The 109,445-nt window shown below is 71.1% G+C and carries 108 protein-coding genes, 1 tRNA gene, 2 pseudogenes and 1 CRISPR repeat array (1 of these 112 running past the window's edge); of the genes and pseudogenes, 51 read left to right on the top strand and 60 right to left on the bottom strand.

Annotated features, from left to right (window positions below; genetic code table 11):
• Window positions 1-1,228 carry the 5' portion of a cytochrome P450 gene (locus tag GT358_RS11660; protein ID WP_166582796.1) on the bottom strand. The gene continues 122 nt to the left of window position 1, outside the view, so only the first 1,228 of its 1,350 coding nucleotides appear in the window; its start codon is at window positions 1,226-1,228; its stop codon lies off the left edge, out of view.
• A 276-nt stretch (window positions 1,229-1,504) separates the two neighbouring features.
• Here GT358_RS11660 and GT358_RS11655 point away from each other — a divergent pair, with 276 nt between their 5' ends.
• Complete coding sequence (locus GT358_RS11655; protein ID WP_166582795.1) at window positions 1,505-1,852, top strand: HPF/RaiA family ribosome-associated protein; 348 nt, start codon at window positions 1,505-1,507, stop codon at window positions 1,850-1,852.
• Window positions 1,853-1,921: 69 nt separating this feature from the next.
• On the opposite strand, the gene GT358_RS11650 is transcribed toward GT358_RS11655, so the two are convergent.
• From GT358_RS11650 to uvrB, 3 genes are all read right to left on the bottom strand, one after another.
• Complete coding sequence (locus GT358_RS11650) at window positions 1,922-2,101, bottom strand: CsbD family protein (protein WP_166582794.1); 180 nt, start codon at window positions 2,099-2,101, stop codon at window positions 1,922-1,924.
• 124 nt (window positions 2,102-2,225) lie between these two features.
• The gene (locus GT358_RS11645; protein WP_166582793.1) at window positions 2,226-3,080 is read right to left on the bottom strand and encodes a serine protease; all 855 of its coding nucleotides are present in this window, start codon (window positions 3,078-3,080) and stop codon (window positions 2,226-2,228) included.
• Window positions 3,077-5,266 (bottom strand): excinuclease ABC subunit UvrB, encoded by a 2,190-nt coding sequence (gene uvrB / locus GT358_RS11640; RefSeq protein ID WP_166582792.1) that lies wholly within the window; start codon window positions 5,264-5,266, stop codon window positions 3,077-3,079. Before uvrB ends, GT358_RS11645 begins: the two co-directional genes overlap by 4 nt.
• 114 nt (window positions 5,267-5,380) lie before the next feature.
• Between uvrB and GT358_RS11635 the strand changes: the two genes are divergently transcribed.
• Window positions 5,381-5,692 carry an ETC complex I subunit gene (locus GT358_RS11635; RefSeq protein ID WP_166582791.1) on the top strand — a complete coding sequence of 104 codons (312 nt, stop codon included), beginning with the start codon at window positions 5,381-5,383 and terminating at the stop codon, window positions 5,690-5,692.
• A gap of 10 nt (window positions 5,693-5,702) precedes the next feature.
• Here the strand turns inward: GT358_RS11635 and GT358_RS11630 are convergent, their stop codons facing one another.
• On the bottom strand, window positions 5,703-6,344 hold the full coding sequence (locus GT358_RS11630; RefSeq protein ID WP_166582790.1) for a superoxide dismutase family protein: 642 nt from the start codon (window positions 6,342-6,344) through the stop codon (window positions 5,703-5,705).
• Between the two features lie 102 nt (window positions 6,345-6,446).
• Here GT358_RS11630 and GT358_RS11625 point away from each other — a divergent pair.
• A tRNA-Arg gene (locus tag GT358_RS11625) sits at window positions 6,447-6,522 on the top strand.
• On the opposite strand, the gene GT358_RS11620 is transcribed toward GT358_RS11625, so the two are convergent.
• On the bottom strand, window positions 6,523-6,825 hold the full coding sequence (locus tag GT358_RS11620; protein WP_166582789.1) for a DUF6476 family protein: 303 nt from the start codon (window positions 6,823-6,825) through the stop codon (window positions 6,523-6,525).
• Here GT358_RS11620 and GT358_RS11615 point away from each other — a divergent pair.
• From GT358_RS11615 to GT358_RS11585, 7 genes and pseudogenes are all read left to right on the top strand, one after another.
• Entirely contained in the window at window positions 6,815-7,837 is a 1,023-nt protein-coding gene (locus GT358_RS11615; RefSeq protein WP_166582788.1) for an RluA family pseudouridine synthase, read from the top strand. The two genes, GT358_RS11620 and GT358_RS11615, sit on opposite strands and share 11 nt — an antisense overlap.
• A gap of 112 nt (window positions 7,838-7,949) precedes the next feature.
• Window positions 7,950-8,846 (top strand): RNA polymerase sigma factor RpoH, encoded by an 897-nt coding sequence (rpoH, locus tag GT358_RS11610; RefSeq protein ID WP_166582787.1) that lies wholly within the window; start codon window positions 7,950-7,952, stop codon window positions 8,844-8,846.
• A gap of 80 nt (window positions 8,847-8,926) precedes the next feature.
• A pseudogene (locus GT358_RS11605) lies at window positions 8,927-9,622 on the top strand (phosphatidylserine decarboxylase); the annotation flags it as partial.
• A gap of 10 nt (window positions 9,623-9,632) precedes the next feature.
• Entirely contained in the window at window positions 9,633-10,364 is a 732-nt protein-coding gene (locus GT358_RS11600; RefSeq protein WP_166582785.1) for a phosphatidylcholine/phosphatidylserine synthase, read from the top strand.
• Window positions 10,364-10,990 (top strand): class I SAM-dependent methyltransferase, encoded by a 627-nt coding sequence (locus GT358_RS11595; protein WP_166582784.1) that lies wholly within the window; start codon window positions 10,364-10,366, stop codon window positions 10,988-10,990. The genes GT358_RS11600 and GT358_RS11595 overlap by 1 nt, the downstream gene beginning before the upstream one ends.
• A gap of 65 nt (window positions 10,991-11,055) precedes the next feature.
• Window positions 11,056-12,024 (top strand): Gfo/Idh/MocA family protein, encoded by a 969-nt coding sequence (locus GT358_RS11590; protein WP_166582783.1) that lies wholly within the window; start codon window positions 11,056-11,058, stop codon window positions 12,022-12,024.
• Window positions 12,025-12,088: 64 nt separating this feature from the next.
• Window positions 12,089-12,787 (top strand): NAD(P)-dependent oxidoreductase, encoded by a 699-nt coding sequence (locus GT358_RS11585; RefSeq protein ID WP_166582782.1) that lies wholly within the window; start codon window positions 12,089-12,091, stop codon window positions 12,785-12,787.
• Here GT358_RS11585 and GT358_RS11580 read toward each other — a convergent pair.
• The 5 genes from GT358_RS11580 to GT358_RS11560 are packed head-to-tail and all read right to left on the bottom strand — an operon-like array spanning window position 12,784 to window position 18,479.
• On the bottom strand, window positions 12,784-13,404 hold the full coding sequence (locus GT358_RS11580; protein ID WP_166582781.1) for a YdeI family protein: 621 nt from the start codon (window positions 13,402-13,404) through the stop codon (window positions 12,784-12,786). The genes GT358_RS11585 and GT358_RS11580 overlap by 4 nt on opposite strands.
• 9 nt (window positions 13,405-13,413) lie before the next feature.
• Window positions 13,414-15,231, bottom strand: coding sequence for a M3 family oligoendopeptidase (locus GT358_RS11575; RefSeq protein ID WP_166582780.1), 1,818 nt, complete (start codon window positions 15,229-15,231; stop codon window positions 13,414-13,416).
• Window positions 15,212-16,879 carry an ATP-dependent DNA ligase gene (locus GT358_RS11570; RefSeq protein ID WP_166582779.1) on the bottom strand — a complete coding sequence of 556 codons (1,668 nt, stop codon included), beginning with the start codon at window positions 16,877-16,879 and terminating at the stop codon, window positions 15,212-15,214. The genes GT358_RS11575 and GT358_RS11570 overlap by 20 nt, the downstream gene beginning before the upstream one ends.
• Window positions 16,876-17,898: a ligase-associated DNA damage response exonuclease gene (locus tag GT358_RS11565; protein WP_166582778.1), complete on the bottom strand. Its 1,023-nt coding sequence runs from the start codon at window positions 17,896-17,898 to the stop codon at window positions 16,876-16,878. The genes GT358_RS11570 and GT358_RS11565 overlap by 4 nt, the downstream gene beginning before the upstream one ends.
• A 38-nt stretch (window positions 17,899-17,936) precedes the next feature.
• On the bottom strand, window positions 17,937-18,479 hold the full coding sequence (locus GT358_RS11560; RefSeq protein WP_166582777.1) for a thioesterase family protein: 543 nt from the start codon (window positions 18,477-18,479) through the stop codon (window positions 17,937-17,939).
• A 163-nt stretch (window positions 18,480-18,642) separates the two neighbouring features.
• Between GT358_RS11560 and GT358_RS11555 the strand changes: the two genes are divergently transcribed.
• A complete protein-coding gene (locus GT358_RS11555; protein WP_166582776.1) occupies window positions 18,643-18,930 on the top strand; it encodes a YggT family protein in 288 nt (95 codons plus the stop codon).
• 3 nt (window positions 18,931-18,933) lie between these two features.
• Window positions 18,934-20,994 (top strand): DNA helicase RecQ, encoded by a 2,061-nt coding sequence (recQ, locus tag GT358_RS11550; RefSeq protein WP_166582775.1) that lies wholly within the window; start codon window positions 18,934-18,936, stop codon window positions 20,992-20,994.
• A gap of 228 nt (window positions 20,995-21,222) precedes the next feature.
• On the opposite strand, the gene GT358_RS11545 is transcribed toward recQ, so the two are convergent.
• Genes GT358_RS11545 through GT358_RS11530 form a run of 4 tightly spaced genes read right to left on the bottom strand, consistent with a single transcriptional unit; the run spans window position 21,223 to window position 23,455 of the window.
• Complete coding sequence (locus GT358_RS11545) at window positions 21,223-21,693, bottom strand: NUDIX domain-containing protein (RefSeq protein ID WP_166582774.1); 471 nt, start codon at window positions 21,691-21,693, stop codon at window positions 21,223-21,225.
• Complete coding sequence (locus GT358_RS11540; protein ID WP_166582773.1) at window positions 21,668-22,738, bottom strand: 5-(carboxyamino)imidazole ribonucleotide synthase; 1,071 nt, start codon at window positions 22,736-22,738, stop codon at window positions 21,668-21,670. The genes GT358_RS11545 and GT358_RS11540 overlap by 26 nt, the downstream gene beginning before the upstream one ends.
• A complete protein-coding gene (gene purE, locus GT358_RS11535) occupies window positions 22,731-23,183 on the bottom strand; it encodes a 5-(carboxyamino)imidazole ribonucleotide mutase (RefSeq protein ID WP_166582822.1) in 453 nt (150 codons plus the stop codon). Before purE ends, GT358_RS11540 begins: the two co-directional genes overlap by 8 nt.
• Window positions 23,184-23,236: 53 nt before the next feature.
• Entirely contained in the window at window positions 23,237-23,455 is a 219-nt protein-coding gene (locus tag GT358_RS11530) for a YdcH family protein (protein ID WP_166582772.1), read from the bottom strand.
• 185 nt (window positions 23,456-23,640) lie between these two features.
• On the opposite strand from GT358_RS11530, the gene GT358_RS11525 reads away from it, so the two are divergent.
• From GT358_RS11525 to GT358_RS11515, 3 genes are all read left to right on the top strand, one after another.
• Window positions 23,641-24,063, top strand: a complete 423-nt coding sequence (locus GT358_RS11525; protein ID WP_166582771.1) for an Hsp20 family protein — start codon at window positions 23,641-23,643, stop codon at window positions 24,061-24,063.
• Window positions 24,060-24,308: a DUF1150 family protein gene (locus tag GT358_RS11520; protein ID WP_166582770.1), complete on the top strand. Its 249-nt coding sequence runs from the start codon at window positions 24,060-24,062 to the stop codon at window positions 24,306-24,308. The genes GT358_RS11525 and GT358_RS11520 overlap by 4 nt, the downstream gene beginning before the upstream one ends.
• A 179-nt stretch (window positions 24,309-24,487) precedes the next feature.
• Window positions 24,488-25,009: a cytochrome b gene (locus GT358_RS11515; RefSeq protein ID WP_166582769.1), complete on the top strand. Its 522-nt coding sequence runs from the start codon at window positions 24,488-24,490 to the stop codon at window positions 25,007-25,009.
• 39 nt (window positions 25,010-25,048) lie between these two features.
• On the opposite strand, the gene GT358_RS11510 is transcribed toward GT358_RS11515, so the two are convergent.
• The 3 genes from GT358_RS11510 to trxB all read right to left on the bottom strand — a co-directional run bounded on the left by GT358_RS11510 (window position 25,049) and on the right by trxB (window position 29,156).
• Entirely contained in the window at window positions 25,049-26,761 is a 1,713-nt protein-coding gene (locus GT358_RS11510) for a bifunctional sulfate adenylyltransferase/adenylylsulfate kinase (RefSeq protein WP_166582768.1), read from the bottom strand.
• 158 nt (window positions 26,762-26,919) lie between these two features.
• A complete protein-coding gene (locus GT358_RS11505) occupies window positions 26,920-28,005 on the bottom strand; it encodes a 2OG-Fe(II) oxygenase (RefSeq protein WP_371416275.1) in 1,086 nt (361 codons plus the stop codon).
• 155 nt (window positions 28,006-28,160) lie between these two features.
• Window positions 28,161-29,156 carry a thioredoxin-disulfide reductase gene (gene trxB, locus GT358_RS11500; protein ID WP_166582766.1) on the bottom strand — a complete coding sequence of 332 codons (996 nt, stop codon included), beginning with the start codon at window positions 29,154-29,156 and terminating at the stop codon, window positions 28,161-28,163.
• A gap of 154 nt (window positions 29,157-29,310) precedes the next feature.
• Here trxB and GT358_RS11495 point away from each other — a divergent pair, with 154 nt between their 5' ends.
• Window positions 29,311-29,832 carry an Lrp/AsnC family transcriptional regulator gene (locus tag GT358_RS11495; RefSeq protein WP_166582765.1) on the top strand — a complete coding sequence of 174 codons (522 nt, stop codon included), beginning with the start codon at window positions 29,311-29,313 and terminating at the stop codon, window positions 29,830-29,832.
• Here GT358_RS11495 and GT358_RS11490 read toward each other — a convergent pair.
• The 4 genes from GT358_RS11490 to lgt form a co-directional block, all read right to left on the bottom strand.
• Entirely contained in the window at window positions 29,829-30,632 is an 804-nt protein-coding gene (locus GT358_RS11490) for a Hint domain-containing protein (protein ID WP_243730848.1), read from the bottom strand. The two genes, GT358_RS11495 and GT358_RS11490, sit on opposite strands and share 4 nt — an antisense overlap.
• Window positions 30,633-30,771: 139 nt before the next feature.
• Window positions 30,772-31,530 (bottom strand): peptidoglycan editing factor PgeF, encoded by a 759-nt coding sequence (gene pgeF, locus GT358_RS11485; RefSeq protein WP_166582764.1) that lies wholly within the window; start codon window positions 31,528-31,530, stop codon window positions 30,772-30,774.
• Window positions 31,527-32,609, bottom strand: a complete 1,083-nt coding sequence (locus GT358_RS11480; protein ID WP_166582763.1) for a class I SAM-dependent methyltransferase — start codon at window positions 32,607-32,609, stop codon at window positions 31,527-31,529. Before GT358_RS11480 ends, pgeF begins: the two co-directional genes overlap by 4 nt.
• Window positions 32,606-33,511, bottom strand: coding sequence for a prolipoprotein diacylglyceryl transferase (lgt, locus tag GT358_RS11475; RefSeq protein ID WP_166582762.1), 906 nt, complete (start codon window positions 33,509-33,511; stop codon window positions 32,606-32,608). Before lgt ends, GT358_RS11480 begins: the two co-directional genes overlap by 4 nt.
• Before the next feature lie 134 nt (window positions 33,512-33,645).
• On the opposite strand from lgt, the pseudogene GT358_RS11470 reads away from it, so the two are divergent.
• The 5 genes and pseudogenes from GT358_RS11470 to GT358_RS11450 all read left to right on the top strand — a co-directional run.
• Window positions 33,646-33,882, top strand: a pseudogene (locus GT358_RS11470) (accessory factor UbiK family protein); the annotation flags it as partial.
• Window positions 33,883-34,172: 290 nt separating this feature from the next.
• Window positions 34,173-34,676, top strand: coding sequence for a YbjN domain-containing protein (locus GT358_RS11465; RefSeq protein ID WP_166582760.1), 504 nt, complete (start codon window positions 34,173-34,175; stop codon window positions 34,674-34,676).
• Window positions 34,677-34,736: 60 nt separating this feature from the next.
• The gene (gene proC, locus GT358_RS11460) at window positions 34,737-35,573 is read left to right on the top strand and encodes a pyrroline-5-carboxylate reductase (RefSeq protein WP_166582759.1); all 837 of its coding nucleotides are present in this window, start codon (window positions 34,737-34,739) and stop codon (window positions 35,571-35,573) included.
• Window positions 35,570-35,905, top strand: coding sequence for a tRNA-binding protein (locus GT358_RS11455; RefSeq protein WP_166582758.1), 336 nt, complete (start codon window positions 35,570-35,572; stop codon window positions 35,903-35,905). Before proC ends, GT358_RS11455 begins: the two co-directional genes overlap by 4 nt.
• Window positions 35,902-36,849 (top strand): D-glycerate dehydrogenase, encoded by a 948-nt coding sequence (locus GT358_RS11450; RefSeq protein ID WP_166582757.1) that lies wholly within the window; start codon window positions 35,902-35,904, stop codon window positions 36,847-36,849. Before GT358_RS11455 ends, GT358_RS11450 begins: the two co-directional genes overlap by 4 nt.
• Window positions 36,850-36,870: 21 nt before the next feature.
• Here the strand turns inward: GT358_RS11450 and GT358_RS11445 are convergent, their stop codons facing one another.
• Together GT358_RS11445 and GT358_RS11440 are read right to left on the bottom strand one after the other, a co-directional pair.
• Window positions 36,871-37,461, bottom strand: coding sequence for a thymidine kinase (locus GT358_RS11445; RefSeq protein WP_166582756.1), 591 nt, complete (start codon window positions 37,459-37,461; stop codon window positions 36,871-36,873).
• A gap of 123 nt (window positions 37,462-37,584) precedes the next feature.
• Window positions 37,585-38,979 (bottom strand): aspartate aminotransferase family protein, encoded by a 1,395-nt coding sequence (locus tag GT358_RS11440; protein ID WP_166582820.1) that lies wholly within the window; start codon window positions 38,977-38,979, stop codon window positions 37,585-37,587.
• A gap of 162 nt (window positions 38,980-39,141) precedes the next feature.
• On the opposite strand from GT358_RS11440, the gene GT358_RS11435 reads away from it, so the two are divergent.
• The 4 genes from GT358_RS11435 (at window position 39,142) to GT358_RS11420 (ending at window position 43,468) form a co-directional block, all read left to right on the top strand.
• Window positions 39,142-40,197, top strand: coding sequence for a linear amide C-N hydrolase (locus GT358_RS11435; RefSeq protein ID WP_166582755.1), 1,056 nt, complete (start codon window positions 39,142-39,144; stop codon window positions 40,195-40,197).
• Window positions 40,198-40,313: 116 nt separating this feature from the next.
• A complete protein-coding gene (locus GT358_RS11430) occupies window positions 40,314-41,312 on the top strand; it encodes an ABC transporter substrate-binding protein (RefSeq protein WP_166582754.1) in 999 nt (332 codons plus the stop codon).
• Between the two features lie 21 nt (window positions 41,313-41,333).
• Window positions 41,334-42,140 (top strand): taurine ABC transporter ATP-binding protein, encoded by an 807-nt coding sequence (locus GT358_RS11425; protein WP_166582753.1) that lies wholly within the window; start codon window positions 41,334-41,336, stop codon window positions 42,138-42,140.
• A gap of 92 nt (window positions 42,141-42,232) precedes the next feature.
• On the top strand, window positions 42,233-43,468 hold the full coding sequence (locus tag GT358_RS11420) for an ABC transporter permease (RefSeq protein ID WP_166582819.1): 1,236 nt from the start codon (window positions 42,233-42,235) through the stop codon (window positions 43,466-43,468).
• 10 nt (window positions 43,469-43,478) lie between these two features.
• Here the strand turns inward: GT358_RS11420 and GT358_RS11415 are convergent, their stop codons facing one another.
• The 8 genes from GT358_RS11415 to cas6 all read right to left on the bottom strand — a co-directional run bounded on the left by GT358_RS11415 (window position 43,479) and on the right by cas6 (window position 53,111).
• Window positions 43,479-44,804 (bottom strand): TIGR02710 family CRISPR-associated CARF protein, encoded by a 1,326-nt coding sequence (locus tag GT358_RS11415; RefSeq protein ID WP_166582752.1) that lies wholly within the window; start codon window positions 44,802-44,804, stop codon window positions 43,479-43,481.
• The gene (locus tag GT358_RS11410) at window positions 44,801-46,303 is read right to left on the bottom strand and encodes an RAMP superfamily CRISPR-associated protein (RefSeq protein WP_166582751.1); all 1,503 of its coding nucleotides are present in this window, start codon (window positions 46,301-46,303) and stop codon (window positions 44,801-44,803) included. Before GT358_RS11410 ends, GT358_RS11415 begins: the two co-directional genes overlap by 4 nt.
• Window positions 46,303-47,205, bottom strand: coding sequence for a hypothetical protein (locus GT358_RS11405; protein WP_166582750.1), 903 nt, complete (start codon window positions 47,203-47,205; stop codon window positions 46,303-46,305). The genes GT358_RS11410 and GT358_RS11405 overlap by 1 nt, the downstream gene beginning before the upstream one ends.
• A 3-nt stretch (window positions 47,206-47,208) precedes the next feature.
• The gene (gene csm3, locus GT358_RS11400; protein ID WP_166582749.1) at window positions 47,209-48,015 is read right to left on the bottom strand and encodes a type III-A CRISPR-associated RAMP protein Csm3; all 807 of its coding nucleotides are present in this window, start codon (window positions 48,013-48,015) and stop codon (window positions 47,209-47,211) included.
• Between the two features lie 3 nt (window positions 48,016-48,018).
• Entirely contained in the window at window positions 48,019-48,555 is a 537-nt protein-coding gene (gene csm2, locus GT358_RS11395) for a type III-A CRISPR-associated protein Csm2 (RefSeq protein ID WP_166582748.1), read from the bottom strand.
• Window positions 48,556-48,563: 8 nt separating this feature from the next.
• Complete coding sequence (gene cas10, locus GT358_RS11390) at window positions 48,564-51,101, bottom strand: type III-A CRISPR-associated protein Cas10/Csm1 (RefSeq protein WP_166582747.1); 2,538 nt, start codon at window positions 51,099-51,101, stop codon at window positions 48,564-48,566.
• Window positions 51,098-52,093, bottom strand: a complete 996-nt coding sequence (locus GT358_RS11385) for a CRISPR-associated ring nuclease (RefSeq protein WP_166582818.1) — start codon at window positions 52,091-52,093, stop codon at window positions 51,098-51,100. The genes cas10 and GT358_RS11385 overlap by 4 nt, the downstream gene beginning before the upstream one ends.
• 94 nt (window positions 52,094-52,187) lie before the next feature.
• Window positions 52,188-53,111 carry a CRISPR system precrRNA processing endoribonuclease RAMP protein Cas6 gene (cas6, locus tag GT358_RS11380; RefSeq protein WP_166582746.1) on the bottom strand — a complete coding sequence of 308 codons (924 nt, stop codon included), beginning with the start codon at window positions 53,109-53,111 and terminating at the stop codon, window positions 52,188-52,190.
• Between the two features lie 203 nt (window positions 53,112-53,314).
• Between cas6 and GT358_RS11375 the strand changes: the two genes are divergently transcribed.
• Genes GT358_RS11375 through cas2 form a run of 4 tightly spaced genes read left to right on the top strand, consistent with a single transcriptional unit; the run spans window position 53,315 to window position 55,764 of the window.
• Window positions 53,315-53,590, top strand: a complete 276-nt coding sequence (locus GT358_RS11375; RefSeq protein WP_166582745.1) for a hypothetical protein — start codon at window positions 53,315-53,317, stop codon at window positions 53,588-53,590.
• Between the two features lie 4 nt (window positions 53,591-53,594).
• On the top strand, window positions 53,595-54,590 hold the full coding sequence (gene cas1 / locus GT358_RS11370; RefSeq protein ID WP_166582744.1) for a CRISPR-associated endonuclease Cas1: 996 nt from the start codon (window positions 53,595-53,597) through the stop codon (window positions 54,588-54,590).
• Complete coding sequence (locus GT358_RS11365; protein ID WP_166582743.1) at window positions 54,587-55,447, top strand: hypothetical protein; 861 nt, start codon at window positions 54,587-54,589, stop codon at window positions 55,445-55,447. Before cas1 ends, GT358_RS11365 begins: the two co-directional genes overlap by 4 nt.
• The gene (gene cas2 / locus GT358_RS11360) at window positions 55,435-55,764 is read left to right on the top strand and encodes a CRISPR-associated endonuclease Cas2 (RefSeq protein ID WP_166582742.1); all 330 of its coding nucleotides are present in this window, start codon (window positions 55,435-55,437) and stop codon (window positions 55,762-55,764) included. Before GT358_RS11365 ends, cas2 begins: the two co-directional genes overlap by 13 nt.
• Before the next feature lie 166 nt (window positions 55,765-55,930).
• Window positions 55,931-56,533: direct repeats of the CRISPR family, unit length 37 nt; unit sequence GTTCCAGCCAATGCCCTGACAAAGAAGGGATTAAGAC.
• Between the two features lie 219 nt (window positions 56,534-56,752).
• Here the strand turns inward: cas2 and glpK are convergent.
• The 8 genes from glpK to glpD all read right to left on the bottom strand — a co-directional run bounded on the left by glpK (window position 56,753) and on the right by glpD (window position 65,947).
• Window positions 56,753-58,237 carry a glycerol kinase GlpK gene (gene glpK / locus GT358_RS11355; protein WP_166582741.1) on the bottom strand — a complete coding sequence of 495 codons (1,485 nt, stop codon included), beginning with the start codon at window positions 58,235-58,237 and terminating at the stop codon, window positions 56,753-56,755.
• A gap of 94 nt (window positions 58,238-58,331) precedes the next feature.
• Window positions 58,332-60,038 (bottom strand): ABC transporter substrate-binding protein, encoded by a 1,707-nt coding sequence (locus tag GT358_RS11350; RefSeq protein WP_166582740.1) that lies wholly within the window; start codon window positions 60,036-60,038, stop codon window positions 58,332-58,334.
• Between the two features lie 80 nt (window positions 60,039-60,118).
• Window positions 60,119-60,391 carry a DUF2160 domain-containing protein gene (locus tag GT358_RS11345; protein ID WP_166582817.1) on the bottom strand — a complete coding sequence of 91 codons (273 nt, stop codon included), beginning with the start codon at window positions 60,389-60,391 and terminating at the stop codon, window positions 60,119-60,121.
• A gap of 22 nt (window positions 60,392-60,413) precedes the next feature.
• Window positions 60,414-61,268: a carbohydrate ABC transporter permease gene (locus GT358_RS11340; RefSeq protein ID WP_166582739.1), complete on the bottom strand. Its 855-nt coding sequence runs from the start codon at window positions 61,266-61,268 to the stop codon at window positions 60,414-60,416.
• 2 nt (window positions 61,269-61,270) lie between these two features.
• Window positions 61,271-62,140 (bottom strand): carbohydrate ABC transporter permease, encoded by an 870-nt coding sequence (locus tag GT358_RS11335; protein ID WP_166582738.1) that lies wholly within the window; start codon window positions 62,138-62,140, stop codon window positions 61,271-61,273.
• Window positions 62,140-63,234: an ABC transporter ATP-binding protein gene (locus GT358_RS11330; RefSeq protein ID WP_166582737.1), complete on the bottom strand. Its 1,095-nt coding sequence runs from the start codon at window positions 63,232-63,234 to the stop codon at window positions 62,140-62,142. The genes GT358_RS11335 and GT358_RS11330 overlap by 1 nt, the downstream gene beginning before the upstream one ends.
• 10 nt (window positions 63,235-63,244) lie before the next feature.
• The gene (locus GT358_RS11325; protein WP_166582736.1) at window positions 63,245-64,333 is read right to left on the bottom strand and encodes an ABC transporter ATP-binding protein; all 1,089 of its coding nucleotides are present in this window, start codon (window positions 64,331-64,333) and stop codon (window positions 63,245-63,247) included.
• A 12-nt stretch (window positions 64,334-64,345) separates the two neighbouring features.
• A complete protein-coding gene (glpD, locus tag GT358_RS11320; protein WP_166582735.1) occupies window positions 64,346-65,947 on the bottom strand; it encodes a glycerol-3-phosphate dehydrogenase in 1,602 nt (533 codons plus the stop codon).
• 149 nt (window positions 65,948-66,096) lie between these two features.
• Here glpD and GT358_RS11315 point away from each other — a divergent pair, with 149 nt between their 5' ends.
• On the top strand, window positions 66,097-66,858 hold the full coding sequence (locus tag GT358_RS11315; RefSeq protein ID WP_166582734.1) for a DeoR/GlpR family DNA-binding transcription regulator: 762 nt from the start codon (window positions 66,097-66,099) through the stop codon (window positions 66,856-66,858).
• Window positions 66,859-66,912: 54 nt separating this feature from the next.
• Here the strand turns inward: GT358_RS11315 and GT358_RS11310 are convergent, their stop codons facing one another.
• From GT358_RS11310 to GT358_RS11295, 4 genes are all read right to left on the bottom strand, one after another.
• The gene (locus tag GT358_RS11310) at window positions 66,913-68,556 is read right to left on the bottom strand and encodes a phospholipase D-like domain-containing protein (RefSeq protein ID WP_243730847.1); all 1,644 of its coding nucleotides are present in this window, start codon (window positions 68,554-68,556) and stop codon (window positions 66,913-66,915) included.
• 79 nt (window positions 68,557-68,635) lie between these two features.
• On the bottom strand, window positions 68,636-70,477 hold the full coding sequence (locus tag GT358_RS11305; RefSeq protein ID WP_166582732.1) for a sensor histidine kinase: 1,842 nt from the start codon (window positions 70,475-70,477) through the stop codon (window positions 68,636-68,638).
• Entirely contained in the window at window positions 70,474-71,100 is a 627-nt protein-coding gene (locus GT358_RS11300; protein ID WP_166582731.1) for an RNA polymerase sigma factor, read from the bottom strand. Before GT358_RS11300 ends, GT358_RS11305 begins: the two co-directional genes overlap by 4 nt.
• On the bottom strand, window positions 71,097-71,270 hold the full coding sequence (locus GT358_RS11295; RefSeq protein ID WP_243730846.1) for a NepR family anti-sigma factor: 174 nt from the start codon (window positions 71,268-71,270) through the stop codon (window positions 71,097-71,099). The genes GT358_RS11300 and GT358_RS11295 overlap by 4 nt, the downstream gene beginning before the upstream one ends.
• Window positions 71,271-71,370: 100 nt before the next feature.
• Here GT358_RS11295 and GT358_RS11290 point away from each other — a divergent pair, with 100 nt between their 5' ends.
• Window positions 71,371-72,171 (top strand): response regulator, encoded by an 801-nt coding sequence (locus GT358_RS11290; RefSeq protein WP_166582730.1) that lies wholly within the window; start codon window positions 71,371-71,373, stop codon window positions 72,169-72,171.
• Between the two features lie 7 nt (window positions 72,172-72,178).
• Here GT358_RS11290 and GT358_RS11285 read toward each other — a convergent pair whose 3' ends face one another.
• Window positions 72,179-72,565 carry a hypothetical protein gene (locus GT358_RS11285; protein ID WP_166582729.1) on the bottom strand — a complete coding sequence of 129 codons (387 nt, stop codon included), beginning with the start codon at window positions 72,563-72,565 and terminating at the stop codon, window positions 72,179-72,181.
• Between the two features lie 76 nt (window positions 72,566-72,641).
• Between GT358_RS11285 and GT358_RS11280 the strand changes: the two genes are divergently transcribed.
• Complete coding sequence (locus GT358_RS11280; protein WP_243730845.1) at window positions 72,642-73,409, top strand: Crp/Fnr family transcriptional regulator; 768 nt, start codon at window positions 72,642-72,644, stop codon at window positions 73,407-73,409.
• Between the two features lie 5 nt (window positions 73,410-73,414).
• Here GT358_RS11280 and GT358_RS11275 read toward each other — a convergent pair whose 3' ends face one another.
• The 10 genes from GT358_RS11275 to GT358_RS11230 form a co-directional block, all read right to left on the bottom strand.
• Window positions 73,415-74,374, bottom strand: a complete 960-nt coding sequence (locus GT358_RS11275) for a DNA topoisomerase IB (protein WP_166582814.1) — start codon at window positions 74,372-74,374, stop codon at window positions 73,415-73,417.
• A gap of 113 nt (window positions 74,375-74,487) precedes the next feature.
• On the bottom strand, window positions 74,488-74,694 hold the full coding sequence (locus tag GT358_RS11270; RefSeq protein WP_166582728.1) for a DUF2945 domain-containing protein: 207 nt from the start codon (window positions 74,692-74,694) through the stop codon (window positions 74,488-74,490).
• 76 nt (window positions 74,695-74,770) lie between these two features.
• A complete protein-coding gene (locus tag GT358_RS11265) occupies window positions 74,771-75,934 on the bottom strand; it encodes a PQQ-dependent sugar dehydrogenase (protein WP_166582727.1) in 1,164 nt (387 codons plus the stop codon).
• A 61-nt stretch (window positions 75,935-75,995) separates the two neighbouring features.
• A complete protein-coding gene (gene queG / locus GT358_RS11260; RefSeq protein WP_166582726.1) occupies window positions 75,996-77,051 on the bottom strand; it encodes a tRNA epoxyqueuosine(34) reductase QueG in 1,056 nt (351 codons plus the stop codon).
• On the bottom strand, window positions 77,032-77,712 hold the full coding sequence (locus tag GT358_RS11255; protein WP_166582725.1) for a glutathione S-transferase family protein: 681 nt from the start codon (window positions 77,710-77,712) through the stop codon (window positions 77,032-77,034). Before GT358_RS11255 ends, queG begins: the two co-directional genes overlap by 20 nt.
• A 107-nt stretch (window positions 77,713-77,819) precedes the next feature.
• Window positions 77,820-78,581 carry a monofunctional biosynthetic peptidoglycan transglycosylase gene (gene mtgA / locus GT358_RS11250; RefSeq protein WP_166582724.1) on the bottom strand — a complete coding sequence of 254 codons (762 nt, stop codon included), beginning with the start codon at window positions 78,579-78,581 and terminating at the stop codon, window positions 77,820-77,822.
• 63 nt (window positions 78,582-78,644) lie between these two features.
• Entirely contained in the window at window positions 78,645-79,268 is a 624-nt protein-coding gene (locus GT358_RS11245) for a DUF1269 domain-containing protein (protein WP_166582723.1), read from the bottom strand.
• A 133-nt stretch (window positions 79,269-79,401) separates the two neighbouring features.
• Complete coding sequence (locus GT358_RS11240) at window positions 79,402-79,755, bottom strand: hypothetical protein (RefSeq protein WP_166582722.1); 354 nt, start codon at window positions 79,753-79,755, stop codon at window positions 79,402-79,404.
• A 75-nt stretch (window positions 79,756-79,830) separates the two neighbouring features.
• On the bottom strand, window positions 79,831-80,544 hold the full coding sequence (gene deoD / locus GT358_RS11235; protein ID WP_166582721.1) for a purine-nucleoside phosphorylase: 714 nt from the start codon (window positions 80,542-80,544) through the stop codon (window positions 79,831-79,833).
• A gap of 39 nt (window positions 80,545-80,583) precedes the next feature.
• The gene (locus tag GT358_RS11230; RefSeq protein ID WP_166582720.1) at window positions 80,584-80,916 is read right to left on the bottom strand and encodes an H-NS family nucleoid-associated regulatory protein; all 333 of its coding nucleotides are present in this window, start codon (window positions 80,914-80,916) and stop codon (window positions 80,584-80,586) included.
• A gap of 196 nt (window positions 80,917-81,112) precedes the next feature.
• Between GT358_RS11230 and GT358_RS11225 the strand changes: the two genes are divergently transcribed.
• The 5 genes from GT358_RS11225 (at window position 81,113) to GT358_RS11205 (ending at window position 87,056) form a co-directional block, all read left to right on the top strand.
• On the top strand, window positions 81,113-82,495 hold the full coding sequence (locus tag GT358_RS11225) for a 1-acyl-sn-glycerol-3-phosphate acyltransferase (RefSeq protein WP_166582719.1): 1,383 nt from the start codon (window positions 81,113-81,115) through the stop codon (window positions 82,493-82,495).
• 159 nt (window positions 82,496-82,654) lie between these two features.
• On the top strand, window positions 82,655-83,983 hold the full coding sequence (locus GT358_RS11220; protein ID WP_166582718.1) for an NAD(P)-dependent oxidoreductase: 1,329 nt from the start codon (window positions 82,655-82,657) through the stop codon (window positions 83,981-83,983).
• A 12-nt stretch (window positions 83,984-83,995) separates the two neighbouring features.
• Window positions 83,996-85,297 (top strand): NAD-dependent dihydropyrimidine dehydrogenase subunit PreA, encoded by a 1,302-nt coding sequence (preA, locus tag GT358_RS11215; RefSeq protein ID WP_166582717.1) that lies wholly within the window; start codon window positions 83,996-83,998, stop codon window positions 85,295-85,297.
• A gap of 152 nt (window positions 85,298-85,449) precedes the next feature.
• Entirely contained in the window at window positions 85,450-85,998 is a 549-nt protein-coding gene (locus tag GT358_RS11210) for a hypothetical protein (protein WP_166582716.1), read from the top strand.
• Between the two features lie 62 nt (window positions 85,999-86,060).
• Window positions 86,061-87,056, top strand: a complete 996-nt coding sequence (locus GT358_RS11205; RefSeq protein ID WP_166582715.1) for an LLM class flavin-dependent oxidoreductase — start codon at window positions 86,061-86,063, stop codon at window positions 87,054-87,056.
• Here GT358_RS11205 and cbiB read toward each other — a convergent pair.
• The 4 genes from cbiB to GT358_RS11185 are packed head-to-tail and all read right to left on the bottom strand — an operon-like array spanning window position 87,053 to window position 90,314.
• Window positions 87,053-87,976, bottom strand: a complete 924-nt coding sequence (cbiB, locus tag GT358_RS11200) for an adenosylcobinamide-phosphate synthase CbiB (RefSeq protein ID WP_166582714.1) — start codon at window positions 87,974-87,976, stop codon at window positions 87,053-87,055. The genes GT358_RS11205 and cbiB overlap by 4 nt on opposite strands.
• A complete protein-coding gene (locus GT358_RS11195; protein ID WP_166582713.1) occupies window positions 87,946-88,881 on the bottom strand; it encodes an aminotransferase class I/II-fold pyridoxal phosphate-dependent enzyme in 936 nt (311 codons plus the stop codon). Before GT358_RS11195 ends, cbiB begins: the two co-directional genes overlap by 31 nt.
• The gene (locus tag GT358_RS11190; RefSeq protein WP_166582712.1) at window positions 88,881-89,273 is read right to left on the bottom strand and encodes a DUF1636 domain-containing protein; all 393 of its coding nucleotides are present in this window, start codon (window positions 89,271-89,273) and stop codon (window positions 88,881-88,883) included. Before GT358_RS11190 ends, GT358_RS11195 begins: the two co-directional genes overlap by 1 nt.
• Before the next feature lie 45 nt (window positions 89,274-89,318).
• Window positions 89,319-90,314 (bottom strand): glutathione S-transferase family protein, encoded by a 996-nt coding sequence (locus tag GT358_RS11185; RefSeq protein WP_166582711.1) that lies wholly within the window; start codon window positions 90,312-90,314, stop codon window positions 89,319-89,321.
• A 302-nt stretch (window positions 90,315-90,616) separates the two neighbouring features.
• On the opposite strand from GT358_RS11185, the gene GT358_RS11180 reads away from it, so the two are divergent.
• From GT358_RS11180 to rpoC, 11 genes are all read left to right on the top strand, one after another.
• Window positions 90,617-90,823: a DUF6732 family protein gene (locus tag GT358_RS11180; protein ID WP_166582710.1), complete on the top strand. Its 207-nt coding sequence runs from the start codon at window positions 90,617-90,619 to the stop codon at window positions 90,821-90,823.
• Window positions 90,820-92,022 (top strand): sirohydrochlorin chelatase, encoded by a 1,203-nt coding sequence (locus GT358_RS11175; RefSeq protein ID WP_166582709.1) that lies wholly within the window; start codon window positions 90,820-90,822, stop codon window positions 92,020-92,022. The genes GT358_RS11180 and GT358_RS11175 overlap by 4 nt, the downstream gene beginning before the upstream one ends.
• A gap of 9 nt (window positions 92,023-92,031) precedes the next feature.
• Window positions 92,032-92,574 (top strand): 2'-5' RNA ligase family protein, encoded by a 543-nt coding sequence (locus tag GT358_RS11170; RefSeq protein ID WP_166582708.1) that lies wholly within the window; start codon window positions 92,032-92,034, stop codon window positions 92,572-92,574.
• A 69-nt stretch (window positions 92,575-92,643) separates the two neighbouring features.
• A complete protein-coding gene (gene secE, locus GT358_RS11165) occupies window positions 92,644-92,841 on the top strand; it encodes a preprotein translocase subunit SecE (protein ID WP_166582707.1) in 198 nt (65 codons plus the stop codon).
• 162 nt (window positions 92,842-93,003) lie between these two features.
• On the top strand, window positions 93,004-93,537 hold the full coding sequence (nusG, locus tag GT358_RS11160; RefSeq protein ID WP_166582706.1) for a transcription termination/antitermination protein NusG: 534 nt from the start codon (window positions 93,004-93,006) through the stop codon (window positions 93,535-93,537).
• 126 nt (window positions 93,538-93,663) lie between these two features.
• Window positions 93,664-94,116 (top strand): 50S ribosomal protein L11, encoded by a 453-nt coding sequence (gene rplK / locus GT358_RS11155; protein WP_166582705.1) that lies wholly within the window; start codon window positions 93,664-93,666, stop codon window positions 94,114-94,116.
• A gap of 3 nt (window positions 94,117-94,119) precedes the next feature.
• Window positions 94,120-94,824 (top strand): 50S ribosomal protein L1, encoded by a 705-nt coding sequence (rplA, locus tag GT358_RS11150; protein ID WP_166582704.1) that lies wholly within the window; start codon window positions 94,120-94,122, stop codon window positions 94,822-94,824.
• Window positions 94,825-95,097: 273 nt separating this feature from the next.
• Window positions 95,098-95,613 carry a 50S ribosomal protein L10 gene (gene rplJ / locus GT358_RS11145; RefSeq protein WP_166582703.1) on the top strand — a complete coding sequence of 172 codons (516 nt, stop codon included), beginning with the start codon at window positions 95,098-95,100 and terminating at the stop codon, window positions 95,611-95,613.
• 72 nt (window positions 95,614-95,685) lie between these two features.
• Window positions 95,686-96,066 carry a 50S ribosomal protein L7/L12 gene (rplL, locus tag GT358_RS11140; protein WP_166582702.1) on the top strand — a complete coding sequence of 127 codons (381 nt, stop codon included), beginning with the start codon at window positions 95,686-95,688 and terminating at the stop codon, window positions 96,064-96,066.
• Between the two features lie 246 nt (window positions 96,067-96,312).
• The gene (rpoB, locus tag GT358_RS11135; protein ID WP_166582701.1) at window positions 96,313-100,452 is read left to right on the top strand and encodes a DNA-directed RNA polymerase subunit beta; all 4,140 of its coding nucleotides are present in this window, start codon (window positions 96,313-96,315) and stop codon (window positions 100,450-100,452) included.
• A 72-nt stretch (window positions 100,453-100,524) separates the two neighbouring features.
• Window positions 100,525-104,775: a DNA-directed RNA polymerase subunit beta' gene (rpoC, locus tag GT358_RS11130; protein WP_166582700.1), complete on the top strand. Its 4,251-nt coding sequence runs from the start codon at window positions 100,525-100,527 to the stop codon at window positions 104,773-104,775.
• A gap of 222 nt (window positions 104,776-104,997) precedes the next feature.
• On the opposite strand, the gene GT358_RS11125 is transcribed toward rpoC, so the two are convergent.
• Window positions 104,998-105,990, bottom strand: a complete 993-nt coding sequence (locus GT358_RS11125; protein ID WP_166582699.1) for a glycosyltransferase family 2 protein — start codon at window positions 105,988-105,990, stop codon at window positions 104,998-105,000.
• 357 nt (window positions 105,991-106,347) lie between these two features.
• Between GT358_RS11125 and rpsL the strand changes: the two genes are divergently transcribed.
• From rpsL to fusA, 3 genes are read left to right on the top strand one after another with little or no spacing between them, the layout of a single operon-like run.
• Window positions 106,348-106,719, top strand: coding sequence for a 30S ribosomal protein S12 (gene rpsL, locus GT358_RS11120; protein WP_166582698.1), 372 nt, complete (start codon window positions 106,348-106,350; stop codon window positions 106,717-106,719).
• A gap of 11 nt (window positions 106,720-106,730) precedes the next feature.
• Entirely contained in the window at window positions 106,731-107,201 is a 471-nt protein-coding gene (rpsG, locus tag GT358_RS11115) for a 30S ribosomal protein S7 (RefSeq protein WP_166582697.1), read from the top strand.
• A 9-nt stretch (window positions 107,202-107,210) separates the two neighbouring features.
• Window positions 107,211-109,334 (top strand): elongation factor G, encoded by a 2,124-nt coding sequence (gene fusA / locus GT358_RS11110; RefSeq protein WP_166582696.1) that lies wholly within the window; start codon window positions 107,211-107,213, stop codon window positions 109,332-109,334.
• Window positions 109,335-109,445: the final 111 nt, after the last annotated feature.

The raw sequence follows: 109,445 nt of genomic DNA, 5'->3' as shown, positions 1-109,445 counted from the left end.
AGGCGCTCGCGGTCATCGGGACGAAATCCGCCGCCGGGCAGCGGCCGGGGCCGGCGCTGAAGGGCACCAACGCAAAGGGCGGGCGGCCGATCGTGCGCACGCCCCGCTCCTCGTCCAGCCAGAGTTCGGGCGCATAGCGGTTGGCGAAGGGCAGCGCCTCGTCCCGGTGGAAGAAGGGGGCATAGAGGATCACGTTGGTCCCCTCGGGCAGGGTGCCGGGTCCGAGGATCACCTCGCGCGTGGTCTGGCGCAGGATCACGGGCGTGGTGGGCCAGAGGCGGAGCGATTCGAGCAGGGCGGCGCGCAGCGACGGCAGCATGGAGCGGTCCGCCCCGGCGGCGCGCACCTCGTCGAGCGCCCGGTCGCGGGCGGCCGTGTGGGTGGACAGGACAGCGAGCGCCCGGAAGGCCGCCATGCCGCCAGGATCGAAGGCGAAGAGGTAATGCGCCACCTGGTCGGCAGGCTGGGTGTCCGGCCCCTTGGGCAGCGCGGCGATGCGCGCGGCGAGGCTGCCCGGGTCGGCGCGGTCGAGATGGCGGTTGATCCGGGCCCGCAAGTCGGCGATCAGGTCGTCGCGCTGGCGCGCCAGCATGACCCAGTTGCCCCGGAAGCGCAGCCGCTCGAGGAGGTCGGTCAGCGCCGTGTCCGTCCGGGCGCCCTCGCCCAGGACCACCCGCCTGACCAGCGCATACCAGGCCGCAAAGAACGTCTCCCAGTCCAGGCGGTCGCCCAGACCCTCCAGCAGGCGGCGCGCCTCCTGCCGGGCGGCCTCCAGGACGGGACCGGCCATCGAGTGGACGGGACGGTCCTCCTCCAGCACGGCCTCGTTGAAGCGGCGCCGCTCGGTCCGTTCGCGGCCGAAGGAGATCAGCGAGACGTGCGGCTCGAAATGCGACAGCGCACGGCGCTTCTCGTCCGTGGCGGGGGTGAAGGGGTCCGGCGTGCGCTCGAGCACGTCGCGGGCGTGATCGGGCGAGAGCAGCACGGCGTGGAGGCGACCCGGGATGGGGACGAGGAGCGGCCCCTCTCCGTAGCGGCGGCGCAGGTCGGCCATCCGGCGCACGGCGCGCGCATCCATGTCGAAGCGGTCGGCGAGGTTCAGGACCCGCGGCCGGCGCACCAGCGGTCCCTTGGCCACGGTCGGCCCCGCCACACCGGCGATGAAGGCGAGACGGTCGCCGAGGCTGGCCACGGGCAGGTCGAGCGCGGCGGAATGGTCCTTGGGCATGGAATCTCCCTTCCCATGGTGTCGGAAGGAGAACGGTCGGGCGGGGCGGTTGTTCCGCGAGGGCGGGCATGGCGGGTCCGGGCAGAGGATGGCAGGAGGGGCAGGCGATTCGGGTCGCCCGTCCGGTGCGCCCAGATTCGTGCAAGGAGGTTAACGATCCGTTACACCACCGCACGCACCCCGACCGGTTCGCGCAACACCCCGCAGCCGTACGGCTGGGCGGAGCCGGAACCGGGTCGGGCGCGTTGGGGGGCGGATGCCACGAAAGGAAGGACCATGCACATCCAGGTCAATACCGGCGACAACGTGACCGTCGATGCCGGCACCGCCGCGCGCATCGAACAGGCGGTGCGCAGCGCCATCGGCCGCTTCGAGCGCGAGATCACGCGCGTCGAGGTGCATCTGAGCGACGACACCGCCGCGCGTTCGACCGACGGGGACATCCGCTGTGCGATGGAGGCGCGGCCGACGGGGCGCGATCCGGTGGGTGTCACGCACAATGCGGGCGACGTGGAGGGGGCGGCTGCGGGGGCCGCGCGCAAGATGGCGCGCAAGCTCGACACCATCCTGGGCCGCCGCTCGGACGTGAAGGGGGGCGCCACGATCCGCGGGGGCGGCGCCTGACAGCAGAAAGGGGGCGCATGGGCGCGCCCCCTCTCGTCGCGGACGGGCGGGACCCGTCGCCGGATCGGCTCACTTCTTGCCGGCCAGCGCGTCCTTGACGTCGCCCCAGGCCTTCTGGGCCGAGCCCTTGGCCTGATCCATGTGGCCCTCGGCCTCGAGCGACTTGTCGCCCGTCAGCTTGCCGACGCCTTCCTTGAGCTTGCCGCCGAGATCGCTCGCCGTGCCCTTCGCGTGGCTCTCGTTCGCCATGGGTGGTCTCCCTCATGTCTGGTCGCAGGAGAACGGGCGAGCGGGGTGGATGGTTCCGGGGAAACGGCATTGCAGGCAGAAGACGCTGCAGGCTCTGAGCTGGACGCGTGGAATCCAGCAGGGCCTACTGGCTCGCCGAGCCTTCTGAAAGGCTGTCCGGCCGACCTTCGATCAGATCATCGACCAGTTTCAGGGGCCAGAACAGGCCAAACCGAGCAGTCTCGGCAGGCCGCACAGCGTTATTGTCTCCTGACGATGCACAGCAAGAGGTTTCGCCGGCGTCCGATGGATGTTTTTGCTCCCGATGAAGGCGATACGTCGCACTGTACACTCCTATCAGGTCGTATGTCGCCCCTGACGACCAGAACAGACTTTTGTCGCCCCTGATCCGGGCGCCCTTAGTCTTGAGACAAACCGCGCCTCCCGACATGCCATTGAAGAAGACCCCTTCGAGCATGACGGCAGGATAGTCCTTGCCGTTGAGGGAGAATGGGATCTCCGGCTCCGACGCAACCATCCCCTGCTTCCAGATCGGATAGCCCTGGGTGCCGAAGCCAAATGGATAACCCAGAACGACAACTTGTGTGCCCGGTTCCAAAAGCCAATCGGTTCTCTCCGGTCTGTTCGCGCCATCAGGTTCAACGGACAGTGGAAGCACCGCCAGATCGTATCGGGGGTCGGACAGAAAGGCGTATCCAGCAGCTGGGTTGAAAAGCGCCAGTGTCTGTTCCTGTTTCGAGCCGTTTACGAAATACTCGAAAGACAGGCGATCTGGAGGTGCGTAGCCAAGCAGTTTCTCAGGCTCGAAGAAATCCCTTCCCGTCACGTTGTGACGATTCGTGACAAGATAAGATCTCCCAGCTTTCCTGTAGATGAAAGCTGTAGCCGACGCGAGAGGTTTGCCATTGGCAGAAAGCTGGATCTGTCGCACCGAAGCGGAAAGGGGGTGAACCGAGTTGCCGCCGACCATGACCATCATCGCCTCCCCCTCCGCTTCACCCCTCCACGCATCCCCGGCCGCCCGGCCGTGCTGCGGCCTTGGGCGGCGCCGGCCTCCTCCACCGCCTTTTCCACGGCCTGCTGGCGCGCCAGCGGATCGTCGTGGAGGACGAGGTCCACGGCCTCCAGCCGCCTGATCTCGTCGCGCAGGCGCGCGGCCTCCTCGAACTCGAGGTTCTCGGCCGCCTTGCGCATGTCGGCCCGCAAGCCGTCGAGCACGGCCTGGAGGTTGGAGCCGGCCGCGACGCGGTCGATCTTGGCCGTCACGCGGGCCATGTCGGTGTCGCCCTTCCAGAGGCCCGCCAGCACGTCCTCGACGTTCTTCTTCACGGTCTGGGGCGTGATGCCGTGGGCCCGGTTGTAGGCGATCTGCTTCTCGCGCCTCCGCTCGGTCTCGCGCATGGCGCGCTCCATGCTGCCGGTGATCGTGTCGGCATACATGATGACGCGGCCTTCGGCGTTGCGGGCGGCGCGGCCGATGGTCTGGATCAGCGAGGTCTCGGAGCGCAGGAAACCCTCCTTGTCGGTGTCGAGGATCGCGACAAGCCCGCATTCGGGGATGTCGAGCCCCTCGCGCAAGAGGTTGATCCCCACCAGCACGTCGAAGGCCCCGAGCCGCAGGTCGCGCAGGATCTCGATGCGCTCGATCGTGTCGATGTCGGAGTGCATGTAGCGCACCCGGATGCCCTGCTCGTGGAGGTATTCGGTCAGGTCCTCGGCCATGCGCTTGGTCAGCGTGGTCACGAGGGTGCGGAATCCCCTAGCGGCAACCTGGCGCACCTCGTCCAGGAGGTCGTCCACCTGCGTGGCGACGGGGCGCACCTCCACCTCGGGGTCGAGAAGTCCGGTGGGGCGGATGACCTGCTCGACGAACACGCCGCCCGCCTGTTCCAGCTCCCACGCGGCGGGGGTGGCGGAGACAAAGATGCTCTGGGGGCGCATGGCGTCCCATTCCTCGAACTTGAGGGGGCGGTTGTCCATGCAGGAGGGCAGGCGGAAGCCGTGCTCGGCCAGCGTGAACTTGCGCCGGTAGTCGCCGCGATACATGCCGCCGATCTGGGGGACGGAGACGTGGCTCTCGTCGGCGAAGACGATGGCGTTGTCGGGGATGAACTCGAACAGCGTGGGGGGCGGCTCGCCGGGCTTGCGACCCGTCAGGTAGCGCGAGTAGTTCTCGATGCCGTTGCAGACGCCCGTGGCCTCGAGCATCTCGATGTCGAAGGAGGTGCGCTGCTCGAGCCGCTGGGCCTCGAGCAGCTTGCCCTCGGCCACGAGCTGGTCGAGGCGCTGACGCAGTTCGTGCTTGATGCCCTCGATGGCCTGCTTCATCGTCGGGCGCGGCGTGACGTAGTGGCTGTTGGCGTAGATGCGGATGCGCTCGAAGCTGTCCGTCTTCTTGCCTGTCAGCGGGTCGAACTCGGTGATCGATTCCAGCTCCTCGCCGAAGAAGCTGAGGCGCCAGGCGCGGTCCTCGAGGTGGGCGGGCCAGACTTCGATCACGTCCCCGCGCACCCGGAACGAGCCGCGCGCGAAGGCTGCGTCGTTGCGCCGGTACTGCTGGGCCACGAGGTCGGCAAGGATCTGGCGCTGGTCGTAGGACCGGCCCCTGAAGAAGTCCTGCGTCATGGCGGAGTAGGTCTCGACCGAGCCGATGCCGTAGATGCAAGACACGGAGGCGACGATGATGACGTCGTCGCGCTCGAGCAGGGCACGGGTGGCCGAGTGGCGCATCCGGTCGATCTGCTCGTTGATCTGCGACTCCTTCTCGATGAAGGTGTCGGTGCGGGGGACGTAGGCTTCGGGCTGGTAGTAGTCGTAGTAGCTGACGAAGTATTCCACCGCGTTGTCGGGAAAGAAGCTCCTGAACTCGCCGTAGAGCTGGGCTGCCAGCGTCTTGTTGGGGGCGAGGATGATGGCGGGGCGCTGGGTGGCCTCGATCACCTTGGCCATGGTGAAGGTCTTGCCCGTCCCCGTCGCGCCCAGCAGCACCTGGTTGCGCTCGCCCGCGAGGATGCCCTCGGCCAGTTCCGCGATGGCCTGCGGCTGGTCGCCCGCCGGCTCGAACTCGGTCTTCATGACGAAGCGCCGGCCGCCCTCGAGCTTGTCGCGCAGGGGCCGGCGGGGGCCGAACAGCATCGGCATCTGGTCGGGGGCATTGTTGTGCATGGGAGCGCCTGCTTCGCGGGGTGGGGCATATTTGTGCCTCGTTCGTTCCGGCGCAAGGCAACTTGCGGGGCGCGGTCCGGTCGGGCAGAAGGCGGGGAAGCGAGGAGGCCCACCATGCGCGCACGCATCACTCGGATGCCCCGCAACAATACCCAGATCGGATCGGCCACCACGGCCGACTGGGTGCTGGACTTCGAGCCGGGGCAGGACCGTTTCCTCGATCCCCTGATGGGCTGGACCGGCAGCCGCGACACGCAGACGCAGGTACGCCTCACCTTCGACAGCAAGGAGGCGGCGCAGGCCTATGCGCTGCGCCACGGGATCGACGCGGTGGTGATCGACGACCATCCGCGCCGTCCCAACATCCGCCCCGGCGGCTATGGCGAGAACTTCTCGACCGCCCGGCGGATGCCCTGGACCCACTGACCCTGAGGCGTCAGTTTCCGGCCGCGTCGGCGGGGGCCGCATCCTCGGGCGGGATCTCGGCGGCAGGCGACGCCTCGACGACGGCGCAGGCGATGCGGCCGCCGCTGTTGCCGTGGTCGTGGGTCGTGTAATCGTCCGGGCTCTCGTGGACGATGAGGGCGCTGCCGTCCTCGTCGAACACCATCTCGGCCGTCAGTCCGATCGCGAACGCCTCCATGGCGAGCACGCCGTCGGCCTGCACATGGGCGTTGGGCAGATCGCCCGCATGGGGCCCGCCGGGGTTGCGGATCCCGTGGACCTGACCCTCTCCGGCGATGTGGTCGCCCGCGCTCTCGAAACCGGGCCCCTCGCACAGGCCGACCTCATGGAGGTGGACGCCGAACACGCCTTCGGGGAAGCCCTCGGCCACGATGATGACCAGCGAATGGCCGCTCGGAGCGGCTTCGAGCGTGACGTTGCCGAGGGGGGTGCCCTGCGCGTTCACAAGGGCGCCGGTGCCGCCGATCGTGTCGGACGAGGCAGCCGCTGCGGGATCGGCGGCATGGTCGTGCCCCCCGTCGGGCGAAGGGGCGGCAGGCTGCCCCGCATCCTGGGCGGCGAGCGGCAGCGCGCAGACGAGGGGCAGGGCAGAGGCGAGAAGCAGGCGGCGCATCGGGATCTCCCTGGCGGGTGGCCCGGGAGAAACCCCCCGGCACGGCCTCGCGTTCCGCCTGGGCGCTTCCGCTACCGCCGGTGGCGGGCTATGGAGGGGCGGGGCTCCGTAGCTCAACGGATAGAGCACTCGCCTTCTAAGCGAATGGCTGCAGGTTCGAGTCCTGCCGGGGCCGCCATCATTCGACCGCGAGGGTCTGGCGCAGACGGCCGGTGAGGCGGTCGTAGATCAGGATGCGGTCGTCGGCCGTGACCACGGCGAACCAGTCGCCCGCCATGGTGAAGGCGACCGGGCGGGCCGAGCCGTCGGGCAGCGTCACGGCCGGCGGCAGGATCGGTGCGGGCGCGTTGAGCCGCCACAGGAACGCGCCGACCAGCACCACGAAGCCCGCGATCATCACCCCGATCAGTCCGAGGACGAGGCGCTGGAGCGCGCGCAGGCCGGGCGGTAGAACAGCCGGGCCGTCCGGGATGGGCTCCATGACCGATCGCCTCAGCTTTCACCTTGCGGCCGAGCCGCCGCGGCGCCTTGATAAGGCGCTGGCCCGCGACGTGCCAGAGGCGGGGGCGCATGGCGTGCTCAGCCGCTCGCGCCTGGCGCGGCTGATCGCGGAGGGCGCGGTGCGGGTGGACGGGCGGGTGGAGACGGACCCCGCCGCCCCCGTCCGCGCGGGCGCGGCGGTGGAGATCGCCCTGGCCCCGCCCGAGGCGGCGCGGACCGAGGCGCAGCCGATCGCGCTCAGGGTCGTGTGGGAGGACGGCGACCTGATCGTGGTGGACAAGCCCGCGGGCATGGTTGTCCACCCCGCGCCGGGCAGCCGCGACGGCACGTTGGTCAACGCGCTGATGCACCATTGCGGCGAGGCGCTGTCGGGGATCGGGGGGGTGCAGCGGCCGGGCATCGTCCACCGCATCGACAAGGACACGTCGGGCCTGCTGGTCGCGGCCAAGACGGACCGAGCGCACCGCGGGCTGGCCGCGCGCTTTGCCGCCCACGACGTGGAGCGCGCCTATCTCGCCCTCTGCCACGGCGTCCCGGACCCGGCGGATGCGCGGCTGGCGGGCCTGCCCGGCGTGGCATGGGAGGCGGGCGGGGTGCTGCGGATCGCCCTGCCGCTGGGGCGCCACCCGACGGACCGTCAGCGTCAGGCCGTGCGCCCCGCAGGCGGGCGGCACGCCGTCACCCGTGCGCGCGTGCTCGAGCGGCTGGGCGGGGCGGCGCTGCTCGAGTGTCGGCTCGAGACCGGGCGGACGCACCAGATCCGCGTCCATTTGGCGCATGTCGGCCATCCGCTGATCGGAGACCCGGTCTATGGGGGCCGGCGTCGGCTGCCTGCGGCCCAGCCGGGCGCGCAGCAGGCGGAAGCCTTCCCGCGCCAGGCCCTCCATGCGGCCACGTTGGGGTTCGTGCATCCCGTCATGGGCGAGCGGCTCCGGTTCGAATCGCCGCTGCCGCCGGACCTTGCGGAACTCGTCGCGGCCCTGCGCGGTTGAGGAGGCGTCGGGCCCGCCCGGGAGCGGGATGCGACCGGCGGTCGGCCGGGCCGTCCGCCTTGTTTGCCGCAACGTCTCATGTTAGGGGGATTAACATCACGGAGGGACCGTCATGGCGTCCTATGCGAACCTTCCTGCGCCTTCTCCCGAACAGGGGCTCAACCGGTATCTGCAGGAGATCCGGAAGTTCCCCATGCTCGAGCCGGAAGAGGAATACATGCTGGCGAAGCGCTGGGTGGACCATGGCGACGCCTCGGCGGCGCACAAGCTGGTGACGTCGCACCTGCGCCTCGCGGCCAAGATCGCGATGGGCTATCGCGGCTATGGTCTGCCGCAGGCGGAGGTCATCTCCGAGGCGAATGTGGGCCTCATGCAGGCGGTCAAGCGCTTCGACCCGGAAAAGGGCTTCCGGCTGGCCACCTATGCGATGTGGTGGATCCGGGCGGCGATCCAGGAATACATCCTGCGGTCCTGGTCCCTCGTGAAGCTGGGCACGACCAGCGCGCAGAAGAAGCTGTTCTTCAACCTGCGCAAGGCCAAGGCCCGGATCGGCGCCCTGGAGGAGGGCGACCTGCGGCCCGAGAACGTCGCCCGCATCGCAGCCGATCTGGGCGTGGCCGAGGAGGAGGTCGTGTCGATGAACCGCCGCCTCTCGGGCGGTGACGCCTCGCTCAACGCGACGATCGGATCGGAGGGGGACAGCTCGACCCAGTGGCAGGACTGGCTGGAGGACGAGGAGGCCGACCAGGCCGCCGCCTTCGCCGAGCGCGACGAGCTGGAGGCGCGGCGCGAACTGCTGGAACGGGCCATGGAGGTGCTCAACGAGCGCGAGCGCGACATCCTCGTCCAGCGACGGCTGCGCGACGAGGTGGTCACGCTCGAGGAACTCTCCGAGCGCTACGGTGTCTCGCGCGAGCGGATCCGCCAGATCGAGGTGCGCGCCTTCGAGAAGCTCCAGAAGCGGATGCAGGACCTCGCGCGCGAGCGGGGCATGCTCGCGGAGGCGTGAGCGGCGGCAGGGGGGCCGGGGCGGTTGCGCGGCCCGCCCGTGCCGCGTAGGTCCGGTGGCGCAGGTCCGGCAGGAGGCGCCCCATGGACATGATGGCCACGGTCGTGAAGCCGATGCACCCCGAGGGGCGGCCCTTCGTGGCGGTCTTTGCGGCGGTCACGGTGGTCCTGTTTCTGGTGTCGGCGCCGCTGGGCTGGCTCGGCGTGGGCCTGACGGTCTGGTGCTACTACTTCTTCCGCGACCCGCCGCGCAGCGTGCCCCTGCGCGACGGTCTGGTCGTCAGCCCCGCCGACGGGGTCGTGTCGCTGATCGAGCCCGCCGTTCCGCCGGCCGAGCTGGGCCTGCCCCCCATTGCCCTGACGCGGGTGAGCGTGTTCATGAACGTCTTCGACTGCCACGTGAACCGCTCGCCCGTGCCGGGCCGGGTGGTCCGGCGCGCCTACCGGCCGGGCCGGTTCCTCAACGCCTCGCTAGACAAGGCGAGCGAGGACAACGAGCGGATGAGCTACCTGATCGAGATGGACGACGGCCGCAGGCTGGCCGTGGTCCAGATCGCGGGGCTGGTCGCGCGCCGTATCGTCAGCTTCGCCGACGAGGGCCGCGTCCTCGACGTGGGCGAGCGCTTCGGCCTGATCCGCTTCGGATCGCGCGTGGACGTGTACCTGCCCGAGGGCGTCGAGCCGCTCGTGGCGCCGGGCCAGACCACCGTGGCGGGCGAGACGGTGCTGGCCGACCTCCTCTCGGCCGAGCCGCGCCGCCGCGCCCGCCGCGACTGAGGCCCCCCGGATGGAGCCCCGTCCCGTCCGCGACCGGATGCCGCTGTGGCGGCTTCTGCCGAACCTCGTCACCGTGGCCGCGATCTGTGCCGGGCTGACGGCGATCCGCTTCGCCGCGCTGGGGCAGTATCACCTGTCGGTGGTCCTGATCCTGGTGGCGGCGGTGCTCGATGCGGTGGACGGGCGGCTCGCGCGGATGCTGCGCAGCGAGAGCGAGATCGGGGCCGAGCTCGACTCGCTCGCCGACTTCGTGAATTTCGGGGTGGCGCCGGGCCTCACGCTCTATTTCTGGTCGCAGGCCGAGGCGCGGCCGCTGCTCTGGGCCGTGGTGCTGGTCTTTGCCATCGCCTGTGTCCTGCGGCTGGCGCGGTTCAACGTGGGCGCGCGCCGCCCCAGGGAGGAACGCGACGACAGCCTGTTCGTGGGCGTTCCCGCCCCGGCCGGCGCGACGCTGGCGCTCGCCCCCGTGTTCCTGGCGGCGGCTTGGCCGGCGGGGCCGCGGCCCGTGATCCTGGTCGAGGCCTATCTGCTGCTGGTGGCCTTTCTGATGATCAGCCGCGTGCCGACCCCCTCGACCAAGGCCATGCGCATCCGGGCCGAGCACGCGAAATACGTGCTCGTGGGCTTTGTCGCGCTTCTGGCGCTGGTCGTGTCCTTTCCGTGGGTCACGCTTCTGTTGCTGTGCGCGGTCTATCTGGGGGTCGTGGCCTGGTCGGCCGTGCGACGGAGCAGGAGGGCGTGATGGAGATCCGCGCTGTCGAAAGCAGCTATCGCCGCTGGGCGCCGGTCTATGACCGCACCTTCGGCGCCATCACCCGGCGCGGCCGCGAGGAGGCGGTGCGCCGCATCAACGCGCTGCCGCTGGGCGAGGGGGGCGTCACGCGCGTGCTCGAGGTGGGGGTGGGCACCGGCCTCGCCCTGCCGCTCTATGCCGCGCATGTCCGCGTGACCGGCCTCGACGCCAGCCCCGACATGCTGGCGCGTGCGCGCAAGGCGGCCGAGGGTCTGGAGACGGTCGAGGACCTGCGCCTCGCGGACGCGCGCGCGATGGACCTGCCCGACGCCTCCTTTGACGCCGTAGCCGCCATGCACGTCCTCTCCGTCGTCCCCGAGCCGCGCCGCGTGATGGCCGAGATCGCGCGCGTCCTGCGCCCCGGTGGACGGGCGGTGACGGTGACGCATTTCGCGCGCGAGGGCGGGGCGCTGGGCCTCGCGGAGCGCGTGCTCGCGCCGTTCGCCGACCGGCTGGGCTGGCATTCGGACTTCGACCGTTCGGAGGTCGTCTCGGACCCGCGCCTGTCGCCGGGCGAGGAGCGGCGCCTGCCGCCCTTCGGGATCATGACGCTTCTGGTGCTGCACCGCGCCTGAGCACGGCTTGCGCCCGCCCTCGCCCCGCCCCTAGGGTGGCCCCCGGCCACGAGGGGAGAGACATCATGCACGAACCCGTCCGCTGGGGCGTCCTGGGGGCCTCGCGCTTCGCACGCGAGCAGATGGCCCCCGCGATCCACGCCGCGCGCGGCGCCGAGTTGGTCGCGCTCGCCACCTCGGACCCCGCCAAGGCCGAGGGTTTCCGGGCCTTCGCGCCCCGCCTGCGCGTGCATGCGGGCTACGAGGCGCTGCTCGGGGACCCCGAGGTGGAGGCGGTCTACATTCCGCTGCCCAACCACCTCCATGTGGAATGGACCGAGCGGGCGCTCGCCGCCGGCAAGCACGTCCTGTGCGAGAAGCCCATCGCCCTGCGCGAGACCGAGTTCGACCGCCTGATCGCCGCGCGCGACCGGTCGGGGCGGCTGGCGGCCGAGGCCTTCATGATCGTCCACCACCCCCAGTGGCAGCGCGCGCGGGAGCTGGTCCAGGGGGGCGCAATCGGGCGTCTCGTCCATGTGGACGCGGCCTTTTCCTACCACCTCACGGACATGGCCAACATCCGCAACCGGCAGGATGCGGGCGGAGGCTCCTTGCCCGATATCGGGGTCTATACCTTCGGCTCGACGCGCTTCGTGACCGGAGAGGAGCCCGAGGCGATCGAGCACGCGATCGTGCGGCGCGAGGCGGGCGTGGACACCTTCGCCCATGTGGTCGCGCGCTTCCCCTCGTTCACCTATGCGGGCTTCACCTCCATGCGGATGTTTCCCCGCCAGGAGGTCGTGTTCCACGGCGAGGGGGGCGTGCTGCGCGTGGGCTGGGGCCCGTTCAACGCGGGCGTCTTCGACCTCGCGCAGATCGTGCTGGAGAATTCGTCCGGCGCGCGGACCTTCGAGCGCTGGCCGGGGGCGAACCACTATGTCCTCCAGGCCGAGGCCTTCGGCCGCTCGCTGCGCGAGGGGGTGCCCTTTCCCTGCCCGCTCGAATGGAGCCGGGGCACGCAGCGGATGATCGACATGGTGCTGGCCGCCGCCTGAGCGGCGCCGGAACGATCGGGCCCCCACGGTCGTTGCCCCGGCGACCGGCTGGACGGGGGCAATCATGGCGGACAAGCGGCGCATTCTGGTCTTCGGCGCGCAGGGCGCGACGGGGTCCGAGGTGGTGCGGCAGGCGGTGGCGGCGGGCCATCCCGTGCGCGCCTCGGAATACCGCTTCCGCAAGGATGCCGACCTCCCCCCCGGGGTGGAGCGGATGGAGGCCGACGTGCTCTCGGGCGACCTGCGCCCCCTCGTGCGGGGGGTCGATGCCGTCATCTCCTGCCTCGGCGTGCCCAACGATCCCGCCACGCTGCTCAACCCGCCCCCTCTCTACGTCGAGGGGACGACGCGCATCGTCGAGGCGATGCAGGCCGAGGGGGTGCGGAGGATTGTCGTCATCTCGGCAGCCTTCGTGGCGGTGACGGACCGGGGCCCGGCGTTGTTCCGCACGGCGGTGATCCCGTCGCTGACGCGCGTGCTCGACCAGATGCGCGGGATGGAGGCGATGCTGCGCGTCTCGGGGCTGGACTGGACGGCCGTGCGGCCCGGCTGGCTCATGAAGGCCGAGGCGTCGGGCGATCCTTACGTGGGCGAGGAGCCGTTTCCGCCGGACGTGATCCGCGCGCGGACGGGCGACGTGGCGGCGCTGCTGCTGGACTGCGCGGCCAATGACGCCTGGCTGCGCAAGGCGCCCTTCATCGCCCGCGACGAGCCCGGCGCGATGGAGAGCAACGTCCGCGTCGCGCTCGAGATGCTGTCCTAGCGCTCGGTCGCGCCCTTGCCGGCGAGGATGCGGTCGCGGAAGCGGGCGATCCGCGCGATCCGCGTGGCCGCCGTCCTGGCCGAGGAGAGCGCGACGGCATAGCTGCGCTGGCGCCCCGGCGTGAGGGCGGCAAAGGCCTCGGCCAGTGCGGGATCGGCGTCGAGTGCGGCCACCAGCTCGTCCGGGAGGTCCGGCGCCCCTTCGGCCTTCGGTGCCCTCAGGCCGCGCTCGGCCATGTCCATTGCCGCGCGCAGACAGGCGAGGATCGCCTCCGCCCGCTGGGCCGGTCCGTCGTTGCTGCGAAAGCGGAAGGCATCCGCGTGCCGGGTGTTCGGCCCCTGCCGCTCCAGCACGCCCTCGGCGTCCGGGAGAAGCACGGCGTCGAACAGGCTGAGGCGGAAGTCGTCGCGGAAGGCGCCGATGATGGCGACGTTGCGCCCCGCATGCCGGTAGCACGGGTGCCCCCACCGCACCGCCTCGGACAGACCCGCCGCGAGGCAGAGGCGCCGCAGCTCAGCCAGCCCCCCGGCCCAGCGGCGGGCCGAGCAGTCCGGCGTGGCGAAGCGCGCGCAGCGGCCGCAGCCGCTTGCGAAGTACTCGTCCGCGGTGGCGATCATCCCCTGCGCTCAGGCCCCGTCCATCGCCTCGAGCTCGTCGATCAGCCGCTCGATCATCCCGAGGCCCTTGTGCCAGAATCCGGGATCGGAGGCATCGAGCCCGAAGGGCGCGAGCAGGTCGCGGTGGTGCATGGAGCCGCCCGCGCGCAGCATGGCGAAGTACTTGTCGCGGAACTCCGCATCGCCCTCCTCCCAGGCCGCGTAGAGCGCGTTCACCAGCCCGTCGCCGAAGGCATAGGCATAGACGTAGAAGGGCGAGTGCACAAAATGGGGGATGTAGGTCCAGAACGTCTCGTAGCCCGGTGCGAAGCGGAAGGCGTCGCCCAGCGACTCGGCCTGGACGGACATCCACAGCGCGCCGATGTCGTCGGGCGTGAGTTCCCCGTTGCGCCGCGCGGCATGGAGCTTCGACTCGAAGTCGTAGAAGGCGATCTGGCGGACGACCGTGTTGATCTGGTCCTCCACCTTGCCGGCCAGCAGCGCCTTGCGCGACCGCGCATCCGGCGCCTCGGCCAGAAGCTTGCGGAAGGTCAGCATCTCGCCGAAGACGCTCGCCGTCTCGGCGAGCGTCAGGGGCGTGGCCGACAGAAGCTCACCCTGACCGGCGGCGAGGACCTGGTGCACGCCGTGCCCCAGTTCGTGGGCGAGCGTCATCACGTCGCGCGGCTTGCCCAGGTAGTTGAGCAGCACATAGGGGTGCGCGTCCGTGACGGTCGGGTGGGCGAAGGCGCCGGGGGCCTTGCCGGGCTTGGCGGCGGCGTCGATCCAGCCCTTGCCGAAGAAGGGCCGGGCGAGGTCCGCCATGCGCGGGTCGAAGGCCGCATAGGCGTCGAGCACGGTCGCCTCGGCCTCGGCCCAGGGGATCAGGCGGTCGTCCTGCGGCAGCGGCGCGTTGCGGTCCCAGACCTCCAGCCGATCGAGGCCGAGCCAGCGCGCCTTGAGCCGGTAGTAGCGGTGCGAGAGCCGCGGATAGGCCTCCACCACGGCGGCGCGCAGCGCCTCGACCACCTCTGGCTCGACGTGGTTCGACAGGTGGCGCGCGTGCTGGGGCGTGGGAAAGCCGCGCCAGCGGTCCTCGATCTCCTTTTCCTTGGCCAGCGTGTTGTGGATCCGGGCGAAGGTGCGGGTGTGGGCGCCGAACGTGGCGGCGAGCGCGTGGAACGCCGCCTCGCGCCGGGCGCGGTCGGGATCGGTGAGCAGGTTCAGCGCGGGCTCGATCCCCATGCGCTCGCCGTCCACGTCGAACTCGAGCGCGGCGATGGTCTCGTCGAAGAGCTTGTTCCAGGCCGAGGCGCCCACCGTGCTCTGGTCGTGCAGGAAGCGCTCCAGCTCGTCGGAGAGCTGGAAGGGCTTCATGGCGCGCATCCGGTCGAAGACGGGCTTGTAGCGCGCCAGATCCGCGCTCTGGCCGAGCAGCGCGGCGAGGTGATTGTCGGGCAGGCGGTTGAACTCGAGGCTCCAGAACACGAGCGGGGTGGTGTAGGCCGTCACCCGGTCCTGGCAGTCCGACAGGAACTTGGCGCGCTCGGGGTCGAGCGTCAGCTGGTAGTAGCGCAGACCCGCATAGGACATGATCCGGCCCGAGACCAACTCGATGCGCTCGTAGCGGCGCACGGCCTCGAGCAGGCCCGGCGCGTCGAGCGCGGCGAGCCGGCCCTCGTAGTCGGCGGCGAAGGCGCGGCAGGCCTCCTCGAGCCAGTCGAGATCGCGCTTGACCTCGGGGGCGTCGGGCGCGGCATAGAGGTCCGACAGGTCCCATTCGGGCATCGGGCCCAGCGCCTCGGCGCCTCCGGCCTCGCGGGTGGCGTCACGGAACGGATGCGGCATCGTGCTCTCCCCTTGTGGGCCCGTCCTCCATAGGGGAGGGGGCCGCTGGACGGAACCCCGCCTCCTGCTGGCGCAGGAGCGCGCGCAAGCTCTCGAGCGTGTCGATCTCGGAGGCGGGCTTGTCGCGGCGCCAGCGCAGCATCCGGGGAAAGCGCAGGGCGACGCCCGACTTGTGGCGGGGGCTGGCTTGGATGCCCTCGAAGCCGATCTCGAAGACCTGCACGGGTTCGACCTGCCGGACGGGGCCGAAGCGCTGGATCGTGTGGCGGTGCACCCAGGCGGTGATCTGGCGGAACTCCTCGTCCGTCAGGCCCGAATAGGCCTTGGTGAAGGGCACCAGCGCGTCGCCGTCGCGCACGGCGAAGGTGAAGTCGGTGAACAGGTTGGCCCGCCGGCCCGAGCCGGCCTGCGCATAGACCATGACCGCGTCCACGCTGAAGGGCTCGACCTTCCATTTCCACCAGTCGCCCTTTCTGCGCCCCGTCCCGTAGGGAGAGGCGAGGCGCTTGAGCATCAGCCCCTCGGCTCCTTCCTCGCGCGCGGCCTCGCGCGAGCGGGCGAGGTCGTCGAGCGTCTCGAACGGCACGGCCGGCGAGAGCCGCAGCGGCGCGTCCGGGGGCAGGGGGGCGAGCAGCGCGTCGAGGCGGGCGCGACGCTCGGCGAAGGGGAGGGGGCGGATGTCCGCGCCCCCCTCCTCGAGCAGGTCGTAGGCCATCAGGATCACGGGCGCGGCCTCGAGCGTGGCGCGGGAGAGCGTCTTGCGGCCGATCCGCGTCTGGAGCGCGGCGAAGGGCAGCGGCCGGCCGTCGCGCCAGGCCAGGATCTCGCCGTCGAGCACGGTGCCGGGGGGCAGCCAGTCGAGCGCGCGGGCGATCTCGGGGAAGCGGTCGGTGACGAGGTCCTCGCCCCGGCTCCAGAGGTGGTGGCGCCCCCCGCGCAGGATGAGCTGGCCGCGGATGCCATCCCACTTGCGCTCGGCGAACCAGTCGCGGGGGTCGCCGAGATCGGCCGGGTCCTCGAGCGGATAGGCGAGAAAGAAGGGATAGGGGCGGGCGCCGTCGTCGGCGGCATTGCCCTCGCGCAGCAGGGCCGCCCAGGTCGTGGTGGCGGGCGTCCAAGTGCCCATCAGGCGGTGGGCCACCTCGGTGTCGGGCAGGCCCTCGGCTTGGGCCACGGCGCGGACCACGAGGGTCTGGGAGATGCCGACGCGGAAGGACCCCGTGAGCAGCTTGTTGAACAGGAACCGCTCGAAGGGCGGAAGCGAGTCCCACATTTCCAGCAGCGCCTCGCGCCGCTCGGGCTCGGGCAGGGCGGCGAGCCGGGCGAGGCGGTCCATCCAGTGTGCGAGCGGCAGGTCCAGCTCCTGCGAGGGGGGCGGCAGGATCAGGGCGATGGTCTCGCTCAGGTCGCCGGCGACGGCATAGGATTCCTCGACCAGCCACAGGGGCAGGCCCGACGCCTCGGCCGCCCATTCGCGCATCTTCGTGGCGTTGACGGCGCGGCGGGGGCGGCGGCCGGAGAACAGGGCGATCGTCCAGAGGCGATCGGCCTCGGGGGCGGTGCGGAAGAACTCGGCCAGGGCGGCGACCTTCTCGCCGGTGCGGGTGGTCGAGTCGAGGCGGGCATAGAGCGTGGCGAAGTCCCTCATGCCGGGGCCTCCTCGGGCTCGGCCTCGGCGCCCTCGGGGGCCTCTCCCATCCAGTCGGTGTGGACGATCCCGGCCTCGAGGCCCTGCTCCTCGAGCCAGCGGCGGAAGGGCGCGGTGTAGCCGTGGGTGACGAGGACGCGCTCCGCTCCGGTGGCGGCGATGGCGGCGTTGAGGCCGGGCCAGTCGGCATGGTCCGACAGCACGAAGCCCCGGTCCGCGCCCCGCCGCCGGCGGATGCCGCGCAGCGCCATCCAGCCCGAGGCGACGGCGCGGCGCGCCTCGCCGAACTTGCGCGCCCAGGGGGCGTCGAGCGCCGAGGGCGGGCAGAGGACCAGCGCGCCGCGATGGGCCTTGAGGTCGAGGCCCTGGGCCACGCGGATGGTGGGCGGCAGCGGCAGGCCCTGCTCGCGCAGCACGGCGGTCACGCCTTCGACCGCGCCATGGGTCAGGATGGGGCCCACGGAGGGGTCGAGCATGTGCAGAAGCCTCTGGGCCTTGCCCAGCGAGTAGGCCCCGAGGAGCGAGAACCGCCCCTCGGCCGCGTTGGCGGCCCACCAGGCGTTGAGGTCGGCGGCCAGCTCGGCCTGGGGGCGCCAGCGGAAGACGGGCAGGCCGAAGGTGCATTCGCTGACAAAGGTGTGGCAGGCGACCGGCTCCCACGGGGCGGAGAGGCCGTCGGCCTCGGTCTTGTAGTCGCCCGAGACGACCCAGACCTCGCCCCCAACCTCGACCCGGATCTGGGCCGATCCGGGGACGTGGCCCGCGGGGTGGAAGGAGACGCGCGCGTCCCCGATCGTCAGGGTCTGTCCGTAGGGGACCGTCTCGAGCCGGTCGGGACGGAGGCGGTGGCGGACCACGGGGGCGGCGTCCCCGGTCACAAGATAGGCGCCCATGCCGGGCCGGGCGTGGTCGGCATGGCCGTGGGTGACGAGCGCGCGGGGAACGGGCCGCCAGGGGTCGATGTGGAAGTCGCCCGCCTCGCAGTAGAGGCCGCGATCGGTGAGGGACAGGACCGGCATGGCCTGCGACCTAGCGCGCGCCGCAGGCCGGGGAAGGATCAGGGCGCGTCCGCGAAGGGCGGCCAGGGGCGCGTCTCCTCGGCCGCGATCCAGGCCGACACCCAGGGCGGCAGGGGGGGCGAGGTCCCGTCGCGGCCGAGCGCGGCCATGACCCGCGCGGGCGCCACGATGCCGCCCCGTCCCGTGGTCGCCACGCGCAGGAGCACGTGGCCCGCGCATTCGCCCGAGCGGAGAAAGATCGCCTGCTCGACATAGAAGAAGCGGGCGTCCCAGCCGATCCCGCGCGTGCGCATCCGGAGCCGGTCGAAGGCGCGCACGCGGCGGCGGTAGCGCACGGAGGCCCCGGCCACGGCCGCGCCCCAGCCGTTCCGCCGCATCGCCCCCACGAGGCCCACCCGCCGGATCCAGGGCAGCCGGCCCAGGTCGTAGAGCGTGAGGGTCCGGCCGTTGTTGAGCTCGTTCCAGATGTCGAGGTCCCAAGGCCAGCAGAGATGCCGGCTCTCGTGCACGCCCTCGGGCGGAAGGGGCGGGTCGTTGCGGTGGCGCCAGAGCTGCCAGGCGAGGCGGAGGACGGGATACATCGGGGCCGCTCCTTTCGGCCGACCGCTGCCGGGCCGGGCGGGGGGCGTCAAGCGTGACCCTGCGGCGCGCCCCTCCGGTCACGGCGGGGCGAGGCGCGTGGGGCGGGGATTGCGTCGGGGCGGGGCCCGGCTTAGGTCGGGGGCAGCGCGGCGCGGAGACACCATGACCTCCCTGTTCGAGATCCTGCTTCTGATCCTGGGCGTGGCGAAGTTCCTGATCTTCGCGCATTTCATCATGTCGTGGCTGCTCGCCTTCAACGTGCTGAACCCGCGGCAGCAATTCGTGCAGCAGGTCTGGGGCGGGCTGTCGCGGCTGCTCGAGCCGCTCTACGGGCCGATCCGGCGCGTCCTGCCGCCCATGGGGGGCCTCGACCTCGCGCCGCTGGTCGCGCTGGTGGCGATCTATGCGCTGGAGATCGTGCTGCGCAACAATGTCGGCTTCTTCGTCTAGCCCATGACGGAGGACCGGGCGGGCGCCCTCCTGCGGGAGGTGTGGGGGTTCGAGTCCTTCCGCCCGGGGCAGGAGGAGATCGTCCGCGCCGTGGCCGGGGGGCGCGACGTCCTGGCCGTGATGCCCACGGGCGGGGGCAAGTCGCTGTGCTTCCAGCTGCCCGCGCTCTTGCGCGAGGGGCTGACGGTGGTCGTGTCGCCCCTGATCGCGCTGATGCGCGACCAGGTGCGCGCGCTGCGCGAGGCGGGGGTGGAGGCGGGGGCCTACACCTCGGCCAACAGCGAGGAGGAGAACGCGGCGCTGCGCGAGGCGCTGGCGGAGGGGCGGCTGCGGCTGCTCTACCTCGCGCCCGAGAGGCTGGCGCAGGCAGGCACGGCCGCGGCGCTGCGGCGCTGGAACACCCGGGCGCTGGCCGTGGACGAGGCGCATTGCGTGGCCGAGTGGGGGCACGACTTCCGTCCCGACTACCTGCGCATCGGACCGCTGCGCGAGGCCCTGGGCGTGCCGCTCGCGGCCTTTACCGCCACGGCGGACGACGACACGCGCGCCGAGATCGTCGAGCGGCTGTTCGGGGGGCGTGAGCCCGCGCTGTTCCTGCGCGGCTTCGACCGGCCCAACATCCACATCGCCTTTGCCCCCAAGGACGGGCCCCGCCGGCAGGTGCTGGATTACGTGCGCGCCCGGGCGGGGCGGTCGGGGATCGTCTATTGCGCGAGCCGCGCGCGGACCGAGACCCTCTCGCGCGCGCTGCGCGAGGCGGGGGTCCCGGCGATCCACTACCATGCGGGGATGGAGCCCGACGCGCGGCGCGAGGCCGAGACGCGGTTCCAGACGGAGGACGGGCTGGTGGTCGTGGCCACCGTCGCCTTCGGCATGGGGATCGACAAGCCCGACATCCGCTGGGTGCTCCATGCCGACCTGCCCAAGTCGGTCGAGGGCTACTATCAGGAGATCGGGCGCGCCGGGCGCGACGGGCTGCCGGCCGAGGCGCTGGCCCTTTATGGCGCGGACGACATCCGGCTGCGGCGGTCCCAGATCGACGAGGGCGCCGCGCCCGAGGCGCGCAAGATCGCCGATCACGGGCGGCTGAACGCGCTTCTGGGGATCGCGGAGGCGGCCGGCTGCCGCCGGCAGGCCCTGCTGCGCTGCTTCGGCGAGGAGAGCGCGCCCTGCGGGGCCTGCGACACCTGCGACCGGCCCGTGGAGACCTGGGACGCGACGCAACCCGCGCGCATGGCGCTGTCGGCCGCGCTGCGCACGGGCGAGTGGTTCGGGGCGGGGCATCTGATCGACGTGCTGCGGGGCGTGGCGACCGAGAAGGTGCGGGCGCGCGGGCATGACGGGCTGCCCACCTTCGGCGTCGGGGCCGGGTGGGACGAGGGGCAGTGGCGCGCGATCCTGCGGCAGATGATGGCACAGGACCTGCTGCGCCCCGACCCCGCGCGGCACGGGGCGCTGCGGCTGACCGCCCTCGCGGGGCCGGTGCTGCGGGGCGAGCGCGCGGTCGCCATGCGGCGCGACCGGCTGCCGGAGCGGCGGGGGGGCACCCTTCGGGCGGAGCCGCGTGCGTTGGTGGCGGAGGAGGCCGAGGGGCTGCTCGCCTCGCTCAAGGCGCTGCGGCGGCAGCTCGCGCAGGCGCGGGGGGTGCCCGCCTACGTGATCTTTCCCGACCGCACGCTGATCGAGATGGCCGAGCGCCGGCCCGCGACGCTGGACGCGCTGGCCGCGATCGGGGGCGTGGGGGCCAGAAAGCTCGAAGCCTACGGGCGCGCCTTCCTGGAGGCGATCCGGGGAGAGCCCGCGCCGGAGGTCCATCCCGCGCGCCGCCGCCTGGCCGGCAGCGAGGCGGGCCTGCTGTTCGACCGGCTGGCCGAGGCGCAGAGGCGTCTGGAGCGCGGCGAGGACGGGACGGCGCGGCCCATGTCCTGCCCGGCCTCGGCGCTGAGGCACGTGGCGGAGCGGCGGCCGCGCGACCTCGCCGCCCTCGCGCGGCTGCCGGGGATCGGGCCGGAGCGGGCCGCGCGTTTCGGAGAGGCCTTTCTGGCCGTGCTGCGGGAGACCTGACGCCACGACGCCCCCCGCCCGCAGGAGAGCGGCCGGAAGGGGGGCAGGCGGACAGGCGGAAGGGCGGGGCATGGGCAGCAGGTCTCGGGCGCAGGGATGTCTCTGCGCCGGAGGATGCGACGGAAGGGTTAACGATCCGTTGCCCCACCGCGCGGTGGTGTTGCGTCCGGCTTTGGCCGTCGGATCAACGGGTTGGGCCGTCGTGGTTAACGGATCGTAACGGCGCGCTCAGGGCAGAAGCGGCTCGAGCGGGTCGTAGAGGGCGGGACCGTCCTCCCAGGCTGCGGCGGCGAGGCTGTCGGGCTTGTGGTTGAGCCGCGCGAGATCGGCGCGGCTGGCCCAGAGCCGGTGGGCGACGATCCCCTCGGGGTCGGACCACGGCCCGTCCGGGTCGCCCGACAGGAGCGTGCAGCGGAAGGCGATCTCGACCTGGTGGAAGGCGCGGGCGGGGTCGTGGAACTCGTTGACGAGGCGGGGGGCGCCCACGGCGACGCGGAGGCCGGTCTCCTCGTGCACTTCGCGCGCCAGCGCGTCGGGAAGCGATTCGTGGGGGCGGACGGCCCCGCCGGGCAGGCACCACAGGTCGGTGCGTCCGGGATAGGCGTTGACGAGAAGGAGGCGGTCGGCGTGCAGGAGGAGCGCGCGGACGGCGAGGCGGGGAGACGGCACGCGCTCAGCCGGGCAGGAGGTGGTTGACATGGCCCATCTTGCGGCCCGGTCGCGCCTCGGCCTTGCCGTAGAGGTGGAGACGGCCGCCGCTGCGCAGCAGTTCGGGAAGGCGGGCCATGCCTTCGGGGCCGACGAGGTTTTCCATGCGGACGGAGGCGTGGCGGGTGCCGTCGCCCAAGGGCCAGCCCGCGATGGCGCGGACGTGCTGCTCGAACTGGTCGATGGTGCAGCCCGCCTCGGTCCAGTGGCCGGAATTGTGGACGCGGGGGGCGATCTCGTTGACGAGGAGGCGGCCCCGGGCGACGAACAGCTCGACCCCCATGACGCCCACATAGTCGAGCGCGTTGAGGATGCGCCCGGCGAGCAGGACCGCGTCCTGGGCGAGCGCGGGCGGGATGCGGGCGGGCACGGTGGTGGTGGCGAGGATGCCGTTCTCGTGCACGTTCTCGCCGGGATCGTAGGCGGAGACGGTGCCGTCGAGGCCGCGTGCGGCGATCACGGACACCTCGCGCTCGAAGGGGACGAAGCCCTCGAGGATGGCGGGGGCGCCGCGAAGGGCGGCAAGCGCGTCCGCGGCGCCCCCGGGCGAGGAGAGCCGGACCTGACCCTTGCCGTCGTAGCCCAGCGTGCGGGTCTTGAGGATGGCGGGGGTGCCGATCCGGTCGAGCGCGTCGGCGAGCGTGGCGGCGTCGTCCACGGGGGCGAAGGGGGCGGTGGCGAGGCCGAGATCCGCAAGGAAGCGCTTTTCGACCAGGCGGTCGCGCGAGGTGGCCAGCGCGCGGCGGTTCGGGCGGATGGGGGCCAGCGCCTCGATCGCGTCGAGCGATGCGGGGGGGATGTTCTCGAACTCGTAGGTGACGACGGCGACGGAGGCGGCGAAGCCGGCGAGCGCGTCCCTGTCGTCCCAGGGGGCGCAGGTGAAGCGGGCGGCGCAATGGGCGGCCGGAGCGGCGGGGTCGGGGTCGAGGATGTGGGTGCGCAGGCCGAGCCGGGCGGCGGCCATGGCGAGCATGCGGCCGAGCTGGCCGCCGCCGAGGATGCCGATCGCGGCGCCGGGGGCGAGGGGGTCAGTCAACGGGGGACTCGGTCACGGAGGCCGCGAGGCCGGCGCGCCAGGCGGCCAGCCGGGCGGCGAGCGCGGGGTCGGCGAGGGCGAGGATGGAGGCGGCGAGCAGGCCCGCATTGGCGGCCCCGCCGATGGCCACGGTGGCGACGGGGAAGCCGCGCGGCATCTGGACGATGGAGAGGAGGGAGTCGAGCCCGCCCAGGGCGCGCGTCTCCACCGGGACGCCGATTACGGGGAGTGCGGTCTTGGAGGCGAGCATGCCGGGCAGGTGCGCGGCCCCGCCGGCGCCTGCCACGATCACCCGCAGGCCGCGCGCCGCGGCCTCGGCCCCGTAGCTCCAGAGGCGGTCGGGCGTGCGGTGGGCGGAGACGATGCGGGTCTCGTGGGGGATTCCGAGTTCGGCGAGAACCTGTGCGGCCCCCCGCATGGTCGGCCAGTCGGACTGGCTGCCCATCACCACGCCGACGAGCGGGGAGGCGGCGGGCGGCGGATCGGCGGAGGGGCCGGTCACGCGATGATGTCCGGCAGGAGGCGATCCTCGAGAAGGCGGATGCGGTCGCGCAGCACGAGCTTTTCCTTCTTCTTGCGGCGGATCAGGAGCATGTCCCGGGCGGGGCGTTCCTCGAGGGCGAGGATCTCCTCGTCAAGGGCGCGGTGAAGGCCGCGCAGCACGTCGAGTTCAGCCCGAAGCACCTCGGCTTCGTCCATGGTGGCCGGATGGACCATCGCGGCATGCCCCGTCGGTTCGGCCGGCGCGCCGCGCCGGCGCGGACACCATAGGCGCTCGGCTTTGCGGCGGGAAGGCCCAAGCCCTTGCGGGACAAGGCTGCCGCTCCCATATTCGCGACAGGCGGTCGCCCGAGTCCGGGGTCCGCGCTGACGGTCGCTTTCGCGGAAAGGACGTGTCGCAGATGACCAAGCTCACCCTCGGAACGCATCCGTTCCTTTTGGGGTTCGAAGGCCTCGAACGCCTGGTGGAACGGACGGCGAAGTCGGGCAACGACGGCTATCCGCCCTACAACATCGAACAGACCTCGGACCGGTCCTATCGGATCACGCTGGCCGTGGCCGGGTTCACGGAGCGGGACCTCGCCATCACGGTCGAGGACCGCCAGCTCGTGATCCGCGGGCGGCAGGCCGAGCCGGACGACGGGCGGATCTTTCTTCACCGCGGGATCGCGGCCCGACAGTTCCAGCGGAGCTTCGTGCTGGCCGACGGCATCGAGGTGGGAGAGGCGGTCATGGAGAACGGGCTGCTGCACGTCGATCTGACCCGCCATGTTCCGGAGACGGTCGTCCAGACCGTCCCCATCAAGAAGAGTGGGGTCAAATGAACGGTTCTGCGAACACGAACAGGGGGCGGCGGCCGGACCTCCGCGCGCTCTCTCCCGATCTGGTCTATGTCAAGCCGGTGCCGGTGGCGTCGCTGCCCGAGCCCATCCGCCTGCAGGCGGGCGATCTCGAGACGATCTTCGCCGTCCACGATTCGGACGGCCAGCAGCTTGCCCTGGTCGCCGACCGGCGGCTGGCCTTCGTGCTGGCGCGTCAGCACGACAAGGTGCCCGTGACGGTGCACTGAGGTCGCAGCGATGGGGGGCTGAGGCCCCCCGGCGCCTCTCCTCCCGCCGGGCGGAGGGTGGTGCATCATCGCCGGCACGTTGACGAAGCACGCGGCCGCGACAGGTAAGGTGCCGAAGGGGACGCGCCGCGCCCCCGCAGACGGGAGGCGTCCGCCTCCGCCAGCGACGGACCAAGGCCATGGCACAGACCGATACCCCCTACCGCGCCAAGAAGCACGGCTATTCCTCGACGCAGATCGCGCTGCACTGGACGGTGGCGATCCTCGTGGTGGCCAATGCCCTGATCGGGGACGCCATGGCTAACGTGTTCCGCGCCAGCCTGCGCGGGGAGGAGGTCACGAACTGGGGTCCGGCCTACATGCATGCCGCGATCGGCCTCGTGATCCTGCTGGTGATGATCGCGCGCCTGGCCGCGCGCCTGAACCGCCCGGTGGAGGTGGCGCCCGACTCGCCGCACCGCCTGCTGAAGGTCCTGGCCACGATCAACCACTGGGCCTTCTATGCCCTCCTGCTGGCGATTCCGGTCCTGGGGGCGGTGGCCTGGTTCGGCGGCGTGGCGGCGGCGGGCGATCTGCACCGCCTCCTGATCTGGGTCTTCTGGGTGCTGGTCCTGATCCATGTGGGCGCCGCGCTCCTGCACCATTTCGTGCTGCGCGACGGACTGATCCGCCGGATGATCCGGCCCACGGGCGGCACCTGAGCCGGAGGCCGGGGGCCGTCGCCCCCGGCAGGCCGCCGCTCAGCGCGGCGCGCTCAGAAGCCCCAGACCCTCGAGCGTGAGCAGGACCTGGTGGGCGCAGGTATCCACGTCCTGCCCCTCCGTGTCCACGCGCAGCTCGGGCGCCTCGGGGACGTCGTAGGGGTCGGAGATGCCGGTGAATTCCTTGATCTTGCCCTCGCGCGCGAGCTTGTAGAGGCCCTTGCGGTCGCGCCGCTCGCATTCCTCGAGCGAGGTGGCGACATGCACCTCGACGAAGGCGCCGTACTGCTCGATCATCTCGCGCACCTCGGCCCGCGTGGCGGCGTAGGGGGCGATGGGCGCGCAGATCGCGATGCCGCCGTTCTTGGTGATCTCGGACGCGACATAGCCGATCCGCTTGATGTTGATGTCGCGGTGCTCCTTGGAGAAGCCGAGCTCCGAGCTGAGGTGCTTGCGCACCACGTCGCCGTCGAGCAGCGTCACCGGCCGGCCGCCCATCTCCATGAGCTTGACCATGAGCGCGTTGGCGATGGTGGACTTGCCCGAGCCCGAGAGTCCGGTGAAGAACACGGTGAAGCCCTGCCTGGAGCGCGGCGGCGAGGTGCGGCGGAGCTCCTCCACCACCTCGGGGAAGGAGAACCAGTCGGGGATCTCGAGCCCCTCGCGCAGGCGGCGGCGCAGTTCGGTGCCCGAGATGTCGAGGGTGGTGCAGCCCTCGGGCACCTCGTCCACGGGGAAGTACTGGGCCTTTTCCTGGACATAGACCATCTGCTTGAAGGGGACCATCTCGATCCCGACCTCGTCCTGGTGGCGGGCGACGAGGTCCTGCGCGGCGTAGGGGTCGTAGAAGTCCTTTCCCTGGCTGTTCTTGCCGGGGCCGGCATGGTCGCGGCCGACGATGAAGTGGGTCATGCCGTGATTGCGCCGGATGATGGCGTGCCAGAGCGCCTCGCGCGGGCCGGCCATGCGCATGGCGAGGTTGAGAAGCGACAGATGCGTGGTGGCGGCGGGATACTTGGAGAGCACCGCCTCGTAGCAGCGCACGCGGGTGAAGTGGTCCACGTCGCCGGGCTTGGTCATGCCCACGACGGGATGGATGAGGAGATTGGCCTGCGCCTCGCGCGCGGCGCGGAAGGTCAGTTCCTGATGCGCGCGATGCAGCGGGTTGCGGGTCTGGAAGGCGACGATCCGGCGCCAGCCGAGCTTGCGGAAGAAGGCCCTGAGTTCGTTGGGCGTGTCGCGGCGGGCCTTGAAGTCGTAATGGACGGGCGGCGCGAGGCCGGTGACGGGGCCGCCCAGATAGACGGGGCCCGCGCGGTGGCGCAGGTAGTTGACGCCGGGATGGGCGATGTCGTCGGCGCCGAACACGCCCACGGCCTCGGCCGCCTTGTCGGGGGTCCACTTGTCGGTCACCGTCATGGTGGCGAGGATCACGCCCTCCTGGTCGCGCAGGGCGATGTCCTGGCCGGGCTCGATCCGGGCGGCGAAGGCCTCGGAGACGTCGAGCGTGATGGGGATGGGCCACAGCGTGCCGTCGGCCAGCCGCATGGAGGAGACGACACCCTCGTAGTCGGCCTGCCCGAGGAAGCCCTTGAGCGGGAAGAAGCCGCCGTTCATCAGCAGCTCGAGATCGCAGATCTGGCGCGGCGTCAGGTCCCAGGAGGGCAGCGTCCCGGCCTCGGCCTTGAGCTTCTGCGCGGATTCGGCGGACACGTAGAGCTCGGGGATCGGCGCGAGGTTGGACAGGGGCATGGGGCGGGATTCCGGGGTCTGATGCAGCATGGGCGCTCGAAGGTCTGGCACGGTCGGGGTCGCCCAGCCCCCTAGACCCGCTGCTGCGCCGCCGCAAGCGGTGCCCGTCTCGGCGGCGGGCGAGCCGCGGTCCGGCGTGACGTCCCTGCCGCGCGGGATCAGCCCGGCGCGCGACCGGCGGGAGCGAGGGCGGCCGCGTTGCGGCTGCGGATCTGCGCGGCCTCCTCGTCGTAGAGGAAGGGCAGGAAGGCGTAGCGCCTGCCGGCCGTCACGCGGCCCACGGCATGGAGCAGCGAGCAGGAGAACACGACCGCTCCGCCTGCGGGCGCCTTGAATCCGCGCGGCCCGTATTCCGGGAAGGAGACCTCGCCCCCTTCGAAATCGTCGTTGAGGTTGACGGAGACGGCAAAGCGGCGATGGGCGGTGCCGGCGGTAGTGTTGTCGCGGTGGGGCGCGAAATGCCCGCCCTCGGCGGCGTCGTAGCAGGCCACCAGGTAGCGTTCCATCCGCGTGGCGCGGAACTGGTGGATCTTGAGGATCTCGGGCACGACGCGGCGCAGGATGCGCTCGCGCAGCAGGGCGGTGAGGTCGGGATCGGTCACGTGCACGTCGCGGCGCACCTTGTGGCGGGCATCGCTCACCCCCACGGTCCGGTCTCCGACCTGCTGCATGAACCCCGACAGCTCGCCGCCCTGGTCCTCGTAGAGGTCGATGAGCCGGCGGCAGAGCGCGGGCTCGAACACCCTCGGCAGCACGAGAACCGGCGCCTGGAGCGGCATGCCGGCAAAGCGCTCGGGCGGCGGCAGACGGTCGAGCAGGGCGAGGACCGCGCCGGCGCCTCCGTCCTCCGCGCGGAAGGGAAGGCTCTCGACCACCCGCATCGTGGGGTCGATGACCACCCAGAGGCCGAGCCGCCGCTCGCCCCGGGCGGCGCCGTAGAGGCGCGAGGCGAGCAGGTCGAGATCCCAGAAAACCCTGTAGCCGGGCAGGTGCTGCGACAGGCGGCCCGACTCCTCGTCGGCCGGATCGGTGGAGACGGCGAAGAAGGCGGCGAAACGGTCGTCGAACAGGTCCGGGCGCGCCTGGACCGCCGCCAGCGCCGCCTGGGCGGCCGGATGGGCGGCGCTGTGCAGGAAGCACAGCACGAGCCAGCGGCCGGCGGCGGCGTCGAAGCAGTAGCGCGGATTGCCGGCCGAACGCTGGGTGAAGAACGGCGCGGGCTCTCCCGGGAGCGGCGGCCGCACGGCACCCGGCACGACCTCCGGCGCGGGGGCGTGTCGGTCGGCGTCCGGCGCCGCTGGCGCGTGTCCGGAAGGCGGGTTCGGCGTCATGGTCCAAGGGGGCCATGATTCGCCGCGCCGATCAACCCCTTGCAGGCCGGAGCGCGAGGCGGGGCGCGTCAGTAGTGCGACAGGGCCGGACTGGGGTCGCGCGTCTGCGACACGGTCTCGCCCACCGCGCTCTCGGGTCCGGCGGCGAGCCAGCGTTCGGCGTCGAGCGCGGCCATGCAGCCCATTCCGGCCGAGGTGACGGCTTGGCGATAGACGTGGTCGGTGAGGTCGCCCGCGGCGAAGACGCCGGGCACGGAGGTGCGCGTGCTGCCCGGCTCGACCTTGACGTAGCCGCCGTTGTGCAGCTCGAGCTGGCCCGCCACGAGGTCCGAGGCGGGGGCGTGGCCGATGGCGACAAACGCCCCCTGGCAGGGGAGGATGCGCTCCTCTCCGGTGGCGACGTGGCGCAGGCGCAGCCCCTCGACGGCCGACTCGCCCAGCACCTCCTCGACCGTGTGGTTCCAGATCACCTCGATCTTGGGGTGGCGGAAGAGGCGGTCCTGGAGGATCTTTTCGGCGCGCAGGCTGTCGCGGCGGTGGATCAGCGTGACGCGCGTGGCGAAGTTGGTGAGAAACAGCGCCTCCTCGACCGCGGTGTTGCCGCCGCCGATCACGGCGATCTCCTTGCCGCGGAAGAAGAAGCCGTCGCAGGTGGCGCAGGCCGAGACGCCGAAGCCCTTGAGGCGTTCCTCGGACGGAAGGCCCAGCCACTTGGCGCGCGCGCCGGTGGCGAGGATGACCGCGTCGGCGAGAAGGACCAGCCCCCCGTCCGTCTCGGCCCGGAAGGGGCGGCGGGAGAGGTCGAGACGCGAGACGATGTCCATGACGATCTCGGTCCCCATGGCGCGGGCATGCGATTCCATCCGCGCCATCAGGTCGGGGCCCTGTACGCTTTCGTCGCCGGGCCAGTTCTCCACCTCGGTGGTGGTGGTGAGCTGGCCGCCGGGCTCGAGCCCCTGGACGAGGACGGGAGCCAGCATGGCGCGCGCGGCATAGATCGCGGCGGTGTAGCCGGCGGGACCGGAGCCCACGATGAGAAGGCGGACACGGCGCGGATCGGGCATGGCGGCTCTCCCTCTGGGTCTGCCGGACATAGCGCGGGGCGCGGGAGCGTTGAAGCCCCGCAGCCGCGCCGGTGCGGGCAACAATGTTGCGCGGACGCCGCCGCAGGTCTAGGCTCGCCACGGCGCGGCGGACGGGTGCGCGGAGGGAGGGGCGATGCCCGGCGGATGGCTCGATGCGACGGACCGGCGCATCCTGGCGGTGCTGCAGGCGGAAGGGCGGATCAGCAATGTCGCGCTGGCGCGGCGGGTCGGCCTGTCCGCGCCGCCCTGCCTGCGCCGGGTGCGCGCGCTGGAGGAGGCCGGCTATATCCGCGGCTACCGCGCGCAGCTCGATGCGGCGCGGCTCGGCTGGGCGGTGCAGGTCTGGGCGCAGGTGCGGCTGAGAAGCCAGGCGGAGGCGGATCTGCGCGCCTTCGAGGCGGCCGCGCAGGGCTGGCCGCTGGTGCGCGAGTGCCACATGCTCAACGGCGAGACGGATTTCCTGCTGCGCTGCGTGGCACCCGACCTGCCCGCCTTCCAGGCCTTTCTGACCGAGCATCTCACGCCTGCGCCCAATGTGGCGAGCGTGCGCACGAGCTTGGTCATCCGGTCGGCCAAGGAGGCGCCGCTGGTGCCCCTGGAGGAGGGCGGCCCGCCGGGGACGGCAACGCCCGAGCGGGAAGCCGAGGGCGCCTAGGCCGCCTCGAACAGGCCCGTGGAACCGAGCCGCAGCCGCGGCAGGGCGGGCGGGCCGAAGGCGGCGAGGTCGGCGCGGCCCGGAAAGCAGGCGAGGAGCAGATCGAGCGCCTCGCCGCGCAGCGGAAAGGCGGCGGGCGGGCCGGGATGGTAGCTCTCGATCTCGATGCCGTCCGCGAGCAGCCGTTCGGGTCCCGCGAGGCAGAGGCCGAAGACCTGGGCGGGGGCGGGGGGGGCGATGGCGATCACCCCCTCGCCGTCGGCCAGGTCGATGGCAGGCACCGTCGCCTCGGGGCAGCCCGTGATCTCCCGGATGCCGGGGCGGCGCAGCACCACACGGGCGAGCGGGCCGAGGACGAGGTCGTGTTCGGGCCGCGCGAGGCCCAGCGCCCCGGCGGCGATGCGCACGAGGCGCGTCATCTCGGGCGACTGGCCGGGCGCGCCGGGCACGATCAGCGTGGCGCCCCACCACAAGATCGGCCGCAGCGCTCCCGAGGCGGTGCGAAGCCGCTGGCCGGGTCGCAGGTCCTCCACGGCCACGGGACCGTGCTCCGTGGCAAGGACCGTTCCGCGGGCGAAGGCGGCGAAGGGTTCCTCGAAGGGCAGGAGGGCGGGCAGGAGGCGCGGGCCGCTGTCCACCGAGCCATCGGGGCGCAGGGCGGCGATCTCCACCCGGCGCATGAGCGGCGCAGGCCGGCGGGACGCGGCCGGCACCGGCTCGGCCCGCATCCGCAGGGCGGCGGGTGGCGGCACCGCGGCGGGGCGGCCGGGCACATCGAGGGAAGCGGGCAGGTCGCGCATCGGGTGTCTCCGGGCTGGCGGGGACGGGAGCGGACGGGGAAGTCCGGGGACAGGCTCGCGCGACAAGCAGGCAGGATCGTGGCGCCCGGGGGATGAAGATGCGGAGATTGCCGGGCAGCCGAGGCGCCCGCCTGCCCGGTCAGAGGCGGATGGCGGCGATGAGGCGGCCGTAATCGGCCTCCTGCCGGTGGACCTTGCGCCGGTAGGAGAAGAAGCGCGCGGGGTCCGAATAGGTGCAGTGGCGCGTCCATTCGGCTTCGGCCACGCCGGCGCGGCGCAGGCGCCAGAGGCCCCAGCCGGGCAGGTCGAGATGGAGCCGGTCGCCGCGGCCGCCGGCAAAGAAGCGCGCGGCGGCCGGGTCGTCGGCGAGCACCTCCTCCATGAGTTCGGGGCCGACCTCGTAGGCGCGCTGGCTGATCGTGGGGCCGATGGCGGCGCGGATGCGCCCGCGCCGGGCGCCGAGGCGCTCCATGGCGTCCACCGTCGCCTCGAGGACGCCGAGCAGCGTGCCGCGCCAGCCGGCATGGGCGGCGCCGATCACGCCGCCTTCGGGGTCGGCGAGAAGCACGGGCTGGCAATCGGCGGTCAGCACGGAGAGCGCGAGGCCGGGGGTGCGGGTCACGAGCGCGTCCGCGCGCGGGCGCGGCTCGGGCAGGGGGCCGTCGGCCACGACGACCTCGGCCGAGTGGACCTGGTGGACGCCGAGGAGGCGGTCGGGGGCGACGCCGAGGGCGCGGGCGACGCGGGCGCGGTTGAGGGTCACGGCCTCGGCCTGGTCGGTGGAGCCGGGGCCGCAATTGAGGCCCGCGAACACGCCCGAGGAGGCCCCCCCCTCGCGGCCGAAGAAGCCGTGGGGGAGCGGCTGGAGGAGGGGCGAGGCGATCAGGTCGAGCGTCACGGGGCGAATCCGGGCGGGGGCGGGGCGTCGGGGGGGTGGAGCGCGATCGCCTTGAAGAGCGAGCCCATGGCGGCGGGGTCGGCGAGGCGGGCGACGGCGGCGCGGTGGGCGGCGAGCGCCGGGCCCGAAAGGCCGCGCGCGAGCGCCTCGGCCCGGGCCCCGAGGCCGAGGCGGGCGAGCAGCGTGCCCTGTTCGACCATCGCGGTGGCGCGGGCGGGGGGGGCGGCGCGGGCGACCGCGTCGAAGTCCACATGGGCGGTCAGGTCGGCCTCTCCGGGATGGGCGAGGGGGTCGGCGGGGGCGTGGGCGCGCAGGGCCTGGAGCGTGTCGCCGGTCAGACGCCAGCCGCCGTAATCGACGAGGATCGCAGCACCCCCATGGGCGGCGATGCGGCGGCCGATCTCGCCCACGAGGGGAGCGAGGGCGGGGCGGGTCTCGACCATGTCGCCGTCGCGGGTGTCGGCGAGGCGGTGGTCGAGCGCGGGGACGGGGAGCGGGCGGCGCAGGCCCCAGGCGAGGCGGCCCGCGGGATCGAGGCCCACGACGCGCTCGGCCCAGAGGGGGCCTTGGCGCAGGAACTGGCGGACGGGGAGGGCGTCGAGGAACTCGTTGGCGAGAAGGAGGAGGGGGCCTTCGGGCAGGGTGTCGAGGCGGTCGTGCCAGGTGGCGCCGGGCAGGCGGCGGGCCTGCTCGGCCCGGAGCGCGGGCGAGGCCTCGACGAGGTGGACCCGGACGGCGTCGCGGAGCGCGGGGACGACGGCGAGGGCGCGCAGGGCGTCGGCCATCAGCGTGCCGCGGCCGGGGCCGAGCTCGGCCAGAAGGACGGGGCGGGGGGCGCCCTGGTCGAGCCACGCCTGGGCAAGGGCGAGGGCGAGGAGTTCTCCGAAGATCTGGCTGATCTCGGGGGCGGTGGTGAAGTCGCCGCGCGCGCCGAGGGGGTCGCGCGTGGTGTAGTAGCCGTGCGCGGGGTGAAGGAGGCACTCGGCCATGAAGTCGGCCACCGTGAGCGGCCCCTCGGCGCGGATGCGGGCGGCGAGGAGGCCCGCGAGGGGGGTCTCGGCAAGGGTGGGGGCGGTCATGGAGGTGCCGGGGCGGGGGCGGCAGGCGGGCGGCGTCGGGCGGCGAGCACGAGCAGAAGCCCCGCGAGCAGCAGCGGCAGGGTCAGGACCTGGCCCATGGTCAGGCCCCAGCCGTTCCAGTGGAACGCGAGCCCGAGCGGGTTGCCGGGGGAGACGAACTGGGCGTCGGGCTGGCGGACGAACTCGACAAGGAAGCGCGAGATGCCGTAGCCTAGGAGGAAGGTGCCCGTCAGGAGCCAGGGCCGGCGCAGCGCGCCCCAGCGGAAGGCCATCAGGATCAGCAGGAGCCCCAGAAGCAGCCCCTCGAGCCCGGCCTCGTAGAGCTGGGAGGGGTGGCGGGCGCAGGGGGAGGGGAAGCCGGGGCAGTCCTGGGCGGCGGCGCCGGGGAAGATCACGCCCCAGGGCAGCGTGGTGGGCCGGCCCCAGAGCTCGGCGTTGATGAAGTTGGCGATGCGGCCCAGGAGGATCGCGGGGGGCGAGGCGAGGGCGATGGCGTCGGCCACCCCGCCCAGCGGCAGGGCGTGGCGGCGCGCGAACAGGGCGACGGCGAGGACGACGCCGAGGAACCCTCCGTGAAAGCTCATGCCGCCCTGCCAGAGGGCGGGAATCTCCCACGGGTGCTGGAGGAAGTGGAGGGGGCGATAGAAGAGGACGTAGCCCAGCCGGCCGCCCGCGACGATGCCGAGGATGATCCAGGTGAGCAGCGCCTCGAGCTGGGGGGGCGTCATGGGGGGGCTGCCGCCCCAGAGGGCGGGGCGGCGGAGCGCGAGGACGGCGAGGCGCCAGCCGAGGATGATCCCGACGATATAGGCGAGCGCGTACCAGCGCAGGGGAATCTGCACCCCGAAGACCGGCCACGGGATCACGTAGGGCGAGATGTCGGGAAAGGGGATGCCGGTCATGGCGCCTGTCTGCGGGCGGGTCGGGGCGCTGTCAACCGCAGGGGTCCCGGCCGGTGGGGAGGCGGCGGGGCGCGGCGGCTTGTCGCGGCCGCGGGCGGGCCCCATATGGACGGAGACGCGGAACGGAGGGCTCCATGCAGACCCGCAACAAGATCCTCGACGACATCTCGCAGCTGGTGACCAACGCCATGGGCGTGGCGCAGGGGGCGCGGGACGAGGCGCAGAACGCGCTCAAGGGGCTGGTGGACCGGCTGCTGGCCGATCGCGACCTGGTCACGCGCGAGGAGTTCGAGGCGGTGCGCGCCATGGCGCAGAAGGCGCGCGAGGAGAACGACGTCCTGGCGCAGCGGCTTGCGGCGCTGGAGGCGCGATCCGGGAGCGGGGCCGGCCACGCGGAAAAGGCTCCGGCCGAGGGGGCGGAGACCGGCACGGACGAGCCCGAGGCCGGCGTCGCACCGGGGCCCTGACGGACCGGACGGCCCATGCTGCGGCGGGGCCGGACGGGCCGGGGGCCCGGCTGCGGGTCGGCCGAAGAATCCGCTTTACACCGAACCGCCGCCGCGCGCGTATAGGGACAGGCGGGGGCGCCAACCCCCGCTGCGAGCAGGCGACGCGCCCTGGGGGCGCCAGACCCCCGCGGCGCCAACATGAGGCCCGTGCCATGACCATCTCCGAGACCTTTCTCGACCAGGGCGACATCCACCCGATCGACGTGGTGGAGACCGTTGCCACGCATTACGAGTGGGATTTCGACCGCGTGGCCGAGAACCAGATCGCCATGAACCTGGAGGGGCAGTGGCGCTCCTATGCGCTGACGCTGGCCTGGAGCCCGTCGGACCAGACGCTGCGGCTGCTGGCCACCTGGGAGACGGACCCGCCGGCCGACCGGCTGCCGGCTCTCTACGAACTGCTCAACCGGATGAACGACCTGTGCTGGGCGGGCAGCTTCACCTGGTGGGAGGAGGAGAAGCTGATGGTGTTCCGCTATGGCCTCGTGCTGGCGGGGGACCAGGTCGCCTCGCCCGAGCAGATCGACACGATGATCCACGCCGCGCTGCTCTCGGCCGAGCGGTTCTATCCGGCGGTGCAGCTGGCGCTGTGGGGCGGCGAGGAGCCGCGCCGTGCCATGGACGCGGCCATCGCGGAGGCGTTCGGGCGGGCCTGAGCGCGGCTTGCGGCGGCGCGGACCCCTCCCTAGGCTGCGGCTTCGGACGGGGGAGGGTCGATGACGGACGGAAACGGGCGAGACGGCGCCCTCGGGGCGATTGCCGCGCGCGGCGTGCTGCTGGTGGGCTGCGGGCGGATGGGCTCGGCGCTGCTGCGCGGCTGGATCGCGGCGGGGGTGCCGGCGGGGCGGGTGCGGGTGGTCGAGCCCGCGCCGTCGGACTGGCTGCGGGACAGCGGGGCGGTGCTGGAGGGGCCCTGGCCCGAGGCGCCGGCCGCGGCCGTGCTGGCCGTCAAGCCGCAGGTGATGGGCGAGGCGCTGCCGGTGCTGGCGGGCCTCGGGGCGGGTATCCCGGTCGTCTCGATCGCCGCGGGGACGACCTTGGCGGCCTTGGAGCGGGCGCTAGGGGCGGGGCGGCCGGTCGTGCGCGCCATGCCCAACACGCCCGCCGCGATCGGGCGGGGGATCACCGCGATCGTCGGCAACGCGGCCGCGGGCGAGGCCGAGATGGCGCTGGCCGAGGCGCTGATGGAAGCGGGGGGCGAGGTCGTGCGCCTGCCCCACGAGGGGATGATGGACGCGGTCACGGCGCTGTCGGGATCGGGGCCGGCCTATGTGTTCCACCTGATCGAGGCAATGGCGGCGGCGGGCGAGGCGGAGGGCCTGCCCGCCGAGCTGGCGCTGCGGCTGGCGCGAGCGACCGTGGCCGGGGCGGGGGCGCTCGCGGCCGAGACGGGCGAGGCGCCGGCGCGGCTGCGCGAGGCCGTGACCTCTCCGGGCGGGACGACGCAGGCGGGGCTGGCGGTGCTGATGGGGGAGCTGCCGGACCTGATGCGCCGGACGGTGGCGGCGGCGGCCGCGCGGGGGCGGGATCTGGGACGGGAGGGGGGCGGGTGAGCGCGACGATCGAGGATTTCCTGCGCCTCGACATCCGGGTGGGGCGGGTGCGGCGGGCCGAGCCCTTTCCCGAGGCGCGCAAGCCCGCGCTGAAGCTGTGGATCGATTTCGGGCCCGAACTCGGGGAGAAGCGGTCCTCGGCCGGATTGGTGGCGCATTACCGGCCCGAGGACCTGGTGGGCCGGCAGGTTCTGGCGGTGGTGAACCTGCCCCCGCGGCGGGTGGGGCCGTTCCTGTCGGAGGTGCTGGTCCTCGGCCTGCCGGACGAGGGGGGCGCCGTGGTGCTGGTGGGTCCCGACCGGTCCGTGCCCGAGGGGGGGAGGCTGCATTGAGAATCCTGGTGACGCGGCGGCTGCCCGAGGCGAACCGCGCCGTGCTGGCCGAGCGGTTCGAGACGGTGTTCCGCGACGGGGAGACGGGGCTGGGCGCAGAGGAGGCGCGCGCGGCCCTGCGGGAGTTCGACGCCGTGCTGCCGACGCTGGGGGACGCCTTTCCGGCCGAGGTGTTCGAGGGTGGGCCGTTCCGGTGCCGGCTGCTCGCCAATTTCGGGGTGGGGGTGAACCACATCGCGGTGGCGGCGGCGCGCGCGGCGGGCGTGGAGGTGACCAACACGCCGGGGGCGGTGACGGATGCCACGGCCGACATCGCGATGGCGCTGATCCTGATGACGGCGCGGCGGCTGGGCGAGGGGGAGCGGCTGGTCCGCGCCGGGGCCTGGACCGGCTGGGAGCCCACGCAGATGCTGGGCGCGCATGTCACGGGCATGATTCTGGGCATCGTGGGGATGGGACGGATCGGGCAGGCCGTGGCGCGGCGGGGGCATGGGGGATTCGGGATGCGGGTCCTCTACTGGAACCGGTCGGCGAAGGAGACGGAGGTGCCCGCCGAGCGGGTGGAGGACCTGCGCGACCTTCTGGGCCGGGTGGACGTGGCGGTGCTGTGCGTGCCGGGCGGGGCGGCGACGCGGCACCTGATCGGGGCGGCCGAGATCGCGGCGATGCGGCCCTCGGCCTTTCTTGTCAACGTCGCGCGCGGGGACGTGGTGGACGAGGCCGCCCTGATCGAGGCGCTGGAGGCGCGGTGGATCGCCGGGGCGGGCCTTGACGTCTATAAGGGCGAGCCTGCGGTGCCCGAGCGGCTGCGGCGGCTGGAGAACGCGGTGCTGCTGCCCCATCTGGGCACGGCGGCCCTGTCGGTGCGGGAGGCAATGGGGCGCATGGCGATCGACAACCTGCTGGCGCTGGCCGAGGGGCGGGCGCTGCCCAATCCGGCCTGAGGGAGGTCAGGCGGGGGGTGTTCAGGCGGGGAGCGGGTCGCCCGTCGCCTCGCGCCAGTGGCGGCGGCAGAGCGCCTCGTAGCGCTCCTCGCCGCCGATCTCGACCTGGGGGCCGTCGCGCAGGGCGCGGCCCGCGGCGTCGCGGCGCACGACCATGGTGGCCTTGCGCCCGCAATGGCAGATCGTGCGCACCTCGCGCATCTCGTCGGCCCAGGCGAGCAGGGCGGCGGAGCCGGGGAACAGCTCGCCGCGGAAGTCGGTGCGCAGGCCGTAGGCCATGACGGGGATGCCGAGATCGTCCGTGGCGCGGGCGAGCTGCCAGACCTGGGCGGGGGTGAGGAACTGCGCCTCGTCCACGAGGACGCAGGCGACGGGCCCTCGGGCGAGGCGGTCCCGGAGGCGGGCGAGGAGGTCGTCCTCGGGGCCGAACGTGTCGGCGGGGGCCGAGAGGCCGATGCGCGAGCGGATCACGCCCGCGCCCGCGCGGGTGTCGAGCCGCGCGGTGAGAAGCCAGGTGGCCATGCCGCGCTCGCGGTAATTGTGGCTGGCCTGCAGGAGGATCGTGCTCTTGCCGGCGTTCATGGTGGAAAAGAGGAAGTGCAGCTTGGCCATGCGCCGCCCCTAGCAGGGGGGCGGCGCGGGGGGCAAGGCGATGACGCCGCGGGCCTGCGGAGGCCATGGCGCATCGATGCCGCCGGGCCGGCCCTGCGGCCGGCCCGCGCGGCGGCGCAGCGTTCAGGCGGCGAGGCGGGTCAGGGCGCCGTCCACCGCCTCGACGATCCGGTCGATGTCGTCGCGCGTCGCGATCAGCGAGGGGGCGAAGAGCAGCGTGTTGTTGAAGCCGGGCATCGAGCGGTTGGAGGCGCCGATGATGACCCCCTGCCGCAGGCAATCCGCGAGGACGGCCTGCACCCTGGCCTCTGCAAGCGGCTCGCGCGTGTCGCGGTCGGCCACCAGTTCGGCGCCCTGGAACAGACCCATCCCGCGCACCTCGCCGATGAGCGCGTGACGGTCCATCAGCTCGCGCAGTCGATCGCCCAGATAGGCGCCGGTCTCGGCGGAGTTCTCCACAAGCCTCTCCTCCTCCACGATGGCGAGGTTCTCGAGCGCTGCGGCGGGCCCGCCGGTGCAGCCGCCGAAGGTGGAGATGTCGCGGAAATAGCCGAGCCGGTCCGTGTCGTCCTGGAACTGCTCGAACACGGCCTCGGTCGTCACGGTGCAGGAGATGGCCGCATAGCCCGAGGCCACGCCCTTGGCCATGGTGACGATGTCGGGGCGGATGCCGAACTGCTGGTAGCCGAACCACGTCCCCGTCCGGCCGATCCCGCACACCACCTCGTCGATATGGAGCAGGATGTCGTACTTGCGGCAGATGTCCTGCACGCGCTCCCAGTAGCCCGCAGGCGGCACGATGATGCCGCCGCCGGCGGTGATGGGCTCGAGGCAGAGGCAGCCCACCGTGTCGGGGCCCTCGCGCAGGATGACATCCTCGATCGCCCGGGCCGCGCGCTCGCCGTAGCCTTCGCCCGCCAGATCGCCCGCGCGGTATTCAAGGCAGTGGGGAACCTGCACGAAGCCCGGCGCGAACGGGCCGTACATGGCGTTGCGCTCCTGCTGGCCGCCGGCCGACAGGCAGGCGAGCGTCGTGCCGTGATAGTCGCGGTCGCGGTAGAGGATCTTCCACTTGCGCCCGCCATGATGCTTGTGGGCGATCTGGCGGACCATCTTCCACGCCTTCTCGTTGGCTTCCGAACCGGAGTTGGAGAAGTACACGCGGCTGAGCCCCGGCATCCTGGCCGTCAGCGCCTCGGCGAAGCGCGCGCCCGGGATCGTGCCCTGGGCGCCGGCCCAGAAGCACAGGCGAAGGATCTGGTCGCGAACCGCATTGGCGATGCGCTCGCGCCCGTAGCCCACATTGACGGTCCACACGCCGCCCGAGACGGCATCGAGGTATTCCTTGCCCGTGATGTCCCAGACGCGCAGTCCACGCCCCTCCACCATGATGCGGGGGTCGATCTGGTTCGGGCCCGGCGCGAAGGGCTTGTGCTGGATCAGGTGGTGCCAGACATGGGCCCGGTCGGCCTCGATGACGGCGCGGGGGTCGTTGGCGCGTTCGTAGAGCGTGTCCATCTGGAGGCCTCGGGCGGGGGAATGATGCGCTCCGGCCAGATTGCCGCCGCGTGCGGCGAGGTTCAAGGGCGCTGCGGCACGGGCGCACTAGGGGCCGGGACGGGTCCGTGCTAGGCTGGGCTGCCGAACCGTGCACCGGTTCGACGCGAGGGGAGACAGGACATGATTCGACGCAGACTGGCGGCGTTCGCCTGCGGGGCCGCACTCGTCCTGGGCAGCTGGGCCGAAGCCTGCACGCGTGCGGTCTATCTCGGCCCCGAGGGGCGGGTGCTGACGGGGCGCAGCATGGACTGGAAGCTGCCCATCGTCAGCAACCTGTGGGTCCTGCCGCGCGGCATGGCGCGGGACGGAGCCGCCGGGCCGCGTTCGGCCAAGTGGGTTTCCAGCTACGGCAGCCTGGTGGTGTCGGGCTACGACATCTCCACGGCCGACGGGATGAACGAGGCAGGGCTGGTGGTGAACCTGCTGTGGGAGGTCAACGCGACCTATCCCGAGGACGACGGCGTGACGCCGCGCGTCTCGGTTTCGGTCTTTCCGCAATACCTGCTGGACCGCTATGCCACCGTGGCCGAGGCGGTGGCGGACCTGCGCGCCAATCCCGTGCAGGTGGCGGGCGGCGAGGTGCCGGTGGGGCCGCCGGGCCGGGCCGCGACGGTCCACGTCTCGCTCTCGGATGCGACGGGCGACAGCGCGGTCATCGAGTTCGTCGATGGCGAGATGACGATCTGGCACGATCGCGCGTATCAGGTGATGACCAACGAGCCGACCTACGACCAGCAGCTGGCCATCCTCTCCTACTGGCAGGGGGTGAATCCGCGGGAATTCCTGCCGGGCACGGTGCGCGCGAGCGACCGCTTCGTGCGCGCGCATTTCTACGTGAATGCCGTGGAGCAGAGCGCCGATCCGCGGGTCGCGGCGGCGTCCGTCTTCAGCGTGATCCGCCACGTCTCCGTGCCCTGGGGCATCAGCGTCGCCGACGCGCCCAACCTGTCCACGACGCGCTGGCGCGTGGTGGCCGATCACAAGGACCGGCGCTACTACGTCGAATCCGTTCTCTCGCCCAGCGTCTTCTGGGTCGATCTGGATCGGCTGGACCTGTCGGAGGGCGCGCCGGTCCGCCGGCTGGATCTGGGGGTGGACATGCAGGTCATCCATTCGGGCGAGGTGTCGGGCGCCTTCGAGGAGGCGGAGCCCTTTTCCTTCCAGCCCGCCGACTAGGCCCGGGCGCATCCGGGCACGGGCCGCCGGCGGAAAATCCTTGGCGCACGAAGGGGCTCGTGCTTGACTGCGGGTGCCGGCCGGGCACGGCGGCCGCACAGGACGGGGAGACGACGATGCGCAGAGTGACGGCAGTTCTGGCAGCTGTTCTGGCCTCCTTGGGGGTCGTTCCGGCAGCGGCCCAGGAGGAGGGGATCACGGTTGCCTATTTCCTCGAATGGCCGATGCCGTTCCAGTATGCCAAGGTGCAGGGTCTCTACGAGGAGCGGCTGGGCGTGCCGGTGCGCTGGGTTTCCTTCGACACGGGCACGGCCATGTCGGCGGCCATGGCGGCGGGCGACGTGCAGATGGCCGTCTCGCAGGGGGTGCCGCCCTTCGTCGTGGCCACTTCGGCCGGGCAGGACCTCCAGCTCCTCGCCGTGGCAGTGAGCTATTCGGAAAACGACAATTGCGTGGCGCGCACCGAACTCGAGGCCGACGCGGAGAACGCGGCCGAGACGCTGGCGGGCGCGCGGGTGGCGGTGCCGCTGGGCACGGCGGCGCATTACGGCTTCCTGCGGCAGATGGATCATCTGGGGGTGGACACGGCCTCGCTCCAGATCGTGGACATGGCCCCGCCGGAGGGCGCGGCCGCGCTGGCGCAGGGGGCGGTGGACCTCTTCTGCGGCTTCGGCGCCGCGCTGACGCGCGCCAAGGAGCACGGCAACGTCCTGATGACCGGCCCCGAGAAGGAGGCGGCAGGCATCCTCGTCTTCGACGTCATCTCGGCCCCGGCGGCCTTCGTGGCCGAGAACCCCGATCTGGTGGCCGAGTTCCTGGCGGTCACGGAGGAGATGAACGCCGCCTGGCGCGACGGGTCCATGGCCGAGGAGATGCTGCCCGTGATCGCGCAGGATGCCGGGATGGATGTGGAGGCCGCGCGGGACTTCATGGCGACCTTCACCTTCCCCTCGGCCGAGGAGCAGCTCTCGGAGGCGTGGCTGGGCGGAGCGGTGCCCACCTTCATGGCCGGTGTGGCCGGCGTCTTCGTGGAGGCGGGGTCCATCCCCGCGGCGCTGCCGAGCTACGAGGGCGTCGTCAACACGGGACCGCTCGAGGCTGCCGCCGGGTCCTGAATCCCGGTCGCGCGGCTGCGGATGAGCCATCTCGTCCTCGACCGGCTGTCGATGCGCTTTCACCTGCCGGGCGGTCCGGTGGAGGCGCTGCGCGATGTCAGCCTCTCGCTGCCCCGCGGCGAGATGCTGGCGGTGCTGGGGCCGTCGGGCTGCGGCAAGACCACTCTGCTCAACATCGTGGCCGGGTTCCTCGCCCCGACCGAGGGGCAGGTGACTCTGGAGGGCCGCCCCGTGACGGGGCCGGGGCCCGATCGGGGCATGGTGTTCCAGCAGGGGGCGCTCTTCGAATGGATGAGCGTCGCCGACAACGTGGCCTTCGGACCGCGCATGAAGGGCATGGCCCGGCGCGAGCGCGGGGATCTGGTCGAGCACCTGCTCGAGCAGGTGGGATTGGCGGGGTTCGGGTCCAAGGCCGTTTATGAGCTGTCCGGGGGCATGCAGCAGCGCGTTGCCCTGGCGCGCTGTCTGGCCGGCGATCCGGCGGTGATCCTGATGGACGAGCCGCTGGGCGCGCTCGATGCGCTGACGCGGGAGAAGATGCAGGGTCTGGTGCTGCGCCTGTGGCGTGAGACCGGCAAGACGATCCTGCTCATCACCCATTCGGTGGAGGAGGCGCTGCTGCTCGGGGCCCGGCTTGTCGTCATGGCGCCGCGGCCGGGCCGCATTCACCGCGACGAGGGTCTGCCCTTTGCCGCCATGGGTGCAGAGGGGGGCGACCTGCGTGCGGTCAAGCGCGAGCCGGCCTTTGCCGAGCGGCGCGAGGAGATCCTGTCGCTCATCTGGGACATGGAGGAGGAGATCATGGGCCGGGCCGGAGGCGCCGCATGAGCACCTTTCTGGCCGAAGCGGCCGGTCTGGCGGCGGCAGCGGCACGGGTGATTCCGTGGATTGCAGCCTATGTGGCCTGCATCCTGCTGGTCATGGCGTTGTGGCGGCTGGGCCGGCGTCTGCTCGGGCGGCGGCGGGGCGACGTGCTGCGCCGCACCGTCACCTTCGGGGATGCAGGCGCCGTCCGGGGCGAGGGGGTCGCCTCCGTCCTGTCGGTGACGGCGATCCTGGGTCTGTGGGCCGCCTTCACGGGCTCCGCGCTGCTGCCCCCGGCCCTGCATGCGCCGGCCGCCTTTGCGGGCGAGGGACGGTTCACCTACACCGCCGAGGCGCCGGACGGCACGCGCGACGAGGCGACCGTGACCGTGCTCGTCCACCGGCCCGGCGAAGCGCCCCCGCCGCTGCCCGACCTGCCGCCTGGCGAGGGCTGGGCGCGCGATGCGGGGGCGGTGGTCCAGGCGGGGCGGACGGTGCTCGTCGCCGCGCAGGACAACGACGCGATCACGGCCGCGGACGGGGCCCGGATCGTCGCCGTCAACGGCATCCCCGTCGAGCCCGGAGGAGCGCGGGTGGAGACCGGCTGGGGCCGTGTCGGTCTGACGGCGCGCGGGACTCTCAGCGTCTCGCCCGATCCGGGATGGCAGATGGAGCCGATCTGGCTGCCCCCGCCCGAGGCGGTGGCGGCGCGCCTCGTGGAGATCGCGCAATCCGGCTATCGCAACGCCACGCTCTGGGAGCATCTGGGCTATTCGGTGTTCCGCGTCGTGTCGGGCTTCCTGCTCGGCGCGCTGCTCGGGGTGCCGCTGGGCTATGCGATGGGGCTGTCGGGCTGGTTCCGGGGCTGGTTCGACCCGATCGTGGAGTTCATGCGGCCCGTCCCGCCGCTGGCGCTCATTCCGCTGGTCATCATCTGGGCCGGGATCGGCGAGGCGGGCAAGGTCGTGCTGCTGTTCCTGGCCTCGCTCTGGATCATGGCAATCGCGGCACGCTCGGGCGTGTCGGGGGTACGGCTGGCCAAGGTGCACGCGGCCTACAGCCTCGGCGCCTCGCGCGCGCAGGTGCTTCGCCACGTGATCGTGCCCAATTCCCTGCCCGAGATCCTGACGGGTGCGCGTGTCGCGATGGGGGTCTGCTGGGGCACGGTCGTGGCGGCCGAGCTGGTCGCCGCGGACAAGGGGGCGGGGATGATGATCATGACGGCCTCGCGCTTCCAGAACACGGACATCGTGATCCTGGGGATCGTCCTGATCGGGGCAATCGGCTGGAGCATCGACGGCCTGATGCGCGCCGCCGAACGCGCGCTGATCCCCTGGAAGGGCCGCGCCTGACCGGCGGCCCTCAGGGCAGCCGGTCGGGAAGCTGTGCGGCGGTCGGACGGCCGAGCGCCGCTTCCCAGAAGGCAGGGCGGCGAAAGTCGAACCACTGGCGCGCCGTGGTCCAGTCCTTCTCCTTCAGCGCCTCGAACCCGTGTGCGAGGATCGAGTGGTTGCGGTCGGCCTGCCAGCGCGGTGACCTGAAGCTTCCGTCCTCGCGACGGTCCCAGGACGCGGCGACCGGATCGCGCGGTTCGAACCGGGCGACAAGGGAGAGAGCACGGGTCAAGGAGAGTTCGACGATGTCGCCGCCTTTGTCCCGTGTCGGCCGCAGGCCCTGCCGCTCCGCCTCGGTCAGCAGGTCCCAGGGGATCGCCTTGGTTTCGAGACCATGGACGGTCCAGAGCCGGCACTGCACCGCGGCCTCGGCCAGACGGTAGAGCCGGGCAACGGCGTCGTCCCAGAGCCCGAGATCGGCACGGCGCAGGGCGTTGAGCCACAGATCCTCGAGGAGAACAGGCTCGGGTTTGCCCGCCGCCTTGTCCAACGCCTCGATCCGTGCGGGGAGGGCCGCCGCCTCCAGCGCCGCGGCAAGAGGACCGCCCCGGCGCAGGGCCTTCTGGCAGAGATCCCAGGATTGACCGTGGCGGAACCGGTCCCAGGGCGTGAGGATCTCGAGCCAGCCGCGCCAGAGCGCGATCCGCTCTGTCCACGCCTGCGGCACCCTGACCCGCGCCTGCCGCAAGGTCTTGTCCGCCTCGCCCATGACCGCGAGGGCCGCGGCATAGTTGCGCCTGGCCGTGAAGGCGCGGGCGGTGGCGAAGAGGCGGGCGAGGCCCAGAAGCTCGCCCGGCATGGCTACCGGCGCCTCCGAGCCCGCCTCGACCTGCCGCAGGTCGGATCGGCGGCCCGCCATGAACTGGAGCGCCACGCCTTCCTGCGCCGTCGCGGCGAGCACCATGGCTGCCGTCATCGTCTTGGTGCCGCCCGTATAGTCCACGGTGACATGGCGCCCGGCGGCGATCTCGGCTGACAGGGCCGCGTCGATGGCGGCAAGGGCGCGGTCGAGATCGTCGGGCGGCACCTCGATCACGGCCGTGTCCTGCGGTGTCGCAGGCAGGTGTCGCAGCCCCGGTCCCGGAAGGGGATCGCCGCCTGCGCGGTCGTGGAGCGCGGCCTCCTCGACCTGCCCGCGCGACGAGGGGGTGCCCCCCGAGCCGTCGGAGACCACGAACAGCACCCTGTCCCAGCGGCCGCCTTCGATTGCAGTCCGAAGCGGCTGGGGGCTGCCGCCAACCGTCAGGACCAGGGTGCGCACCGTCTCGGCATCCATGGCTGCGGTGTCCATCATGCTGGCCCCTCGATCTCCCGGATCTTCACCGTTTCGATGTCGCCGTCGAAATCCACCCGGACCTCGTCGGTGGGTCGTGCCGCCTCGGTCACCTCGTCCATCAGCGTGCCGACATTGCCTCCCACCCGCACCTTCTGGCCCTTCCGGTAGCGGAGCTGCTGGCCGAGAGCGGAGGCGGCGCGGGGATCGGGCGCGGGTGCGGCGCTGCGACGGGATACCGTCGCGTCGCGGCGCGACGCGGCGGCAGGTGGCATCAGCCAGTCCTGCGGCTCCTCCCAGCGCTCGGCGCGCACGAGCAAGGCCCAGCCGAAGGGCAGCGGATGGCCGTTCAATCTGACCACATGGCGCGCCGAGCCTTCCCTTGCGAAGCAGCCGGCGCCCTGCACCCGGGGCCCCTCGATGCGCCGGTCCGGGCCGATCGACTTCGCCTCGGCATGGCTCGCCCAGCCGAGCCGGACGAGCGCGGCATCGGGATCGTGGCCCTCGCGGCGGAAGGTCTCGAAGAGGGCGAGCGTCGCGCGCAGGCGCGCGCCGGCCTCGCCCGCGAAGAACTTCTCCTCGACCTCGCGCCTCCAGAGCGGCGCGTGCTGCGCCTCCAGCGCGGCGAGAAGCGCGGCGAGGCTTCCGGGCGTGCGCTCGGGGCTCGGGCGACGCTCCGGGTCAAGACGGCCGGCCGCCTGCCGGATCGCGGCGGCCCGCAGGCCGATCCCGACCTCGATGAGCGGCGGCGCCCCACCATCGGCCACCGCTTGCAGCCGCTCGCGGTGCATCTCGCCGACGGTCTGGAACGTGTAATCCCCCGGTCTGCCGTCGGCGCCGGGCAGTCCCCGCTTCCAGGTGTGGACCTTGTCGATGCGGGTCGCGCCTGCTGGCAGGGTAGCATCGGATACGACGACATCGCGCAACGGGTCGGTGTCCTGCGCGCGCTGGCCCGAGGCAAGGCCGAGCAGCCTCTCCAGCGCACCAGCCACGAGGCGCGCCCGCTCGCGCGGCCCGGCGGCGGCCCACTCGCGCATCCGAGGCAGGCGCGGCGCATCGGCCGGAAAATGCCGCGCCATCGCGGCCGCCCAGGCGGTGCGCAGCGCGCCCTTCAGGCTCGATCCCGGCAGCACCGGCCGGCCGCCGGCGCGGAAGAAGGCGTCGATCTGGTTCCGCCGACCCTTCCCCTCGCCCGAGAGATCGACGGCCTTCGCGCTTTCGGGAGCGATCGGGATGCGCTCGAGGATGTCGCCGTCGGTCGCCCTGCTCTGGAGCCGCGCGATCATGTCCCGGATGACGTCCAGCGCGGCATCCGCACGCACACGATCCATGTCGCGCAACCAGGCGGCCCGCTCGGCCTCCGGCAGCCGCGCGAGCACCGCCCGCACCGTCACCCGCTCGACACAGCCCCGCCCGAGGCGATAGTCCTCGGGCCTGAGCCGCGCCTCCTCGCCGCCGCCGACATGGATCGGCGTGAGCGGCACGAGGATCAGAGGGTGCATCTCGAACTGCGCGCCCATCACGCCGCCTCCGCGAAGGGAATGGCGAGATGCAGCGCGTTCACGACCACTTCGGGACGCGCGGGATGCACATCGCGCAGGATCTGCCCGAACGGGCCGGCGCCCTCGGGGCGGAAGGTCGCGCCCGGTCGCGTGAGAAGCACCGGCCGCTTGAAGGGCGAGACACCGGTCAGCGCGTGTTCAGGCCCGAGGCGGCCGAAATGCGGGACGAGCTTCCAGAACGCATCCCGCATCGTGGCGGGCGTGAGGGCCCCGCGCGAGAGGCTCATCCGCCGCTTGCCCGATCCCCTGGCAAGCTCCTTGTCCTCGCAGGCAGTGGCGATCTCCCAACGGCCGCGACCGGTTCCGGCATCCCTGCCGAAGCCGCGCGTCCCGAGCGCGGCGAGGAGGTCGCGCACCGTCTCGAGCGGCTCCTCCGTCTCGACATAGAGGTCCATGTCGCGCGTGGCGGGATCGGCAAAGCGCCAGTCCTCGTCGAGGAAATAGAGCCCGCCCGTCTCCTGCGTGCCCTGGCCTTGGCGGTGGACATGGTTGTGGGCGATCCGGCGCGGCAGGGCGGGCTCCGCCATGGTCTCGTCCTCGGCAAGACGCGCCTCCTCCCAGGCATCGCGCAGGCGTAGGAAGGCCGCGCGGGAGACGAGATTGCGCTTCTTCACCGTCTTGATCCGGTCGAAGGCCTCGCGCGGCACCGGCCGGGGCCGGACGAGCGGCCGCGGCAGGAAGCCCGCCGGAAGGCCGTCGGAGAGCCGCCAGACCCGCGCGGGGTCGGACAGCCACCCGGTCACGGCAGAAGAGCCCTCCGCCTCGGCGCGCAGCACGCAGATCTGGCCGAAGAGGGTCGGCCCGGCGAGCGGCGTGCCGAGCGGGGCCGCGAGCCGCAGGGTGAGGCGCCAGAGCGGCATGGCTCAGCCAGCCCCGAAGGCGCGGGCGACCGCTTCGCGGATCCCGGGATCGGGAGCAGCACGGCTGAAGGCGCCGCCGCGCAGGTTGTCGAGCCGCTCCTCGGCTCCCCCGGGGCCGCGCAGGACGAGATCGCGAAAGGCCACCCTCCCGTAGCCGCGCGAGCCCGACCCGCCGAGCGCATCCTCCTCGATCAGCCTGAGCCCCTGGATCGCCCAGGCGAGGCAGTCGAGATCGCGCGCGCCGCCGTCGCCCTCCACCGAATAGACCCGGAAGGCCGCCTCGAAGGCGAAGCGTGCCCCGGGCGGTACGCGCTCGGTCTGGCGCGGGCCGACATTGTCGAGGGCCTTGCCGGCGATGCGGTGGATGACAACCTCCGTCTTGGCTTCGGTGAGCTCACGACCGGCATCGAGTTCTGCGCGCCGCCACTCGTCGAGCAGCATCGCATCGCGCACCAGAAGCCGCGTCGGCCCCGCGTCCCATGCCTCGCGCTTGGCATTGGTGCCGAAGATGCGCAGCACCGGGTCCCTGGGGTCGGTGCAGTCCCCCGCCTCCCAGCCCCAGGCCTTGCCGTCGGCGCGGACCTTGCCGAAGGCCCATTCGAGCAGGAAGCGCATCTTGCCCTTGATCGAGGAGCCGGGGACGTAGGGGTCGCCCGCCGGCGTCTTGATCACCGGGTTGTCGATCCCGCCGATCTCGACCGTGTCCTTGCCCGCGCCGATATGCAGCCCGGTGCGCACTTCGAGCACGGCCGTGAGCGTCGCGAGCCCGAGGAAACCGTCCACCACCACCTTCTCCGCCACATCTGCCATGGCTCACCTCCGCCTCTGATGCCCATATCCCGACTTTCCCACCGGCGCACCGCCAGTTGGCCGCGTCGGGCTTTCCAGCGCCCGCGACTGCCGGTCCGCCTGCTCGCAGTCCTTCTCGAAGACCTTGTGCCAGGCCACCACCGCCTCGAAATGCCGGGCGAAGGCACGGAAGTCGGCGACCGTCTTCACAAGCCGCGCGTGATGAGCGACAAAATCGGCGAGCGCCTGTCGATCGCTCTTGCCCGTATCGTCCCTGTCACGCGCTGCGGTGTAGACCGTTGGAACCTTAAGGAGGACCATGGCCAACTGCGCCTCCTCGTCGCGTGCCTGGGCGCCCTTGAGCTCGAGCTGCCGCCGGTCGGCCATGACCTGCCCGAAGAAGCGGCGGAGCTGCGACGACGGAATTCTTGGCTCGTATATGTCTTTCTTCTTGGTGGAAGGCTGCGTCCACAGTCGCGCCTCCTCCTGCGCCTCCATATCGAAAAGTTCAGGGCGGGGGGTCCTGCCGTCGGGGCCGAAGTAGCTTTGCGGTCGGGCCATGGCGATCCTCAGCGGTTGCGATAGAGCGCGTGGGTGATAGCGAGGCGCGTTCCCGGCAGAGGTGCGCCGGTGGGGCGCCAGTCGGGACCGATCGCGAACAGGGCACGAAGGGTCTCGGCGACCTCGTCCGGCACGCGCCCCTCGCCGCGGGCGGGTCTCAGCCGCGCGAGTGTGTAGCCCAGCTTGCCCATCCAGCCGAAATCAGAGCCCTGTCCGCGTCCTGCGGCGATGCGCCGGCGCGCGTCGTCGAGCGCAAGCAGCCGGTACAGCGTTGCGGTGGCGAGCGTGCCGTCGCGCAGCCAGCCGTTCAGCCGCTCGGCGTGGTCGAGCGCCGCGGCGAACGCATCCCACGTCATCGCGCCGGCCTCCACCGCCGAGACGCGGTTGCGCCCCGCCACCTTGGCCGCCTCGAGCCGGCTCTCGGCCTCGCGCGCGGCGATCGAGATCGGCGTGCGGGGATCGAACAGCGCAATGCCCAGCGAGAAGGTGAGATCGGGATTGCCGCCCGAGAAGGCGCGGAAATCCTCGGCGAGCCGCGCCGCCAGCGCGAAACCCTGTCGCCAGGGCAGGACCAGGGTGAAGTCGTCGCCGCCGGCATAAACCGTATAGCTGTCCGGGAACTCGCGCTCCAGAAGATCGGGCAGGCGCAGGGCGAAATAGGCATCGATCAGCCGCGAGAGCTGTGCCGATCGCGCCACCGACCAGCGCTCGCCCAGCCCGAGGGCGAAGATCTGACCGAGCCGGTCGACATCGCCCTTGAGGAGCGCGAGCATCGGCCGCCCGAGCCGCCCCTCCCCCTCGGTGGCGTCGAGGGCGAGGCACTGGAAGGTGCGGATCTGGCCCGGCTCGATCTCCTCCACCCCCTCAAGGGTGATGCCGGCCGCACGGGCAAGCGCCTCGTAGCGTGCGCGGTCCCCCTCGGCGAAGCGCGCGACCCAGGGCGGACCCGCGCGGAGCGGCGCCGGACCATGCGCGGCATGACGCAGCCAGCGCCAGCCATGGCCGCGGTCGTGGGCAGTCACGCCCTCGCCGAGCGGCAGCAGATAGTTGAGGCCGAACAGCTGATCCGTGGGAGTGGCCGATCCACCCACCACCACCGCCCTAGCCCGCGGCAAGGCCTGGCCGATGGCCAGTTCGCCTGCGCAGGCCGCGCAGGGTCCGGGCATCTCGGCCGTACCTCCGGCCGGGCGGAGGCCGCAGGCCGGGCAGTCGCCCGCGGGATAGTCGAGCCGCAGGATCGCCTCGGATGCGGGTCCTTCCAGCGGGTGGAGCTTCGCCGTCTCGATCGCGACGGCCAGACGGTCGCGTACCGCGCGGGCCCGTTCGTCGGCAGCGCGGCGGTCCGCCTCGTCACGCCTTGGCATCAGGTCCCATGGTGTGAAGGGGTCCGACAGGGTGAGGCCGATGGTGAGATCGCCGGCATATTGCGGCGCGATCCAGTCGTCGAACCCGGCGCGCAGCTCATCGAGTGATCGGGGCGCGTCGGCCGTTTCCGGCACGAGCACAAGGAACCGCCCGCCGGCGACCTGCAGCGCCGCCGCCATCGGCATGCCGAAGGCCGCGAGAGTCTGGCGCACGGCGGCATCGGCGAGAAGCTGGAAGCGCATGGACCGCCCGCGCAGCAGACGGGCGAGCCCCGACACGCCTTCCGAGCGCAGTCGGAACAACGTCACCTGCAGCCCCGACAAGTCGCCCACGAGGAACCGAAACTTCGCCCGCGCTCCGTCGCGCAGCGCCGCCGCATCGCCGAGATCACCCGCCGCCTCGTGGTGACGGAAGAGCGCCGCGGCGAAGGCGGCGACCGCCCGGGCGTGGTCGTGCAGCGAGACGTCCGGCTCGTCCACCGTCGAGGACGGCACCGCCCAGAGCGTGCGCTCCGAAAGCGACAGAAGCCCTTCCTCGAAGGCCGCCGCGTCGTTCCCGGCCCGCGCGCACAGCTCCTGCCAGCCGCTGCGGAACGCGTCCCAGACTTGGCGGCATCCACCGCCCATGGCCTCCGCGTCGGGTCTGGACACGGGGGCGAGAGCCTCCGGAGATCCGACGGCGGGCGCATGCCAGAGATCGGGACGGTCGCCATCGGTCAGCCGCACCCGGCTCGTCATCGCCCGGATCGGAGTGGCGAGATAGGCTCTGCGCTGATCGCCCTCTGCCGTTTCGGCTTCGGTGTCGCGGGCCTTGCGCTCCTGCCCGGCCGCCAGACGGTCGGCGCGGGTCAGCACCTCGCTGAGCAGCAGATGCGGCGCCTGCCGGTAGTCCTGCAGCGGCGCATGGTGATAGACCGCAAGGGTCCGGACCCTGGCCCGGTCAAGGGCGGCAGGCCACGGCAGCGGGTCGGCGCCCTTGCCCTCGCACAGGTCGAAGAAGAGGTCGGACCAGAGGGCATGCCAGTGGCTGTATCGTCCCTGATGCTGCGGCAGCACATCGTGGGCTCGGTCGACCACATCCTGCGGCAGCCCCTGTCCGCCATGCGCCCGCTGCAGAAGCTTGCCGATGTCGTGGAGAAGCCCCGCCACCGAAAACTCGTAGATCGTTGCACTCGACGTCATGGCCATCCTGCAGAGACGCTGCCCTTCTCGGTCCCGGCGATCGCGATCTCGCTCCGATCGAGGGCAAGCCGGTAGATCGCGCGGGCCCGCCCGCCATCCGCCTGAACAAGCCGAGCCCCTCGCGGGCGGACTCCGGACGCCAGGGCCAGCTTGTTGGTCCGTGCCGCCTTCTCCTCCATCCATTCGGGATCGAGCGGATCGGACAGCCGCTTTTCGGCACGCAACCGGGCGTCTTCTCCCGCGATCGTGCGGTAGGCCGCCAGATAGCCTGCCCGGGGCGCCCCCACGCGCGGCACGCCGGGTGCGCCGGCGGCCTGTTCGCGCGCGATCCAGCCGACAAAGGCTGCGATCGCGGGCGGAAGACGAAGCGCAGCCCCGTCCCACATCAGCCGGCCCGACGCGGAATCGAGCACGAGCCGGGCCCGTTGGCCGTCCTGCGAAAGCCGTTCGAAGAACTCGCGGACGCCGCCAGGGCCGGCTGCCGCTCTGGCCAGCCGGGGAAAGGGGATGTCGATGAGGGTGATGGTCAGCTTTGCGGCATCCAGCAGATCGCCCGCTGGAGTGAGAACGATCCGTGATCCTGCGGACGGATAGAACAGGCCGGCCGCTGCCGCTTCGGGCGGGACGATGACATGGCTCATCCTGTCCTGGGGGCGGCCCAGAACGGCCATGAGCAGGCCAAGCAGCGCCGCGGCCGGCTTGCGGCCTCCGGCGATGGATACATGAAGTTCGGTGTCAGGATCGGCCGTGAGGCGACCCAGGACGCGCCACGCGCATTCGGCAAAGGCGATGACGCCCTGCTGCCCGTCCGTGTCCCCGAATCGCTGGTCGCTTCGACGACCTCCGCGGACCGGGCGAGATGCGCGGCGCCGGCCACCTTCCAGTCCCGTGCCCAGGCCGAGATCGCGCCCGAGTCCGGGTCCAGCAGGACCGCCCGCACCAGATCGGCCGCCCGGGGCGTCACAAGCAGGACCAGCCGGTCGGGCACCCATCCGTCCGAGGACCAGAGCGCGTGCAGCGTCTCGGTGACGACCTGCGGAGACAGGCCGACCGATGTCACCAGCACGCGATGGCGCTCCGATACCGTCATGCCGCTTCGGCCTCCACATGGCCGAGGCCCATGCTCGTGTCCTTGCCCAGATGCATGACCGGCACCCAGTCGGCCAGCGCAGCCAGATCGGGCGCTTCGGCGAAATCGAGCACGAGCGAGCCGAGGATCCCGCCGATCGACTGCTCGGCCCGTTGCCGAGACGACCACCGGCGCAGGGACAGCCACCGGATATCGGCATCGCACAACCTCAGCCGGGTGGCCTGCGCGGCCAGGGCCGGAAAATCGATGGCCGGATCGAGAATGCCGTAGAACTGGGCCATCAGGCCGATCCGCCGCAGGACCGAACGACCGATCACGGCCCCGTCGAGCCGGTCGGGGCCGATCGGTTTGCCTTGGCTTGCGATCCGGAGCGGGCTCCTGAGGTGCCAGCGTCGCCGCCAAGGCAGTCGTGGCAATGCAGGTTGGGACGCGCTCGCCTGGCCGTCGCGGGATGGTCTGGCACCGCAGCCAGGCTCGATGCGGGCCGTCACCACCCGGAACGGCACGCGGCCACGACCGAGCCCATGAGCCGCCATGCTCCCTGCCGCCTCGACAAGAAATGGCGCAGTGGCGGCATCCGGTCCGAAAAGGCGGACGGTCAGCGCCTCTCTCGTCCCGGGCGGACGGATGGCCCCCTTCTGGTCGCGCCACGTCACGACGATCACGAGGGGGTGCGGCGCGTGATTGTACCGTCGCATGACGCCCGCCGCGGGATCGGGGCGGGTCTCGAAGAGCCGATGGTAGATGCAGGCTTGCACCAGCGGGCAACCCTCGCAGGAGGGGCGGTGCATCACGCAGACGAGGCGACGGAGAGCCGAAGCGAGCGCACCGCGATACATGGATCCCGGGAAATCGGGAGGGGCCCAGGATGCCAGGGCCTCGAGTTCCAGATGGACGTCGCTCCAGCTCACAGAGATCATGCCGCGAACCTATCCGTCCTTTCGCCCCCCACAAGCGGTTGGCTCCAATTCCAAGCTTGTCTCTCGGAGTGTGGCGCGGGCGCCAAACTGGGCCGACCTGCCCGGGGGGGTTGCGCATTGCGCCCGCCAAGCTTGGCACGGCTGGTCATTCGGCCGCGGGCACATCACGACTGCGCTGGATGTCGGCGAACAGGGTGGCACGGATGGGCAGGCTTCTTGTTTGTGCCTACGACGTGGCCGATGAGCGTCGCCTTGCGGCTGCGCTCGCCGCGGTGACGGCGTGGAGCCATGGCGGGCAGAAATCCGCCTTCGAATGCCTGGCCGCACCCCGCGAGATCCCTGATCTTGGTTGCTCGGTGGGGGAGTCGCGGTGCCCGCAAGCCGACCGGCTCGCGCTGTTCCGCCCCGATGTCCGGTTCAGCTTCGGTCTCGGCATCGGTCGCATCGCCGAGCCGAGCGCGCTCGTCTATGTCGGCTGACCGCATGCGATCGCTCTACCTCGATCGCAAGGGCGCGGTGCTGGGCTGGCACAACGGAGCCATCGAGTTGCGTCTGCCGGCCGAGCCGATCCGGCGCCTGCCCCTGCGAGACCTGGACCGCGTGGTCATCGCAGCGCCGTGCACCCTCTCGACAGGAGTCCTCAACGCTCTCTGGGACCGCGGAGTGGCGCTCCTTCTCATGGGGGGGCGGTGGGGCGATCCGGGTGCCCGGTTCAGCGGAGCTCCCCACAACGATGCCCGCATTCGTCTGCGCCAGATCGCCGTGATCGCGGACGCGGCACGCCGCCAGGACTGGGCGCGGCAGTTGCTCCTCCTTCGCCTGCGGCAGATGCGGCGCGTCGCCGTGGGGATCGCGCGCCGTCGGCAGCGGGGGCGAGACATGCTGCGGCCGGCCCTGGACGCGATCGGCCGCGCCGAGCAGCGCCTCGTCACCGAGCCGCCGCCGACACTGGATGCCCTGCGCGGCATGGAAGGTGCCGTGCTGGCTGCGTGGTTTGCATGCTATGCGCGCCTGTTTCCGGCCTCGCTCGGATTTTCCTCGCGCCGGCGGCGTCCGCCACCCGATCCGGTAAACGCCACCCTCTCCCTCGGCTACACGCTCGCGACCGCCGAAGCCGCCCGGATCGCGACCGTGGCCGGCTTCGATCCCGCGATCGGTCTGATCCACGGTCTTGCCCACGGCCGCGACGCTCTCGCCCTGGATCTCGTGGAGCCTGCGCGTCCCCATGTGGATCGGCTGGTCCATGATCTCTTTCACTCCCGCAAGTTGACCAGCCGGCATGTCACATCGTCGGCCGAAGGCGCGGTGCTCTTGGGCAAGGCGGGCCGCGCCACGTTCTACGAAGCATGGGAGGCCGAGGCCGCGCCGGTCATCCGCCCCCTCCTGCGGGCCGTCTGCCGCGAAGCGGTGCGGCGGCTCAGGGCGGGGCCGCCATCCCCTGCTGAACTGGCGGCGCAGGGCGGCGAGGATGTTCCATGACCGGGGAACCCGCCCCCGAGGCCTGTCTCGTCCTCGATGCGCGCCGCACCCGGCTGCGGATCGGGTTGTTCGGCCGGGCCGTCCATGTCCTGGGAGAGGGCATGGCGCCGGTCCTGCATCCGATCGCTCGCCTGCATCGGGTTGCCATTCTCGGAGATGCTGTCCTGGACAGCGCCGTGGTCCGTGCGCTTGCCGATGCGGCCAAGCCCGTGGGTTGGCTCGACGGCGACGGTCGCCTGCGGGCGGTCCTCCTGCCGCTCGGCCGGCGGCGCACCACGGTTGCCGAAGCGCTCGACCGTCTGGCGGAACGACCCGATTGGGCGGGCAGGCTCGAGGATTGGCGGCTCGCCCGTCTGTCCAGACTGGCCCGGACGTTCGTGCCCGATCCGGCCGGGGCAGCGAGGGTCGGCTGGTCGGGCGCCGAGGCGCTTCTCTGTGCTGCCGTTCCGGCATCCCGCGCCCGTCGCGCCCGCTTGGCCGCCGAGGCCCGCAGTCACGCCCTCCTCGTCGCACTGGCCGGTCTCGGGACAGCAGGCGTGCCTGGACGGTGGATGGGAACGGCCGGAGACCCGATGCGCAACCTCGTGCCTCTATTCGGCCAGATCGCGCTCTGGCACCTCGTGCGTCGGATCCTTCGGTCGCCCCGCTTGCGCAGGAGCCTTGCGCAGGCCTATGCGAGCGACGGACGGGCGGGTGCCCCCGGCGCAGGACCGGCCACGGCCGCCCTGCTCGCCTCTGCCGAAGGGCCCCTGCGACAGACGCTGATCGGCGAGTTCCGCATGTTCCATGCCTGGCTGCTCGACCTCACGGCGGCGAGCAGCGGTCTCGAGCCGGAGGGTCTGCCATGGGTTGGCTGATCGCCTATGACATCGCGGATCGCCGGCGCTGGCGCCGTGTGCATGCCGTCGTCGTCAAGGAAGCCTACCGGCTCCAGTACTCGTTGTACTGGCTTCCTGCGGATGCGGCAGACGCACGTCGTCTGGCGTCGGTCCTGGAGACGATGATCGATCCGCGGCGCGATGACGTCCGCTTCTATGCCTTGCCCGACGCCGCCTGGTGCAGGCTGTGGGGCCCGAAGCCATGGGGGAACGGTGTCATCGATCCGCTGTGCCGACGCTTCGAACCCTGCTGGCGGCCCGGAATGCCCGTTGATCTGGCGGCAGTGGACCTCTAGCGTGCCCGTGCGACACCTTCGCAGGGTCCATCGTGCTTGCTCTTTGACATCCCTGTATATTTTCTTGCCGGAGCCCGCGTCTTGGCAGGCAACTTTGCCGCATCGCACGAAGGTTCACAAGGCGTCCGGCAACGTGCTGATGAAGCTGGCCAAATCGGAGCCGAGGGTTCCAGCCAATGCCCTGACAAAGAAGGGATTAAGACGCATCGGCTCGAATTGAATAAATCCAACCTGAGTTCCAGCCAATGCCCTGACAAAGAAGGGATTAAGACCTCGCGCTCATACCAGCACAGCGCATCCACGTCGGCGTTCCAGCCAATGCCCTGACAAAGAAGGGATTAAGACACAGGGCCGACCCTAACCGCTACAGGGCCGACCCGTTCCAGCCAATGCCCTGACAAAGAAGGGATTAAGACACATGCCGAGATGCAGGTCCGGCAGGGGATGCAGGTTCCAGCCAATGCCCTGACAAAGAAGGGATTAAGACTCGCCGTGGAGCGCGAGCCACGCCTCCCACGCCTGTTCCAGCCAATGCCCTGACAAAGAAGGGATTAAGACCAGCGCGTCCGGGGCGGCGTCCACAATCTCGGGTTCCAGCCAATGCCCTGACAAAGAAGGGATTAAGACCGACCAGATCGACGCATGGCTGTGGTGCGCCGGTTCCAGCCAATGCCCTGACAAAGAAGGGATTAAGACCCTGAAGGGGGGGGGTGGACATCACGCGTCCACCCCGTTCCAGCCAATGCCCTGACAAAGAAGGGATCAAGACCCGGCCTGGGCGACTGTCCCTTTCTCGAGGGCTACTGCTCCGGCCGTGCCTCGGACAGGGCGGACGCTCGCCCATTGGCCCCTGCGTGGCCGGCCCTCCGACGGGGTGTCGGTCCATGCGGGTCCCGAACAGGGCGATGGCCGCCGCCGTTGTGCCGCGGCGGAGCGGGGGAGGCGGGGGCGGGATGCCGGCCGGGGCGGCGCCGGGCCCTTCCGGGTCTCAGAACGCCTGCGTCGCGGCGACGGCCCGGGTCCAGCGGGCGTAGCGGGCCGCGCGTTCGGCCTCGGGCATCCGCGGCTCGAACGTGCGGTCCAGCGCCCAGGTGGCGGCAAAACCGTCGGCATCGGGGTAGAGCCCCGCCTGATGCCCGGCCAGCCAGGCCGCGCCGAGCGCCGTCGTCTCGCGCATGCGGGGGCGGTCCACCGGAGCCCCCAGGATATCGGCGAGGAACTGCATCGCCCAGTCGGACGCGCTCATCCCGCCGTCGACGCGCAACGTCGTCTCCGCCGACCCGGTCCAGTCGGCCCGCATGGCCTCGACGAGGTCGCGGGTCTGGTAGCCCACGCTCTCGAGCGCGGCGCGGGCGAACTCGGCCGGACCGGTGTTGCGCGTGAGCCCGAAGACCGCTCCGCGGCAGGCGGGGTTCCAGTAGGGGGCTCCCAGTCCCGTGAAGGCGGGTACCAGGACCACGTCCTGCCCGGGGTCGGCCCGGTCGGCAAGGGGCTGGGTCTCGGCCGCGTCGCGGATCAGGCGCAGCCCGTCGCGCAGCCACTGCACCACGGCCCCCGCAATGAAGATCGAGCCCTCCAGCGCGTAGGTGCGTCGTCCCCCGAGCTGATAGGCGATGGTCGTGAGCAGCCGGTTGGTGGAGCGCACGCGCTCGTCGCCGGTGTTGAGCAGCGCGAAGCAGCCGGTGCCATAGGTGGACTTGACCATGCCGGGGCGGAAACAGGCCTGGCCGATCGTGGCGGCCTGCTGGTCGCCCGCGATGCCGAGGATCGGGATCTCGCGCCCGAACAGGTCGGGACGTGTGGTGCCGAAGGCGGCCGCGCAGTCCCGCACTTCGGGCAGCATCCCCATGGGCACATCGAAAAGGTCGCACATCGCCTCGGACCAGCGGCCCTCTCCGATGTCGTAGAGAAGCGTGCGGGCGGCGTTGGTGACGTCGGTCACATGCACGCGCCCGCCCGTGAGGTTCCACACGAGCCAGGAATCCACCGTTCCGAAGGCCAGTTCGCCCGCCCTGGCCCGCTCGCGCGCGCCCTCCACGTGATCGAGGATCCAGCGCAGTTTGGTGCCGCTGAAATAGGGATCGAGCAGAAGGCCGGTGGCGGCGGTGACCGCCTCCTCGTGTCCACTCTCGCGCAGGTCCTCGCAGAAGTCGCGCGTGCGGCGGTCCTGCCAGACGATGGCGTTGTGGATGGGCCGGCCCGTGGCCCGATCCCAGACCAGCGTGGTCTCGCGCTGGTTGGTGATGCCGATGGCCGCGATGGCGGAGGGCGCCACGGAGGCGCGCTCGATCGCCGAACGGCAAGTGGCCGCCGTCGTGGACCAGAGGTCGGAGGGATCGTGCTCCACCCAGCCCGAGGCCGGAAAATGCTGGGGAAATTCCTCCTGCGCCTGGGCGGCGATGTCGAACCGCTCGTCGAACAGGATGGCACGGCTCGATGTAGTGCCCTGATCGATGGCGAGAATGTAGTTCATCGTCCCCTCTCCCCCGGGCTGCCCGCCCAGCCCTCATGAGTCCGGGGCCGGTGCGAACCGGCCCCGGATCGGTCGTGTCAGACGCGCTGGCCGGTCATTCCGTCCAGCGGCGGATCAGCTCCTCATAGGCGACGGTCTGCGGCGTGCCGCGCTCGTCCTCGAGTTCAGGCCAAGGCGCACCGGGCTGGCTGAGCCAGTACTCCGCATCGCGCTCCTCGTTGAGGCGCGGTCCGATATCACCCTGGACGCCGGAGCGCTCGAGTCGTGCCAGGACCTCCTCCTGCTGCTGGCAGAGCTGGTCGAGCGCCTGCTGCGCGGAGACCGCACCGGAGGAGGCATCGCCGATGTTCTGCCACCAGAGCTGGGCCAGACGCGGATAGTCGGGCACGTTGAAGCCCGTGTCGGTCCACAGGTTGCGTTCGGGCGAGCGGTAGAACTCGATCAGGCCGCCGAGGCGCGGGGCGCGCTCGGTGAAGCTGTCGTGGAAGATGGTGGAGTCGCGGATGAAGGTCAGCCCGGCATGGGACTTGGCCACGTCCACCGTCTTGGAGGCGATGAACTGGGCGTAGAGCCAGGCTGCCTGCGCGCGGTCCACGGGGGTGGACTGCATGATCGTCGCCGAGCCCACGTCCTGATAGCCGACCTTCATCCCCTCCTGCCAGTAGACGCCATGGGGAGAGGGGGCCATGCGCCACTTGGGCGTGCCGTCCTCGTTCACGACGGGCAGGCCCTCGGCCACCATGTCGGCGGTGAAGGCGGTGTACCAGAAGATCTGCTGGGCGATGTTGCCCTGCGCGGGGACCGGACCGGCTTCGGAGAAGTTCATGCCGGCCGCCGCCGGAGGCGCGTATTCGTTGAGCCACTCGACGTATTTCTCGATCGAGTAGACGGCCGCGGGGCTGTTCGTGGCCCCGCCGCGCGCCATGCAGGACCCGACGGGGCGGAACTCCTCGTCCACGCGGATGCCCCACTCGTCCACGGGCAGACCGTTGGGCAGCCCGAGATCGGAGGCGCCGGCCATCGACAGCCAGGCGTCGGTGAAGCGCCAGCCGAGCGAGGGATCGCGGCGGCCGTAATCCATGTGGCCATAGACGGTCTGCCCGTCGATCTCCCGGCCCGTGAAGAAGGCGGCGATGTCCTCGTAGGCCGCCCAGTTCAGCGGCACGCCGAGGTCGTAGCCGTATTCCTCGCGGAAGGCGGCCTGCAGCTCCGGATCGGAAAACCAGTCGTGGCGGAACCAGTAGAGGTTGGCGAATTGCTGCACCGGCAGCTGATAGAGCTTGCCGTCCGGACCCGTGGCTGAGGCAAGGCCGATGAAGTCGTCGAGGTCGAGGTTGGGGTTGGTGAACTCGGCCCCCTCGCCCGCCATCCAGTCGGTCAGGTTGCGCACCTGCTGATAGCGCCAGTGCGTCCCGATCAGGTCGGCGTCGTTGATGTAGAGGTCGAACACGTTCTCGCCCGTCTGCATCTGGGTCTGGAGCCGCTCGACCACGTCGCCCTCGCTGATCAGCGTGTGGGTGACGTTGATGCCGGTGATCGCGCTGAAGGCGGGGGCGAGGACGCGCGATTCCCACTCGTGGGTCGTGATGGTCTCGGAGACTACATTGATCGACATGCCGCGCAGGGGCTCGGCCGCGTCGATGAACCACTGCATCTCGGCTTCCTGCTCCTCGCGGGTCAGCGACGAGAGATCACCGATATGCTCGTCGAGAAAGGCGCGCGCAGCCTCCATGTCGGCCCAGGCCGTCCCCCCCGTCAGCGCCAGCGCGAGCGCGGCAGAGGTTCTGAGAAGTCGGTTCATGTGGTACTCCTCCCTTTCTTGAACCGTGGTCTGTGCACAGGCGGAGCGGTGTCAGGCCGCCTGTGTCGTTCCGGAGCGCCTCAGACCCAGCGGAAGACCGCTGCGGCATAGAGCGCGCAAAGCCCGAGCGCCCACCATTGCGGCAGGCCGCTCAGGGCGAGCCAGGCCGCATTGATGTAGGCCGAGCCCAGAAGCGTGATGAACAGGCGGTCGCCGCGAGTGGTCTCGATCCGCAGGATGCCGCGGCGCGGCGTCTCGGGAAACAGGATCGCCAGCACGGTGAACAGGACGAGAAGCCCCGCAATGACGGCAAAGAAGATCGCCGTCGGAGCGGTCCAGGCCATCCATTGCAGGTTCATGGCTCGGCCCTCCCGATCACACGCGGCCCAGGGCAAAGCCCTTGGCGATGTAGTTGCGCACGAAGTAGATCACCAGCGCTCCGGGAATGATGGTCAGGACGCCGGCCGCGCAGAGCACCCCCCAGTCCAGCCCCGAGGCGGAGACCGTGCGCGTCATGATGGAAGCGATGGGCTGGGCGTTCACCGCGGTCAGCGTGCGCGACAAGAGCAGTTCCACCCAGGAGAACATGAAGCAGAAGAAGGCCGCCACGCCGATGCCCGAAGCGATCAGCGGCATGAAGATGCGGACGAAGAAGTGCGGAAAAGAGTAGCCGTCGATATAGGCGGTCTCGTCGATCTCGCGGGGGACGCCGCGCATGAAGCCTTCGAGGATCCACACCGCCAGCGGGACGTTGAACAGCGTGTGCGCGAGCGCCACGGCAATGTGGGTGTCGAACAGCCCCACCGCCGAGTAGAGTTGGAAGAAGGGCAGGGCGAACACGGCGGGCGGCGCCATGCGGTTCGTCAGGAGCCAGAAGAACAGGTGCTTGTCGCCCAGGAAGCGGTAGCGGCTGAACGCATAGGCGGCAGGCAGCGCCACCGCGAGCGACAGGACCGTGTTGATGACGACATAGGTGATCGAGTTGACGTAGCCCATGTACCAGGAGGGGTCCGTCAGGATCACCCGGTAATTGGCGAGCGTGGGGTTCTGCGGCCAGAGCGTGAAGGCGCCCAGGATCTCGCGGTTGGTCTGCAGGCTCATCTTGATGAGCCAGTAGATCGGGATGAGCAGGAACAGCAGATAGAGCGTCATGACTACGGCGCGCAGGTTGACCCGTGGAAGGGCCAGGGTGCGGGCGGCGGGAGCGTAGGTCTCGGTGGTGGCAGCCATGGTCAGCCCTCCGCCCTGTCGATCGTGGTCATCACCGTGTAGAAGACCCAGCTCACCAGCAGGATCACCAGGAAGTAGAGGAGCGAGAAGGCCGCCGCGGGGCCGAGGTCGAACTGCCCCAGCGCCATCTTGACGAGGTCGATGGACAGGAAGCTGGTGGCCGAACCGGGACCGCCGCCGGTGACGACGAAGGGCTCCGTGTAGATCATGAAGCTGTCCATGAAGCGCAGGAGCACCGCGATCAGAAGCACGCCTCGCATCTTGGGCAGTTCGATGTAGCGGAACACCTTCCAGCGGCTGGCCTGGTCGATCTCGGCGGCCTGGTAATAGGCCTGCGGGATCGAGCGCAGGCCCGCATAGGCCAGAAGCGCCACGAGCGAGGTCCAGTGCCAGACGTCCATGACCACGACGATGATCCAGGCATGGAGCGGGTTGCGCGCGTAGTTGAAGGAGATGCCCATGGCGTCGAGGGCCCGGCCCAGAAGGCCGATGTCGGAACGCCCGAGGATCTGCCAGATCGTGCCCACCACGTTCCACGGGATGAGCAGCGGCAACGCCATCAGCACCAGGCAGACCGAGACCCAGATCCCCCGCCGCGGCATGCAGAGCGCGATGGCCACGCCCAGCGGGATCTGGATGGCGAGGACGATGGCCGAGAACAGGAGCTGGCGGCCGAAGGCGCCGTGGACGCGCGGCGAGGTCAGCACCTCCTGGAACCAGCCGATGCCGTGCCAGAAGAACACGTTGTTGCCGAAGGTGTCCTGGACGGAATAGTTGACCACCGTCATCAGCGGGATCACCGCCGAGAAGGCGACAAGGACCAGAACCGGCAGGACGAGAAACCAGGCCTTCTGGTTGACGGGCTTGTCCATCACGCCACCTCCTGGGCTCTGCGCAGCGGGGTCACCCGCCAGTCGTCGGCATAGACATTGACATGCGACGGATCGAACCAGACGCGGGCGGCATCGGCAGGGATGCGCTCGCCCTCGGCCGCGATGACGTTGATCTCCTGGCCGAACAGGTCGGCGCGGACGATCTGGTGGCGCCCCACATCCTCGACCCGCCGGATGCGGACGGGCAATCCCTCGCCCTCGGTCAGGCGAGCGAATTCGGGGCGGATGCCGATGGCCGTGCGTCCGGTCACCGGCCCGTACACATCCCCGAGGCGGACGACCGGCCCCCCCTCCAGGATGGCGCGGTCGCCCTCGATCCGGGCCGGGACCACGTTCATGCCGGGAGAGCCGATGAAATAGCCCACGAAGGTATGGGCAGGGGTTTCAAACAGGTCCTGCGGCGTGCCGGTCTGCACCACGCGCCCGTCATGCATGACCGCGACCTGATCGGCGAAGGTCAGCGCCTCGGTCTGGTCATGCGTGACATAGATCATGGTGTGGCCGAACTCGCGGTGCAGCTTCTTGAGCTGCGTGCGCAACTCCCACTTCATGTGCGGGTCGATCACCGTGAGCGGTTCGTCGAACAGCAGGGCATTGACGTCCTGCCGGACCATGCCGCGGCCGAGGCTGATCTTCTGCTTGGCGTCGGCGGTCAGGCCGCGGGCCTTGCGGTCCAGCATGTGCTCCAGGCCGATCATCGCCGCGATCTCGACCACGCGGCGGGCGACATAGGCTTCGTCCCGACCCCGGTTGCGCAGGGGGAAGGCGAGGTTCTGGCGCACCGTCATCGTGTCGTACACGACGGGAAACTGGAACACCTGCGCGATGTTGCGCTCTGCCGTCGGCCTCCGGGTCACGTCCGTGCCGTCAAAGAGGATGCGGCCGCGGCTCGGCCGGAGCAGGCCGGAGATGATGTTGAGCAGCGTCGACTTGCCGCAGCCCGAGGCGCCGAGCAGCGCGTAGGCGGCCCCGTCCTCCCAGTCAAGGTTCAGCTCCTTGAGCGCGAAATCGCCCTCGCCCTGGGGGTGGGGCAGGTAGGAATGGGCAAGACCGTCGAGCGTGATACGAGCCATGACTCTGCTCCTAGGCTGCGGCGGCGTAGGCAGCCGGGGCGACGAGCCGACCGTCCTCGTCGAAGACGTAAAGATGGATCGGGTCCAGATAGACGCGGAGCGGACGGCCGGGATCGAGATCGTGGATCCCGTGAACGAGGCCGACCCAGCGCTCTCCGTCATGGTCCAGATGGACGAAGGTCTCCGAACCTGTGAGTTCGGTGGCGTCGAGCACGGTTTCGAAGTCCACGGCGCTCGGGCTGTGGCGGCCGATCTCGAGATGGTTCGGACGGAAACCGGCCAGGTAGCGGCCATCGGGCAGGGCGGCGAGCCGACCTGTGGCCGGTGCGTTCCGTCCGCGCCCGAAGGTCAGGACCGAACCGGACTTGACGATCCGCAGGAAGTTCATGGGCGGATCGCTGAACACCCGGGCTGTCGTGGCATCGACAGGGTTGCGGTAGACCTCCGCGGTGGGACCGAACTGTGTCACCCGCCCCTCCCAGAGGGTCGCCACATGTCCGCCGAGAAGCAGGGCTTCCTCCGGTTCGGTGGTCGCATACACGAAGATCGAGCCCGACGCCTCGAAGATCCGCGGGATCTCCACCCGCAACTCCTCGCGCAGCTTGTAGTCCAGATTTGCGAGCGGTTCGTCGAGAAGGACAAGACCGGCATTCTTGACGAGCGCGCGCGCCAGGGCGCAGCGCTGCTGCTGACCCCCTGACAATTCGAGCGGCCGGCGTCCGAGCATGGGCGTGAGCCGGAGCAGCTCGGCCGTCTCGCGCACGCGCCGGTCGATCTCCCGCCGGTCGAGGCGCTGCAGGCGCAGGGGCGAGGCGATGTTCTCGTACACCGTCATCGACGGGTAGTTGATGAACTGCTGATAGACCATCGCTACGCCGCGATCCTGGACGCGCACGCCCGTGACGTCCCGACCCTCCCAGAGGATGCGCCCCGATGCCGGGGCGTCGAGCCCTGCCATCAGCCGCATCAGAGAGGTCTTGCCCGACAGGGTGGGGCCGAGAAGGACGTTCATCGTCGCCTTCTCGAGGCGCAGGTCCGTGGGATGGATGTGGGTCTGCCCGCTCACCACCTTGGAGACACCATGCAGCTCGAGCGTCATCTCGTCCTCCCGTCACTCTGCCGCGGCGATGGCGTCGCTGCGCCGGCGATCGACCATCCACGCGTCGAGGGCGGCCGCTCCGGCCGCATCGATCCGCAGTCCCAGCTTGCTCCGCCGCCAGAGCACGTCCTCGGCCGTGCGGGCATACTCGGCGTTCATCAGCCACTCGACCTCGCGCTCGGTCAGCGTGGCGCCGAAGTCGCGACCCAGATCGGCTGTCGTCACGGCCCCGGCCAGAAGCCGGAAGGCCTCGGTCCCGTAGGCGCGAGCCAGGCGGCGCGCCCAGGGCCGCGTCAGGAACGGGTAGGTGGCAGACAGGCGGTCCACCAGCGCCTCGAACCCGTCCACGGGGAAGTCGCCGCCCGGCAGCGGCACGCCGGCGGTCCAAGCCTGGCCCATCCTGGGGAAGAAGGGCGCCACGCGTTTCATGGCGCCTTCGGCCAGGCGCCGGAAGGTCGTGATCTTGCCGCCGAACACGCTCAGCAGCGGGGCGCCGCCATCGGTGTCCACCTTCAGCACATAATCCCGCGTGGCGGCGGTCGCGCTCTTGGCGCCGTCGTCGTAGAGCGGCCGGACCCCCGAATAGGTCCACACCACGTCCTCGGGGCCGACCTTGCGCCGGAAATACCGGTTCACGAAGCCGAGCAGGTAGTCGCGCTCCTCCGGCGTGCAGACCGGCGGCACCGAGGCGTCGGGATGATCGGCATCCGTGGTGCCGATCAGGGTGAAGTCGCCCTCATAGGGGATGGTGAAGGCGATGCGCCCGTCCTCGCCCTGCAGGAAGTAGCACTTGTCGTGATCGTAGAGCCGCCGCGTGACGATGTGGCTGCCCCGCACGAGGCGGACGCGGTCGGTCCGCCCGGTCCGGATCTTCTGGCCGAGAAGGTCGCCGACCCACGGACCGCCGGCATTGATCAGCATCCGGGCCTGCCAGATCTGGCGCGCTCCGGTCTCGGTGTCCTGTGTCTCCACTGTCCACAGGTCTCCCGCCCGTTCGGCGGACACCACCTTGGTGCGGACGAGGATACGGGCACCGCGAGCGGCCGCATCGCGCGCATTGAGCACGACAAGACGCGAATCCTCGACCCAGCAGTCCGAATATTCGAAGGCATGCTCGAATCGCTCCTCGAGCGGTTCACCCTCCGGCCGTCCGCGAAGGGACAGCGTGGCAGTCCCCGGCAGGAGTTCGCGCCCCCCCAGATTGTCGTAGAGGAACAACCCCAGGCGGATCAGCCAGGCGGGCCGGCGCCCCTTCATCCAGGGCATGGTGGCATGGAGAAGCCGCGAGGTCGGCGTGGCGCTCTCGAAGCGCATCGACGGGTGATAGGGCAGCACGAAGCGCAGCGGCCAGCTGATATGGGGCATCGCCTTTAGCAGCGTTTCCCGCTCCATCAGGCTTTCGCGCACCAGACGCAGCTCGAAATACTCGAGATACCGCAATCCGCCATGGAACAGCTTCGTGGAGGCCGACGAGGTCGCCCAGCCCAGGTCGTTCATCTCCGCCAGTGCAACGCTGAGGCCGCGCCCGGCCGCGTCGCGGGCGATGCCGCATCCGTTGATGCCGCCACCGATGACGAACAGATCGACCGGCTCGGTCGCTGGCGCACGCTCCACGGCGCCCCTCCCCCCTCTTCTTCACGACGAGCTTGGCAGATTGTCGCCAAAGAGAAAAGCGGTTTTTTTCCTTTCTTTTCGTTTGTGCCGCTTGTGCTTGCCCGACGCATCATGTTGTGCAAGGCTGCGGGGGACCCGATGAGGTGACCTTGTCCCAGTCATTCCGCCATCCCGAGATCCTCGAGATCGCTCGCCGGGAAGGAAAGGTGACCGTCGAGCGGCTGGCAGAGCATTTCGGCGTCACCCATCAGACAATCCGGCGCGACCTGAGCGATCTGGCCGAATCGGGGCGGCTGGAGCGCGTGCACGGGGGGGCCGTTCTTCCGTCCGGGACGACCAACATCGCCTACGAGGAGCGCCGTTCGCTCAATCACGACGCCAAGGCGGCGATCGCGCGGGCCTGCGCCGCGCGTGTGCCCGACGACGTGTCGCTGTTTCTCAACATCGGCACCTCGACCGAAGCCGTCGCGCGCGAGCTGCTCGGGCACAAGAAGCTGCTCGTGGTGACCAACAACATTCACGTCTCCAACATCCTGATGGCCAATCCCGGCTGCGAGATCATCGTCACGGGAGGGAGCCTCCGGCGATCCGACGGGGGACTCGTGGGCAAGGTGGCCGCCGACACGATCAGCGGCTTCAAGTTCGATCTGGCCATCATCGGCTGTTCGGCCATCGACCCGGACGGCGATCTTCTCGACTTCGACATTCACGAGGTCGGCGTGAGCCAGACGGTCCTGCGTCAGTCGCGGCGAGCCTTTCTGGTCGCGGACCATTCCAAGCTCCGGCGGATGGCGCCAGCCCGCATCGCCTCGCTGGCGGAGATCGACGCCTTCTTCACGGACCGCCCGCTGCCCGAGGCGCTCGCCTCCCGCTGTGCCGCCTGGAACACGGAGGTCGTGGTCGCGCGCTAGCCGCCGACGCGCGCCGGACGTCCGAACGGCCTGCGCCTGCAGGCCGGCGCCGGGTCAGACCATCTCCTCGGGAACGCCGGGAATGGACCGGCCGAGCCGCTCCGCCGCGTCCAGGTCGTAGGGCAGCAGGAACCCCCGGCGACGGTCGGGCGGCTGGCGGGCGTTGGAGAGCGCGAGGTTGCGCCATGCCCCAATGGCACGGGCCGGGTCGAGCAGGGCGGGTTCGGGATCGCGGGGCAGCCAGTGGCGCATGATGCGCTCGCGCAGCGCCACCACCTGGGCGGGATCGTCGAGAAGAAGGCCCGCCTCCGTGTCCCAACGCATGGAGCGGCCGTTGAGATTGGCCGACGAAACGATCGCCGCCTTGTCGTCGAAGACCGAGACCTTGGAATGGATGTAGACGATCGGTGCGCCTTTCAGCCGGTCCCTTCCGCGCGCCTCGGGCACGCAATGTTCGTCCGCCGTCTCCGGTCCCCGGCTGCCTTCGGGTCCGGCAGCCTGCGGCCCGTCGCCACGACGCGCCTTGCGGCGCGGCTGGGCGGCGCCCCCCACGAAAAGACGCGATCCGAAGCCGTCCTCCAGAAGGCGCAGGCTGCGCGCCTGGAGATATTCCCCGAAGCGCGCGTCCAGTCCCGCAAATCCGCCGAAGGCGACCTCCTCGGGTGCCGCGGGAAGAATCAGGATGAGGCTCAGAGAGGGTCGCTCGCGTCCCAGCTGCGCCAGGGCGCGGGCCAGCCGAGTATCGCGGAAATACTGGGTCTCGAGATAGATCAGACGCTCTGCCCGGGCCGCGAGCATCAGATGCGCGTCGTAGATCTCGTGCAGCAGCTCCTCGGGTCCGAACCGGACCCAGCTGGCACTCCGTCGCCGGGACACGGTCCTTAGGAGCTTGCGCTGCGGAGGCGGATCGGCGCGGCCGGCGACGACATCCAGGAAGGTCTCGAGATGGGCCTGCGCCTCTGCCACGATCGGCCCCTCGACCATGAGCTGCACGTCGTGCCAGGTCTCCGCCCCCGGACGGTTATGCTCGGGGGTGTCCCACCGCCGCTCGTCGAGGTCGAGCCCGCCGATCGAGAGGAGGCGCCGGTCGAACACCGCAAGCTTCTGGTGGTGCGTTGCGGGGTAGAGGACGGGAACCCCCCAGAGCCGCGCCCGCAGCGGACCGGTCTTGGGGCTGACCAGCCAGTCCCGCAGCCCCGGCATGTCCCGCAGGAGCGCCGAGCGGGCGTGGCTTTCGCTTCCGTTGAGCCAGGTGACGATGGCCCGGAGGCGCGCCGCGATCTGCGGCCAGAACACGGTGCGGGGCAGAACTCCGGTCACGGCGGAATGCATGGCGGCCGTGATGCGAAGCCGTCCGGCCCCCGGCCCTGCGGCCTCGGCAGCCCCCATGAACTGGCGCACGGCCTTCCATGTGCCGCGGTGCAGCGACGGGCGTGCGATCGGATCGAAGTCGGTCAGGACCATGCGGATGTCCACGCCTCGTCGCAGGGTATGCACGATCAGATCGAACCACGTCTCGCCCACCGCTTGCGCTTCCGGGCTCCGCAGACGCGTCGAGAGGTCGAAGATCCGGAACGAGGCCCAGATTTCGCGCCTTGCCCCCAGAAATGCGCGCTCCAGCACGGGATAGGCCTCCGCGGCGGTGACGAGCACCTCGACGCGGGTCGGCCGGCTGGACAATCCGGTCGGGTGCTGCATGGCAGGGTCGGTCTCTCCTTGAACCATCGAAACGCGGGGCTGAGGGGCGGGTTCCCCCTGACGCCCGGTCTCCGGCCGATCAGCCGCTGGCGACCACCGCCCGGACGGGCTCGCGGCCGGCCGGCGCAGCCGCACCAGGGGGGCCGACGCCCTGCCCGGCGGGGCCGAGCGCGAACCGCACACAAAGCCGGTGCTGGTCCCCCTCGTGGTCCTGCGTGAGGTCCCCGCCGATCTGCGCGGCGAAGGCAGCCAGAAGCTGTCGGCCGAGACCGGTGCCGACCGGCTCGGCCGCAGGAGCGGCCGGCCCGGCGCTGTTGCGGATCTCCAGCTCGGCCCGCCCGTCCGGTCCCTTCGCAAAGCGGAGCGCGAGATGCGGCTCCGTCTCACCCGGCGGCGCCGCCGCGTACTTGATCGCGTTGGTGAGACCTTCCGTGAGCAGCAGGGCCAGCGGCACCGCCTGGTCGGGTGGCAGATGGAGCGGGGCAAAGTCGGTGGTGACACGGAAGGCGCGCCCCGGTGCGGACGCCATGCCGAGGATCTGGCGCACGATGTCCGCCAGAAGTTCGTCCGCCCTCACGTCCGCCTGGCCGGAGGTCTGGTAGAGTTCCTTGTGCACGGTGGCGAGGCTCATCACCCGCTCCTGCAGGCCCTGCATCAGCTCGAGCGTCTCCGGATTGCGGGCGCGCCGCATCTGCATGTTCATGATCGAGGCGATCAGCTGCAGGTTGTTCTTCACCCGGTGGTGCACCTCCCGCAGCAGCACCTCCTTCTGGTGCAAGGCGTCCTCCAGTTCGGCTTCGTCGTGAAGGATCGTGTCGGTCATGCGCAGGAAGGCCTGGGCGACGTCGCGGATCTCTGCAGGGGCCCGCGACATCTCGAGGGGGGCGACGACCCGGCTGCCCGAGGCGAAGGCCCGGATGGCCCTCGCCAGACGCCGCATGTAGCGCGTCACCAGCCGTTCGGCCGCAAGCCAGGCCACCACGAGGCTGCCCGCCCACATCAGCCCGATGACCAGGAACGGCGCCGCCACGGGCCAGCCGGCGATGCGCAGCGGCCGCTCGGGGGTGGAGCCCAAGGCATAGACCTCGCCGGGGATCAGCGGGACCACCGCATAATGACGCGACTCGCCATCGGCCGTGGTGGCGTCGAAGGTCCGGGCCGCGCTGCCGGCGAGGGACGACAGATCCAGGCCCGCCGGCAGGATGTGCTCCGCCGTCGCGAGACCTGTGGAGGCCGTGAGAAGGACGCCATCGCGGTTGAAGGTCACAAAGGCATACTGGGCCGGGTCCGGCCGGATCTCCGCCTGTTGCCCTGTCGCCAGGGCCAGACTGTCGTGAGGGATCGAGACCGACACGAAGCCCATCTGCGCATCCGGCCCCGCGACCGGATGGGACACGACGAGGATGGAGGACAGGCTGATGGGCCCGTCCGCGTTGACCACGATATGGGGGGCCCGCCGCTCGATGATGGTGCGAAAGACCGGATTGTCCGCGAAGTTGCCGCGCGCCGCCCCCGAGGCGCACCGCATCCGTCCGTCTGCCGGAACATAGGCCACGAGCGAGATATGTGGCATGCTGTCGGCGATGGCCGTCAGCGCCGCGTCGCACGCTGCCGGATCGTCGCGAAAGACAGGGATCGCCCGCGCCAGGGCTGCCACCAACCCCTGCGCCTCCCGGATCATGCCGGCCTCTGGCGCGACAGCCTCCAGTGTTTCGCTCATGAGCGCAGCCATGGTCTGCTCTCGCGCCGCCTCGCGCCACGCCGCCACCTGCAGGAAGCCTGCCATCCCGAGCGGCAGAAGGGCCACGGCCAGAAGGGCAGCCAGCCGGAAGCCCAGCAGATCCGCCAGTCCGGGACGGGATGCCGCATCCGGCGGGACGGCTGCCGCGGCCCGCGGCAGGCCGGCCTCGCCCGGGCTCATGCGGCGCGCACGCCCGACCGTCCGAGCACCGCGGCCGTGGGGCCGTCGAGCGACGAGAGGATCTCCTCGCCGTCCTCGAGGCCCAGCATCTCGGCCAGACGCGCGCGGGCCCGGTTGGCGCGGCTTTTCACCGTTCCCACGGCCACTCCCATCATGGCCGATGCCTCCTCGTAGGCGAAGCCCGACGCACCCACGAGGATCAGCACCTCCCGATGCTCGGGCGAGAGACGGTCGAAGGCCCTGCGGAAATCGGCCAGCGCGAGCCGGCCGTCATGGCTGGGCTTCTCGCACAGGGCGGCCGCGTAGAGCCCTTCGGGATCGGCCACTTCGCGGCGGGTCTTGCGCTTGTCCGAGTAGAAGGTGTTGCGCAGGATCGTGAACAGCCACGCCCGCAGGTTGGAGCCGGGCTGGAACTTGTCGAGATTGGTCCACGCCTTGACGATGGTGTCCTGCACCAGGTCGTCGGCCGCGGCGACATTGCGTGTCAGCGAGATGGCAAAGGCACGCAGCGCCCCCAGGTGATCGGCGATCTCGTCGCGCGGATCGCGCGGCGTGGCCGCGTCCTGCGCCTCGTCGGTCTTGCGGGTCGTGTCCGTCGCCCCCGTGGCCTGGGCTTCGGTCATCGTCCGCGCTCCTCCGCATCGGTCTCGCGCGCACGAAGCTGCGCGATGAGCTGCTTGAACCGGTCGGGGATGTCCTCGCTGAGCGCCTCTTCGTAGACGCGCTTCAGGTTCTCGTCGATCTGCTGATGGAGTCGGCTCCGCGCCTTTGTCTCGCCCATATCCGCATGCATGCCCAAGATCTGTCCCGTCCCGTGCGATATTTCCGCTTGGAACCGAACGCGCAACCCTGGCGTTCGGTTCCACGTCAGACGCAGAGGGGGATCTTCCAGAATGACGGAGAGCTTTGCATCCGCTGTGGGGCGGACGCTGCCGCACCTGCGCCGCTACGCTCGCGCCCTCACCGGCAGCCAGGAAGCAGGCGATGCCGTCGCCGCAAGGACGCTCGAGCGCCTCATCGCCGAGGCGCCGTCTGCCGGCGAGGACGGCCTCCCGGTGCGGATCGCGCTGTTTCGGGCCTTCCACCGCAACTGGATGGCCGAGGGTGCCCCGCTGGGAGAGGCCGACAGCCGGCTGTCTGCTCGTGCCCAGGGGCATATGGCGCGCCTGACCCCGCACACGCGCGAGGCGCTCCTGCTGCACGCGATCGAGGGGTTCACCGCCGAGGAGATCGGGGCGATCATGGGCGTCTCGCCGGTCCAGGCCCAAGACCTCGTCGAGACGGCCATTCGGGAGATGGAGGAATCGGTCGCCGGCCGCGTGATGATCATCGAGGACGAAGCCATCATCGCCATGGACCTGTCTGCCATCGTGAGCGAGATGGGCCACCGCATCACCGGTATCGCGCGCACCCGCTCCGAGGCCGTCCGCCTTGCCCATGCCGAGCCGCCGGACCTGATCCTGGCCGACATCCAGCTTGCCGACAACTCGTCGGGGATCGACGCGGTCAACGACATCCTGCGCGAGTTCCGGGATCTTCCGGTCATCTTCGTCACGGCCTTTCCCGAACGCTTCCTGACCGGAGAGCGGCCCGAGCCGGCCTTCCTCATCACCAAGCCCTACGGCGAGGAGCAGGTCCGCTCGGCGGTGAGCCAGGCGATGTTCTTTGCTTCCACCGAGACGCTGGCGGCGTGATGCACTCTCACGACAGGGCCATGCGGGTCCGGCGCGCGGCCGCCTCCGTCAGGCAGGCGGCCACGTTCTCTGCCGTGAAGGGTCGCAGCAGGACGGCATAGCCCATCGTCTCGCCCTCGAGTTCGGCCGCCTCGCCCAGAAGGACGACCTCGCCGCCCCGGGCCCGGATGGCGGCTTCGAGGGGCGATCCCCGAAAGGCGGCCGGAGCCTCCGCCACAAAGGCGAGCGCCAGCGACGTCACTTGGCTGAGGGCGGAGAGCGCTTCGGCCGGTCCGGGCAGGATGAGAACCGGCGCGGTCGGGTCGAAATCCGCAACGGCCTGTGCGAGGTCGAGCGCCACGACCGTGTGGCGCAGCGCGATCAGATAGCCACGCGGCCTATCCTCATCGGTCACGGCAAACTCCTCTCGCCTCCGGAACGAACGGTCGCTTACATGGCGGACGACATCCGCGCCTGCATTAAACTGTGACATGCCCGACCCGGTGAACACGTCCGTCCATTGCACCGCAGCCCCTGTGCCGTGCCGCGACTGCGCGCTGCGGCGCCAGCCACTCTTTCTGCCGTTCACGGAGGACGAGATCGCCTTCATGGAGGAGTTCAAGCGCGGGGAGCGATCGGTCGTGCCGGGAGAGGTGATCCTGCACGAGGGAGAGGCGAGCCCGCTCCTGTTCACGGTCCTGCGCGGGCAGGGGCTGAGGGCCAAGACCCTGGCGGACGGACGCCGGCAGGTCGTCAACTTCGTCCTGCCGGGCGACTTTATCGGCCTCCAAGCCGGGCTGCTGGGAGAGATGAAGCACAATGTTGAGGCGCGCACCCCGATGGCCCTGTGCGTCTTCAATCGTGCCCGCCTGTGGGAGTTGTTCCGGACCGCTCCCGAGCGCGCGTATGACCTGACCTGGATTGCCGCCGTCGAGGAGCATTTCCTGGGCGAGACCCTCGCCACCCTGGGCCAGCGCGACGCGACCGAGCGTCTGGCCTGGGCGCTTCTGCGGCTCTGGCAGCGGCTCTCGGCCGTCGGGCTGAACCGGGACGGGGCGGTGCCGTTCCCGTTCCGGCAACAGGACCTTGCCGATGCGCTGGGGCTCAGCGTCGTCCATACGAACAAGACGCTCGCGCGTCTGCGGGAACGGCAGGTGGCCGACTGGACCGGCGGCCGGCTCCGGGTTCACGACGCGAAGCGTCTGGCCGCGATCGGCCATGTGGAGCCCGGACCGCCCGAACGACGCCCGCTGATGTAGGACCTCTAGCCTTCTTCCTCCAGGAACCGCAGCAGGCGCGCCTCGATGGCCGAAAGGCCGGCGATCTGTTCGTCCGGGGGCGGCGGAGCCTCGGGAACCTGTCCGGCGAGTCCGAGCACGGAGGGGTGGATGTAGGAGGTGCGCGCGATGGCGGGCGTGTTGTGCAACCGCCCGGCCGCCGCTTCGGCGAGGGCCTTCACCGTTGCCTTCTCCCCGGCCTGTGCCGCGGCAATGGCCTGCTCGAAGGCCGCCAGGGTGCCGGCCCAGGTCCGGAACGTCTTGGCCGTGAACGCTACCTCGGGATCGCCGTCGGCCTCGTCCAGATAGGCGTTGAGGGCGGTCGAGCTGAGGGTACGCGCCACGCCGTCCGCATCCACCCACGTCAGCAGTTCCGCACCCGGCAGGTCGGACGCCTTCTCGAGGATGCGCAACAGGCGCCGGTCGCGCAGCGTGCGGCGGACGCGCTGGCCCGACTTGGCGCGGAAGTCGAGGCGGATTTCGCCGTCGCGCAGGCGCACATGCTTGTTGCGCAGCGTGAGCGCCCCGTAGGAGCCGTTCTCGCGCGCGTAATCCTCGTTGCCCACGCGCAGCGACAGACGGTCGATCAGCGTCACGGCGGCGGCGAGCGCGAAGCGCGGATCGCCGGGCGGCGCGCGCAGATCCCGGGCCACTCGGGCCCGAATGGCCGGCAGCGCACGTCCGAAGGCGGCAAGCTGGCCGAACTTGTTCTCTGCGCGATGCTCGGCCCAGCGGAGGTGATAGCGGTACTGCTTGCGGCTGCGCCCGTCATAGCCCGTCGCCTGCAGATGCCCGTTGGGCAGGGGACACAGCCAGACCCGCTCGTAGGCCGGCGGCACGCCGATCCGCTCAAGCCGCTCGCGCTCGGGGCCGCGCTCGATGGTGGTGCCGTCCGGGGCGATGTAGCGCCAGCCCTTGCCGCGCCGTTGTCGTCGGATTCCGGGCATGGAATCGGTCACATAGACGAGGCCCTCGGGCAGCGAGGGCTCCGGCCGGGCAGCGGCGGTGTCGGCCAGGGCGGCCTCGGTGCCGCCGTCGAGGGGGGCGGGGGCGGCCTCGGTCACGCGCGCTCCACCTCGGAAGAGAGCTTGAGGACGCGGGCGCCGTCCTCCTGCTCGATCAGGAGGGCGGGGTCGTCCTTGCTGCCGTTGCGCACGATGCGCGAGCCCTTGAGGGTGCGGCTGACGCGGCGCTCGAAGCGCTCGGCCACGTGCCCTTCGGCGGTTCCGGTGCCCCAGTTCCATCGCACCCTGTCGCCGACCCTCATGCCGCCCCCCGTGCCCTGCTGCGAAGCGGGAACGCGGGCGCCCCACCTCCCGTTCCGCAGCAGGAAAGCGGTGTCCTCAGGCGTCGGGAAACCCCTCGGGAACCACGCGCAGCACGCGGCCGTCCGGCTCGTCGGTCAGCACCAGCAGGGCGCCGTCCGCGTCCACCAGCACGTCGCGCACTCGGCCGACATCCGTCAGCAGGCGCTCCTCGCCCGTCACGCGCTCGCCCTCGATCGACAGGCGGATCAGCGCACCGGGATTGAGCGAGGAGACGAGAAGGTCGCCCTGCCAGTCCTCGAACAGGTCGCCGTCATAGAACGCGATGCCCGCCGGCGCCGTGGCGCTGCGCCAGACATAGACCGGCTCGGTGAACTCGGGCGCGCTGGAGACGCCCCGCCCGACGGGCGAGCCGTCGTAGTTCGGACCGTAGGACACCTCGGGCCAGCCGTAATTGGCGCCGGCCTCGATCAGGTTGATCTCGTCGCCGCCACGCGGGCCGTGCTCGGAGATCCAGAGCCGCCCATCGGCGTCCTGCGCGATCCCTTGGATGTTGCGATGCCCATAGGACCAGACGCCCGTCGCCGCCTCGTCCTCGGAGAAGGGGTTGCCCTCGGGCTGGGCGCCGTCGGCGGTCAGGCGCAGCACCTTGCCCCAGGTCGTCATGAGGTCCTGCGCGCGGTCGCGCGTCGCGGCGGCGGAATGCTCGCCGGTCGTGATCCAGACATATTCTCCGTCGGGCAGGATGCGGCTGCCGTAATGCATGGGGCTGTCCGAGGGCGGGTCGCCCTGGAAGATGACCTCCACCTCCGTCATCTCGGTGCCGTCCTCCGACAGGACGCCGCGCGCGGCGGCCGGCGCGGTCATTCCGCCGTCGAGGGGCACGGAATAGGTCCAGAACACCGTGCGCGTGTCGGCGAAGTCCTCGGCCACGGCCACGTCCAGAAGGCCGCCCTGCCGGCGCGCGTCCACCTCGGGCAGGCCGCCGATCGGGTCGGAGAGCGCGCCGTCCGCCGCCATCAGGCGCATCCGACCGGGCCGCTCGGTCACGAGAAAGGTCCCGTCCGGGAGCGCGGCGATACCCCAGGGATGCTCGAGCCCCCCGGCCAGGGTCTCGACCGAGACGGCCGTCGCCTCGAGCGCCGGCGCATCCATCTGCTCGGGGAAGGCGGGGGCGAAGGGGTCGTCCTGCGCAAGGGCGGGCAGGGGAACAAGGGCAAGGGCCGTCAGGGAGCGGCGCATGGATCGTCCTCCGGTCTGCTGGCTGTTCGGGGGACAACGCGCCCGGCCGGGGGCAGACCCCTCACGCGCGGTCACGGAGCCGTGAGAGGGACCAGCGCGCCGCATCGGCCACGGCCGGATCGGCCGCGTCCCGGTGCGCCGCGGCAGCGGGCGCGAGCGCCGGGTCGCCCGAATTGCCGATGGCATAAAGGACGTTGCGCAGGAAGCGGGCATGGCCGATCCGCCTGACCGGGGTGCCCGCGAACCGCGCGCGGAAGGCCGCCTCGTCCAGCGCGGCCATCTCGGCGAGCGGCGGCGCCTCGGCATCGGGGCGGTAGCGCATCTCCGAGGCGGCGACGGCGAACTTGTTCCACGGACAGACGGCCAGGCAATCGTCGCAGCCGAACACGCGGTTGCCCAGGGGCGCGCGGAATGCCTCGGGGATGGGGCCGCGATGCTCGATCGTCAGGTAGCTGAGACAGCGCCGCGCATCGAGGCGGAAGGGCGCGGGGAACGCGTCGGTCGGACAGACCTCGAGGCAGCGCGTGCAGGTGCCGCAATGCTCGCGCTCGGGCGGGTCGGGGGGCAGGTCCAGCGTGGTGAAGATCGCGCCCAGAAAGACCCAGTTGCCGAAGCCCCGCCCCAGCAGGTTGGTGTGCTTGCCCTGCCAGCCCAGCCCCGCCGCCTGCGCGAGCGGCTTTTCCATCACGGGGGCCGTGTCCACGAAGACCTTGCCCGCATGGCCCGGCGCCTGCCCGAGAAGCCAGCGCAGCAGGCGCTTGAGGCGCGGCTTGACGCTGTCGTGGTAGTCGCGCCCCTTGGCATAGACGCTGATCGCCGCACGGTCACGCCGGCCCAGGACGGCCAGGGGATCGGTTCGCGGCGCATAGCTGTCGGCCAGCATCACGATCGAGCGCGCCTCGGGCCAGAGCGCGCGGGGATCGCCCCGCCACTGCGCGCGCTCTGCCATCCAAGCCATCTGCCCGTGATGGCCGGCCGCCAGGAAGGCGCGCAGGCGCTCCATCGCCTCGGGGATCGCGTCGGGGCGGCAGACACCCATTGCAGCGAAGCCGGCCGCGCGCGCCTGCTCGGCCAGCGCGGCCTTCAGCGCGGCGCCGTCAGAAGTCGAGGTCCGCATAATGGGGCGCCGGGCGGAAGCCCGGCACCTGGTCGGCCAGGATCGAGCGGAAGGCGGGGCGCGACTTGATCTTGGCGTACCAGTCCTTGACCGTCTCGAAGAGGTGCCACGGCACGTCCGAGACGTAGTCCAGGACCGACAGCTGGGCCGCCGCCGCGAAGTCCGCGAGCGTCATGTCGTTGCCCGCGAGCCAGCGGCGCTGGTCCAGAAGCTCGGTCATATAGGCGAGGTGCAGCTTGATGTCGCGCGCGCCTGCCTTGACTGCGGCCGAGTCCGGCGGAGCGCCCGCGCCCATCAGCTTCTTGAGAACGCGCTCGCCCATCAGACGGCGCGTGACCTCGGCATGGAACTTGCCGTCGAACCAGGCGACCAGCCGCCGCGCCTCGTAGCGTCCCTCCGGATCGCGCGGCAGCAGCGGCGGGTCGGGCACGCGCTCCTCCAGATATTCGCAGATCGCCGTGCTGTCGGACAGGTGCCGTCCACCCATGCGCAGGACGGGAACCTGGCCAGCCGGGTTGCGGCGCAGGAAGTCGGCATCCTTTTCCCACCAGCGCTCCTCGACCAGTTCGGCCTCCAGCCGCTTTTCGCCCAGAACCAGCCGCACCTTGCGGCAGAAGGGCGAGAGGGGATGGTGGTAGAGGCGGATCGTGGCCTGGTTCATGCGGGCGCTCTCCGGCAGGCTGGTCGTTCCGGCGGGCGGTGGGCTGGCGCTCCCGGCCGGTCAGAGGGCCATGCCGCAACTGCGCTTGCGCCGCAAGGGGAGGGGGTTCAGTCGCCCTCGAAGCAGCGCGCCCGGCCGTCGGCGGCAATGGTGGCGGCGCCGTCGAGGATGGCGCGCGCCCGGGCTCGCAGCGCCTCGGTCGGATGCGCAGGATCGCGCGTCTTGGGAGAGGGCAGGATCGCGGCCAGCCGTGCGGCCTGCACCTCCGTCAGGTCCCGTGCCGCGACGCCGAAATGGTGGCGCGCGGCGGCCTCGATCCCGAAGATCCCTTCGCCGAACTCGGCCACGTTGAGATACACCTCGAGGATGCGCCGCTTGGGCCACAGCGCCTCCATCACGGGAGTGAGCCCCGCCTCGAGGGCCTTGCGCATCCAGGAGCGTCCCTGCCACAGGAACACGTTCTTGACGACCTGCTGGCTGATGGTGGAGGCTCCGCGCGTTCCTCCCTCGGCCAGAGCTGCCCGGATCGCGCGCAGATCGAGACCCCAGTGCAGGCAGAAATCCGCGTCCTCGGCGGCCACGACGGCGCGAGGGACCGCGGGCGCCACGTCCGACAGACGGACCCAGTGCTGTTCCACGTGACCCAGCCGCCGGCTCTCGCTCCACATGTAGGGCGTCGTCGGCGGGTCCACGGCAGCCAGAAGGCCGATGGCCAGCAGGGCAGAGGCGATCACGACAAGGGCTCCTCGCAGCAGAGGGGTCAGAAGGCGGCGCAGGACGGAGCGACGGGGCCGGGCTGCGGCGGGACTCCGCCGGGCGGGCCGGTCCGGGGACGCGGGGTCTTCGGCCAGGGGAGCACGTCGAGCCATGACGTCACCTCGCCCGGAGGGGCGGGCAAGATCAAGGTCATCGGGGACCCTCCGGCAGCCGCGTCACGTCTCGGACTGGGCGCCGCCCTGCCCGGTCGAGACGGCCGGCGCCGGTGCTGCCGCCGGTGCCCCTGCCAGACCGGGCGGCGGTGCGGCCGCCATTTCGGGCGCGGGCATGGGCGGGGGAACCGGATGAGCGCTGCCGGAGCCTTCGATCCTCTCGCGGAGCCGGGTCTCGATATCGGCAGGCAGCGACGTCTGCAGGACGCGGCCGCCCAGCCCGCTCAGCCGGTCGATCACCCGGTCGGCGGTCATCTTGCGCAGGAGCACGGCCAGCGCCGCGCCGCCGCCGTCCAGCGTGCCGCCGACCTCGCGCAGGAACGCGTCCTCGATCCCCACATCGGCCAGCGAGCCGCCCAGCGCCCCGGCACCGGCCCCCACCGCCGCCCCCAGCAGGGGATTGAGGAACAGAAGGCCGATCAGCGCGCCCCAGATGGACCCCCCCACGGCACCTGCCGCCGTCAGGTTGACCGCCTGATGAAGCTGCACCTCGCCGGTCTCCGCCCGGGTGACGACGACGACATCCTCCATCTCGACGAGATAATCCTTCTGGAGAGCCAGAAATTCGGCCCGGGCGCGGAAGGCCGATTCCTGGTCTGGAAAGGCGATCACGACGAGATCGGACATGCAGGCTTCCTCCTTGACATCGCAGCACGGCACCCCGCGACCCTGCAGACCAAGGCGGACGCGGACCGGCCCCATGGGCCGGAGACAACGCCCGACCCGCCGCCAGGTTCCTGCTCCTGCCGCCCGCTCCGCCTCACTCTGCCGCGAGCGCCCGGAGCAGGGACGTGTTGCCACAGCTCGGCGATCGCCCACTCGTCGGATCCTCCGCCTTGGGATCGGGCGGTGTGTCCGCTGCCACGCAGGCCGTGCAGACCAGCGCTGCGGCCAGACCCAGCGGCGGCTCTCGCCTGAGGCGCTCGGGTTCCAGACCGTGGCGGCGCGCGGTCTCGGCCAGGCAGGCGAGCCTGTGACCGGGCAGCCGCGCCAGTGCGAGAAGCTCGGAGCCCGAAAGCCCCCACTCCTCCATGTCCTCCGGCAGGAGGCGGATCGCTCCGGGTGTGCCGGCGCAACCCGCGCCGGCCGAAGCCGTCCTGTGCATGAGCGGCATGGCCCCTGTCCTCCCGGCTGTGCACGTCCCGGGCCGCAGGATGGACCGGTCTGCGCCCATCCGCCTTGATCGGGATCAAGGCGCGGAGGGGAAGGCGGCTTCGAGGGCGATGCCGACCATGTCGGCGAACCCCCGTTCGCGATCGGCGGCGGACAGGGCTTCGCCTGTCCCGATCCGGTCGCTGATCGTCAGGATCGCGAGGGCCCGGGCCCCGTATCGCAAGGCGACGGTGTAGAGTTCGGCCGTCTCCATCTCGACGCAGAGGCAGCCGTGCCGGCGCAGCTGGTCCCAGAGGTCCGACCGTTCGTCGTAGAAGGTGTCGGACGAGTAGATCCCGCCGACATGAACGGGAATGCCTCGGGCATCGGCCGCCGACTTGGCCGCCGCCAGCAGGCCCCAATCCGCGACGGGGGCAAAGCCGAGTTCGCGGAAGATCGTCCGCGACGGGCTTCCCGCCGTGGACGCCGCCATGGCGAGGACGATGTCGCGCAGGGCCAGTTGCGGCTGGAATCCGCCGGCCGAGCCGATCCGGATCAGGGTGCGGGCTCCGTAGTCGCGGATCAGTTCGTTGGCGTAGATCGAGAGGGACGGCATTCCCATTCCCGATCCGTGCACGGTCACGGGATGGCCGCGCCACCGGCCGGTGAAGCCCAGCATCCCCCGAACCCGATTGATGCAGCGGGCCTCGTCGAGAAACGTTTCCGCCACCCATTCGGCCCGCAGCGGATCGCCCGGCAGGAGCACCGTTTCGGCGATATCGCCCGCAGAGGCGTCGATATGGATGGTCATGGTGCCGGTTCCGCGGATCGGGATCCTGCCGCAATCCCGTCAGGCAATGCGCATCTCGTCCAGCGAGCGCCCCTGCTTTTCGGCCTCCTTGATCCAGGCCGGCCGCCGGCCGCGACCGGACCAGGTCTGCGAGGGGTTTTGCGGATTGCGGTAACGGGCCGAGGCGGGAGCGGGCGGCGTCGGACGGCCCCGGCGCGATCCGGCCGCGCTGCCGACGAGTTCCTCCAGCGTGAAGCCCCGTTCGCGCGCGGCCTCCTCGGCTGCCCGCAGGGCTTCGCGCTTTTCCCGCTCCGCGACCGCCGCAATCGCGCGGTCGATCTGGGCCCGCATCTCCATCAGCTCCTTGCGCGACATCTTCTCGTAGTCGATCATTTCTGCGCCTCATCGGAGAGAGAGAAAGAACTGGACAAACGGTGCCGGATCGAAAGATCGAGACGGGCACCGCAACACCATTTCCATCTAAGGCGCGCGGCCATTCTTGGCAATGGCGGAAACGGAATGGACCGCCGCATTCCGATCCGACCGGATCGGGATGGACGGCAGGCGTGGCTCCTGCCATGGCTGCTCCATGACCCGTGTCGTCGAAGTGCCGCTCTGGCTGTTCGTCCTCATCCTGCTCTTTGCGGCGGTCACCTTCGCGTCGCACTTCCTGGTCCCCTCGGTGCGCTGGTTTCTCCGCCGCCGGATGGAACGGGCGGTGGAGCGGCTCAACCGGCGGCTCGCGCGACCCATTGCGCCGTTCAAGATCGCCCGCCGCCACGACATGATCGAGCGTCTGGTCTATGATCCCGCCGTCACGCGCATCGCGACCGAAACGGCCCGGGCCGAGGGGATCCCCGAGAACGTCGCCTTCGAGACGGCGCGCCGGTATGCGCGCGAGATCGTGCCGGCCTTCTCGGCCACGCTCTATTTCGGATGGGGCGCGCGGCTGGCCCGGTGGCTGAGCCGGACCCTCTACCGCGTCCGCATCGACGAGGACGACCTGCGCCGGCTCGGCGGATTGCCGCGCGAGGCGCCGGTCGTGTTCGTGATCAACCACCGCTCCAACATGGATTACGTGCTGGTCACCTGGCTCGTCAGCGGACAGGCGGCGCTGTCCTATGCGGTGGGCGAATGGGCGCGGGTCTGGCCGCTGTCGGGGCTCGTGCGGATGATGGGCGCCTACTTCATCCGCCGGCGCAATCACACGCCGCTCTACCGCCGCGTACTGGCCCGCTATGTCCAGATGGCCACCGAGGGAGGCGTCACCCAGGCGATCTTTCCCGAAGGGGCGCTGTCGCTCGACGGGCGTCTGGGGACGCCGCGGCTGGGGCTTCTGAGCTACATTGCCGAGGGGGTGCGCGAACGGGGCAGCGACGTCATCTTTGTCCCCGTGGCGCTGAACTACGACCGGATCATCGAGGACCGGTTCCTCGTGCGTGCGGCCCAGACCGGGACGCGCCGGTTCCGGCCCACGGCGGGCGAGGTGGCCGGCGGCCTCGGCCGGCTGCTGCGGGCGCGGCTGACGGGGCGGTTCCGGGGTTTCGGCACCGTCCGGGTCGCGCTGGGCGAGACCCTCTCGCTGCGCGCCTTCGACGCCGCGCGCCCCGAGGCGGGGATCGAAGCGCTGGCAGAGGAACTGATGGCGCGCATCGCCCGCATCATCCCGGTCCTGCCGGTGCCGCTCGTCGCGCGCCAGATCCTGCGGGCTCCCGCCTCCACCTCGGAGATCGAGCAGGGGATCGCGCGCGATCTCGCCTTGCTGAGGGAGCAGGGTGCGGTGCTGCCGCGGCGGGATGTCCGGACTCTCACCCGCGAGGCCCTCACCCTTCTGGCCGGACGGGCGATGATCGCCGAGGGGCCGGAGGGCTGGGCGGTGCGGCCGGGCCAGGAGGCGCTGCTCGGCTTCTACGCCGGTTCCGTGGCCCATCTGTTCGAAGGCTGCCCCGTCCGCGATCCGGTCCCCGCCTGACTGCCCGCGGGCGGGTGCCGGCGGGCGGGCGACAGGGGCACGGGCGCCCGGCCGGACCCTCGTTTTACCAGTTGGTAAAATCCCGGACCTGTGGCAGGCTGCGCTGCAGGCCGGCGCCGAGACCGGCCGATCGCCGTCACCACAGGGGGTGAGACCATCATGACCAGCCCGCAGACGCCGGGCATCGCGGCCCACAGGCTCGATGCGGCGCGCCTTGCCAGCAACTTCGAGGATGTCCAGCCGCCGCTCGACCACCACGAGGCGCGCGTGGCGGCCGACCGCTGCTATTTCTGCTACGACGCGCCCTGCATCGCGGCCTGCCCGACCGAGATCGACATTCCGCTGTTCATCCGGCAGATCCAGGCGGGCCGCCCCGTCGAGGCGGCGATGACGATCTGGAGCCAGAACATTTTCGGCGGCGCCTGCGCGCGGGTCTGTCCGACCGAGCAGCTCTGCGAGGGGGCCTGCGTGCGCGAGGCGGCCGAGGGCAAGCCCGTCGAGATCGGCCGGCTGCAGCGCTATGCGACCGATGCCGGCATGGCCCGCAACAGCCATCCCTTCGCGCGCGAGGCGCCCACGGGCAAGCATGTGGCGGTGGTGGGGGCGGGGCCGGCGGGGCTGGCCTGCGCGCACCGGCTGGCCATGCGGGGGCACGACGTGGTGGTATTCGAGAAGCGCCCCAAGCCCGGCGGCCTCAACGAATACGGGATCGCGGCCTACAAGGTGCCGGGCGACTTTGCCCAGGCGGAGGTGGACTGGCTGCTCGGCATCGGGGGCATCGAGATCCGCTGCGGGGTGGAACTGGGGCGCGATGTCACGCTGGACCAGCTCCGGGCCGAGTACGACGCGGTCTTTCTCGGGATCGGGCTGCAGGACACCAACGCCCTGGGCGTGCCTGGCGAGAACCGCGCGGGCGTGGAGGACGCGGTGGACTTCATCGAGCGGCTGCGCCAGACGCCCGACAAGGGGGCGCTGCCGGTGGGGCGCAGCGTCGTCGTGATCGGCGGCGGCATGACGGCCGTGGACGCCGCGGTGCAGTCCCGCGCGCTGGGGGCGGAGACGGTCACCATCGTCTATCGCCGGGGCCAGGAGGCCATGTCCGCCTCGCGCCACGAGCAGGAGCATGCCCAGACGCGCGGCGTGCGCATCATGCACGAGGCCGCCCCGCGCGAGATCCGCGGCAACGGCGCCGTGAGCGAGGTGGCCTTTGCCTATACCGAGGCCGGCCCAGACGGGCTGCGCCTGCGCGAGGCGGGCTTCCGGCTGGAGGCGGACCAGGTGCTCAAGGCCATCGGCCAGCGGCTGGGGCCGCTGCCGGAGGGTCTGGGCGTCAGGGGCGGCAAGATCGACCCCGCGAGCCTGCCTGCGGGCGTGTGGGTCGGGGGCGATTGCGCCCCCGGCGGCGAGGACCTGACCGTGACCGCGACCGCGCAGGGGCGCGACGCGGCCGAGGCGATCCACCGGCACCTGACCGGTCCGGCGGCATAGGAGGGAGACGCGATGGCCGATCTGCGCACCGACTTCGTGGGCATCCGCAGCCCGAACCCCTTCTGGCTCGCCTCGGCGCCGCCGACGGACAAGGAATACAACGTCCGCCGCGCCTTCGAGGCCGGCTGGGGCGGCGTCGTGTGGAAGACGCTGGGGGCCGAGGGGCCGCCCGTGGTCAACGTCAACGGCCCGCGCTACGGCGTGATCCACGGACCCGACCGGCGGGTGCTGGGCCTCAACAACATCGAGCTGATCACCGACCGCCCGCTCGAGGTGAACCTGCGCGAGATCAAGCAGGTCAAGCGCGACTTTCCCGACCGCGCGATGGTCGTGAGCCTGATGGTGCCCTGCGACGAGGAATCCTGGAAGGCGATCCTCGCGCGGGTGGAGGAGACCGAGTGCGACGGGGTGGAACTGAACTTCGGCTGCCCCCACGGGATGAGCGAGCGCGGCATGGGCAGCGCGGTGGGACAGGTGCCCGAATACATCGAGATGGTGACGCGCTGGGTCAAGCAGCATTCGCGCCTGCCCTGCCTCGTCAAGCTCACCCCCAACATCACGGACATCCGCAAGCCCGCAGAGGCCGCCAAGCGCGGAGGGGCGGACGCGGTCAGCCTCATCAACACGATCAACTCGATCACGTCCGTCAACCTCGACACCTTCAGCCCCGAGCCCTCCATCGACGGCAAGGGCGCGCATGGGGGCTATTGCGGCCCCGCCGTAAAGCCCATCGCGCTCAACATGGTGGCCGAGATCGCGCGCAACCCCGAGACGCGGGACCTGCCCATCAGCGGGATCGGCGGCATCACGACCTGGCGCGACGCGGCCGAGTTCCTGGCGCTGGGGGCGGGCAGCGTGCAGGTCTGCACGGCGGCCATGACCTACGGCTTCGGCATCATCCGGGAGATGACGGCGGGACTGTCGGCCTGGATGGACGAGAAGGGCTTCACCTCGGTCTCGCAGGTCACGGGCCGCGCGGTGCCGAACGTCACCGACTGGCAGTATCTCAACCTCAACTACGTGACCAAGGCGCGGATCGACCAGGACCTCTGCATCAAGTGCGGCCGCTGCTATGCCGCCTGCGAGGACACGTCGCATCAGGCCATCGCCATGAAGCCGGGCCGCGTGTTCGAGGTGATCGACGCCGAATGCGTGGCGTGCAACCTGTGCGTGGACGTCTGCCCGGTGGAGAACTGCATCACCATGGTCGAGCTGCCGAAAGGGACGGTGGACCCGCGCACGGGAATCACCGTCGGCGACTACGCCAACTGGACGACGCATCCCAACAACCCGATGGCACGGGCAGCGGAGTGAGGCGGGCCGGAAGCCGCGGATCATCGAAGCCTCCTTTCGGGGCGGGGGTGACGGGGACGGGGGGAACGGGCGGGCGATTCGCCGCGCCCGGCTCCCTTGTCGCAGGAAATGGTTAAGATCCGGTTGACGCGCGGCCGTGCGGGCGGCGGGACGTGAGCGGCGACCCCCTCGACTGGCTCGGGCGGCTGGGCCTGTCGGCGCCGGGGCAAGCGGCTTTGTTCGTTCTGGCGGTGCTCGTGTTCCTGCCTGCGCCGGACGTGGACTTCCTGCTGCTGCGGCTCCTGCACCACCGCTCGATCCTGACGCATTCGCTGCTGCTGCCCGTGCTGGTGTGGCTCCTGCTGCCGGGGCTGGGGCCGGGGGCGGCGGCGGGGGCGTTCCTGGGCGTGGCGATCCATCTGGCGGCGGACGCGCTGTCGCCGCCGCGGGGCTATGGCGCGGTCTGGTGGCCCGAGCCGTTCCAGTCGAGCCTGGGGCGGTGGTCCACCCTGTGGCTGCTGGGGAACGCGGCGCTGGGGGCGTATCTGGCCTTTGCCGTGCTGCCGGTGGGCGAGGGGTGGCGGATGCTGGCGCTGGGCGTGGGGCTCGTGGCGGCCCTGGGCTATGGGGCGGTCAACGAGCGCTCGGTGCTGGCGGTGCTGGTCTGCGGGGGGATCGTGGCGGCGGGCTGGTGGGCGCATCGTTGGTGGCATCCGCCCTGAGCCCGGGCTTGCCGGGGCCGTCCCGGACGCCCACCTGTGGGGCGTGTCGCGGGGGTGGCGGGATGCGTCTGTCGGTTCTGGACCTGGTGCCGATCGTCGAGGGAGGCGATGCCGGGCGCGCGCTGCGCGAGACGGCCGAGGCCGCGCGGGCGGCCGAGCGCTTCGGCTATCGCCGCGTCTGGATCGCCGAGCACCACAACATGCCGGGCGTGGCGGGCGCCGCCACCGCGGTGGTGATCGGGCATGTGGCGGCGGCGACGCGCACGATCGGCGTGGGCGCGGGAGGGATCATGCTGCCCAACCACGCGCCGCTGGTCGTGGCCGAGCAGTTCGGCACGCTGGCCGCGCTGTTCCCCGGTCGCATCGACCTGGGCCTGGGCCGCGCGCCGGGGACGGACATGGCGACCGCCCGCGCGCTGCGCCGGCACATGGCCCCCGAGGGGGAGGACGGGTTTCCGCGCGACGTGGCGGAGCTTCTCGCCTATCTCTCGCCCGAGGGGGCGGAGGCGCGGGTGCGCGCGGTGCCGGGCGGGGGCTCGGAGGTGCCGGTGACGATCCTCGGCTCCTCGCTGTTCGGGGCGCAGCTGGCGGCCTGGCTGGGATTGCCGTTCGCCTTCGCGTCGCATTTCGCGCCGGCGCTGCTGGAAGAGGCGGCGGAGATCTACCGGGGGACCTTCCGCCCCTCGCGCTGGGCGAAAGCGCCGCATCTGACGGTGGCGATGGGGGCCTGCGCGGCGGCGACGGATGCCGAGGCCGAGCGGCTGCGCACGTCGCAGGTGCTGGCCTTTGCGCGGCTGCGGATGGGGCGGCCGGGGCCGCTGCCGCCGCCGGGGCCGCTCGACGAGGTGCCGGGGAGCGTGCGCGCGCAGGTGGAGGCGGCCCTGGGCTTTGCGGCCGTCGGGGGGCCTGCGACGGTGGCACGGCGGCTGCGCGAGGTGCGCGACCGGCTGCGTCCCGACGAGATCATCGTGGCGGGGGCGATCTTCGATCTGGGCGCGCGGATCGAGTCGCTGCGGATCGTGGCAGAGGCGGCGGAGGGCCTGCGCGCGGCTGCCTAGAGGAGCGCGAGCAGGAGCGCCGCCGCGAGCAGCAGGGCCCAGGCGCGCCAGAGGAGCGCCACGGCGCGGTCGATGTCGGCGGGCCCTGCGTCGCGCCGCCCTTCGGGATGGACCCAGGGGAAGTCGCCGATCCGGCCCCCGTAGCTGCGCGGCCCCGCGAGGGCCACGTCCAGCGCGCGGGCCATCGCCGCCTCGGGCCAGCCGGCATTGGGCGAGCGGTGGAGCCGCGCGTCGCGGGCGATGGCGGAGAGGGGCGCGCGGGGGGCGAGGACCCAGAGGAGCAGCGCGGTCAGCCGGGCGGGGACGAGGTTCAGGAGGTCGTCGGTGCGCGCGGCGGCCCAGCCGAACGCCTCGTGCCGGGGCGTGCGGTGGCCGATCATGCTGTCGGCGGTGTTGACGGCCTTGTAGAGCATCAGGCCCGGCAGGCCGAGAAGGGCGAACCAGAAGGCCGGCGCCACGACGCCGTCCGACAGGTTCTCGGCCGCCGATTCGATCGCCGCGCGGGCGATGGCGGGGCCGTCCATCGCGGCCGTGTCGCGCCCCACGATGCGGGCGACGGCGCGCCGCCCCTCGGGGACGGAGAGGCGCAAGGCGGAGGCCACGTCGCGGACATGGTCGGAGAGCGAGCGCTGGGCGAGGAGGATCGCGCCCAGCACGACCTCGGCCACGGGGCCGAGGCTGCGGGCGAGGAGCCAGCCCAGCGCCGCCGCCCCACCGGCCAGCAGCAGGAGCGCGAGCGCCCCGCGCAGCCGGCGCGCGCCCCCGCGGTTCAGGCGGCGGTCGAGCGCGTCCACGGCCCGGCCCATCAGCACGGCCGGATGGGGCAGGCGGCTCCAGAGCGGGCGCGGCTCGCCCAGCGCGGCGTCGAGCAGGAGCGCGAGGACCAGCGTCACGGCAGCGCGGCGGCGAGGCGGTCCCATTCCCCCGGTGGGGGCAGGCCCAGCCGCACGAGCGAGGGGGACCAGGGAAAGACCCGCACAAGGACGCGCGCCCGGGCGCAGGCCGCCGCAAAGGCGCGGGCATCCCCCACGTCGTAGAGGCGGAACAGGTCCGTGCCGCCGGCGAGCCGCGCGCCGCGGCCCCCCATCAGCGCGTCGAGGCGGGCGGCATCCCGGCGCAGGCGGGTGCGGGTCGTCTCGGCCCAGGCGCGGTCGGCGAGGGCGGCCGCCCCCACGGCGAGGGCGGGGCCCGAAACGGGCCAGGGGCCCAGCGCCTCGCGCAGCGCCCCCGCGAGGGGTCCCGGGGGCAGGATGGCGAAGCCCAGCCGCAGGCCGGCGAGGCCCCAGAACTTGCCGAAGCTCTTGAGAACGACCGTTCGGCCGTCGGCCGTGCGGGGCATGTGGCTCGCCTCCGGGGTGGGGTCGCAGAAGCTCTCGTCCAGGAGGGCGAGGGGGCGGCCCTCCAGCGCCTCGGGCGGGACAGGGCGGCCGTCGGGATTGTTGGGATGGACGGCGCAGAGCGGGGCGGAGGGGTCGTCGGCGATGGCGGTGCCGGCTGCGCGGAAGGCGGCCTCCCACTCGTTGTAGGTGGGGCCGGGGATGGCGACGGCCGGCAGGCGCAGCAGGTGCGGCAGGCGCGCGATCAGGGCCGACAGGCCGGGGGCGGCCACGATCTCGGCCTCCGGGGGGACGGACCAGAACGCGCGAGCGGCCTCCTCGAGCGCGCGGGCGGCGTCGCGGTCGGGAAGCGCGGTCCAGGCCCAGGGGGGCAGGGGGGGGAGGGGATAGGGAACGGGGTTGATGCCGGTCGAGAGGTCGAGCCAGTCGCCCCGCGCCCCGCCCCAGGCGGCGATCGCCGCGTCGAGCCCGCCGCCGTGGTCCCGCATCAGCCCTCCTCCTCGGGCAGGGGGGGCGTGCGCGAGACGAAGCGGCCCTTCACGCCGGCGGGCCAGAGGCGGTAGGGGACCTGTCCCGTCGGGCTCTCGGCATGGAGGCGGGCCCAGGCGACCACGGCCTCGGCGGCCTCGGGCGTGGGCTCGAGCCGGCCCAGCACATAGCCGAGCTTGGCCCGCGCGCCCACGGCGAGGTTGCAGCCGTGCTCGCAGCCCATCAGGCAGGCGGTGCGGCGCACGCGCAAGGCGGTGCCGCAGCCCGTGCCCTGGACCGCGCCCTCGATCAGGGCGGCGAGGCGGGCGCCGGGCGTGTCGGGGGCGCCCTCGGCCGGCCCCGGATGGTCGGGGCGCTTGCAGGTCTCGCAGACGGTGATCCAGGTCGCCATGGGCGGGGGTTGAAGCCGATCCTGCCCGTCGCGGCAAGCCCCGGCTCAGGCCAGGGCGGGCGGGCCCAGCGCGTCGCGCCCGTGGGGGGCGGAGAGGTCGAGGTCCGGGCCCACGGGAACGATGCGGGTCGGGTTGATGCCGTCGTGGCTGTAATGGTAGTGCCGCGCGATGTGGTCGAGCCGGAGCGTGTCCGCCACGCCGGGCACCGCGTGGAGGTCGCGCACGAAGGCCCAGAGCGCGGGATACTCGATCAGCTTGCGGCGGTTGCACTTGAAGTGGCCGTGATAGACCGTGTCGAAGCGCACGAGCGTGGTCCAGAGACGGATGTCGGCCTCGGTGAAGCGATCGCCCATGAGCCAGCGCTGCGCGCCCAGCCGCTCCTCGAGCCAGTCGAGCGAGTCGAACAGGGCATGGACGGCCTCGTCGTAGGCGGCCTGAGACTGGGCGAAGCCCGCGCGATAGACGCCGTTGTTGACGGTGTCGTAGACCCGGGCGTTGACGGGCTCCATGGCCTCGCGCAGGTCCTCGGGCCACAGGTCCAGCCGGTTGCCGGTGAGGCCGTCCCAGGCCGAGGTCATCATGCGGATGATCTCGGAGGATTCGTTGGACACGATGGTGCCGCGCGCGCTGTCCCACAGGACGGGGACGGTGACCTTGGTGGTCGCCTGCGGGTCGGCGCGGGTATAGACTTGGTGGAGATGGGAGAGGTCCATCAGCGTGTCGCCGGTGGCGCCGGGAAAGTCCGTCTCGAAGGTCCAGCCCTCGTCCAGCATGTCGGGATGGACGACGGAGACGCCGATATGGTCGCGGAGGTCCTTGAGTTCGCGGACGATCAGGGTGCGGTGGGCCCAGGGGCAGGCATAGCTGACATAGAGGTGGTAGCGCCCGGATTCGGCGGCAAATCCCCCCTCGCCCGTCGGGCCGGGGCGGCCGTCGGGCGTGACCCAGGAGCGGAAGGACGAATCCGGCCGGTCAAAGGCGCCGTCCCTGATGCGGGCGACCGGGGCCCTGACCCACCGGCCGTTCTCGAGCTGGCCCATGTGCGTCCTCCTGACTGGGGTGACCGACGAGGATAGGGCCGGGCGGTGCGGGGGCCACGGACCGGCGCGCGCAGGGGCTGTGCGCGGGGGGCGGGCGATGACGCGATCGGCGGCCGGGGCGCCGCTTCCCCTCTGGCGCCGGGGGGCTGGGGGCGCTATGGCGGACGGGACGAAGCCCCGCGGGGGCCGGACAGGTGGCGCGGCAGGGCCGACCCCGACTGGGGGTCCGCGCCGCGCGTCGTCGAGGGCGGCCCCGGCCGCCCGCGCCCGGATCGCCCGCGGCCCCGAGCCCGAGGTGCCCCATGCGCGCGATCCTGCCCGTCCTGCTTGTTCTTCCGGCCCCGATCCTCGCCCATCCGGGCCATGTCGCCGAAAGCGCGGGCCACGACCACTGGCTGGCCGCGGGGGCCCTGGGCCTCGCCGCGCTGGTGACGGCCTGGGCCGCGGGGGCGATGCTGCGCCGGCGCGACCGGCGCGACGGGCGCGCGCGCGCGGAGCGGCGGGGGTGAGCGCCGCCGCCGCGGAACGGGCCGGCGAGCGGATCGGTGTCCTGCTCTGCGGGCACGGGTCGCGCGATGCGGGGGCGGTGGCGGAATTCGCCGCGCTCGCCGCCGCGCTGCCGCCGCACCTGCCCGAGGGCTGGCTGCTCGAGCACGGCTATCTCGAGTTCGCCAACCCCGTGCTGCGCGAGGGGCTCGACCGGCTGCGCGAGCGGGGAGCGGGGCGCATCCTGGCCGTGCCGGGGATGCTGTTTGCGGCGATGCACAGCAAGAACGACATCCCCACGGTTCTGTCGACCTGGTCCGCGCGCTCGGGCGTGCCGGTCTCCTACGGGCGGGAGCTGGGGGTGGACCCGAAGATGGTCGCCGCCGCCGCCGCCCGCGTGCGCGAGGCGATCGCGCGGGCGGACGCGCAGCGCGGTCCCGTGGCGCTGCACGACACCTGCCTCGTCGTGATCGGGCGGGGCGCGTCCGACCCCGATGCCAATGCCAACGTCTCCAAGGTGGCGCGGCTGCTGTGGGAGGGGCTGGGCCTTGGGTGGTGCGAGGTGGGCTATTCGGGCGTGACCTTTCCGCTGGTCGAGCCCTGCCTGCGCCATGTCGCGCGGCTGGGCTACCGGCGGGTGGTGGTGTTTCCCTATTTCCTGTTCTCGGGCGTGCTGGTGGACCGCATCCGCGGCTTCACGGGCCGCGTGGCGGCCGAGCATCCGGGGACGGACTGGGTGGACGCGCCCTATCTGGGCCTGCATCCCGAGGTGCTGCGCACCTTTGCCGAGCGCGCGACCGAGCAGGTGGAGGGCGTGCCACCCCCGAACTGCCAGATGTGCAAGTACCGCACGCAGGTGCTGGGCTTCGAGGCCGAGGTCGGCGCCCCGCAGGAGAGCCACCACCACCATGTCGAGGGGCAGGGGGCGCAGGCGCCCGGCTCCAACGTCGCGGCCTGCACGCTCTGCGACGATTTCTGCACGGGGGTCTGCCGGCTGCTGCCCGCCGCGGCCGAGCCGCTGGGCCATGTCGCGCACGACCGCGCGGCGGGGGGCTGGCACGACCACGGGGACGGGCATGTGCACTGGCACGGACCGGGCGGGCACCATCACCACCATCACCATGGGCACGGGAATCACGGGCATCACCACCCGCCCTATCCCCATGCGGATCACCCGCTGGGCCCTCTTTCGGCCCTGGCGACGCTCAAGGGGCGGCGCTGAGGGCGGCGCATGGAGGGGGAGGGTGCTGCGCCGCTCATCCTGACGCTGGACCTGGACCCGGACGGATTCGCCCGGCTGGATGCATTGCGGCGCGCGCATTTCCCGCCCGCGCTCAACCGCGTGCCGGCGCATGTGACGCTGTTCCACCACCTGCCCGGCGGGGCGGAGGAGGAGGTGGCGCGGCTGCTGGCGGCGGAGGGGGCGGGGGTGGCGCCCTTTGCCGTGCGCTTTGCCGCGCTCATGCCGCTGGGGCGCGGCGTGGCGCTGCGGGTCGAGGCGCCGGAGGCCGCATCCTTGCGCGGGCGGATCGCAGGCTGCTTTGCCGGGCGCCTGACCCCGCAGGACGCGGGCGGCTGGCGACCCCATGCGACGATCCAGAACAAGGTGAGCCCGGCCGAGGCGCGCGCGACCTTGGAGCGGCTGTCGGCCGGCTTTGCCCCCTGGGAGGCGGTGGCCGAAGGGCTGCGGCTGTGGCGCTATCGCGGCGGGCCGTGGGAGGCGGCGGGGGTCTTTCCGTTCCGCGCGCCGGGGGGCGCGGTCGCGGGGGCGTGACGCCGGGGCGGCTTGACCGGGAGCCCCCCGTCCCGTAAGCGCGGGCGGTCCGAGCGGAGGAGCCGCGCCATGGCCACCAATCCCATCGAGTTCATCCAGCAGACCCGGGCCGAGATCGCCAAGGTCGTCTGGCCCAACCGGCGCGAGGTGGCGCTGACCACGCTGATGGTGCTGCTGCTGGCGGGCCTCGCGGCGGTGTTCTTCAGCCTCGTGGATCTCGTGATCCGGTCGGGTCTGACCGGTCTTCTCGGGCTGTTCGGGCACTAGGCAGAGGTCGGGCAACGGGGCCCTTGCGCTTTCGGCCGGGGGCGTGTAGGGACACCGGGCTCTGACGGGACGGGACAGGCTGCGGCGATTCGCGGCCTCCGGCCCGTTTTCTTGTCGGAGGCAGGCTGGGGTCGTGGCGCCCCCAAGGATGGTGCGGCAGGCATGGCGAAGCGCTGGTATTCGGTCTCGGTCCTTTCGAACTTCGAGAAGAAGATCGCCGAGCAGATCCGCCAGAAGGCCAGGGAGCAGGGCCTCGAGGAGCAGATCGACGAGGTCGTGGTGCCGACCGAGGAGGTCATCGAGATGCGCCGCGGCAAGAAGGTGACGAGCGAGCGGCGCTTCATGCCCGGCTATGTGCTGGTCCACATGGAGATGTCGGACGAGACCTACCACCTCATCACCTCGATCAACCGGGTGACGGGGTTCCTGGGGCCGCAGGGCCGGCCCATCCCGATGCGCGATTCGGAGGTCAACGACATCCTCCATCGCGTGACCGAGGGGCAGGAGCAGCCGCGCAACCTGATCCGCTTCGAGATCGGCGAGCGCGTGAAGGTCAATGACGGGCCGTTCGAGGCGTTCGACGGCACCGTGGAAGGCGTGGACGAGGAGCACCAGCGGCTCAAGGTGTCCGTGTCCATCTTCGGCCGGGCCACCCCGGTCGATCTGGAATTCTCCCAGGTGACCAAGATCGCCTGAGGAGCCGTCGCGGGAGGGAAGGGGGCCGCGGCCCCGGACCCGCACCGCGCCACGAAGGGCCCCGTCGGCGCGCCGGCGGGGTGATGGTCCGGGGGCCGTGGCGCCCCACAGATAGGGAAACGGCTCATGGCCAAGAAAGTCATCGGGTCGCTGAAGCTGCAGGTGAAGGCGCAGCAGGCGAACCCCTCGCCCCCCGTCGGCCCGGCGCTGGGTCAGCGGGGCATCAACATCATGGAGTTCGTCAAGCAGTTCAATGCCAAGACGGCCGACATCGAGGCTGGCGCGCCCGTCCCGGTGGTGATCACCTACTACCAGGACAAGAGCTTCTCCATGGAGCTCAAGACGCCGCCCGCCTCCTACTATCTCAAGAAGGCCGCGGGTCTGAAGCCGCAGGGCAAGCGCAACCGGCCCAAGGCCGCGACCAAGCCCGGCAAGGAGGTGGCGGGGACCGTCACGCTGGCGCAGGTGCGCGAGATCGCCGAGGCGAAGATGAAGGACCTCAACGCGATCAGCGTCGAGGCCGCCATGCAGACGATCCTGGGCTCGGCGAAGTCCATGGGCATCGAGGTGAAGGGCTGAGCCATGGCCAAGGTCGGAAAGCGTATCCGGGCGGCCCGCGCCGCCTTTGCGAACAAGGCGAACCTGCCCCTCGAGGAGGCCGTGGCGCTCGTCAAGGAGCATGCCTCGGCCAAGTTCGACGAGACGGTGGAGATCGCCGTGAATCTCGGCGTGGACCCGCGGCATGCGGACCAGATGGTGCGCGGCACGGTGCTGCTGCCCAACGGGACGGGCAAGACGGTCCGCGTGGCCGTATTCGCCCGCGGCGACAAGGCCGATCAGGCGCGCGAGGCGGGGGCCGACATCGTCGGGGCCGAGGACCTGGTGCAGGAGATCCAGAACGGCCGCATCGACTTCGACCGCTGCATCGCCACGCCGGACATGATGCCGCTGGTCGGGCGGCTGGGCAAGATCCTGGGCCCGCGCAACCTGATGCCGAACCCCAAGGTCGGCACGGTGACGCCCGACGTGGCCGAGGCCGTGCGCGCGGCCAAGGGCGGCCAGGTCCAGTTCAAGGTCGAAAAGGCGGGCATCGTCCATGGCGGGGTCGGCAAGACCTCGTTTGAGGCCGACAAGCTCGCCCAGAACATCCGCGCCTTCGTGGACGCGGTGAGCCGCGCCAAGCCGGCGGGGGCCAAGGGCACCTATCTCAAGAAGGTGTCCATCGCCTCCACGATGGGGCCGGGCGTGTCGGTGGACCTGTCCACCGCCACGGGCGGCGCGGCCTGACGGGTTCCTCCCGGGCCTTCGGGGCCGGGGGGTTTCGGCGGGGGACGGCCCTTCGGGGCCGCAACCCCGTCCTGTCCGAGACGGAGGGCGGGGAGGGGGCGCGAGTCCCGTCCCGGAAGTCCTTCCCGAGGCGGGACGCGAGAGGAGGCTTTCCGTCGGGGGGGAGACCACCCGCGGGCTGTCCGAGGCTCGGGTTCCGTGAGACGGACCCACGCGCGGCCCCGTCCGGGGTCGCGTCATGAGCCGGGGGCAACCCCAACTTGGAGACGGAACGTGGATAGAGCCAAGAAAGAGCAGGTGGTCGAGGAACTCGGCCGGATCTTCGAAAGCTCTGGCGTCGTGGTGGTCGCCCGCTACGAAGGCATGACCGTCGCCCAGATGCAGGACCTGCGCGCGCGCATGCGCGAGGCGGGCGGGTCCGTGCGCGTGGCCAAGAACAGGCTCGCCAAGATCGCCCTGGAGGGGAAGCCGGGCTCCGGCATGGCGTCCCTCCTGACGGGCATGACCGTGTTCTCCTTTTCGGAAGACCCCGTGGCCGCGGCCAAGGTGGTCGATGCCTTTGCCAAGACCAACGACAAGTTCGTGGTCCTGGGGGGCGCGATGGGGGACACGATCCTGGACCCGGCCGGGGTCAAGGCCGTCGCCCAGCTGCCGAGCCGCGAGGAGCTGATCGCTTCCGTCGTGGCCTGCATCGGGGCGCCGGCCGCCGGCCTCGCCGGGGCGATCGGGGCGCCTGCCGCGAACATCGCGGGCATCCTCAGCACGCTGGAGGAGAAGGCCGCCGCCTGATGCGCGACGCCACGCCGCGGGGGGCCGCCGGTTCCCCGCGCCGGAAACCCAACCCAACGGAAAGACGGACACATGGCTGATCTCAACCAACTGGCCGAACAGATCGTCGGCCTCACCCTTCTGGAAGCCCAGGAGCTGAAGCAGATCCTCAAGGACAAGTACGGCATCGAGCCCGCCGCCGGCGGCGCGGTGATGATGGCCGCCGGTCCCGCCGCGGGCGCCGCCGCCCCGGCCGAGGAGGAAAAGACCGAGTTCGACGTCGTGCTCAAGGACGCGGGCGCCAACAAGATCAACGTGATCAAGGAAGTGCGCGCGATCACGGGCCTGGGCCTGAAGGAGGCCAAGGACCTCGTGGAGCAGGGCGGCAAGGTCAAGGAAGGCATTGCCAAGGCCGATGCCGAGGCGATGAAGAAGAAGCTCGAGGAAGCCGGCGCCAAGGTCGAGCTGGCCTGATTCCCGGGCAACCCGCCCCGTCCGGGGCGGATCGACTGGGCTGGGGCCGTGCGATCGCGGCCCCGGCCCGACCGTTCCTGACGGGCGGCCCTGCGGGGCCTTCCTTCCGGATCGGTCGGGCGGGTCGGTGCGGGGCCGGTGGGACGGCTCCTGCGGATGGACCCCCGATATATCCCCCCTGACGGGACAGGGCGCCGCGCCCCCGGCGGCGCCCCGGTCCCACAGACACAGAGGGTCGCGAGCCACATGCCCCAGTCCGTCCTCGGCCAGAAGCGCCTGCGCCGCAACTACGGCAAGATCCGCGAAGTGCTGGAGATGCCGAACCTCATCGAGGTGCAGAAGTCGTCCTACGACCTGTTCCTCAATTCGGGCGACGGCCCGACCCCCCGCGACGGCGAGGGGCTGCAGGGCGTGTTCCAGTCCGTCTTCCCGATCGAGGATTTCAACGGCACCGCGCGGCTCGAATTCGTCCGCTACGAACTCGAGAAGCCCAAATACGACGTCGAGGAATGCCAGCAGCGCGACATGACCTATGCCGCGCCGCTCAAGGTGACGCTGCGGCTGATCGTCTATGAAATCGACGAGATCACGGGCGCCAAGACGGTCAAGAACTTCAAGGACCAGGAAGTGTACATGGGGGACATGCCCCTCATGACGCCGACGGGCACCTTCATCATCAACGGCACCGAGCGCGTCATCGTCTCCCAGATGCACCGCTCCCCCGGCGTGTTCTTCGACCACGACAAGGGCAAGACGCATTCCTCGGGCAAGCTCCTCTTCGCCTGCCGGATCATCCCCTATCGCGGCTCCTGGCTCGACTTCGAGTTCGATGCCAAGGACCTCGTCTATGCGCGCATCGACCGGCGCCGCAAGCTGCCGGTCACCACCCTGCTCTATGCCCTGGGCATGGATCAGGAAGGCATCATGGGGGCCTATTACGACACGGTGGACTTCCGGCTGGAGCCGAAGTCGCGCCGCTGGGTCACGCGCTTCTTCCCCGAACGCGTGCGCGGCACCCGGCCGCCGCACGACCTGATCGACGCGGCCACCGGCGAGGTCGTGGTCAAGGCGGGCGACAAGGTCACGCCGCGCATGGTCAAGCGCTTCCAGGACGAGGGCAAGGTGACGGAGCTTCTGGCTCCGTTCGAGACGATCCGCGGCCGCTTCGTGGCGCGCGACATCATCGACGAGGAGACGGGCGCGATCTTCGTGGAAGCCGGCGACGAGCTGACGATGGAGCTCGACCGGGACGGCGAACTGGTGGGCGGGACGGTCAAGCTGCTGCTCGATCAGGGGATCACGACCATCCCCGTGCTCGACATCGACAACGTCAATGTCGGCCCCTACATCCGCAACACCATGGCGTCGGACAAGAACTGGTCCCGCGAGACGGCGCTGATGGACATCTACCGCGTCATGCGCCCCGGCGAGCCGCCCACCGTGGAGACCGCGCAGGCGCTGTTCGACACGCTGTTCTTCGACCGCGAACGCTATGACCTGTCGGCCGTGGGGCGGGTCAAGATGAACATGCGCCTCGCGCTCGACAAGCCCGACACGCAGCGCACGCTCGACCGCGAGGATATCGTGGCCTGCATCAAGGCGCTGGTCGAGCTGCGCGACGGCAAGGGCGAGATCGACGACATCGACCATCTCGGCAACCGCCGGGTGCGCTCGGTGGGCGAGCTGATGGAGAACCAGTATCGCGTGGGTCTCCTGCGGATGGAGCGCGCGATCAAGGAGCGGATGTCCTCGGTCGATATCGACACGGAGATGCCGCAGAACCTGATCAACGCCAAGCCCGCGGCCGCGGCGGTGCGGGAGTTCTTCGGCTCCTCGCAGCTCAGCCAGTTCATGGACCAGACCAACCCGCTGTCGGAGATCACCAACAAGCGCCGGCTGTCGGCGCTCGGGCCGGGCGGGCTGACGCGCGAGCGGGCGGGGTTCGAGGTGCGCGACGTGCACCCGACCCATTACGGCCGCATGTGCCCGATCGAGACGCCCGAAGGCCCGAATATCGGCCTCATCAACAGCCTCGCCACCTATGCGCGGGTCAACAAGTACGGCTTCATCGAGACGCCCTACCGCAAGGTCGTGGACGGGCGCGTGACCGACGAGGTCGTGTACATGTCGGCCACGGAGGAGATGCGCCACACCGTGGCGCAGGCCAATGCGCGCCTCACCGAGGAAGGCACCTTCGTCGATGAACTGGTCGATGCGCGCCAGGGCGGCGACTACACGCTGGCCCCGCGCGAGCAGGTGGACCTGATCGACGTGTCGCCGAAGCAGCTCGTCTCGGTGGCGGCCTCGCTGATCCCGTTCCTCGAGAACGACGATGCCAACCGCGCGCTCATGGGCTCGAACATGCAGCGTCAGGCGGTGCCGCTCCTGCAGGCCGAGGCGCCGCTCGTGGGCACCGGCATCGAGGAGATCGTGGCGCGCGATTCGGGTGCCGCGATCATGGCCCGGCGCGCCGGCATCGTGGACCAGGTGGACGCGAGCCGCATCGTCGTGCGCGCGACTGCCGACCTGGAGCTGGGCGATCCGGGCGTGGACATCTACCGGCTGCGCAAGTTCCAGCGCTCGAACCAGAACACCTGCATCAACCAGCGCCCCCTGGTGAAGGTGGGCGACCGGGTGGAGAAGGGCGAGGTGATCGCCGACGGCCCCTCGACCGACAAGGGCGAGCTGGCGCTGGGCAAGAACGTGATCGTCGCGTTCATGCCCTGGAACGGCTACAACTACGAGGACTCGATCCTGATCTCCGAACGGATCGTGCGCGACGACGTGTTCACCTCGATCCACATCGAGGAGTTCGAGGTCGCCGCGCGCGACACCAAGCTGGGCCCCGAGGAGATCACCCGCGACATCCCCAACGTGGGCGAGGAGGCGCTCCGCAACCTCGACGAGGCGGGGATCGTCTATATCGGCGCCGAGGTGGGCCCGGGCGACATCCTGGTGGGCAAGATCACCCCCAAGGGCGAGAGCCCCATGACGCCCGAGGAGAAGCTCCTGCGCGCGATCTTCGGCGAAAAGGCCTCGGACGTGCGCGACACCAGCTTGCGCCTGCCGCCGGGCGATTTCGGCACCGTGGTCGAGGTGCGCGTCTTCAACCGGCACGGCGTGGACAAGGACGAGCGGGCGCTGCAGATCGAGCGCGAGATGGTGGAGCGTCTGGCACGCGACCGCGACGACGAGCTCGCCATCCTCGACCGCAACATCTATGCGCGGCTGCGCACGCTGCTTCTGGGCCGGACGGCGGTCAAGGGTCCCAAGGGCTTCCGCGGCGGCAGCACGATCACCGAGGAGACGCTCAACGAGATCGGGCGCGGCGCCTGGTGGCAGTTTGCCCTGGCCGAGGAGGCCGACGCCAAGGTGGTCGAGGCGCTGCACGAGCAGTACGAGGTGCAGAAGCGCACGCTCGAGGCGCGGTTCGAGGACAAGGTCGAGAAGGTCCGCCGCGGCGACGACCTGCCCCCCGGCGTCATGAAGATGGTCAAGGTCTTCGTGGCGGTGAAGCGCAAGCTCCAGCCCGGCGACAAGATGGCCGGCCGCCACGGCAACAAGGGCGTCATCAGCCGCGTGGTCCCCATCGAGGACATGCCGTTCCTGGCGGACGGCACGCCCGTGGACTTCTGCCTCAACCCGCTCGGCGTGCCGTCGCGCATGAATGTGGGCCAGATCCTCGAAACCCATATGGGCTGGGCCGCGCATGGGCTCGGGCTCAAGATCGACGAGGCTCTGGCGGAGTACCGCCGGTCGGGCGACCTGACCCCGGTGCGCGAGGCGGTGCGCCTGGCCTATGGCGAGGAGGCCTACGAGGAGGCCTTTGCCGGCATGGACGAGGAGACCCTGGTGGAGAAGGCCGACCTGGTCACGCGCGGCGTGCCGATCGCCACGCCCGTCTTCGACGGCGCGCGCGAGGCGGACGTGGACGACGCGCTGCGGCGCGCGGGCTTCGACACGTCGGGGCAGACCTGGCTCTATGACGGCCGCACGGGCGAGCGGTTCCAGCGCCCCGTGACGGTGGGGATGAAGTACCTGCTGAAGCTGCATCACCTCGTGGACGACAAGATCCACGCGCGCTCGACCGGGCCCTACAGCCTCGTCACGCAGCAGCCCCTGGGCGGCAAGGCGCAGTTCGGCGGCCAGCGCTTCGGCGAGATGGAGGTGTGGGCGCTCGAGGCCTATGGCGCGGCCTACACCCTGCAGGAGATGCTGACCGTCAAGTCCGACGACGTGGCGGGCCGGACCAAGGTCTACGAGGCGATCGTCAAGGGCGAGGACAATTTCGAGGCGGGCGTGCCCGAATCGTTCAACGTGCTCGTCAAGGAGGTGCGCGGCCTCGGCCTCAACATGGAGCTCCTGGACGCGGAGGCGGAGGACTAACCCCCCGTCCGCCCTCCGGGGCGGCCCGGCAGGGCCGCCCGTGTCCCCCCATTTCCCCTGAAAGGGAACAGGATGAACCAGGAACTGACCAACAACCCGTTCAACCCGCTCACGCCGGCCAAGGCGTTCGACGAGATCCGCATCTCGCTCGCCAGCCCCGAGCGGATCCTCTCGTGGTCGTTCGGCGAGATCAAGAAGCCCGAGACGATCAACTACCGCACCTTCAAGCCCGAGCGGGACGGCCTGTTCTGCGCGCGCATCTTCGGGCCGATCAAGGACTACGAGTGCCTGTGCGGCAAGTACAAGCGCATGAAGTATCGCGGCGTCGTCTGCGAGAAATGCGGCGTGGAGGTGACGCTCCAGAAGGTCCGGCGCGAGCGGATGGGGCATATCGAGCTGGCCGCCCCCGTCGCCCATATCTGGTTCCTGAAGTCGCTGCCCTCGCGCATCGGGCTCATGCTCGACATGACGCTGCGCGACCTCGAGCGCATCCTCTACTTCGAGAACTACGTCGTCACCGAGCCGGGGCTGACCGACCTGACCTATGGCCAGCTTCTGACCGAGGAGCAGTACCTCGACGCGCAGGACCAGTACGGCGCGGACGCCTTCCAGGCCAATATCGGCGCCGAGGCCATCCGCGAGATGCTGGCCGCGATCGACCTCGAATCGGAGGCCGAGCGGCTGCGCGCGGAGCTGAAGGAGGCCACGGGCGAGCTCAAGCCCAAGAAGATCATCAAGCGGCTGAAGATCGTCGAGTCCTTCCTCGAATCGGGCAACCGGCCCGAATGGATGGTGATGACGGTGATCCCCGTGATCCCGCCCGAACTGCGGCCGCTCGTGCCGCTGGACGGCGGGCGGTTCGCCACATCGGACCTCAACGACCTCTACCGGCGGGTCATCAACCGCAACAACCGCCTCAAGCGGCTGATTGAGCTGCGCGCGCCCGACATCATCGTGCGCAACGAGAAGCGCATGCTCCAGGAATCGGTGGACGCGCTGTTCGACAACGGCCGCCGCGGCCGGGTCATCACCGGGGCGAACAAGCGACCGCTCAAGTCGCTGTCGGACATGCTCAAGGGCAAGCAGGGCCGCTTCCGGCAGAACCTGCTCGGCAAGCGGGTGGACTTCTCGGGCCGCTCCGTGATCGTGACCGGCCCCGAGCTGAAGCTGCACCAGTGCGGGCTGCCCAAGAAGATGGCGCTCGAGCTGTTCAAGCCGTTCATCTACTCGCGGCTCGAGGCCAAGGGCTACTCGTCCACCGTCAAGCAGGCCAAGAAGCTCGTGGAAAAGGAGCGCCCCGAGGTCTGGGACATCCTGGACGAGGTCATCCGCGAGCATCCCGTGCTGCTCAACCGCGCGCCGACGCTGCACCGGCTGGGCATCCAGGCCTTCGAGCCGATCCTGATCGAGGGCAAGGCGATCCAGCTCCATCCGCTGGTCTGCTCGGCCTTCAACGCCGACTTCGACGGCGACCAGATGGCCGTGCACGTGCCCCTCTCGCTCGAGGCGCAGCTCGAGGCGCGGGTGCTGATGATGAGCACCAACAACGTGCTCTCGCCCGCCAACGGCTCGCCCATCATCGTGCCGAGCCAGGACATGGTGCTGGGCCTCTACTACACCACGATCGAGCGCGAGGGGATGCCCGGCGAGGGCATGGCCTTTGCCGACATCGACGAGGTGGAGCAGGCGCTGTCGGCCGGGATCGTGCACCTGCACGCGCGCATCACCGCCCGCATCAAGCAGATCGACGAACAGGGTCAGGAAGTCTGGAAGCGCTACCAGACCACGCCGGGCCGTCTGCGGCTGGGCAACATCCTGCCGCTCAACGCCAAGGCGCCGTTCGACCTCGTCAACCGGCTGCTGCGCAAGAAGGACGTCCAGCACGTCATCGACACCGTCTACCGCTATTGCGGGCAGAAGGAGTCGGTCATCTTCTGCGACCAGATCATGGCCGCGGGCTTCCGCGAGGCGTTCCGCGCCGGCATCAGCTTCGGCAAGAACGACATGGTGGTGCCCGAGGCCAAGTGGCGGCTCGTGGAGGAGACCCGCGAGCAGGTCAAGGACTTCGAGCAGCAGTACATGGACGGCCTGATCACCCAGGGCGAGAAGTACAACAAGGTCGTGGACGCCTGGTCCAAGTGCAACGAGCGCGTGACCCAGGCCATGATGGACGCGATCTCGGCCCCCGGCCGCGACGAGAACGGGGCGGAGCGCGAGCCCAACTCCGTCTACATGATGGCCCATTCGGGCGCGCGCGGCTCGGTCACCCAGATGAAGCAGCTGGGCGGCATGCGCGGCCTGATGTCCAAGCCCTCGGGCGAGATCATCGAGACGCCGATCATCTCGAACTTCAAGGAAGGGCTGACGGTGCTGGAGTACTTCAACTCCACGCACGGGGCGCGCAAGGGCCTCAGCGACACCGCGCTCAAGACGGCCAATTCGGGATACCTCACGCGGCGGCTCGTGGACGTGGCGCAGGATTGCATCATCCGGGTGCACGATTGCGGCACCGACCGGGCGATCACCGCGCAGGCGGCGGTCAACGACGGCGAGGTGGTCTCCTCGCTCGCCGAGCGGGTGCTGGGGCGCGTGGCGGCCGAGGACGTGCTGCGGCCGGGCACCGACGAGGTGCTGGTCCGGCAGGGCGAGCTGATCGACGAGCGGCGCTCGGACATGATCGAGGCGGCCGGGATCACGCGGATGCGCATCCGCTCGCCGCTCACCTGCGAGGCCGAGGACGGGGTCTGCGCGCTCTGCTACGGGCGCGACCTGGCGCGCGGGACGCTCGTCAATATCGGCGAGGCGGTGGGCATCATCGCCGCCCAGTCGATCGGCGAGCCGGGCACGCAGCTCACCATGCGGACCTTCCATATCGGCGGCGTGGCGCAGGGCGGCCAGCAGAGCTTCCTCGAGGCGTCCCAGCCGGGCACGGTGCGCTTCCGCAACGCGCAGCTTCTGCGCAACGCGGCGGGCGAGCAGATCGCCATGGGCCGCAACATGGTCCTCGCCATCCTGGACGAGCAGGGCGAGGAGCGCGCGCAGCACAAGGTGGGCTACGGCACCAAGGTGTTCGTCACCGAGGGCGAGCGCGTGGAGCGGGGCACCAAGCTGATCGAGTGGGACCCCTACACCCTGCCCATCATCGCCGAGAAGGGCGGCATCGCACGCTATGTGGACCTGGTGGGCGGCATCTCGATCCGCGAGGAAACCGACGAGGCCACGGGCATGACCCAGCGCATCGTGGCCGACTGGCGCTCGGTGCCGCGCGGGGGTGACCTCAAGCCCGAGATCCTGATCGTCGGCGAGGACGGCGAGCCCGTGCGCAACGAGGCGGGCGCGCCCGTCTCCTATCCGATGTCGGTGGACGCCATCCTGTCGGTCGAGGACGGCCAGACCATCCAGGCGGGCGACGTGATCGCGCGCATCCCGCGCGAGGGCGCCAAGACCAAGGACATCACCGGCGGTCTGCCGCGGGTGGCGGAACTGTTCGAGGCGCGCCGGCCCAAGGACCACGCGATCATCGCCGAGATCGACGGCACGGTGCGCTTCGGCAAGGACTACAAGAACAAGCGCCGCATCACCATCGAGCCGGCCGACGAGAGCCAGGAGAAGCGGGAATACATGATCCCGAAGGGCAAGCACATTCCCGTGCAGGACGGGGACTTTGTCCAGAAGGGCGACTTCATCATGGACGGCAACCCCGCGCCCCACGACATCCTGGCCATCCTCGGGGTCGAGGCGCTGGCCGATTACATGGTCAACGAGGTGCAGGAGGTCTATCGCCTGCAGGGCGTGAAGATCAACGACAAGCACATCGAGGTCATCGTCCGCCAGATGCTCCAGAAGTGGGAGATCATGGATTCGGGCGACACCACGCTGCTCAAGGGCGAGACCGTGGACAAGGTCGAGTTCGACGAGGCCAACGAGAAGGCCATCGCGCGCGGCGGCCGTCCGGCCACGGGCGAGCCGATCCTGCTCGGCATCACCAAGGCGTCGCTCCAGACCCGCAGCTTCATCTCGGCCGCCTCCTTCCAGGAGACGACGCGGGTGCTGACCGAAGCGGCGGTGCAGGGCAAGCGGGACCACCTGCTGGGCCTGAAGGAGAACGTCATCGTCGGCCGCCTGATCCCGGCCGGGACGGGCGGGGCCACGGCGCGGGTGCGCCGCATCGCCGCCGAGCGCGATCAGGCCGTCATCGAGCAGCGCCGCGAGGAGGCGAGCGAGGCCGTGCGCCTGGCCGCACCCGAGCCGGCCCGGCCCGACGCCCCGGCCGAGGGCGGCTTCGACACGATCCTGGCCGACATGCCCGACAGCCGGGACTGATCGGGCCCGGCGCCGGTCCGGCCACGGGCGGGCAGCCCTGCGGAGGCCCCCGGAGACGGGGGCCTTCTGCATGGGCGCGGGCAAGTCGGTGCGGGAGCAGGGATTCGGCGTCATGCGGGCAGGATCGCCGCGGAGGGTTAACGAATCCCTGCATCACCGCGCGCACCGCGCCCCGTCCGCGCAACGCCTTGACAGGACCGGCGGTGGCCGAATCGCGCCCGCTCAGGGGCGGAGCGCCTCGGAGCGATGATGGCGCCAGCGGGGGTCCTGCTCGGGCAAGAGACCCGCCCGCGCGGCCAGACGCGCGGCATAGTCCATGCAGCACAGGTGGTGCAGCCGCCGCACCCCCGGCAGCGCCATCGCCTCGGCATGGAGCGCGTCGAAGCGGGCCGCGAAGCGCAGGGCCGAGCGGTCCTCCTCGCTGTTGTCGTTGTGCGAGCGGAAGAAGCCCGCCGTGTAACGGTCGATTCCGGCCGTGGCCGAGGGCGTGCCGCGCTTGAGATCGAAGCTGTCCGTCCAGCGGATGACGTAGTGGTTCACCTGGGCATGGCGGTGGGTGATGGCCTCGCAGAAGCGCACGGGGCGGTCGGGGCCCGCCAGCCGCGCGAGGCGGCGCCCCTCCGTGTCGCGGATGTCCTCGGCCGCGCCTGCGGCGCCGATCGGGGTGTGATCGGTCAGGCGCCGCCAGCGCAGGGGATCGCGCAGCAGGGTCTTGACGAAGACGTTGATTCCCTTGGCACGCGGGGCGGCGCGCAGGAAGGTGCGGTGCACCGGACGGTCGGACCAGCGTGCCTGCCCGCCGTCGCCGAAGCAGCGCCAGTGGATGGCCCAGCCCTCGGCGTCGCGGCCCAGCCGGTCGAGAAGGCCGCTGGCATCCTCGGCCTCCAGGGGGACGAGGAACTCGTCGGCGTCGCAGACCCAGAGCCAGTCGGCCCAGCGCAGCAGGGGATGGCCCCGGATGGCGCGAAAGGCGGATTGCTTGGCGGTCTGGCCGGGGCGGGGGCTGTGCGCGACCAGCGTGCACCAGCCCGCCCGCTCGAAGGCGCCGAGCAGGTCGGGCGAGCGATCGGTGCAGTCGTTGAGCGCGATCAGGGCATGGAAGCCCAGCATCCTCTGCCAGCAGAGCCATTCGACGGCAAAGGCGCCCTCGTTGCGCATGGCCGCGAAGACGAGCAGCCGTTCGGCGCCGGGCGGCTGGACGGGGCAGAGGCTCATGCGCGGGTTCAAGCACGAGGGGGCGGCGCCCGTCCAGCCGGGCGCGGCGGGCCGGGAGCCGTTCCGGGCAGGCGCGGCGCGCTGCCGCGGCGGGGGCGGTGTTGACACGCCCGGCCCCATCCCTTATGTCGCGCGCACTTCCGGCCCCGGATGCGTCCGGCGCCCTGGGGCGGGCGAGAAGAGATGCGTGGTCACGATCCGGGTGGGCGACACCCCGATCCTCTGAGACCGACCGCATCGTTCCGCAGGTGGCGGGAACGATGCGGGTTTTTTGTGCTTCGCGCGTGCCGCGGGGCGAAACAGGGCGGACCCGTCGGGGCCCGCGGCACAGAGACAGGAAACGGGAACAGGAACCCCATGCCGACGATCCAGCAGCTGATCCGGAAGCCCCGGCAGCCCCAGGTGGCCCGCTCGAAGTCGCAGCACCTCGAGGGGTGCCCGCAGAAGCGCGGCGTCTGCACGCGCGTCTACACGACGACCCCCAAGAAGCCGAACTCGGCCATGCGCAAGGTCGCCAAGGTGCGGCTGTCGAACGGCTACGAGGTGATCTCCTACATCCCCGGCGAGAGCCACAACCTCCAGGAGCACTCGGTGGTGCTGATCCGGGGGGGCCGGGTCAAGGACCTTCCGGGCGTGCGCTATCACATCCTGCGGGGCGTGCTGGACACGCAGGGGGTCAAGAACCGCAAGCAGCGCCGCTCCAAGTACGGCGCCAAGCGTCCCAAGTGAGGATCTGACCGATGTCCCGCCGTCACGCTGCCGAGAAGCGCGAAGTCCTGCCCGACGCCAAGTATGGCGACCGGGTCGTGTCCAAGTTCATGAACAACCTGATGGTGGACGGCAAGAAGTCCGTCGCCGAGCGGATCGTCTATTCCGCCTTCGACCGGGTGCAGGCGCGCGTGCGCAAGGAGCCCGTGGAGGTGTTCCACGAGGCGCTCGACAACGTGAAGCCCGCGGTCGAGGTCCGCTCGCGCCGGGTGGGGGGTGCGACCTACCAAGTGCCCGTCGAGGTCCGGCCCGAGCGGCGCGAGGCGCTGGCCATCCGCTGGCTGATCGACGCGGCCAAGAAGCGCAACGAGAACACCATGGAGGAGCGGCTGGCCGCCGAGCTTCTGGACGCGCAGAACGGTCGCGGCGCGGCCGTCAAGAAGCGCGAGGACACCCACAAGATGGCCGACGCCAACAAGGCGTTCAGCCACTACCGCTGGTAAGGATCGCCCATGCCCCGCGCCTATCCCCTCGAGCGCTACCGCAATTTCGGCATCATGGCGCATATCGATGCCGGCAAGACCACGACGACCGAGCGCATCCTCTACTACACCGGCAAGTCCCACAAGATCGGCGAGGTCCATGACGGCGCCGCGACGATGGACTGGATGGAGCAGGAGCAGGAGCGCGGGATCACCATCACCTCGGCCGCGACCACGACCTTCTGGCAGCGTCAGGAGGACCCGACCGCCGAGGGCACGAGCGACACCAAGTACCGCTTCAACATCATCGACACGCCCGGCCACGTGGACTTCACCATCGAGGTGGAGCGCAGCCTGGCGGTGCTGGACGGGGCGGTGGCGCTGCTCGACGCGAATGCGGGCGTGGAGCCGCAGACCGAGACCGTCTGGCGGCAGGCCGACCGCTACAAGGTCCCGCGCATCGTCTTCGTCAACAAGATGGACAAGATCGGGGCGGACTTCTTCAACTGCGTCCGCATGATCAAGGACCGCACGGGTGCGACGCCCGCGCCCATCGCCCTGCCCATCGGCGCCGAGGACAAGCTCGAGGGGATCATCGACCTCGTGACCATGGAGGAATGGACCTGGACCGGCGAGGATCTGGGCGCCTCCTGGACGCGCCAGCCGATCCGCGACGAGCTGAAGGGTCTGGCCGAGGAATGGCGCGGCAAGCTGGTCGAGCTGGCCGTCGAGCAGGACGACGCGGCCATGGAGGCCTATCTCGAGGGGCAGGAGCCGTCGGTCGAGGAGCTGCGCAAGCTCATCCGCAAGGGCTGCCTGTCGATGGCCTTCGTGCCCGTCACGGCCGGTTCCGCCTTCAAGAACAAGGGCGTGCAGCCGCTTCTGAACGCGGTGATCGATTATCTGCCCTCGCCGCTCGACGTGCCCGCCTATGTGGGCTTCGCGCCGGGCGACGAGACGGAGACGCGCAACATCGAGCGTCACGCCTCCGATGACGAGCCCTTCTCGGGTCTCGCCTTCAAGATCATGAACGACCCCTTCGTGGGCTCGCTCACCTTCACGCGCATCTATTCGGGCACGCTCAAGAAGGGCGATGCCATGCTCAACTCCACCAAGGGCAAGCGCGAGCGGGTGGGGCGGATGATGATGATGCACGCGATCAACCGCGAGGAGATCGAGGAAGCGTTCGCGGGCGACATCATCGCACTGGCCGGCCTCAAGGACACGACGACGGGCGACACGCTCTGCGATCCGAACAAGCCCGTGGTCCTCGAGACGATGACCTTCCCCGAGCCGGTGATCGAGATCGCGGTCGAGCCCAAGACCAAGGCCGACCAGGAGAAGATGGCGGCCGCGCTCCAGCGGCTGGCGGCCGAGGACCCGTCCTTCCGCGTCGAGACCGATCTGGAATCGGGCCAGACGATCATGAAGGGGATGGGCGAGCTGCACCTCGACATCCTGGTGGACCGCATGCGGCGCGAGTTCAAGGTCGAGGCCAATGTCGGCGCTCCGCAGGTGGCCTATCGCGAGACGATCAGCCATCCGGTCACGCACACCTACACCCACAAGAAGCAGACCGGCGGGTCGGGCCAGTTCGCCGAGGTGAAGCTCGAGATCGAGCCCACCCAGCCGGGCGAGGGCTTCTCCTTCGAGAGCCGGATCATCGGCGGCGCCGTGCCCAAGGAATACATCCCCGGCGTCGAGAAGGGCATCAAGTCGGTCATGGATTCGGGACCGCTTGCGGGCTTTCCGGTGATCGACTTCAAGGTGGCCCTGGTGGACGGCAAGTTCCACGACGTGGACTCCTCCGTCCTCGCCTTCGAGATCGCTGCGCGGATGTGCATGCGCGAGGGTCTCAAGAAGGCGGGCGCCAAGCTGCTCGAGCCCATCATGAAGGTCGAGGTGGTCACGCCCGAGGAATATACGGGCGGCATCATCGGCGACCTGACCTCGCGCCGGGGCATGGTGCAGGGGCAGGACACGCGCGGCAACGCCAACGTCATCCATGCCTTCGTGCCGCTCGCGAACATGTTCGGCTACATCAACACGCTCCGGTCCATGTCCTCGGGCCGGGCGCAGTTCACGATGCAGTTCGACCATTACGAGCCGGTGCCCGAGAACATCTCCCAGGAGATCCAGAAGAAGTACGCCTGACGGCCGGGGGCGGGGGTCTGCCCCGCCCGCGCCATCCCCCGAGAGGCCGCGCCCCGGTGCGGCGCCACCCAACCAAGGACGAGACCCAATGGCGAAGGCGAAGTTTGAGCG

The organism is Rubellimicrobium sp. CFH 75288 (assembly GCF_009904055.1).
GTDB lineage: Bacteria > Pseudomonadota > Alphaproteobacteria > Rhodobacterales > Rhodobacteraceae > Rubellimicrobium.
This window is presented reverse-complemented; position numbering and strand designations above follow the sequence as displayed.

Excerpts from the sequence above, each read along its gene's own strand:
- GT358_RS11655 (WP_166582795.1), top strand. The coding sequence starts at position 1,505 with ATGCACATCCAGGTCAATACCGGCGACAACGTGACCGTCGATGCCGGC.
- GT358_RS11650 (WP_166582794.1), bottom strand. The coding sequence starts at position 2,101 with ATGGCGAACGAGAGCCACGCGAAGGGCACGGCGAGCGATCTCGGCGGC.
- GT358_RS11645 (WP_166582793.1), bottom strand. The coding sequence starts at position 3,080 with ATGATGGTCATGGTCGGCGGCAACTCGGTTCACCCCCTTTCCGCTTCG.
- uvrB (WP_166582792.1), bottom strand. The coding sequence starts at position 5,266 with ATGCACAACAATGCCCCCGACCAGATGCCGATGCTGTTCGGCCCCCGC.
- GT358_RS11635 (WP_166582791.1), top strand. The coding sequence starts at position 5,381 with ATGCGCGCACGCATCACTCGGATGCCCCGCAACAATACCCAGATCGGA.
- GT358_RS11630 (WP_166582790.1), bottom strand. The coding sequence starts at position 6,344 with ATGCGCCGCCTGCTTCTCGCCTCTGCCCTGCCCCTCGTCTGCGCGCTG.
- GT358_RS11615 (WP_166582788.1), top strand. The coding sequence starts at position 6,815 with ATGGGCTCCATGACCGATCGCCTCAGCTTTCACCTTGCGGCCGAGCCG.
- GT358_RS11620 (WP_166582789.1), bottom strand. The coding sequence starts at position 6,825 with ATGGAGCCCATCCCGGACGGCCCGGCTGTTCTACCGCCCGGCCTGCGC.
- rpoH (WP_166582787.1), top strand. The coding sequence starts at position 7,950 with ATGGCGTCCTATGCGAACCTTCCTGCGCCTTCTCCCGAACAGGGGCTC.
- GT358_RS11600 (WP_166582785.1), top strand. The coding sequence starts at position 9,633 with ATGGAGCCCCGTCCCGTCCGCGACCGGATGCCGCTGTGGCGGCTTCTG.
- GT358_RS11595 (WP_166582784.1), top strand. The coding sequence starts at position 10,364 with ATGGAGATCCGCGCTGTCGAAAGCAGCTATCGCCGCTGGGCGCCGGTC.
- GT358_RS11590 (WP_166582783.1), top strand. The coding sequence starts at position 11,056 with ATGCACGAACCCGTCCGCTGGGGCGTCCTGGGGGCCTCGCGCTTCGCA.
- GT358_RS11585 (WP_166582782.1), top strand. The coding sequence starts at position 12,089 with ATGGCGGACAAGCGGCGCATTCTGGTCTTCGGCGCGCAGGGCGCGACG.
- GT358_RS11580 (WP_166582781.1), bottom strand. The coding sequence starts at position 13,404 with ATGATCGCCACCGCGGACGAGTACTTCGCAAGCGGCTGCGGCCGCTGC.
- GT358_RS11575 (WP_166582780.1), bottom strand. The coding sequence starts at position 15,231 with ATGCCGCATCCGTTCCGTGACGCCACCCGCGAGGCCGGAGGCGCCGAG.
- GT358_RS11570 (WP_166582779.1), bottom strand. The coding sequence starts at position 16,879 with ATGAGGGACTTCGCCACGCTCTATGCCCGCCTCGACTCGACCACCCGC.
- GT358_RS11565 (WP_166582778.1), bottom strand. The coding sequence starts at position 17,898 with ATGCCGGTCCTGTCCCTCACCGATCGCGGCCTCTACTGCGAGGCGGGC.
- GT358_RS11560 (WP_166582777.1), bottom strand. The coding sequence starts at position 18,479 with ATGTATCCCGTCCTCCGCCTCGCCTGGCAGCTCTGGCGCCACCGCAAC.
- GT358_RS11555 (WP_166582776.1), top strand. The coding sequence starts at position 18,643 with ATGACCTCCCTGTTCGAGATCCTGCTTCTGATCCTGGGCGTGGCGAAG.
- recQ (WP_166582775.1), top strand. The coding sequence starts at position 18,934 with ATGACGGAGGACCGGGCGGGCGCCCTCCTGCGGGAGGTGTGGGGGTTC.
- GT358_RS11545 (WP_166582774.1), bottom strand. The coding sequence starts at position 21,693 with ATGTCAACCACCTCCTGCCCGGCTGAGCGCGTGCCGTCTCCCCGCCTC.
- purE (WP_166582822.1), bottom strand. The coding sequence starts at position 23,183 with ATGGGCAGCCAGTCCGACTGGCCGACCATGCGGGGGGCCGCACAGGTT.
- GT358_RS11530 (WP_166582772.1), bottom strand. The coding sequence starts at position 23,455 with ATGGTCCATCCGGCCACCATGGACGAAGCCGAGGTGCTTCGGGCTGAA.
- GT358_RS11525 (WP_166582771.1), top strand. The coding sequence starts at position 23,641 with ATGACCAAGCTCACCCTCGGAACGCATCCGTTCCTTTTGGGGTTCGAA.
- GT358_RS11520 (WP_166582770.1), top strand. The coding sequence starts at position 24,060 with ATGAACGGTTCTGCGAACACGAACAGGGGGCGGCGGCCGGACCTCCGC.
- GT358_RS11515 (WP_166582769.1), top strand. The coding sequence starts at position 24,488 with ATGGCACAGACCGATACCCCCTACCGCGCCAAGAAGCACGGCTATTCC.
- GT358_RS11510 (WP_166582768.1), bottom strand. The coding sequence starts at position 26,761 with ATGCCCCTGTCCAACCTCGCGCCGATCCCCGAGCTCTACGTGTCCGCC.
- trxB (WP_166582766.1), bottom strand. The coding sequence starts at position 29,156 with ATGCCCGATCCGCGCCGTGTCCGCCTTCTCATCGTGGGCTCCGGTCCC.
- GT358_RS11495 (WP_166582765.1), top strand. The coding sequence starts at position 29,311 with ATGCCCGGCGGATGGCTCGATGCGACGGACCGGCGCATCCTGGCGGTG.
- GT358_RS11490 (WP_243730848.1), bottom strand. The coding sequence starts at position 30,632 with ATGCGCGACCTGCCCGCTTCCCTCGATGTGCCCGGCCGCCCCGCCGCG.
- GT358_RS11480 (WP_166582763.1), bottom strand. The coding sequence starts at position 32,609 with ATGACCGCCCCCACCCTTGCCGAGACCCCCCTCGCGGGCCTCCTCGCC.
- lgt (WP_166582762.1), bottom strand. The coding sequence starts at position 33,511 with ATGACCGGCATCCCCTTTCCCGACATCTCGCCCTACGTGATCCCGTGG.
- GT358_RS11465 (WP_166582760.1), top strand. The coding sequence starts at position 34,173 with ATGACCATCTCCGAGACCTTTCTCGACCAGGGCGACATCCACCCGATC.
- proC (WP_166582759.1), top strand. The coding sequence starts at position 34,737 with ATGACGGACGGAAACGGGCGAGACGGCGCCCTCGGGGCGATTGCCGCG.
- GT358_RS11445 (WP_166582756.1), bottom strand. The coding sequence starts at position 37,461 with ATGGCCAAGCTGCACTTCCTCTTTTCCACCATGAACGCCGGCAAGAGC.
- GT358_RS11440 (WP_166582820.1), bottom strand. The coding sequence starts at position 38,979 with ATGGACACGCTCTACGAACGCGCCAACGACCCCCGCGCCGTCATCGAG.
- GT358_RS11435 (WP_166582755.1), top strand. The coding sequence starts at position 39,142 with ATGATTCGACGCAGACTGGCGGCGTTCGCCTGCGGGGCCGCACTCGTC.
- GT358_RS11430 (WP_166582754.1), top strand. The coding sequence starts at position 40,314 with ATGCGCAGAGTGACGGCAGTTCTGGCAGCTGTTCTGGCCTCCTTGGGG.
- GT358_RS11425 (WP_166582753.1), top strand. The coding sequence starts at position 41,334 with ATGAGCCATCTCGTCCTCGACCGGCTGTCGATGCGCTTTCACCTGCCG.
- GT358_RS11420 (WP_166582819.1), top strand. The coding sequence starts at position 42,233 with ATGGCGTTGTGGCGGCTGGGCCGGCGTCTGCTCGGGCGGCGGCGGGGC.
- GT358_RS11415 (WP_166582752.1), bottom strand. The coding sequence starts at position 44,804 with ATGATGGACACCGCAGCCATGGATGCCGAGACGGTGCGCACCCTGGTC.
- GT358_RS11410 (WP_166582751.1), bottom strand. The coding sequence starts at position 46,303 with ATGGGCGCGCAGTTCGAGATGCACCCTCTGATCCTCGTGCCGCTCACG.
- GT358_RS11405 (WP_166582750.1), bottom strand. The coding sequence starts at position 47,205 with ATGCCGCTCTGGCGCCTCACCCTGCGGCTCGCGGCCCCGCTCGGCACG.
- csm3 (WP_166582749.1), bottom strand. The coding sequence starts at position 48,015 with ATGGCAGATGTGGCGGAGAAGGTGGTGGTGGACGGTTTCCTCGGGCTC.
- csm2 (WP_166582748.1), bottom strand. The coding sequence starts at position 48,555 with ATGGCCCGACCGCAAAGCTACTTCGGCCCCGACGGCAGGACCCCCCGC.
- cas10 (WP_166582747.1), bottom strand. The coding sequence starts at position 51,101 with ATGACGTCGAGTGCAACGATCTACGAGTTTTCGGTGGCGGGGCTTCTC.
- GT358_RS11385 (WP_166582818.1), bottom strand. The coding sequence starts at position 52,093 with ATGGGTGCCCGACCGGCTGGTCCTGCTTGTGACGCCCCGGGCGGCCGA.
- cas6 (WP_166582746.1), bottom strand. The coding sequence starts at position 53,111 with ATGATCTCTGTGAGCTGGAGCGACGTCCATCTGGAACTCGAGGCCCTG.
- GT358_RS11375 (WP_166582745.1), top strand. The coding sequence starts at position 53,315 with ATGGGCAGGCTTCTTGTTTGTGCCTACGACGTGGCCGATGAGCGTCGC.
- cas1 (WP_166582744.1), top strand. The coding sequence starts at position 53,595 with ATGCGATCGCTCTACCTCGATCGCAAGGGCGCGGTGCTGGGCTGGCAC.
- GT358_RS11365 (WP_166582743.1), top strand. The coding sequence starts at position 54,587 with ATGACCGGGGAACCCGCCCCCGAGGCCTGTCTCGTCCTCGATGCGCGC.
- cas2 (WP_166582742.1), top strand. The coding sequence starts at position 55,435 with ATGGGTTGGCTGATCGCCTATGACATCGCGGATCGCCGGCGCTGGCGC.
- glpK (WP_166582741.1), bottom strand. The coding sequence starts at position 58,237 with ATGAACTACATTCTCGCCATCGATCAGGGCACTACATCGAGCCGTGCC.
- GT358_RS11350 (WP_166582740.1), bottom strand. The coding sequence starts at position 60,038 with ATGAACCGACTTCTCAGAACCTCTGCCGCGCTCGCGCTGGCGCTGACG.
- GT358_RS11340 (WP_166582739.1), bottom strand. The coding sequence starts at position 61,268 with ATGGCTGCCACCACCGAGACCTACGCTCCCGCCGCCCGCACCCTGGCC.
- GT358_RS11335 (WP_166582738.1), bottom strand. The coding sequence starts at position 62,140 with ATGGACAAGCCCGTCAACCAGAAGGCCTGGTTTCTCGTCCTGCCGGTT.
- GT358_RS11330 (WP_166582737.1), bottom strand. The coding sequence starts at position 63,234 with ATGGCTCGTATCACGCTCGACGGTCTTGCCCATTCCTACCTGCCCCAC.
- GT358_RS11325 (WP_166582736.1), bottom strand. The coding sequence starts at position 64,333 with ATGACGCTCGAGCTGCATGGTGTCTCCAAGGTGGTGAGCGGGCAGACC.
- GT358_RS11310 (WP_243730847.1), bottom strand. The coding sequence starts at position 68,556 with ATGCAGCACCCGACCGGATTGTCCAGCCGGCCGACCCGCGTCGAGGTG.
- GT358_RS11305 (WP_166582732.1), bottom strand. The coding sequence starts at position 70,477 with ATGAGCCCGGGCGAGGCCGGCCTGCCGCGGGCCGCGGCAGCCGTCCCG.
- GT358_RS11300 (WP_166582731.1), bottom strand. The coding sequence starts at position 71,100 with ATGACCGAAGCCCAGGCCACGGGGGCGACGGACACGACCCGCAAGACC.
- GT358_RS11295 (WP_243730846.1), bottom strand. The coding sequence starts at position 71,270 with ATGCATGCGGATATGGGCGAGACAAAGGCGCGGAGCCGACTCCATCAG.
- GT358_RS11290 (WP_166582730.1), top strand. The coding sequence starts at position 71,371 with ATGACGGAGAGCTTTGCATCCGCTGTGGGGCGGACGCTGCCGCACCTG.
- GT358_RS11280 (WP_243730845.1), top strand. The coding sequence starts at position 72,642 with ATGCCCGACCCGGTGAACACGTCCGTCCATTGCACCGCAGCCCCTGTG.
- GT358_RS11275 (WP_166582814.1), bottom strand. The coding sequence starts at position 74,374 with ATGCCCGGAATCCGACGACAACGGCGCGGCAAGGGCTGGCGCTACATC.
- GT358_RS11270 (WP_166582728.1), bottom strand. The coding sequence starts at position 74,694 with ATGAGGGTCGGCGACAGGGTGCGATGGAACTGGGGCACCGGAACCGCC.
- GT358_RS11265 (WP_166582727.1), bottom strand. The coding sequence starts at position 75,934 with ATGCGCCGCTCCCTGACGGCCCTTGCCCTTGTTCCCCTGCCCGCCCTT.
- queG (WP_166582726.1), bottom strand. The coding sequence starts at position 77,051 with ATGCGGACCTCGACTTCTGACGGCGCCGCGCTGAAGGCCGCGCTGGCC.
- GT358_RS11255 (WP_166582725.1), bottom strand. The coding sequence starts at position 77,712 with ATGAACCAGGCCACGATCCGCCTCTACCACCATCCCCTCTCGCCCTTC.
- mtgA (WP_166582724.1), bottom strand. The coding sequence starts at position 78,581 with ATGGCTCGACGTGCTCCCCTGGCCGAAGACCCCGCGTCCCCGGACCGG.
- GT358_RS11245 (WP_166582723.1), bottom strand. The coding sequence starts at position 79,268 with ATGTCCGATCTCGTCGTGATCGCCTTTCCAGACCAGGAATCGGCCTTC.
- GT358_RS11240 (WP_166582722.1), bottom strand. The coding sequence starts at position 79,755 with ATGCCGCTCATGCACAGGACGGCTTCGGCCGGCGCGGGTTGCGCCGGC.
- deoD (WP_166582721.1), bottom strand. The coding sequence starts at position 80,544 with ATGACCATCCATATCGACGCCTCTGCGGGCGATATCGCCGAAACGGTG.
- GT358_RS11230 (WP_166582720.1), bottom strand. The coding sequence starts at position 80,916 with ATGATCGACTACGAGAAGATGTCGCGCAAGGAGCTGATGGAGATGCGG.
- GT358_RS11225 (WP_166582719.1), top strand. The coding sequence starts at position 81,113 with ATGACCCGTGTCGTCGAAGTGCCGCTCTGGCTGTTCGTCCTCATCCTG.
- GT358_RS11220 (WP_166582718.1), top strand. The coding sequence starts at position 82,655 with ATGACCAGCCCGCAGACGCCGGGCATCGCGGCCCACAGGCTCGATGCG.
- preA (WP_166582717.1), top strand. The coding sequence starts at position 83,996 with ATGGCCGATCTGCGCACCGACTTCGTGGGCATCCGCAGCCCGAACCCC.
- GT358_RS11205 (WP_166582715.1), top strand. The coding sequence starts at position 86,061 with ATGCGTCTGTCGGTTCTGGACCTGGTGCCGATCGTCGAGGGAGGCGAT.
- cbiB (WP_166582714.1), bottom strand. The coding sequence starts at position 87,976 with ATGGGACCGCCTCGCCGCCGCGCTGCCGTGACGCTGGTCCTCGCGCTC.
- GT358_RS11195 (WP_166582713.1), bottom strand. The coding sequence starts at position 88,881 with ATGCGGGACCACGGCGGCGGGCTCGACGCGGCGATCGCCGCCTGGGGC.
- GT358_RS11190 (WP_166582712.1), bottom strand. The coding sequence starts at position 89,273 with ATGGCGACCTGGATCACCGTCTGCGAGACCTGCAAGCGCCCCGACCAT.
- GT358_RS11185 (WP_166582711.1), bottom strand. The coding sequence starts at position 90,314 with ATGGGCCAGCTCGAGAACGGCCGGTGGGTCAGGGCCCCGGTCGCCCGC.
- GT358_RS11180 (WP_166582710.1), top strand. The coding sequence starts at position 90,617 with ATGCGCGCGATCCTGCCCGTCCTGCTTGTTCTTCCGGCCCCGATCCTC.
- GT358_RS11170 (WP_166582708.1), top strand. The coding sequence starts at position 92,032 with ATGGAGGGGGAGGGTGCTGCGCCGCTCATCCTGACGCTGGACCTGGAC.
- secE (WP_166582707.1), top strand. The coding sequence starts at position 92,644 with ATGGCCACCAATCCCATCGAGTTCATCCAGCAGACCCGGGCCGAGATC.
- nusG (WP_166582706.1), top strand. The coding sequence starts at position 93,004 with ATGGCGAAGCGCTGGTATTCGGTCTCGGTCCTTTCGAACTTCGAGAAG.
- rplK (WP_166582705.1), top strand. The coding sequence starts at position 93,664 with ATGGCCAAGAAAGTCATCGGGTCGCTGAAGCTGCAGGTGAAGGCGCAG.
- rplA (WP_166582704.1), top strand. The coding sequence starts at position 94,120 with ATGGCCAAGGTCGGAAAGCGTATCCGGGCGGCCCGCGCCGCCTTTGCG.
- rplL (WP_166582702.1), top strand. The coding sequence starts at position 95,686 with ATGGCTGATCTCAACCAACTGGCCGAACAGATCGTCGGCCTCACCCTT.
- rpoB (WP_166582701.1), top strand. The coding sequence starts at position 96,313 with ATGCCCCAGTCCGTCCTCGGCCAGAAGCGCCTGCGCCGCAACTACGGC.
- rpoC (WP_166582700.1), top strand. The coding sequence starts at position 100,525 with ATGAACCAGGAACTGACCAACAACCCGTTCAACCCGCTCACGCCGGCC.
- GT358_RS11125 (WP_166582699.1), bottom strand. The coding sequence starts at position 105,990 with ATGAGCCTCTGCCCCGTCCAGCCGCCCGGCGCCGAACGGCTGCTCGTC.
- rpsL (WP_166582698.1), top strand. The coding sequence starts at position 106,348 with ATGCCGACGATCCAGCAGCTGATCCGGAAGCCCCGGCAGCCCCAGGTG.
- rpsG (WP_166582697.1), top strand. The coding sequence starts at position 106,731 with ATGTCCCGCCGTCACGCTGCCGAGAAGCGCGAAGTCCTGCCCGACGCC.
- fusA (WP_166582696.1), top strand. The coding sequence starts at position 107,211 with ATGCCCCGCGCCTATCCCCTCGAGCGCTACCGCAATTTCGGCATCATG.